The organism is Streptomyces sp. AA4, assembly GCF_000158875.1.
GTDB lineage: Bacteria > Actinomycetota > Actinomycetes > Mycobacteriales > Pseudonocardiaceae > Amycolatopsis.
In genome coordinates this window covers 8151381-8264259 of record NZ_GG657746.1, presented here as the reverse complement: position 1 = coordinate 8264259, position 112879 = coordinate 8151381, and the positions used below count along the sequence as shown (strand labels likewise).

The following is a 112879-nucleotide window of genomic DNA, read 5'->3' as shown; positions in this document are numbered from 1 at the left end:
TCGCACCGCGACGGACACTCACGAGCTTTCTACTGGGAGTGGCATTTGCCGCCAACCGATGCGCCCTCCCGGCCCTGCCTCGTCCCCCTTCCCCGGAGGTAGCGTCGAATATGTGACGCGAAGCAGGGTCGCGATGTTGCTGGCACTGGGGATCGACAACTTCGGTTCCGGACTTTTCCTTCCGCTCGCACTGCTTTACGTGACGCGGGTGATCGGAATCCCGCTCGTCGAAGCGGGCACCGCGGTCACCGTGGGCACCACGGCGGGGCTGTTGATGCCGCCGCTGGCCGGGCGGCTGGTGGATCGCGCTGGGCCGAGAGCCGGAGTTCTCGCGGCGCAACTGTTGCAGGCTGCCGGAATCAGCGCGTATTTGTTCGCGCACGACACCGGCGGAGTGGTGGTCGCCGCCGTCCTTCTTGGTGCCGGGCAACAATTGTTCTACAGCTGCTTGTTCGCGCTCGTCGCCGAAGTCGCCGGAGACGTGCCGAAGGATCGGCCGTTCGCCGAAGTCGGCATGGTGCGCGCGGGCGGATTCGGGCTCGGCGGGCTGATGTCGTCGGCACTGCTCACTTGGTTCGGCGACAGCGGATACAGCGTCGCGCTCGTCGTGGACGTGCTGACTTTCCTCGCGGCGGCGGGCCTCCTCGCGGTATTCATCCCGCCTGGCCGCCGGTTCGCGCCCGCGGCGCGCGTGCGGAGCGGAGTGCTGCGCAACCGCCCGTACCTGACGTTGATCCTGCTGAGCGGGCTCTTCGGGCTGTCGCTCGACTTCTTTCTCATCGGCACCCCGGTGTTCGTGCTCGACCGGCTGCACGCGCCGACCTGGCTGCCCGGCGCGATCCTGTTCCTGCTGACCGTGCTGACCAGCGCGGGCGGCACGATCGCGCTGCGGCTCACCCGGGGCCTCACCCGGATCAGCGCGATGCGGGCCGGGTCCGCGCTGTTCGCCGCGTGGTGCCTGACGAGCGTCGGCGTGCTGCTGGTGCCACGTACCTGGCAGGTGCCGTATCTGCTGGCCGCCACGCTGGTGTTCGCCGCCGGTGACCTGGTGTTCGGTCCACGCTCCGGCGCACTCGCCGAGGCCGCCGCACCCCCCGAAGCGAAGGGCCGTTACCTCGCCGCGTTCCAATACGCGTTCACTGTGGCTCAGGTGCTCGCTCCGGCGATCGTGTCGTTGTTTTCCGTAGCGGCATGGTTACCCTGGGTTCTGGTCGGGGGTTGCGCTTGCCTCGCCGCGCTCGGGCTCGGCAGGCTGGGACCGAGGCTGCCCGCGGCCGCGGTGGCACCAATTCAGAGTTGAGCGGAACAGACTCAACTTTGCTGACGTTATATCTGTGGATGGGCCTTGGTCGGGCCTGTCACCAGGTATTTCCACGAACGCATGAGGTGAGGGATGGACGCTTTCAACCCGACCACGAAGACCCAGCAGGCGATTTCGTCCGCGGCGCAGGCGGCCACGGTGGCCGGCAACCCGCACGTATCGGCCGCCCATGTGCTGGGCGCCCTGCTGGCGCAGGGTGACGGGACCACCGCACCGCTGCTGACCGCGGTCGGGGCGGACCCCGAGACGGTGCACAAGGAGCTCGAGCCGATCATCAACGGGCTGCCGTCGGCGACCGGCGCGACCGTGTCGACTCCGCAGTTCGACGCGCCCGCGGTCAAATCGCTCACGCAGGCGCAGAAGCTCGCCACCGAACTGGGTGACGAGTACGTGTCGACCGAGCACCTGCTCGTCGGCCTCGCCACCGAAGGCGGCCAGGTCGCGGATCTGCTGAAGCGGCACGGCGCCACGCCGGACGCGCTGCGCGAGGCGTTCGCGAAGGTGCGCGGGTCGGCCCGGATCACCAGCGCGGATCCCGAAAGCACGTTCAAGGCGCTCGAGAAGTACGGCGTCGACCTCACCGAGCGGGCCCGTTCGGGCGAACTCGACCCGGTCATCGGCCGCGACACCGAGATCCGCCGCGTCGTGCAGGTGCTTTCCCGGCGCACCAAGAACAACCCGGTGCTGATCGGCGAACCGGGCGTCGGCAAGACGGCGATCGTCGAGGGCCTCGCCCAGCGGATCGTCGCGGGCGACGTGCCGGAATCGTTGCGCGGCAAGCGAGTCGTCGCGCTCGACCTCGGGTCGATGGTCGCCGGCGCGAAGTTCCGCGGCGAGTTCGAAGAGCGGTTGAAGGCGGTCCTGAAGGAGATCACCGACTCCGCGGGCGAGGTCATCACGTTCATCGACGAGCTGCACACGATCGTCGGCGCGGGCGCGACCGGCGAGGGCGCGATGGACGCGGGCAACATGATCAAGCCGATGCTCGCCCGCGGCGAGCTGCGGATGGTCGGCGCGACCACGCTCGACGAGTACCGCCAGCACATCGAGAAGGACCCGGCGCTGGAACGCCGTTTCCAGCAGGTGCTGGTCGGCGAGCCGTCGCCGGAGGACACCATCGCGATCCTGCGCGGGCTGAAGGAGCGCTACGAGGTGCACCACGGGGTCCGGATCACGGACGCCGCGCTGGTCGCCGCCGCGACGCTCTCGGACCGCTACATCACCGCGCGGTTCCTGCCGGACAAGGCGATCGACCTGGTCGACGAGGCCGCGTCGAAGATCCGCATGGAGATCGACTCGCGTCCGGTGGAGATCGACGAGGTCGAGCGTGCGGTGCGGCGCATGGAGATCGAGGAGATGGCGTTGTCCAAAGAGGACGACGCGGCCTCTCTCGAACGCCTGACCGCGCTGCGGGCCGAACTGGCCGAGAAGCGCGAGGAACTCACCGCGCTGACCGCCCGCTGGCAGAACGAGAAGGGCTCGATCGAGACCGTCCGTGAGCTGAAGGAGCAGCTGGAGCAACTGCGCGGCGAATCGGAACGCGCCGAACGCGACGGCGACCTCGGCAAGGCCGCCGAGCTGCGGTACGGCCGGATTCCGGCGCTGGAAAAGGAGTTCGAGGCCGCGATGGCCGCGAACGAGGCCAGCAAGCAGAACGTCATGCTCAAGGAAGAGGTCGGCGCGGACGACGTCGCGGACGTGGTCAGCGCGTGGACCGGCATTCCCGCCGGGCGTCTGCTCGAAGGCGAGACGGGCAAGCTGCTCCGGATGGAGGAGGAGCTGAACCGCCGCGTCATCGGCCAGGACCAGGCGATCCAGGTGGTCGCGGACGCCGTGCGCCGCGCCCGGGCGGGCGTGGCCGACCCGGACCGGCCGACCGGCTCGTTCCTGTTCCTCGGCCCGACCGGTGTCGGCAAGACGGAGCTGGCGAAGGCGCTGGCGGAGTTCCTGTTCGACGACGAGCGCGCGATGCAGCGCATCGACATGAGCGAGTACTCCGAGAAGCATTCGGTGGCCCGCCTGGTCGGTGCTCCCCCGGGCTACGTCGGATACGACCAGGGCGGCCAGCTGACCGAGGCCGTGCGGCGCCGCCCGTACACGGTGGTGCTGCTGGACGAGGTCGAAAAGGCACACCCGGACGTGTTCGACGTGCTCCTGCAGGTCCTCGACGACGGGCGGCTGACCGACGGCCAGGGACGGACGGTGGACTTCCGCAACACCATCCTGATCCTGACGTCGAACCTCGGCTCGCAAGCCATCGCCGACCCGGCGCTGGACGAACGCCAGCGCCGCGACGCGGTGATGGAGGTCGTGCAGCGGCAGTTCAAGCCGGAGTTCCTGAACCGGCTGGACGACATCGTGGTGTTCCACGCGCTCGGCACCGAGCAGCTGACGTCCATTGTGGACATCCAGGTCGCCCGGCTGGCGAAGCGCCTTGCCCAGCGTCGCCTGCACCTCGAGGTCACGGATGGCGCCCGGGAGTGGCTGGCGTTGAACGGCTTCGACCCGATCTACGGCGCCCGCCCGCTGCGCCGGCTGGTGCAGTCGGCGATCGGGGACCAGCTGGCGAAGCAGCTGCTGTCCGGTGAAGTCCGGGACGGGGACACCGTGCGGGTGGACCTGCCGGAGCTGGAGACCGGCGACACGCTGAAGGTGTCGCGGGTCTGACCTGACGCAGGTCGCCGCACAAAAAACCGCCCGGCCGCGGAAACGCGACCGGGCGGTTTTCGTCTTCAGGAGGAGGCGTCCTCAGGGCGATCCGATTCCACCGGCCGAGGCGGCGGAACCTCGCCCCGGCCTGGCGGGGTCCGCGGCGCGGGCGGAGAAGGCTGCCGTTCCGTCATCCGGGTGTCCGCCGGGGACGGGGCCGACGTCTCCACCGCGCGAGTGTCGACCGGCCGGGTCGCCGTGGTGTCCGCCGGGGACGGCGCGGTCGTCGGGACCGGCGGGGCAGGCGGCGCGGCCGGGGTGCCCGCGGAAGGCGTCCACGTCCGGTTCGAGTCGTAGTCCTCGTCGAACGGGTCCACGATGTCCGCGATCTCGCCCAGGTCGCGCAGCAGCCGCTCGAGCCGCGACGGCCCGGCGCCCGGCACGACGCTCGCCAGGACCCACTCGTTCTCCAGCCAGGCCACCCCGACGTCGCCGCCGAGCTGGTCGGCCGCGTCCACCAGGTCCTGGGTGATGACCTGGCGCGCCCCCTCCGAATCGTCCGCGAAGGCGTAGCGCTGGCCGATCGGGCCGAGCATCTCCGGCATGTTCTCGCGCTGGAACGGCACGCTCGACAGCCACATCTCGACCGGCACCCGGTGCGTCTTGTTGCAGCGCACGGCCACGACCACCGCGGGCACCTGGCCCTGGGACTCGATGTCGAAGATGAACACCGGACGGCGGCCGTCGGAGGTGAAGGTGGAGCCCGCGACGACGTTCACCGCCGCGTCGGCTCCGAAGTAGCCGATCGCGCCCCCCGACCACTGCCGGGGCAGTCGTTCGTCCTCCTCCACGAATTGCCAGCCGCGCAACTGGGCCCAGCGCTGCCGCTCACGGTTGCGCGAGCCTTCCTTGGCCCGGTCCGCGAAGAGCAGGCCGAGCCCCGCCACCAGCGCGACGGCGGCGATGACGAACCAGATCCACGCCGAGATACCCACGCCGGTCAGGGTATCGCTGCCGGGCCCTCCTCCCGGGACGGCAACACCGTGTCGGCGCGCCCCGTTTGGCCGGAACCGTCCAGGTCGCGTCGACAAATCGGCTAATCGCCCGGCTCGGGTGTCCATTGCGGACGGGTTCCCGCTGACCGGACGGGCCGTTGCGCCTATCCGGCGATCGCGCCGGACAAGCCGGACAGGAACCTTGCCGGAGCGCTCCGGCAGCGAGTAGAGGTCGTTCGACAGCCTTTCCCGCCGCCGCCGACAGCAGGAAGGACCCCGCATGTCCCTCTCGAGAAGATCGGTGCTGACCGGGACCGCGGCGGCGCTCGGCGCGCTCGCGCTGCCCGGGGCCGCGGCGGCGCGCACCGCGCGCGACTGGTCCCGCGCCGTCATCGACTCCACTATGAAGCGCTACCCGCCGGCGTCTATCGGTGGGTGGAGTTATCCGCTCGGCCTCTACTTCTACGGCCAGTACCTCTTCTACCGGCGTACCAGGGAGCGGCAGTATCTCGACTACGTCATCGCCTGGTACGACCGTTTCATCACCGCCGACGGCATCTCCAACAGCTTCAGCAGCCTCGACTCGATGCGCGCCTGCCAGATGCTTCCGTTGCTGTACAACGAAACCGGCGACGCCAAGTACCGCAAAGCCGCCGATCAGCTGCGCAAACGCTTCGAGACCTACCCGCGCACGAGCGACGGCGGGATGTGGCACGCGGTCAGCCGCCAGCATCAGCTGTGGGGCGACGGGGTTTATATGGCGCAGCCGTTTCTTGCCTTGTACGGCAAGGTTTTCGGCGATCCGGCCTACTGTTACGAGGAATCCGCCAAGAACCTGTCCGTCTACTTCGGACACCTCAAGGAGCCTGCTAAGGGGCTGATTTATCACGCCTATGACGAAAGTGGTTCCCAGCCGTGGGCGACTGGGCCTGGCAAGCACTCCGGCTTTCACTGGGCTCGGGCGGTCGGGTGGTTTGGGATGGCGGCGATTGACGTCCTTGAGGTGTTGCCTGGTGATCATCCGCGGCGGGCGGAGTTGGTCGGGATCGTTCAGTTTCTTGCCGACGGTTACCGCCGGTTCCAGGATCCGCGGACTGGGCGGTGGTATCAGGTGGTTGACCATGGTGCCGACGCCGGGAACTGGTTGGAGACGTCCGCGTCTTCGATGTATGCGTTCACCGTTTCCCGGGGGATCGAGCGCGGTTATTTGCCCGCTTCGTATGCCTCGGTCGCTCAGCGGGGGTATGCGGGGGTGTTGCAGAAGGTGTCTGTCGGGGCGGATGGGGTGACGAATATTGCTGACATTTGCGAGGGGACGAATGTTGGGGATCTCGCGTTTTACTTTGGGCGGAAGAGGGTGACCAATGACTTCCATGGGCTGGGGGCGTTTTTGATTATGAATGAGCAGTTTGCTCGGTATCGCTGCTCGTCGCCTGGGGGCGACATCGCAGCTTCCGGTGGGTGCGTGGGGCACCCCGAAGGTTGATTGTGCTGACGGTTCGGGGGTGCTTGTCAAGGCATCTTTCCCGCCTTGACAAGCACCCCCGAGCCGCAGGGAGGCTTCGTATCGGGGTTGGGGGGAGGGCTGGGTGCCTCGCTGTTTGGGTGGTTTGGCTGCGGGTTTAGTGACGTGAGGGGAACCCTGAGGGACTCTGGGTGGATTCGAGGGGTTGTTGCAACGCGGGTGGTTCAACTGGTTTCGGTGAGGAGTGTAGCGAGGCGTTCGGCTGGGGTGTCCCAGCCGAGTGTTTTGCGTGGGCGGCGGTTGAGTTGTGCGGCGACGGCGGCGAGGTCGTCGGGGGTGTGGTGGGACAGGTCGGTGCTTGTGGGGAAGTACTGGCGCAGCAGGCCGTTGGTGTTTTCGTTGCTGCCGCGTTGCCAGGGGCTGTGGGGGTCGCAGAAGTAGACGGGGATGCCGGTGGCGACGGTGAATTCGTGGTGGCGGCCCATTTCGCTGCCCTGGTCCCAGGTCAGGGATCGTCGCAGGTGCGCGGGCAGGGTCGCGGCGGCGGTGGCGAGGGCGTCGCGGACGGCGTCGGCGCCGCGGCCGTCGGGCAGCGCGACGAGCAGGGTGTAGCGGGTGGAGCGGTCGACGAGGGTGGCGATGGCGGAAGCGTTGTCCTTGCCGATGATCAGGTCGCCTTCCCAGTGGCCGGGGACGGCGCGGTCGGCGGCTTCGGCGGGCCGGTCGCTGATCATGACCATGGGTTCGGCGAAGCGGGGCCGGCGTTGTTCGCCGGTGGCGCGGGGTTTGCGCGTGGTGCGGCCGGTGCGCAGGGCGCGGGCCAGCTCGCGGCGCAGTTCGCCGCGGCCTTGGACGTAGAGGGCTTGGTAGATCGTTTCGTGGGTCACGTGCAGCTCCGGCCGGTCGGGGTGGTCGCGGCGCAGCCGGGCGGCGATCTGCTCCGGGCTGAATTTGTCGTCCAGCATCGCCTGCACCCGGTCCCGCAGTTCGGGGCAGGCCGCGATCTTGCCGGTTTTCGGCCGCGGGCGGCGTGCCCGGGCCAGGTCGTGGGCGGCGTGGGGCCGGTATTCGCCGCAGGGGCGGGCGTTGCGGGCGATCTCCCGGCTGACCGTGGACGGGCTGCGGCCCAGCTCGGCCGCGATCGCGCGCCGGGAGCGGCCCGCGGCCAGCCCGTCCGCGATCGCGATCCGCTCCTCGACCGACAGGAACCGGCCCGGGTCCGGCTCGGGCGGGGCCGGGCACGCGGCCGCGTTCGCGCCCGCGCGGCTCGGCCGCCCGTGCCGCCAATAGTGCCCGGTCCTGCGGTCGACCCCGACCCTGCGGCACGCCTCGACCGTGCCCACGCCCTCTGCCACAAGATCAAAATACCGGCGGCGTTCCGCCGCCAGCCTCACCCGGCCCCGCGGAGCCCGACCACGCCCGACCACGACCACTGCAACCCCTGCACAACTCAGGCGTTGCAACCACCACTAGAACCCAAGCTGAGTCCCTCAGGGTTCCCCTCACGGCATTCGCTGCTTTATGACTCGCCGGTGGGGTTGGCGGGCTTGGCCAGCGGGCCTGGCGACCAGATTCCGGAGTGCGTCACTGACTTCTGGTGCAGTGCGGCCGAGGCCGGAAGGGCGTTCGAGACCTCTGGCTTCACTTCGTACAGCGTTCCCCAGTCTCGGTCGACGTCGCCTTCCAGGTACGTCGGCAGTGCTTCCATCTGGGTGCTCGCGTCCATCCACACGAACGGGCCGCCGCCTGCTGGCGAGGACCAGTAGCGGCCGACTGTGCGCAGGTCGTCTCCCGCGCTGATTCGGTACTTCGGCATTTCGGCGATCCCGTTGTGGATCGACGACGGGCGCAGACACGGGTGTTGTGCGGCGGCGGCCCACTCCAGGAAGACCGGGTCCTGGCCGACCACGTCGGTCATTTTCGCGATCTTCGGGGCCCGCGGCGCGCTGAACGCGAACCAGCCGTCGTTGCCGAGCCCGCGGCCCTTCGCCACGATTCGCACCTGGTCCGCGCCCTCGGGCACGCTGACCCGCGCGTCGCGCCACTCCGTGTTCTTCTTCTTCGCTTCGAGCTGCTCGCGGCCGAGCACCTGGAAACCGGCTGGGGTGTTCTTGCCGAATTCGGCGGTCAGCGAGTTCGGGTCTTCCGCCTTGCCGGTGAGGGAAACGACGATCGGCACCGAGCCGTCGCGGGCTCGTTCCGGGATCGAGTACCACTGGGTGCGCAGGTCGCCCGCGCCGTCGCCGGACTTGTGGTAGCTGCCCCAGATGGGCGCGTCGTCCTTGCCGAAATCGTACGGCGGCTTCCATTTGTCGTCCGACGGCATTCCGCCGTTGGTGACGAAGCCCTTCTGGGTGCTGGCCAGCCAGTCCTTCGGCGTGGTCCCGTGGTCGGCGTCGGACGGCACCTGCCAGCCCGGAGCGGCGTTCTGCGGCTGCTGCGGCGCGGCTTCGAGCAGCCCGGCCTTCGGATCGCGCTCGACCTTGATGTAATCCGACAGCCCGCAGCTCTGCCCGGCCAGCTGGCGGATGTTGTCGGCACCCATGTTGTAGGTGTCCCAGCGCTTCTGGATGCCCTTCGCGATGCTGCCGATCTCGAACAGTACCAGAATCGCGCACACCGTCGACAGCGGTGCGAGCCCGAGACGCAGCGCCCGGCCGCGGTTTTCCAGGTCGGACCGAGGCACCGGCGCGGGCGGCACGAACGGTTCGTGCTCGTTGTGCTTCATGTGCTCGATCGCCGCGACCGCCAGCGCGACCGCCGCCGCCACGAGCGCCATCGTGCTCAGCTTGATCCCGAAGATCTGCGGCGGCAGGTCGAACCACGGCACGCCCCACGCCGAGACGTACCACCAGGCGTTCGGCCCGGTCGAGGCCAGCGCGACGATCACCATCAAGCCGGCGAAGAACGCCGCGCGGTTGCGGCGCGACAGCAGCACCGTCGTGCTCGTCGACAACGCGGTGAGCGCGGCGAGCGGGCCGCCGACCGCGACCAGCATGCCGAAGTGGTGCGTGTGCTTGGTCGGCGCGACCGCCAGGACCACAAAGGACAGTGCGCTGATGCCGAGCAGGCGGCGGCTCGGGCCGAGCGCGGCGCCGCGGATGTTCCCGCGCCGCAGCAGCACGACCGCGCAGGTCGCGAGGCACAGGAAGATCAACAGCACCGGGAACCGGCGCGTCATGGAGCCGTCCGGGCCGTTGCTGAACAGCATCGAGTACCGGTCCAGTTCGTCGTACCAGGACCCGGTCGGCCCGAGCGACGACCGCAGCCGTACCGATTCGAGCGCGCCGCGCAGGGTCTGGTCGCAGAAGATCAGCGCGAGAATCACGAGCCCGGCGGCGGCGATCGGCGCGAGCACCGGGATCCAGCCGAACTGGCGCGCGTGCCGCAGCACGATCTTCGCCAGCGGTTTCAGCCCGACCACGAACGGCAGCACGGCCATCAGCCCGTGCGGGTTGACCGAGACGCACAGCGCCGCGACGGTCAGCCCGATCGCCGCCGGGCCCAGCCGCCGGGTCGCCACCGCGCGTTCGACGGTGCAGATCGAGATCAGCGACAGCAGCGCGACCAGGTTCTCCGGGCGCAGGCCGTTGTCGTAGGGCAGCCAGAAGGCGAGGAAGACCGCGCCCGCCGCCCAGCCGGCCGCGCTGCTGATCCGCACCTGCCTGCCGAGCCGAGGCAGCACGCCCCGGCTGATCAGCATCCAGCAGGCGACGCCCATCAGCAGCGACGGCAGCCGCATCCACGGCGTCAGCGAGCTGACCTTGGTCATCGCCGCGTAGACGTCGACGAACCACGCCATCGGCGCGTCCGGCGCGGCGAACCACCGGTAGTACTCGCCGATGTACCCGGCGTCGCCGCGCACGCGCGCCATGGTCGTGAAGTAGCCGTCGTCGGCGGTCATCGCGCCGATCAGCCACCAGACGACGAGCGTGCCGAGCACGGCTATGTCGAGGAATTTCAGCTTCCACCAGCCGCGCGCGGCCAGCCGGGGCGCGCGCCGGCCGGTAAGCCGGTCCAGGCGGTACAGCGCGAGCACCGCGCCGATGAAGCAGAGCACCGACAGCGCGATGGCGGCGAGCTTGATGCCGGTCGCGGTGCTGGCCCAGCGGTTGTCGACCTGGGCGGAGACCGAGAGGCCGTGCGTGTCGTCCTGGTTCGTGAGGTCGGAGAAGAAGCCGGTGAGCTGCGGCCGGTGGTCGTCGCTGACGTCCGCCAGCCGGGTGCCGCCGACGGACGCGGTCGTGTGCTGCGCGTCGGAGTGCACGGTGATCGTGCAGTCGCCCTCGCCGAGCGGGGCCGCGCCGAGCTGCTGGCCCTGTGAGGAGAGCGTGAGCTGACCGTCGCCGACCTGCAGGGCCATCCCGGTGACGGCGCCGATGCCGGAGCTCGGCGGGTTAGTGCTGAACAGCACGGCGCTGCCGTCGGTACGCGCGTCGAGCGCCCGCGCGGTCGCGCAGGGGACCTTCGCGTCGAGCGAAATCGGCGCCTGGGCGGTCAGCGGGGCGGACACCGCTCTGGTGCCCTGGGCGGTCGGCCAGTCGAGGGTGGTTTGCTCGAGCGTGACGGGCAGGAACGGGACCGCGATCGCGAGAATCGCGCCGGCGATCCCGAAAACCGCGGCGAGCAACCGAGCCCGACGCCCGGCCTGGCTCTTGCCGATAGCTGTCGGCGACGCCTTGTCGGCGGCAACGGATTCGAGGTCGACCACGCCCCGCAGGCTATCCAAGCGGATGTGAGGCTCCCGCTGGGGACTCTCCCGGGGGCGGCCCTACCTGGTCGAGCCGGGCATTCGCCGCCGAATAACCACGGTGGGTAAAGGAACCCGGGGCCCGTTTACGGCGAACGGGTGAAGCGGTGCAGCTCACGACGGCTCGGCTGGGAGGCCGTTTCACGATCCGGGAACGGTCCGGACGCGGTTGCCGAAAGCGGACCCGGCGATTCGATGAACTCAGCCGGGCGAAAACGTGAACGGCGGTCCGGAAACTGTCCATCCGTGGTCGATGACCGGATTTCCCAGCACTTCGGCGCCCACGTGTTGGCTCCGCGTAACCGGAACACCCAGAGTGGAAGCGCTGCTCGCCCGTGCCGCCGCGAGGTCCGCGGCCGACAGTTCGCCGTGGAAGCCCTCCGTGCGTTCGGCGGTCGACTGGCTCGTCGCGGCCAGCGTGTGGACCGGGCCGAGGTCGCCGGACACGCTGTGCCGCTCGGTGGACTCCAGCCGCGCCACGTCGAGCTTGCCGGTGAACTGGCCGAGCACGTTCTCGTCCGAGTTCGCGACCACCGAGCCGGCCGGGCCGAGGTCGACGGCGTCGGCGGAGGTGCGTTCGACGCGGGTGCCGCTCATCAGGTCGCCGGAGAACCGGCCGGCCAGCCCGGTCTCGGCTGCCGTCTTGCTGGCCGACAGCGCGTCAACGCCGTGCGGCAGCTGGACGCCGTGCCGCATCGACTGGTCCAGACCGGCCACGTGCGCCCCGCCGAACGGCTGCGTGTGGTGCGCGCCGAGGTCGTTGCCGGTGACCGCGCGGGCCGTGTCGCCGAGACGCAGGTCGTGGTTCTGGGACTGCCCGGCGGCGTCCGGAGCGAGCGCCTGGTGCAGGTTCGACGCGGCGGACGCGGGCAGCTCGTGCGTCGTGACCGTCTCGTCGCGGGTGAACTGGAGGTCGGAGGAGGAACCGTGCTGGTGCAGGTCGAGCGGCAATCCCCCGCGCGGGGTGTCCGCCAGCGCCGCGGCCGGGCCGGCGAGCAACAGAGCGAGGGGCGCCGCACCGGCGGCCATCCGGGGCAAATATCCGGGCGTCCGCTTGGTGTGCTTGCCCATGCGCCGGACCATACTGCGCCACCAGGGCGAACGCAGCTGAAAAACGGGTAGCTTCACCCACATGACCACCACTTCTTTGATCACCGGCGCCACCGCGGGCATCGGCGCGGAATTCGCGCGAAGGCTCGCCGCTGAAAAGAGCGACCTCGTTCTGGTCGCCCGGGACGAGGAGCGGCTGGCCGCGCTGGCCGAGCAGCTGCGCGCGCGGCACGGCGTCGAGGTGACCGTGCTGTCCGCCGATCTGTCCGAAGTGGACGGCCGCCGCCGGGTCGCCGAGCTGCTCGAAACCCAGCCGATCGACCTGCTGGTCAACAACGCGGGTTTCGGGCTGAGCGGCGAGTTCTGGGAGATCCCGGCCGAGGACCTGCAGCGGCAGCTCGACGTGAACGTCACCGCCGTGCTGCAGCTGACCCGGGCGGCGCTGCCGGGCATGGTCGAACGCGGACGCGGCGACGTCATCAACGTCTCCAGCGTCGCGGGCTTCTTCTCGGGCCGCGGCTCGACCTATACCGCCAGCAAGAACTGGGTGACGTCGTTCACCGAGGGCATCGCGATGTCGCTGCCGAAGGGCGTGCGGATGATGGCGCTGTGCCCCGGCTTCACCTACACCGAGTTCCACGAGCGCGCCGGCCTGCGGCGGGAGGGGCCGAAGGCGCTCTGGCTGGACGTGGCCCAGGTGGTCGACGAAGCCCTCGCCGACCTGCGGCGCGGCAAGGTGCTCTCGGTGCCGAGCCTGCAGTACAAAGCGCTGGTCGGGATCGGCGGGCTGCTGCCGCGGCCGGTGCTGCGCAAGCTCGCCGGCGGGTTCGGCAACCGCCGCCGCACCTGAGGGGTAGGGGCAGCCCTACCCCTCAGGTGCGGGTGCGCCCCAGGGTGTTTTCTCCCGGCAGGCCATAGCGTTTTCCCCATGGCGACTGGGGAAGCGGTGCGGCTTGAATCCGTCCGCAAGGAATACGGCCGGGTGACGGCACTGGACGGGGTGAGCCTCGCGTTCCCGCGCGGCGGGTTCACCGCGGTGATGGGCCCGTCGGGCTCGGGCAAAAGCACGTTCCTGCACTGCGCGGCCGGGCTCGACCGGCCGACCGGCGGTTCGGTCCAGCTCGACGGCCAGGAACTGGGCAAGCTCTCCGAAACGCAGCTCACGAAGCTGCGCCGGGACAAGGTCGGGTTCGTCTTCCAGGCGTTCAACCTGCTGCCCGCGCTGACTGTCGAGCAGAACGTCGTGCTGCCGCTGCGGCTGGCCGGCCGTCGCGCGGACCGGCATCGCGTCGCCGAGATGCTCGGGCACGTCGGGCTGAGCGACCGGCGCAAGCACCTGCCGGGCCAGCTTTCCGGCGGCCAGCAGCAGCGGGTGGCGATCGCCCGCGCGCTGGTCAGCCGTCCGGCGGTGCTCTTCGCTGACGAGCCGACCGGCGCGCTCGACACGCGTACCGCGGCGGAAATCCTTGGCCTGCTGTCGGAATCGGTGCGCGGCGGGCTGACCGTCGTGATGGTGACGCACGACCCGGTCGCCGCCTCCTACGCGGATCGCGTCGTCTTCCTCGCGGACGGCCGCGTCGCCGGAGAACTGCACCGGCCGACCGCGACGGCGGTGGCCGAGCGCATGACGCACCTCGGCGCGTGGGCCGACCGGATGCCGGTGGGCGGGTTCTGATGTTCAGTCTTGCCTTGCGCACCTTGCGTTTCCGCACCGGCGGGTTCATCGCGGCGTTCGTGGCCGCGTTCCTCGGCGCGGTGATCGTGTCCGCCTGCGCCGGTCTGATGGAGACCGGGATCCGGTCCGCCACGCCGCCGCACCGGCTGGCCTGGGCGTCGGCTGTCGTTGCCGGACAACAGGATTTCGAACTTCACAAGCATTCCGACAAGCCCAAGACGCAGTCGGTCGCGCTGGCGGAGCGGGTCCGGTTGGACCGGTCGATGGCGGAGACGATCCGCGCGACACCCGGTGTGTCCACTGTGGTCGGCGAGGTGAATTTCCCGGTCTTGCTGGGCAAGCAGCCTCTCGTCGCGCACGGTTGGGAGTCCGCTCGGCTGCCTGGTCCCGCGCCGCGTGCCGACGAAGTGGTGCTGCCCGCCGCTAGCGGAGTGTCCGCTGGCAGCACGGTTGACCTTGCCGTGCAAGGGAAGATCAACCACTACCGGGTCGCTCGCACGGTGGATAGTACCGACGTGTTCTTCGCCGACGACGTGGCTGATCAGCTCTCCGGCCACCCGGGCAAGGTCGACTACTTCGGTGTCGTCACGGACAATCCAGCCGCTTTGCAGCTCGGATCGGGGGTGTCCGTGCTGACTGGGGATGAGCGCGGTCTCGCCGAATTCCCGGATGCGCAAGCGAGTGGCGGTCGGCTGATCCCGCTGTCCGGTGTCGCGGGCGGACTGTCCATTTCGGTCGCGGTGTTCGTCATTGCCAGCACCTTGATGCTGTCGGTGCGCCAGCGGCAGCGCGAATTGGCTCTGCTGCGCGCGATCGGCACGACGCCGCGGCAGTTGCGGCGCATGGTGCTCGGCGAAGCGCTGGTCATCGGCGTGCTCGCGACCGGAGTGGCGGCCGCGCTGGGCCCGGTGTTCGGCCGGTGGCTGTTCGACCAGTTCACGTCGGGCGGGTTCATTTCGCCCCAGGTGCAGTTTCACCAGGGCTGGATCCCGATGCTCATCGCGGCGGGCGCGACGCTGCTCGCGGTCGGGCTTTCCGCGCTGGTGGCCGGATTCCGCGTCGGCCGCATCCGGCCGACCGAGGCGCTCGCCGAGGCCTCCGTGCCGCGCGGCTGGCTGACTCCGGTGCGGCTGATCGTCGCGTTGCTGTGCTTCGGCGGCGGGACCGCGCTGGGCATCGTCACGCTCGCGGTGATGACGGGACCCATCGCGGCGAGCACGGCGGGTCCGGCGGTGATGCTGTGGGCGATCGGCGTCGCGATGATCAGCCCGGGCGTCACGAAGCTGACGGCGATCCTGCTGTCGGGTCCGATGCGGCTGATCAGCGGTGTCACCGGCTGGCTGGCGATCACCAACACGCGCAACGCCGCCACCCGGGTGGCCGGCGCGGTCACGCCGATCATGCTCGCCGTCGGCATCGCGACCGCCAACATCTACCTGCAGACCACGACCACCGCCGCTTCCGCGCAAGCCTTCGCCGAAGACCTCCGCGCCGACGCGGTCGTCGCGGGCCCAACCGGCGTTTCTCCCGAGACCGTCGACCGAATCCGGCACGCGGACGGCGTCGCGGCCGCCTCGCCGTACGTCACCAGCCGGGCGCACCTCATCGCGCCGTTCGACGAGAACCAGACCAAGAAGGGCTACCCGGCACTCGGCCTGACCGACGCGTCGACCAACGCCGCGACGGTCGTGCGCGGCACTCTCGCCGACCTCACCGGCGACACGATCGCGTTGCCGGACACCGCCGAGGTCTCCCGGTCGGTCGGCGAGTCCGTCACGCTCCGTCTCGGCGACGGGAGCGACCGGACCCTTCGCGTCGTCGCGATCGTGCACCAGCGGCCCGGGGCCGAACAGCTCCTGCTGCCCGCCGACCTGCTCGCCGGACACACCACGTCCGGGCTGGCCCGGCAGGTGCTCGTCCGCGCCGCGCCCGGCGTCGACCAGGCCCGGCTGACCCAGAGCCTGACCGCCGTGACCGCCGGTCTCCCGGTGTCCGTCGGCGACCGGAGCACGCTGGCCGCCGCGAACGCCAAGAGCGACGAGACCGGCGCGTGGGTGAACTACCTGCTGGTCGGCATGATCGTCGGCTACACGATGATCTCCGTGGTGAACACGCTGGTCATGGCGACTTCGCGGCGGCGGAGGGAATTCGGCCTGCAGCGGCTCGGCGGGTTCACCCGGGGCCAGGTGCTGCGGATGGCCGCGGGCGAGGGCGGGCTGATCGCCGCGATCGGGATCCTGCTGGGCACCGTGGTGTCGGCGGGCGCGATCGTGCCGTTCTGTCTCGTCGCGACCGGCCGGGTGCTTCCGGAGGGGCCGGTGTCGGTCTACCTGGTGATCGTCGCGACCGCGCTCGTGCTCGCTCTGACCGCCGCGGTCCTGCCCGCTTGGGTGGCGACGCGGACGCGTCCGGTGACGGCCGTCGCGACCGGGGAGTGACGCGCGGAAGTTGTCGGTGCCGTGTGTAAGACTCTCGGCCGTGGCGTACCCCGGGTTGGATCAAACTGCGAAGCTCGAACTGGCCAGGCTGGTCAGCGAACTGGCCGTCGTGCACGGCAAGGTCACCTTGGCCTCGGGCAAGGAAGCCGACTACTACGTCGACCTCCGGCGCGCGACGCTGCAGCACGCGGCCGCCCCGCTGATCGGCAAGCTGCTGCGGCAGCTCACCGCGGACTGGGACTACGTCGCGGCCGGCGGGCTCACCCTCGGCGCGGACCCGGTGGCGCTGGCGATGCTGCACTCCGCCGCGGCCGAGGGCGTGGTGCTCGACGCGTTCGTCGTCCGCAAGGCGATCAAGGAACACGGGATGCAGCGCCGGATCGAGGGCGTGGAGGTGCGCGGGCAGCGGGTGCTGGCCGTCGAGGACACCTCCACCACCGGCGGCAGCGTGCTCACCGCGGTCGAGGCGCTGCGCGAAGGCGGGGCCACCGTGGTCGGCGTCGCGACGGTCGTCGACCGCGACACCGGTGCGCGGGAAGCCATCGAGAAGGCCGGGCTCGAATACCGGTACCTGCTGAACAAGGACGACCTCGGGCTCAGCTGAGCGCTTGCCCGAGCGAGAGTGAGCACAGTCACCCACAATGCGTGCGTGACGAATGCCCGCCTCCCGGTGTCCCCCTGACGGAAGGGGGTGCCGTGACCACGACAAGTGTCCCGCTCGACGACGCCACCCTCGTCGGCCGTGCGCGAGACGGCGATGTGCACGCGTACGAGCAGCTCGTGCGGCGTTATCAGGGCCCGATGTTCCGGCTCGCCCTGAAGATGCTGCATCACCGCGGCGACGCCGAGGACGTAGTGCAGGAAGCGTTCCTCGGCGCGTGGCGGAAGCTGGGACAGCTGAACGACGACAACGCGTTCGTCGGCTGGCTGTACCGAGGAACGACCAACCGCTGCCTCAACGTGATCCGGGCGCGCCGCCCGCAGGCCGACGTCGACCTCGACCTGGCCGAATCGCCGCGCCGCGACACGCAGCCCGAGCACGCGGCCCAGGTCAGCGGCCAGCTCGCGGCGCTCGACGAGGCGCTTCAGACACTCACCCCGCAGCAACGGGCGTGCTGGCTGTTGCGTGAAGTGCACGGCCGGTCGTACGACGAGATCAGCGAGATCGTCGGCGCGAACCCCACCGCGGTCCGGGGGCGGATTGCCCGGGCCCGTGCGCAGCTGGCGGAGGTGATGAAGCCGTGGAGGTGAACCAGGACTACGAATTGCCGTGCGGCCGGGAACTGGAAACGCTCTGGGAGAACCTGGACGAGGCCGACGAGCACCAGGCGGACTGTGTCCACTGCCGTACCGCGCGGGAAAGCCTGCTGGCGCTGCGCTCGGCGACGCAGGAGCTGATCGACGAGCCCGACCCGACCCCGCCGGACCTGTTCGGCCGGATCATGTCGGCCGTCCGCGCCGAGGTGCGCCGCGGTCAGATGCTGGATCTTCCCGCCGCCGAACCGGGCTCAGTCGAGGTGAGCGAGCAAGCCGTCGGGGTCGTGCTCCGCTATGCGGCCGACTCCGCGGGCAACGTCCGCGCCCGCCGGGTGCGGGTGCGAAAGGTCGGTGTCGATGCCTCTGGCGCGGCTCAGGTGGAGGTCGAACTCACCCTCGCGGCGCGTCTGGGGAACACCAGCGGCGCTGAGACGTTGGCCCGCGTACGAGAACTGGTGACCGCTGCCGCGACCTCGCGGGTGGGTATTTCGCTGGTCAGCCTGGATCTGCTGGTGGAAGACGTGTACGAGGACGGGGAATGACCGCCGAATACGTGATCGCCGCCCCGGTGATCGCGAGCGTCGCCGCCCGCGCGGCCGCTGAAACCGCCGGGGTGGTGCGCCTGGAACCGGGCCTGCGGGGTTTGGCGACCGCTTGGGCTCGCGAAGCCCGGCAGCGCTGGAAGGGCCTGGAACCGGCCCCCGCGGACGGGGTCCGGGTCCGCGCCCACGAAGACCGCCTGACCGTCGAGGTCGACGTGGTCGTCTCGGGTGCGGACCAGGCCGCCGCCGTGGGCCGCGCGGTGCAGCGGGCGGTGTTCCGGGAAGTCCTCGCGAAGACCGGTCGTTCCGTGGACGCCGTCCGGGTGTCCATTTTGGACATCGAAGTGGGGCGGCGGTGACCGATCCGCGTTCGCTGGCCGGAACGATCGCCGACGCCCTGTCCGCCCTCGACGGCCTCCGCCCCGCGACGAGCGTGGCCGCCGAGATCAGCTGGCTCCGGACCGATCCGGCCGGCGGAGCGGTGGATCTGACGTCGGATTCGGTGGAGATCCGGGTGGTGGCGTTGCGGTTGCCGCTGCCGCCGTTGCTGTCGGCCGCCGAGGCCCGGGTGCGTGCGGTGCTTGCGGGAACCGAGTGGGCGGACGCGAGCATCCGCTTGGTGGTGACGGACATCGACGGGGCGGCGTTCGCTGGCTGAACGCTGCCGATGCTGCGGCTCCAGGCGACCATGCTTCGGGTGATCAAGCTCCGGGTGACCAAGGACGAGAAACCTCGGACCTGGAACGTCGAACCCTATGGCGAGGAAGTCGTGCTCGCCGCCGATGACGTGCTCTCGATCGAGTTCGCACGCACCCCGTCGACGTGGCCTTCGAGGTGACCCTCTACCCCGATTCCGAGGCCGTCCGGACGATGGCGGGCGGCAATCCCCCTGCTGCCGGACGACCCCAAGCTGAACGCGGTCTCCCTCTGGCCGGACGTCGGCCGACCGCGTCCGTTGCCCCTTTCCGCGTTTCCGCCCGCTTTCTCCGACGATTCGCGCTCCTCGCGGCGGGTACGGAACGAAATCATTTTTGGCGCGGCGGGTCCCCTCGCGCAGGCGTTCCGGGGTGTCTCCTACCCGGAGTGATCCCTCCGTTACCTGCCGGGTGAACTCGTTGCTCCGGTGGGTCGAACATCACATCAGGTCCCCCTATTTCCCGCTCCGTGGGCGGGTAATCGGAGTAACGTCGCTGGTAGGTGCACTGGGAAGGGGGCGAAGGTGGACACGACAGTGGCGCACGTTCTCGCCGATGTCACCGTGGCCGTGCACATCCTCGCCCTGCTCTTCATCGGCTTCGGCGGCTTCCTCGCGTGGCGCTGGCCGAAGGTCATTTTCGTGCACATTTTCTTCGCGATGTGGGGCGTGCTGGTCAATGTCACGCCGATTCCGTGCCCGCTCACGGCGCTGGAGGATTTCTTCCGGCACCAGCAGGGTCTCGGCGATCTGCCCGGCGGGTTCAACGCGTATTACCTCTACGGCACGGTGATCCCGCGCTCGCTGCTGCCGGTGGTGGTCGTGGTGGCGCTGGCGGTGCTGGTGATCTCGTACCTGGGCGCGTACCTGAGGTGGCGCCACCGCCACGACGAGAGTCCGGCGCACGGCGTCAGCCTCGGCTGAGCGACAATCGTCCTTCGTGACGACGGAACAACCCGAAGCGGGCCCCACCGAGTGGGTGAACCGCGAGGAGGTAGGCGTCGGTCCCTGGCCGGGCACCTGGCCAGACGACCCGCGCTACGACCCCGAACTCCTGGCCAACGGCGACCGCCGCAACGTGGTCGACGCCTACCGCTACTGGCGCCGCGAAGCCATCGTGTCCGATGTGGACACCCGACGGCACCCGTTCCACGTCGCGATCGAAAACTTCCAGCACGACCACAACATCGGCACGGTAGTCCGCACCGCGAACGCCTTCGCGGCCGCAGAAGTCCACATCGTCGGCCGCCGCCGCTGGAACCGCCGAGGCGCGATGGTGACGGACCGCTACCAGCACCTTCGCCACCACGAGGACGTCGCGAGCCTGCTGAATTTCGCCACGGCGGAGGGTCTGACGGTGGTAGCCGTGGACAACACGCCCGGTGCCGAGCCGGTGGAAACCGCCGAGTTGCCCCGGAACTGCCTGCTGCTGTTCGGCCAGGAAGGCCCCGGCCTGTCCGAAGCGGCGCAGACGGACTCCGCGAAAGTGGTGTCCATCGCCCAGTTCGGGACGACAAGGTCGATCAATGCGGGTGTCGCGGCAGGCATTGTGATGCACGCGTGGATCCGCCAACACGCGGATCTGTCCCAAGCCTGGTAACCGCCGCCGGGGGTGCTCGTGAGTGGCTATGCCGGTTAGAACCGGCACAAACACTCACGAGACGCCAGTCCAAACGCCGGCCGCGGCGTTCTCCGGTGACGCTCCCCAGTACAGTCACCCGGACCGCGTCGTGGAGAGGCAGGTTTTCCGCAGCGCAGGCAGAATCGAGCCATGACCGCCGATTCCTCCGACGATCCCGCCGGTCCCGCCCCCGCCCGCCCCGATAAGTCCCACCCGGACCCGGCGCGCGCGGCTGCCCCTGCCGACCGCCCGGCAGCAGATGACACGACGAACGCTGCCGAGGGCATGGCGGACCCGGCCGAGGGCACGGCAGATCCGACCAAGGACGCGGGAAACCCGGCCAAGGGCAGGAAAAACGCGGCCGATCGCACGGAAAAGGCGGCCGATAGCGCGGCAGATCCGGCCGAGCGCGCAGCGGTCGAGCGCTCGGCGAGCGCCGCGGAAGGTTCGGCGAACCCGGCCGAGGGCGCGGCGAACTTATCCGGAAATGCGGCGAATCCGGCCGAGCGCGCGGCGGACCCGGCCGAGGGTGCGGCGGACCCCACTGCACGCCCGACAGCGATCGACGGTGCGCCAGAACCGGCCAAGGATGCAGCCCGTTCAGTCGACCGTGCCGCCGCCGACCGTGCCGCCGCCGACCGTGCCGCAGCGACCGAGCGGGTCGCGCCGCGTGACCGTGCCGAAGCGCCTGAGCGGGCGGCCGCGGCGGACCGTGTCTCTGACCGTGCGGGGCCGGAGCGGGCTGTGGCGGCGGACCGTGCCACGTCCGATCGTGCGGCGGCAGAGCAGGCAGCGGCCGACCGTGCCACGTCCGACCGTGCGGTGGCGGCCGACCGTGCTGCATCCGACCGCGCGGCGGCGGACCGGGCTGCCCAAGGTGAGCATGCCGCCACCGTCGAGCGTGTCGCAGCGGCGGAGCGGGTCGCCGCAGGTGAGCGTGCTGCTGCGGCCGAGACTGAGCGGGTCGAAGCTGCCGGGCGCATCGAAGCGGCTGAGCGAGCCGAAGCAGCCGAGCAAGCCCCTGCGGCTGAGCGAGCCTCTGCTGCCGAGCGAGCCCCTGCTGCCGAGCGAGCCACTGCGGCTGAGCGAGCCGAAGCAGCCGAGCGGGCAGTCTGTGCCAGGCACCTCCGCCGCCTGTGGGCCATCCCTGGCACCGTCCTCGGGCGCAGCGGTTGGCCGCCTACCCTGAGCCAGCGGTTCCACTGGCACTGGAACTACTGGTGGCAAGCACACCTCCTCGACAGCCTCGTCGACGCGCAACTCCGGCACCCCACCGACGAACGCGCACGGCTGATCAACCGCTTCATCGCGACGGTGCACCGCCGCAATTTCGGTTCCTGGGTCAACGACTACTACGACGACATAGCCTGGCTAGGGCTCGCCTTGCACCGAGTACGCCAACTCCAACTATCCACAGTGGACGAACCGATCGAGGCGATCAGCAAACGGCTGCACGAAGGCTGGACAACAGACCTTGGCGGGGGAATATGGTGGCGGCGGGGCGACTCCTTCAAGAATACTCCGGCAAACGGCCCGGCGGCTATCTTTCACGCTCGGACGGGTGATCAGGAACGCGCCGCCGTCATGACGCAATGGCTCACCGACACCTTGGTCGACCCGGAGACCGGCCTCGTCTGGGACGGGATCCGGGCGGATACCGGCGAACTGGTAAAGCATGTTTTCTCGTACTGCCAAGGGGTTTACTTAGGTGCCTGTCTGGAGCAGCACCGCTGGGACGACGCCGCCCGCACCGTCCGTGCGGTGGAGAAAAACCTCGCACCGCAAGGCATTCTCCCCGGTTCGGAAGGCGGCGACGGCGGGCTCTTCTCCGCGATCGCCGCCCGATATCTGGCGCTGGCGGCCAAAAACCTGCCCCGACCCGAAGCGGAAACGGCGAAAAGGCTAGTGCGACAGTCCGCGGAAGCGTGCTGGAACGGTGCGACGCAAGAGGAATCCGGGCCGTTGTTCAGTGCCTACTGGGAGAAGCCGGCAACGAACCCGCCAAACAAGGCGGAGCGGGATTTGTCTGTCCAAATTGGAGGGTGGATGCTCTTGGAAGCCGCCGCCACGCTCTAAAAACTCAGCAACCGCACGAAGCGCGGTGCAGGAAACGCGGTGCGAGACGAACAGACTCCGGCCGACGCTCCGGCTCACGGCAGCGCGCCAGCAGCAACTGCACCGCACGGCGGCCGATTTCCGAGATCGGTTGCGCCATCGTCGTCACGCCGGGCGAAACCGTCCGCGCCCAGTCCATGTCGCCGTATCCGACGACCGCCAGTTCCGATCCGATCCGGATGCCGCGGCGGTGCGCTTCCCACTGCACGCCGATCAGCATCGCCTCGCCCGCGACCACCAGAGCGGTCGGCGAAGGCCAGCCGTCCAGAAGCTTGGCGGCGGCACGAGCGGCACCGCCCGCGGTGGATTGGCCGGACGCCACCAGTTCCGGGTGGTACCGCAGCCCCGCGCGGCCCAGGCCCAGGCGATAGCCCAGGGCGCGTTCTTCGCTCACCGTGGTGCCTTCGGTGCCGGTGATCAACGCGATCCGCCGGTGCCGTCGCGCGGCCAGGTGCTCGACCAGTGCGGACATGGCCTGGAAATTCTCCGACCCGACCTGGTCGACATCGTTGCGGCCAGCGATCCGGTCCACTAGCACCGTGGGCACCCCGGTCCGGACGAGTCCGTTCACGACCTCCTCGTCACCGGGGGCGGGCACCAGAAGGACGCCGTCGACCCGGTCCGCCTGCAGCGCACGCAGCACTTCGGCTTCCCCGCGCGCCGAATCGCCGGTGTCGGCCAGCAGCAGGTCGCAGCCCGCCCGCGCGGCAGCGCCGCGGATCGCGCGCAGCAGCTGGTCGTGGTACGGGCTGGCGTGCCTCCCCAGTGCCACCCCGAACCGATGGGTGACCGGCAGGTCCCAGTGGGAGACCTCCGGCGCCAGAACGGTCATTTTCCCGGCCCTCGTCGTCGGTACCTACCCAACAGTAGCCACTGTCGGGCCGCACCAGAGAGGGTCCGAGACGATCGGGTCCCGAGAATCACTGAGGTGAGTGAACGGCCGCGGGCCTGGTTACCCGGGGCAGTCAAGACCCGCACCCGCACGAAGCCCGGTGCCGCAGGGTCGGCGGCAACCGTACAGTCTCGGCTGGCCGGCCGGGATCCGCCAGCCGGGCCAGCAGCAGTTGTACCGCGCGGCGGCCGATTTCGTCGATCGGCTGGGCCATCGTCGTCAGCGGCGGGTCCACGAGATCGGCCCATTCGACGTCGTCGTACACCACCACGGGCAGGTCCTGGCCGATCCGCAAACCCCGCCGCCGCGCCTCGTGCAGGACGCCGACCATCATGCTGTCGTTGGCCACCACCAGCGCGGTCGGCGGATCCGGCAGCGCCAGCAGCGTGCTCAACGCCAACCCGCCACCGTCGCGGGAGGACTGTCCGCACGCCACCAGATCCGGCGACCAGCTCAACCCCGAGCGGCCGAGGCCGAGCCGGTAGCCCAGCACGCGTTCGTCGCTCGTCGTCAGCCCGGGCGCGCCGGAGATCATCCCGATCCGCCGGTGGCCCAGCGACGCCAGATGCGCGGTCAGCGCCGAGGTCGCCTGGATGTTCTCCGCGCCGACCTGGTCGATGTCGGTCCGGGTGGTGAGCCGGTCCATCAGCACGGTCGGCACGTCCAGCGACACCAGTTCGCCGAGCACCGACCCGTCGCCGGGCGCGGGCGTGATCAGCAGGCCGTCGACCCGGCGCGACCGCAGCGCGCGCACCACGTCCCGTTCGGTGCCCGCGGTGTCGTGCGTGTCCGCGAGCAGCACAGTGTATCCGTTTGCCGACGCCTCCCGTTCGATCGCGTGCATCAGCGCCGCGAAATACGGGTTCGCGACCAGCGAGATCGCCATCCCGATGGACCGCGTGCCCCCGGTGACCAGCGAACGCGCGATCGCGTCGCCGGTGTACCCGGTGGTCTCGATCGCGCGCAGCACCGCGGCTTTCGTCTCCTCGGCCACCGCCCGCGTGCCGTTGACGACGTGGGACACCGTCGTGATCGACACGCCCGCCATTTCGGCGATGTCGCGCTGGGTCGGGCGGGTCGAGCGGGGTCGCGGCATGTCTGTCCTTCACCAAGAGAGCGAAACCAGGAGCGTTGGCAAGCGTTTGCGCAAACGCTTGCGTCAACCCCCGAGTCTGTCTACCTTCCCGTCCATCGGCAAGCTCGCACCTCGATTCGGAGGGCATCTCCATGAGACACCGGAGTCTCACCGCACTCGCTTTGGCGGCCGCTGTCGCGGTCTCCACCGCCGGGTGCACCGTCGAACGCCACTGGGGCGGCAGCTCCAAAACCGGCGGCAGCGGCAAGGCCAAGGTCGGCCTCGTCACGAAGACCGACACCAACCCGTACTTCGTCGAACTGCGCAGCGCCGCGGCCGCCGCGGCCAAGGCCAACGGAGCCGACTTCAGCGCCCTCGCCGGCCAGTTCGACGGCGACAACGACGGTCAGGTGCGCGCCATCGAGAACCTGATGCAGCAGGGCGTCAACACCATCCTGATCACCCCGAGTTCGTCCACCGGCGTGCTCAAGGCGATCAAGGACGCCCGCGACGCCGGCATCCTGGTGATCGCCCTCGACACCGCCACCGAACCGCCGGACGCGGTCGACGCCACCTTCGCCACCGACAACTTCGCGGCGGGCGAGCAGCAGGGCGCGTACGTCAAGGCGGCGCTGAAGGGCGCGGACCCCAAGCTTCTGATGGTCGACGGCACCGCGGGCAGTTCGGTCGACACCCAGCGGCACGGCGGCTTCCTCAAGGGCATCGGGCTCAAGGACGGCGCGCCGGAGATCAAGGGCCACACCAACGCCAACGGCGACCAGAGCCTCGCCCAGCAGGGCATGGAGAACCTCCTGCAGCGCACCACCGATCTCAACGCGGTGTACACGATGAACGAGCCGATGGGCCGCGGCGCGTACGCGGCGCTGAAAGCACGCGGGCTCGACAACCAGCTCATCGTCGGCTCGATCGACGGCGGCTGCGAGGGCGTGCAGAACGTCAAGAACGGCCAGTTCGCCGTCACCGTCATGCAGTTCCCGCGGAAGATGGCCGAACAGGGCGTGCTCGCGGCGGTCGAGTACGCGAAGACCGGGAAGAAGCCGAGCGGGTTCGTCAACACCGGCTCGACCGCGATCACCGACCACCCGATGCCGGGGGTGCCGAGCAAGGACACCGCCTGGGGTCTGCAGAACTGCTGGGGAGGCGGGAAATGACGACCGCTACGGTCAACAACCGCGAGCGCGAAACGCTCGGCGAGTTCTTCCTCCGCGCCCCGGCAGTCGGCCCAGCGCTGGCACTGGTCGTGGCGGTCCTGGTGTTTTCCTTCGCCACGGACACCTTTTTCGACCTGGACAACCTGTCCACAGTAGTCCAGCAATCGCTGGTCGTCGGCACGCTCGCGCTCGGCCAGACGCTGATCATCCTGATCGCGGGCATCGACCTTTCCAACGCGTCGTCGATGGTCGTGGCGACGCTGGTGATGGCGAAACTGGCCGCGGTCACGAACGTTTTCTTCGCACTGCTGGCCGGGGTCGCGCTGACCGTCGTCGTCGGCCTGTTCATCGGCACCCTGGCGACCCGGATCAAGTTGCCCGCCTTCATCATCACGCTCGGCACGTTCACCGGGCTGACCGCGGTGGCGAAGCTGATCGCGGGCGGCCAGGCGGTCCCGGTGTCCGACGGACTGCTCACCTGGCTCGGCACGAAGCGGTACCTCTTCGGCGGCATCCCGATCACCTACGGCATGACGCTCGCGCTGCTCATGTTCCTCGCCGTCTGGTACGCGCTCACGAAAACCGCGTGGGGCAAGCACGTTTACGCCGTCGGCAACGCGCCGGAGTCCGCGCGGTTGTCCGGGATCAAGGTCAACCGCACCGTGCTGTCGGTCTACCTCGTCGCCGGTCTGTGCTTCGGCATCGCCGCGTGGCAGGCGCTCGGCCGCACGCCGAACGCCGACCCGAACCAGTTCCAGCTCGGCAACCTCGACTCGATCACCGCGGTGGTGCTGGGCGGCACGAGCCTGTTCGGCGGACGCGGTTCGGTGCTGGGCACGCTGTTCGGCGCGCTGGTCGTCGCCGTGCTGCGCTCCGGGCTGACGCAGATGGGCGTGGACGGCAACTACCAGGACCTGGCGACCGGCGCGTTGCTGATCGCCGCGGTGGTCGTGGACCGGATCGCACGGAGGCAGCAGCAGTCATGACTTCCTCGAACCAGCAGCAGCCCACCCTTTCCGCGCGCGGCCTGGTGAAACGCTACGGCCGGGTCACCGCCATCGACGGCGCCGATTTCGACCTCTACCCCGGCGAAGTGCTCGCCGTAGTGGGCGACAACGGGGCCGGGAAGTCCAGCCTCATCAAGGCGTTGTCCGGCGCGGTGGTGCCGGACGCCGGCGAGATCAAAGTGGACGGGAAGACGGTCCACTTCAAGTCCCCGTTGGACGCGCGGCACTACGGAATCGAGACGGTGTACCAGGATCTGGCGGTCGCACCGGCGCTGGACATCGCGTCGAACATGTTCCTGGGCCGGGAAAAGCGGCTGAAGGGACCGTTCGGCATCGGGTTGCGCAAGCTCGACAGTGCGGCCATGCGCACCGAGGCGCAGCGGATCCTCGACGATCTCGGCATCAAGGTCAAATCCATTACGCAGCTGGTGGAAACGCTGTCCGGCGGCCAGCGGCAAGGCGTCGCGGTGGCGCGCGCGGCGGCGTTCGGCCGCAAAGCGGTGATCATGGACGAGCCGACGGCCGCGCTGGGTGTCGCGGAATCCGCGAAGGTGCTGGAGCTGATCGGCCGGATCCGCGACCGCGGCCTGCCGGTGGTGCTGATCAGCCACAACATGCCGCACGTCTTCGAAATCGCGGACCGGATCCACGTGCACCGGCTCGGCAAGCGTGTCGCCGTGGTGTCGCCGAAGACGCACAGCATGAACCAGGTCGTCGGCCTGCTCACTGGTGCGTTGAAGCTCGACGAGAACGGCGAAGTCGTCGAGGTCGCTTCAACCACGCACGCCGGGTTGACCTGACGTGCGAGTGCTGCTGGCGGGTTTGTGCACCGTCGACGTCGTACAACGGGTCGCGGAATTTCCGGAGCCGAGCGAGAAGGTGCAGTCGCTGCAGGTGGATGTCGCGGCCGGTGGGCCGGCGACCAACGCCGCGGTGACCGTCGCCGCCCTCGGAGCCGAAGCGACCCTCGTGACGGCTCTCGGTGCACACCCGCTGGCCGCGCTCGCCCGCGCGGACCTCGAAGCCTGCGGCGTCGACCTGGTCGATCTCGCTCCGGAACGCACCCAGGCACCGCCGGTCAGCGCGGTCGTAGTGCGGGACGGCGACGGCGAACGCACCGTCGTCTCCCGCAACGCCGCGTCGGCAGAGCCGCTCGAACTGCCTGCCCTCGCCCCGATTTTCGAGGGCGTGGACGCGGTCCTCGTCGACGGGCACCATCCCGAGCTAGCGCTTGCTGTCGCCCAGGAGGCCCGCACCCGCGAGGTGCCGGTCGTTCTCGACGCGGGCAGCTGGAAACCGGTACTGGACCAGTTGCTGCCACTGGTCCGCGTGGCAGCCTGTTCAGCGCGGTTCCGTGCTCCCGCACCGAGTTTGGCCGAACGCGGAGTGTCAGTGACGATCACGACGGCAGGCCCGGAGCCGGTCGCCTGGAGCACTACGGAAGACTCTGGGCAGGTCCCCGTGCCGCTCGTCGAAGCGCGGGACACCCTGGGGGCCGGAGACGTGTGGCACGGTGCGCTCGCGTATGCGGTCGCGACGCGGGAAGGCGCGGTCGCCGACTGGATCGGCTACGCGAACGCGGTGGCCGCGGAGCGCGTCCGGCACGTGGGTCCGCGTTCGTGGACCGGGCCGGTCGGGGAACTGGCGAAGAGCAGAGAAGAGGGAGTGCGATGACGGCGTTCGAGGATCTGCTGGCGCGGGCCGAGAAGCTGGCCAAACCGCGGGAACGGCACGTGCTCGGCATCATCGGCGCGCCCGCATCCGGCAAGACCACGCTGGCCTGGGCGATCGCCAACGCGCTCGGTTCGCGGGCGGCGGTCGTCGGGATGGACGGTTTCCACCTGGCGCAGGTCGAACTGCAGCGGCTGGGCCGCACCGACCGCAAGGGCGCGCCGGACACCTTCGACGCGGCCGGCTACGTGCACCTGATCCGCCGGCTCGCCGAGGGCCGCGAGACGGTGTACGCGCCGGAGTTCCGCCGCGAGATCGAGGAGCCGATCGCCGGAGCCGTTCCGGTCGCGCCCGAGGTGCAGCTGGTCATCACCGAGGGCAACTACCTGCTGCTTCCGGACGACCCGTGGAGCGGCGTGCGGCAGTACCTCACCGAGGCGTGGTTCCTCGCCCCGGACGAGCCGGAGCGGATCGAACGGCTCGTGTCCCGGCACCGGCGCTACGGCCGTTCGCTGGTCGAGGCCCGGCAGCGCGCGCTCGGCTCCGACCAGCGCAACGCGGACCTGATCGCGAACACCCGCGACCGCGCCGACCTGGTGCTCGAGAACCTGCCGCTGACGAATTTCGCCCTCTGAGCAGGTGCTGTTCTCCGACCCGGCGACGACGGATCCCTTCGCCGGTGCGGTCACCTGGGACCGCGCCGGCGAGGCTCGGATCGCCGTCCTTTACCCGCCGTACGTCCCGCTCGTGCGCACCCACCTGAACGGGCTGCGCGCGCTGGTCGACCGGCGGCTGTCCGACCTCGAGACCCCGTTCGCGGATCCGCGGCTGGCGCTGCTGGTGGAGCGGATGCGCGAGACCGGCAGCGAGCCGCAGCGCGAGCCGGAGGTGCTCGCCGAAGTGCGGACCCGGCTGGACTGGGCGTTGTCGGTGCTGCCGGAGCACGGCGGGGTCCTCGAACTGCACACGCCGATGCACCAGTGGTGGTGGGGACGCGCGCTGCTCGACGTGTGCACGGCGATCACCGCGCTGCTGGGAGCGTGGCTGCGGGGCGAAGCGGTCGACGGGCAGCACTGTCCGGACGACGCGACGTGGTGGATGTGGATGGCGCAGATGCGCTGGCTCGACGCGCAGTTCGTCGAGCCGCTCAAACCTCGTGCGTAAGGAGTGACCTGTGGGGGTTTTGGTCGTCACCGGCGGCAGCCGGGGCATCGGCGCGGCGATCTGCGAACTGGCCGCGACCCGCCGGGACTAGGCAAGCGTGGCGAAGCCACTCCGTTGAGGGCGGTGGTGGGGAAGAAGGTCGGGGGACGTGGTGGTGAACTACTCCGGTGACCCAGCGCCGGCCGAGGAGGTCGCCGAACGGGTGCGCTCGCACGATGCGCAAGCGCTTGCGCATCGGGCCGACGTCGCCGACGAACAGCAGGTCAGCGACCTTTTTCGGCGGCGGCCAAGCTGGGCCCGCTCGCTGGCCTGGTGAACAACGCGGGCATCACCGGCAACACGCCCGGCAGGCTCGACGAGCAGAGCGTCGAGACCGTGCGCCGGGTGCTGGACGTCAACGTGACCGGCGTTTTCCTGTGCTGCCGCGAGGCGGTGCGGCGGCTGTCGACGCGGTACGGCGGGCCAGGCGGAGCGATCGTGAACGTCTCGTCCACGGCGTCGCGGAACGGGTCGTCGGGCGAATGGGTGCACTACGCGGCGTCCAAAGCGGCGGTCAACACGCTCACCCTCGGCCTCGCGCGGGAGGTCGCCGACGAGGGAATCCGGGTCAATGCGGTGTCGCCCGGCCTGGTCGAGACCGGGCTGCACGCCGCCGCGGGGATGCCGGACCGGCTCGACCGGGTCAGCGCGGCCATCCCGCTCGGGCGCGCCGGCCAGCCGGAGGAGATCGCCGCGGCCGTGCTGTGGATGTTGTCCCCGGAGGCGTCGTTCACCGTCGGCGCGGTGCTCGAGGTCGGCGGCGGCCGTTGATCCTTCTCGGAGTGTGAGACGCCCGGAGACGGGCAGATCACGATTGACCCCGGAACTCGGTGAACTCGCCCAAAGCGGTTGTCCCGGTGTGCGAGTCTGGAACGAGGGGTTGAAAGGACGGCCGCGAAAGTCATGCCCAAGCTCACGTCTGTGCACCATCTGGCGCTCACCGTGACCGATGTGGACCGAAGTGTTCCCTGGTACGTCCGGGTGCTCGACCTCGAGGAAAGCCATCGGCGCGAAGACCCGGAAACCGGGGTGCGCAAAGTAGTTCTGCGTTCGGCGGGAGACGGTTTCTCCGTGGTGCTGGTCCAGCATCCGGACACCGAGAGACCCGCGTTCGACGAACGCAGAACTGGTCTGGACCACGTCGCGTTCTCGGTTTCGTCGCGCGCCGAGGTCGCCGAATGGGAGGACCGCCTGCGGGAGTACGGCGTTTCCTACCTGCCCGCGACGGAATCGCAGACCTTCGAGGGTTCCGCGGTGCTCGTGTTCCGCGATCCCGACGGCATCCAGCTGGAAGTCTGGTCCGATCCGTCCTGAAACTCAGGCGTGCGCGTCGTCGGGTTCGTCGACCGGACGCCGCATTTCCTGGCGGTAGCGCAGCACGCCGTACGCGGTGCCGAACACGAAGAACGCGATGCTCAGCCACAGCGCCACGGTCTTGACCCACGGGATGGCGTCGAGCAGGCCCGCGCCGTAGTAGCCGAGCAGCACCAGCGTCGGCACCCACAGCAGCCCGCCGACGGTGGTGGCGAGCAGGAACCGCCGCGAATCCATCCGCGCGGCGCCCGCGATGAGCGGGGCCAGCGTGCGGATCCACGGGATCCACCTCGCCGCGACGATCGCGAAGAATCCCTTGCGGTCCAGGAAGGCTTGCGCGCGTTCGAGGTTGTGCCGGTTGAGCATCCGCCCGCCGCGCCGGGCGATCAGCGTGGTGCCCGCGCCGCGGCCGATGTAGTAGCCGATCTGGTTGCCCACCACGGCGGTGAGCAGCGCGGCCGCGGACAGCAGCCACGCGTTGAGGTCCGAGCCGTGCTGGGCGAGCACCACGCCCGCGCCGAACAGCAGCGAATCGCCCGGCAGGAACAGCCCGATGATGAGCGCGCATTCGACGAGCACGAACGACAGCACGATGACCCAGACGAGCACCGGGCCGGCGGTGTCCAGCCAGCTCAGGCCGATTCCCGCGGCGTGCGCGGGCTGGGCGGCGTCGAGGTTCACGCGAAGAGCCTACGTGGCTGTGCCCGGCTGCAGTACGCAACCATCGAATCCTCCGCATCCGGTGACTTTGGGTATTCCTGGGATAACCAGACTGTTCACCCTTTTCGCCCAGGACAACGAACAGGCCGCCCGGAACAGTTCCCGGACGGCCTGTCGCGGATTTCCCCTAGAACTGCGGCAGGGACTCGCCCTGCACCGCCTCGATGTCCAGCTCCACCTTGACGGTCGTGCCGATCGCGGCCACGCCCGCCCGCACCATCGCGCTGTAGTTGATCGCGAAATCGTTGCGGTGCAATTGCGTTTCGGCGTGGAACGCGGCGCGCACGCCGCCCCACGGGTCCGGACCGTGCCCGGTGTAGCGCAGGTCGAGCGTGACGTCGCGGCGTTCGCCGTGCAGCGTCAGCACTCCGCGCAGCGCCCAGTTGTCCGTGCCGAGCTGGGAAAGCCCGGTGCTTTCGAAGGTGATGAGCGGATACGCGTCGACGTCGAGGAATTCGGCCGAACGCAGGTGGTCGTCCCGCATCTTGATGCCGCTTTCGATGCTGCCCGCCTTGATTTCGGCGCGCACGCTCGACCGCTCGACCGGCCGGGCCACCTCGATCCGCCCGGCCACGTCCGGGAACCGCACCTTGATGCTCGCGATGCCCATGTGCCGCGCGGTGGCGACCACCGACGAGTGCATCGGGTCGATCGTCCACGGCCCCTCCGGCGGCAGCTCGACCGCGCCGGAAACCGGCGCGAGCGCGATGTCGCCGAGCAGCCCGGCCCCGTCGGAGCCGATCTGCACGGTGCGGGCCAGCGGCGTGTACCCCGGCGCGGTGATCACGGCGGTGTAGACGCCCGGGGGCAGCGGGTCGGTGACCACTGCCCCCTTCGCGTCCGTGACCTGCCGCGCGATCTGGCGACCGTTGAGGTCGGTGACCGTGAGCACCGCGTTCTCGACCGGCCATCCGCCGCTCGAGCGCAGCTGTGCGCGCAGGCCCCCGCTCATGACCGGTCGACCAGCTCGTCGAGCGCCTGGTCGTAGCTCAGCCGCACGTCGTGCTGGGCCTCGCCGTCGTTCAGCGTCACCTGGCTGGTGGCGGGCGGGTATCCGCTCGCCACGACCGTGTAGGAGCCGATCGGCAGGTCGCTGACCACGTAGCGGCCCTCGCTGTCGGTGCGGGCCACCGCCGCGACGTTGCCGTTCGCGTCGAGCACGGTGATCCGCGCGTCCGGCACGATCCGGTCGCCCTCGGTGCGCGCGACGCCCTGGAGCAGCACCGCGCCGGCGAGTTCGACGTCGTGGCGCAGCACGCCGCTGTCCGGCACCGTCAGCGTGACCGCGACCGGGCGGTAGTGCGGGCCGCTCGCGACCAGCGTGTACTGCCCGGCGCCGACCCCGCTGAAGGTGTAGACGCCGTCCTCGGCGGTGATGAACGCGCCGTTGACCTCGCCGCGCGAGTCGGTCAGCGTGACCGTCGCGTTGGCCAGCGGGGTCGAGGTGCCGATCGAACGGACCACGCCGGTCAGCTCGCCGGAACCGGTGAGCGTGACGTCCAGCTTCGCCGGGTGGCCCCCGACGATCACGCTGGAGGCCTGCGGCTGGTGGCCGGGAGCGGACACGATCAGCACGTACGTTCCCGGACCCTGGGTCGGGATCGAGTAGCTGCCGTCGCCGTTGCCGGTCGCCCGCGCCACCTGACGGCCCTGCTGGTCGATCAGGGTCAGCGCGGCCGCGCTCACGTGGCTGCCGTCCTGGCGGCGCACGTGGCCGGTGACCGGGACGCCGCCCGAACCGGTGGTCGTGCCGAATTCGGCGTCGGCCACCGAGTTGGTGATCGGCATCGGCCGGGCGTCCGCCACCGCCTGCGCGTCGCCGTGCCCGTTGGTCAGGGCGTGCTTGCCGCCCGCTCCGACCAGCACCGGCTCGCGCGGGGCTTCCTCGAACAGCGAACCCGTCTTCAGCTCCGCGGTGTCGTCCGAGGCCGGAGCCGGCTCGTCCACGTTCTCCAGCAGCGCTTCGCCGCCTTCGACCGCGGCCGCGGCCGGGTTCATGCCCGCCAGCGGGATCTCCTTCATGAACAGCAGGACCAGCGTGGCCAGCAGCGCGACGCCGCCCGCGGTGTAGAACACCGTGGTGATGGACTCGGTGAAGCCGATCAGGATCGGCGTGCGCACCGCCTCCGGCAGCGTCTGGATGACGCTGGTGTTGGCCGACACGTCGCCGATCTTGGCTCCCGCGCCGGGAGGCAGGTGCCCGCCGAACGCCTTGGTGATGTTGTCCGGCAGCACGTTGAACAGAATCGTCAGGAACACCGCGACACCCGCGGTACCGCCGATCTGGCGGAAGAACGTCGCCGACGCGGTCGAGACGCCCATGTCCTTGCGCGGGCCCGCGTTCTGCACCGCGATGATCAGCGTCTGCATGCACTGGCCGAGGCCGAGGCCGATGACCAGCGCGGCGACCAGCGGGTGCCAGATCGGGGTGTCGTACTTGACCTGGGCGAAGAAGAACGCGCCCGCGGCGATCAGCAGGGTGCCGATGACCGGGAAGATCTTGTAGCGCCCGGTCTTCGACGTGATCCGGCCGGAGATGATCGACGCGGACATGATGCCGACCATCAGCGGCAGCATCAGCAGACCCGATTCGGTCGGCGTGTAGCCCTGCACGACCTGCAGGTACTGCGGGATCATGGTGATCGCGCCGAACATCGCCACGCCGACGATCACGCCGCCGATGATGGCCACGCTGAAGGTCGAGTTCTTGAAGAGCCGCAACGGGATCAGCGCGGCGTCCTTCATCAGCTTCTCGACGACGATGAACAGCACGATGCCGACGCCGCCGATGATGTACATCCAGATCGACTTCTGGTCGCCCCAGCCCCACTTCTGGCCCTGTTCGGCGACGATCAGGAACGGCACCACGGCGATGACCATGGTGAGCGCGCCCCACCAGTCGATCTTGTGGTCGTGCCGGTTGTGCGGGACGTTCAGCACCTTCGCGACGACGAACAGCGCGATCACGCCGATCGGCACGTTGATCAGGAACACCCAGCGCCAGCCGTGCAGGCCGCCCAGGGTGTCGAAGCCGGCGAAGAAGCCGCCGAGCACCGGGCCGAGCACGGTCGACGTGCCGAACACGGCGAGGAAGTACCCCTGGTACCGCGCGCGTTCCCGCGGCGGGACGACGTCGCCGATGATCGTCATGGCCAGCGACATCAGACCGCCGGCGCCGAGACCCTGCACCGCGCGGAACGCGGCCAGTTCGTACATCGACGTCGAGAACGACGCGGCCGCCGAACCGACGACGAAGATCGCGATCGCGGCGAGGTAGAACGGCTTGCGGCCGTAGATGTCGGAAAGCTTGCCGTAGATCGGCGTGGCGATCGTCGACGTGATCAGGTACGCCGTGGTCGCCCACGCCTGCAGGTCGAAGCCGTGCAGGTCGTTGGCGATCCGGACGATCGAGGTGCCCACGATCGTCTGGTCGAGCGCGGCGAGGAACATGCCGCACATCAGGCCGCTGATGATCGTGACGATTTGGCGGTGAGTCAGCCGCGGACCGCTCTCGCTGTCTTCAGCGGGCGCTCCCCCTCGCGACTGAGGTTGTTGTTCAACGGTGGACGTCATGCGTTCGAGGCCCCCTTGGCCTGTGCCGTCGCCGCGATGTCGGACAGCGACGGATTGTTCTTTTCGATACCTGTGTTGAGCCGCGCGAGAAGTTTCTTGAGCGTCTCGCGCTCCTCCTGGCTCCAGTCGCCGAGTACTTCGGCCAGCCACCGGGCGCGGTGCTTGCGGTTTTCGTCGAAGACGCGAAGGCCTTCGGCGGTCGGGGCGAGCAAGCAGGCGCGGCCGTCCTCGGGGTCGGCCTGCCGTTCGACGAGTCCGTGCTGCACGAGCGAACTGGACTGCCTGCTGATCGTGGAGATCTCCGAATGCAGGAACTCGGCCAGCTTGCTGGTGCGTTGCGGGCCTTCGTGGACGAGGCAGAAGAGGATCGCGTACGCGGCCCTCTCGATCCCGTCCGGCCCGTGTTTGGCCACCTGTGACTTCGCCTTGGTGATCAAGCGCATGAACCGGACCAGCTCGTGGCCGAGCTGGTCGGCAAGGTCGAGGTCGGCCTCGGGCCTGACGGCGGAGTTCTGAGGTGCCATGTGGGTCTTCCTTGGGGTGGAGCAAACCATTGGTTGGCGACTGCAACTAGTTGCCTTAAGCAAGAGTGTGCCCGTACGGCGTATTTCGCAAGCGGCCGACCCATGGTTGTGTCACATGACACTTTAGTTGCCGCATGCAAGCAGATGTTAACCGGAGGGGTGTCGTCCGGTTTCTCCCGATATGGGGACGGCGCTGGTCATCGCGGGTTTGGGCGGGAACAGATCGCGTTGGGCGGGCCTTCATAGGGGTATGACTGACGACACAGCGCTCTACGACCTCATCGCGGCGGGCAAGCAGGGCGTGCTCGCGACCCTGAAACGAGACGGCCGCCCGCAGCTGTCGACGGTGACCCATTACTTCGACCGCGAGGCGCGCCAGATCCAGGTGTCGATCACGGACACGCGCGCGAAGACGAAGAACATGCGCCGGGATCCGCGGGTGAGCTACCACGTGGCGTCCTCGAATGGGTGGTCCTACGCGGTGGCGGAGGGACGGGCGGTGCTGTCGCCGGTCGCCGCGGCCCCGGACGACGAGGCGGTGGAGGCGTTGATCGCGCTGTACCGCAAGGTGGCGGGCGAGCATCCGGATTGGGACGAGTACCGGGCGGCGATGGTGGCGGATCGGCGGCTGGTGTTGACCGTGGAGATCGAGCGGGTGTACGGGTTGGTTCGGTGAGTTTTGGCTGGGCTTCGCCTGGCTTTCGCGGGGGTGCGTGAGGTCGGATAGCTGCCCGGTGTCGTTCTGGGCTGGTCCGGACGCTGGGTTTCGCCGTGCGTGGCGGCGCGGTTTGGTTCGCTGGATGGGTTTCGCCCGAGGGCACGGGATCGGGCGTGGCTTGGCTGTTCGGCGTGGCGGATTCGGATGTGCTGACTTCCGCCGTGCGTGAGCGCCAGCTGGTGCCCACGATGAGGATCGGGCGCGTGCGCGGGCTCGCTCGGTTTCGCCTAGGAGGTGGCTTGGCGGCCCGGCACGGGAGCGCCTCGGAGCTGGCCCCAACGCGCTGACCTCTCACCCCGCGCAGCGATCCCCGCGCCTCAGTCCTCCCGCTGTCCGGCCGCCACAGTCGCCTTGGCCGGTGCCCCCGCCACGATCCGGTCCGCGATTTCGTCGACCTGGGCCAGCAGGCTGTCCGTCGCCTCCTCGCCCAGCGCCGCGCGCATGTAGAGGCCCTCGCCGACCAGCATCACCAGTTCCGCGGTCAGCGGGTCCTCGATGTGCTCCAGCATCAGCGCGCGGGTGCGCTCGGTGCAGCGGCGCGACACCTCCGCCGCGATCGGGTCGTTGAGCACCAGGCGGAGCGCGGCCATCGTCGTGCGGTGCAGCGCCAGGTCGCTCGTGACGTCGGTGATCGCCGAGCGCAGGTAGTACCGCACCACGCCCTCCGGTGCGGTGCGTGCGCGTTCGAGGTCGTCGTCGGTCAGCCGCTCCAGGCGTTCGAGCAGGCCGTCGCGCAGGGCGTCCTTCGAACCGAAGTGGTAGAGCAGGCCGCCCTTGGACACGCCGGCGTGCGCCGCGACCGCGTCGAGCGTGATCTCGGCCGGGCCGCGGTCGGCGAGGATGACCTCGTACGAACCGAGGATGCGTTCACGTGCTGAAGGTTTAGCCATCACCTTGACTATACCGTCCAGACGGTTTACCTTCTACCTCAGGACCAAAACTGTACCGTCTGGACGGTACAAGGAAGGAAGAGTGCGCCATGGTGCGGCGCGGAGGCCAGTGGTGGGCTTTGGCAGTGCTGGTGCTGCCAGTGCTCCTGATCAGCGTGGACACGACAGTCCTGGGGTTCGCCCTGCCCTATCTCAGCGAGGACCTCGCGCCCACGGGCGCGGAACAGCTGTGGATCGTCGACGTCTACTCGTTCGTCCTGGCCGGATTGCTGGTCTTCATGGGCACGCTGGGCGACCGGATCGGCAGGCGGCGGCTGCTGCTCATCGGCGGTGCCGCGTTCGGCGCGGCGTCGGTGCTGGCGGCGTTCGCGACGTCGCCGCTGATGCTGATCGTCGCGCGGGCGCTGCTGGGCGTCGGCGGTGCGACGCTGATGCCGTCCACGCTGTCGCTGATCCGCAGCATCTTCACCGAGGACCGCACGCGGCGCACCGCGGTCGCGATCTGGAGCGCGGCGTTCTCCGGCGGGATGGCGGTCGGCCCGGTCGTCGGCGGCTGGCTGCTCGAGCACTTCTGGTGGGGTTCGGTCTTCCTGATCAACGTGCCGGTGATGGTCCTGCTGCTCGTCGCGGGTCCGTTGCTGCTGCCGGAGTTCCGCGACCCGAACCCGGGCCGCTTCGACCCGTGGTCGGCGCTGCTGTCGCTCGGCACGATGCTGCCGGTCGTCTACGGCGTGAAGATCGCCGCGACGGAGGGGATGTCCTGGTCGGCCGGCGCCGCGATGGTGCTCGGGCTCGTGCTGGGCGTGGTGTTCGTGCGCCGGCAGCGGCGGCTTGCGCAGCCGATGCTCGACCTCGGGCTGTTCGCCAACCGCAAGTTCGCCGGATCGGTGATCACCAACCTGCTGGGCGTGTTCGCGCTGGTCGGGTTGCTGTTCCTGCTGCCGCAGTACCTGCAGCTGGTGCTCCGCCTGAAGCCGCTGGTCGCGGCGTTGTGGATGCTGCCCGCGACGGTCGCCGGAGTCGTCGGCGCCCTGGCCGCCGCGTGGCTCGCCCGCCGAGTGCGGGTGCCGGTCCTGATCAGCCTCGGCCTGCTGCTCGGCGCGGCCGGCTTCCTGGTGCTGACCACCATCGGCGCCGACGCCGGGCTGGCCGCGGTGGTAGTGGCGTTCGTCCTGGTCGGCGGCGGCGTGGCGCTGTCGGAAACCCTGACGAACGACCTCGTGATCTCCGCCGCCCCGGTCAACCGCGCCGGTGCCGCGTCGGCGATCTCGGAAACGGGCTACGAACTCGGCGGCGCCCTGGGCACCGCCCTGCTGGGCAGCCTCGCCACGGCGGTCTACCAGTCCGGCCTGCCCGCCACCGCGCCCGCCGCAGCCCACGACACCCTGGGCGGCGCAGTAGCCACCGCGCACGGCCTGCCCGCCGCCGAGGGAGCGGAGCTGCTGAACACCGCCCGTGAGTCCTTCGTGACCGCGCTGCACACGAGCGCGTGGGTGGGTGCCGCGATCCTCGTGTACACGGCACTGCAGGCGTACTTCCTGCTGGGCCGTAAGCGAAATCGCCCGCAGGCGCCTCGGCGAGAGGAGTCCGCGATGTCCGCGTGACCCGGCCCTGTCAGGCAGGCGAACGAAAGCCGCCTGCCTGACGGGCGACCCGGTTTCGGTTGCTGGGCCAGGGAAACGCTGCGGAGGCAAGCGGCTCCTGCGCGCGACACCCTGGGCGCGTTGCCGCCGCGCCGCCCAGTCCATCGCCGAGGATGCGGAGCTGCCGAGCACCGCCTGGCAGTCCTCCGTGACGGCGCTGCGGTTGGACCGCAAGCGAAACCGACCTCAGGTGGCTTGGCGGGAGCCGCAGTTTCCGTTGCTGTGCAAGGGAAATAGTCCGGCTGGGCGGTCGACGCTTGCCCGGAGCAGATGTCGGAAACGGCCCCCCGGGGTGATTCCTCGGGCTCAGCTCGGATTCTCCTTGGTCAGCCCGGTGAAGCGCTTGTCGCTGCTCCGTCAGCGGCCATCCGAGGCTGCGGCGGAACAACGTCGCCCTCCGGGATCAGCCCAACGAAGCGCTTGCCGCCCGAAGCTCCTCCAGTGCGGCCACCAGATACGCCGCCGGAGTCGGGTCGGCCTCGGTCGAGTGGGCGCTCTCCGACCACTCCGCATACCCCCGCTTAAACGCCAACACCCCCAACTCGCTGGCCAGCGCCGCAGTAGCTTCGGGCAGGCCTCGGGCGGTCAGGGCGGCGGTCATCGCGGCAGCGAGACCCACGCTCTTCAACGCGTCCCGCTCCTGGAGCTCCGTGCTCGCCGCGACGGCGGTCTTCAAACGAGGAGCGAGTTCCCGGTTCATCGGGCCCATCGCGGTCGCCGCGCGGCGTAGGCCCTCGGCGACCGCGTCCAGGGGGCTGGCGTCGGCGGGCGCGTCGGAGATTCCCTCCGCCAGCAGCTTGCTCAGCGTTTCCTGCCCGGCCACCAGCAGCTCCCGCTTGTCCGGGAAGTGCCGGAAGAACGTGCTCTTGGTGACGCCCGCGCGCTCGGCGATCTGCGCGACCGTCGTGGCGTCGTAGCCCTGTTCGGCGAATAGGTCGACGGCCGCGACGACCAGGCGTTCGCGTGCTCCGGGTTCCCATCGGGCCATGCGTCCCATCCTATGTGATGAGACCTTTGTCCCGTCGCTCTGGTAGCGTCTGACGGGACAAGAGTCCCATCGCCTCCCCAGGAGAGATTCATGCGCGTGTTCGTCACCGGAGGGACCGGGTTGGTCGGCTCCGCGGTCGTCGCTGAACTCGTCAACAACGGCCATGCCGTACTCGTGCTCGCTCGGTCGCAAGCCTCCGCCGAGGCGGTCGAGAAGGCAGGCGCTGAGCCGGTGCGGGGGTCGCTGGCTGACCTCGACGTCATCCGCGAGTCCGCGGCCAAGGCTGGCGGGGTGATCCACCTCGCCTTCGCCAATGCGTTCAGCAGCGACGAAGCCTTGGCGAACGCCGTCGCCGAGGAGACCGCGGCGCTCAAGGTGCAGGCGGAGGCGCTCGTCGGAAGCGATCGGCCGTTGGTCACGGTTTCGGGGACTCCGTACACGCCAGGACGCGCGTCGACCGAGGCTGATCCCGTTGCGACGGACGGGCCGGTCGGCGGGCGAGGGCGCACGGTCGCCGAGGTGCTGGGGTTCGCGGATCGAGGGGTTCGGACGTCCGCGGTACGCCTGCCACGCACGGTGCACAACAACGGCGAGGGCGGGTTTGCCGGCCTGCTGACCAACATCGCCCGGCAGACGGGAGTCTCCGGGTATCCCGGCGACGGCACGCAGCGCTGGCCGGCGGTGCACGCGCTCGACGCGGCGGTTCTCTTCCGGCTCGCTCTGGAGAAGGCAGAAGCCGGCACGTCGTGGCATGCGGTGTCCGAGGAAGGCGTTCCGGTCCGGGGCACCGCCGAGGTGATCGGACGGCGGTTGGGGCTGCCGGTCGAATCGGTGCCGGAGGAGACGTACGGTCCGCTCGGTCCGATCTTCGCGACCGATCAGCCCGCGTCCAGCGCGCACACCCAGCAAGCACTCGGCTGGGAGCCGAAACACCCGGACCTGCTGGCCGACCTGGAGAACCTCCGGAACTGATTTTGCGGTTCCGGCAAAGAACCTTGTCGTCCGGCGCGGTCAGCGGAATCGTGAACGGCGGAGGTGGCAGCGAAAATGGCTCCGTCGGGGAAAGACGCGCAGTACTGGGAAGATCTCTACCGCAGCCGCGGGCAAGTGTTCAGCGGCGAGCCCAACGGGGTGCTCGTCACCGAAATCGAGGGGCTGGCACCGGGGCAGGCGTTGGACGTCGGGTGCGGCGAAGGGGCTGACGCGCGCTGGCTGGCCGCGCGCGGATGGCAGGTGACCGCTCTCGACATCTCGCGCACCGCGCTGGAGCGGGCGGCCGCCGCCAAGGCCGGGATCGCCTGGGTGTGTTCGGACCTGGCCGCGAGTCCGCTTCCGGCGAGGGCGTTCGACCTGGTCAGCGTCCAGTATTTCCCGCTCCGCAAGGACGGCCGGCTGGTGCGGAAACTGCTCGACGCCGTCGCGCCCGGCGGGACTTTCCTCTTCGCCAGTCACGATCCGCGGGATCTGTCGCCGGAACACGCCGAATACTGCCAGCCGGACGACATCGTGCGGGCGCTCGGCGACGAGTGGACCGTGCTCGTCAACGAAAGCCGACCGCGGGTGGCACCGGCCCCGCCGGGCACGGCGCACACGCGCGACACCGTGCTGCGCACCCAGCGGACCAGCTAATATCGGAATTAATATTCCGCACTGCGGAGATCCCGGTTTACCATGCGGAGATGAGCAACGACGCCCTCCTCCAGCGGCTTCGGGACGACCTCGGCCCGGCCGCGGTGCTCACCGACGCTGACGTCACCGACGCCTACGCGCGCGACATGATGCCGCTCGCTCCCTCGGGAAAACCGTTGGCGGTAGTGCTTCCGGCGGATACCGCGGGAGTCCAGGCGACGGTCCGGGCCTGTGCCGAAGCGAGAGTCCCCATCGTGCCGCGCGGGGCGGGCAGCGGGCTTTCCGGCGCGGCCAACGCGATCGACGGCTGTGTCGTGCTCTCGGTGACGAAGCTGAACGAGATTCTCGAGGTCGACGCGGGCAACCGGCTCGCCGTCGTGCAGCCGGGCGTCGTCAACCTCGACTTCCGGTCCGCGGTCGAGAAGCACGGCCTGTTCTATCCGCCCGACCCCTCCAGCTACGACTGGTGCACCATCGGCGGCAACCTTTCCACCAACGCGGGCGGCCTCTGCTGCGTGAAATACGGCGTGACCACCGATTCGGTGCTCGGTCTCGAGGTCGTGCTCGCCGACGGATCGCTGCTGAAAACCGGCCGCCGCACGGTGAAAGGCGTCGCGGGCTACGACCTCACGAAGCTGTTCATCGGCAGCGAGGGCACGCTCGGCGTGATCACCCAGGCGACCGTCTCGCTGCGGCCGCTCCCCCAGGCCCCGGCCACTTTCGTCGCCGGCTTCAACACCACCGAGGCGGCCGGCGAGGCGGTCGCGCGCGCGGTGCGCGAGGGACTGGTGCCGTCGCTGCTGGAGATCATGGACGCGGCGTCGATCAAGGCGTCCGAGACCTACCTGAACACCGACCTCGGCGCGGGCTCGGACTGTCAGGCGCTGCTGCTCGGCCAGTCCGACGCCGGCGGCGAGGCGGCGCGGCGCGAACTGGCGCTGCTCGAGCAGATCTGCACCGACTGCGGCGCCGACCTCGTCTACGCCACGGACGACCTCGAAGAGGGCAAGATGCTGCTGCAGGCCCGCCGCGTCGTGCTGACCGCGCTGGAGACCTACGGCGTCTGGCTCACCGACGACGTCAGCGTGCCCCGCACCCGGATCTCCGAGCTGATCCGCGGCTGCGAACGGATCAGCGAAAAAGTCGGCCTCAAGATCGCCGTCGTCGGCCACGCCGGGGACGGGAACATGCACCCGACCATCGTGTACGCGCCCGATTCCGAGGACGAGTTCGCGCGCGCCCAGCAGGCGTTCGACGAGATCCTCGAGGTCGGCCTGTCGCTCGGCGGCACGGTGACCGGCGAACACGGCGTCGGCAAGATCAAGCGCGAATGGCTCGCCCGCGAGATCGGCCCGGTCGGGATCCGCGTGCACCGGCAGATCAAACAGGCCCTCGACCCGGAAAACCTCTTCAACCCGGGCTCGATGTTCTCCATGGCCGACTGAACCGCGAGGCCCGGATACGAACGAAGCGGCGTCCGGAAACCCCGGACGCCGCTTCGGCCGAACGCGGAAAGTCAGTCGCGCACGCGCGGGATCTGCTGCGTGACGTCGGCGGAATTGTCGGCCGCCCGGGCCTTCTTCTCGCGGCGGTTGCGCAGGTACTCGATCAGGATCGGCACCACCGAGACCAGCACGATGAGGATGAAGATCGAGTCGACGTTGTTGCGGATGAAGCCGATGTTGCCCAGCAGCGACCCCAGCACGGTGATGCCCGCGGCCCACAGGATGCCGCCGATGACCGTGTACGTGAAGTAGCGCTTCGGGTCCATCCGGCCGATGCCGGCGATCCAGGTGATGAACGTCCGCACGAGCGGCACAAAGCGGGCCAGCACGACGGCCTTCGGGCCGTGCCTCTCCAGGAATTCGTGCGTCTTGTCGACGTGCTCCTGCTTGAAGAACCTCGAATCCGGCCTGCTGAACAGCTTCGGCCCGACGAAGTAGCCGAGGTAGTAGCCGACGACGTTGCCCAGCAGCGCGGCGACCGTGACCAGCACGCACACCAGCCAGAGCGGGGCCTTCAGCGTGCCGTTCGCGATGAACAGGCCCGCGGTGAAGAGCAGCGAGTCGCCGGGCAGGATCGGGAAGACGCTGCTCTCGATGAAGATGATCAAGCACAGCACGGCGATCACGGGGACCGTCAACCCGTTCAGCAGATGCTGCGGGTCCAGCCACGACGGCAGCAGGGACATGGTGGTCACTGTGTTCTGGGCGAGAATCACACCGAAAACGGTACAGGGTGACTCAGTGCGACCTCATCGGGCAAGGAATCGCAGGTCATCGGTGTGGGATCGAGGTGAAGAACTCGGCCCGGGAGTGCCCGCCGGGATGGCCGTCCGGGCAAGCCGGGGCGGGCGGGGGCTCAGATCAGCGTCAGCAGGCCGATGACGGACCCGGCGGCGAGGCCGAGCAGCACCGCCAGCAGCAGGACCCAGTGCGCGGGCAGCGGGCCGTTCTGGGGCGCCTGGGCGGGGCGGCGGACGGTCGCGTCGGCGGACCCGGCCGGCGGGATCGAACCGGTGGCGCCGGGCGAAGTGTGGTCGGCCGCGTCGAGGGCGGCGCGTTCGCGGGCGAGCGAGTCCGCGCCCGCCCCGGACAGCAGGCCGTAGTTGGGCGGCAGTTCGGTGGTGGGGCCGGTCTGGGACGGCGCCCCGGTCGCGGCCGAGGCCCCGAACGAACCGGTTCCGGCGGCGCCGGGGCCGGAGATGCCGGGACCGCCCGCCGCGCTGAACGAGCCGGTGCCGGAAGCGCCGGGCTGGACCGCGGAGCCGCTCCCGGAAGCGTCGGAAGCGGCCTGCTCGTCGACCGGGTTCGCCGCGACGTGCGGAGCGAAGACGGCTTGTGCGCGCAGCGCGTCGGCCAGTAACCGTTCCGGGTCTTTCGGCTCGCTCATCCGCTCCGTCCGCCTGTCGAAGTGCTAGGCCGTCACGTACTCAAGGTAGCCCGGCCCGCCTCGGCCACCCATTCGCCCCGGTGCAGGACCCGGGCCGGGCGCAGGTCGTCGTCCAGGATCACGGCGTCCGCGGCAAGGCCGGGACGCAGCGCGCCGGTGCGGTCGGCGATGCCGAGCAGTTCGGCGGGTCGCGCCGACGTCGCCCGGACGGCGTCCAGCACGTCGAGTTTGGCGCCCTTCACCAGGTTCCGGAAGGCGTTGTCCATGGTCAACGTGCTGCCGGCCAGCGAACCGTTGTCCAGGGTGGCGACGCCGTCGTGGACGTCGACCTCCAGCCGGCCCAGCGTGTAGCGGCCGTCTGCGGCGTCGGTGGCCGACATGGCGTCGGTGATCAGCACGGTCCGGCCGCGGCCCGCGTGCTGCGCGGCCAGCCGCACGACCGTCGGGTGCAGGTGCACCAGGTCGCAGATCAGCTCGACGGTCACGCGCTCGTCGTCCAGCAGCACGCCGACCGGACCCGGTTCGCGGTGGTGCAGCGGGCGCATGCCGTTGAACAGGTGGGTGGCGACCGTCGCGCCGGCGTCGATGGCCGGGACCAGCTGGTCGGCGACGCCGTCGGTGTGGCCGATCGCGGCGAGCACCCCCGATTCGGCGAGCTGCCGGACGGCCTTGACGCCGCCGTTCAGCTCCGGCGCGAGCGTGACCATCCGGATGGTGCCGTGCCCGGCGCGCAGCAGCTTCTCGACGGTGCCGGTGTCCGGTTCACGCAGAGTGTCCGGATCGTGGGCCCCGCAGCGGGCGCGCGAGATGAACGGGCCCTCCAGGTGGATGCCCGCGAGGTCGCCCTCCTGCACGAGTTCGCGCAGCGCGGCGATCTGCTCGGTGAGCAGGTCGATCGGGTCGGAGACCAGGCTCGCGAGCATGGTCGTGGTGCCGTGCCTGCGGTGCGCGCGGACCGCGGTGCGGATCTCGTCCGGGTCGAGCGTCGAGAAGGACGCTCCGCCGCCGCCGTGGCAATGCGTGTCGATGAAACCGGGCACGACCAGCGCCCCGGCGACGTCGACCGTCGCGGTGTCCGGGCTGCTCGGGGGCGTTCCGGTGCCTACCGCGGCGATCTGTCCGCCGGACACGGCGAGCCAGCCGTCGTCGAGTACGCGGTCCGGGGCCACGACGCGGCCGCCCGTGATGACGAAGTCTCCGGGGTGCTTCACGCGACCCAGCATATATTGGTCTGGACCAAGGAGGGCCGACCAGCGCGAGATTGGTCCGCCCAGGTCACTGCGGCGGCTGCATTGCCTTCTGCAACGCCTCCAGCGCCCGGCTGGCGGTTGACTTCACGGTGCCCTTCGAAATGCCCGCGGCTTCCGAAATCTCCGCTTCGCTCAGGCCGCCGTAGTAGCGCAGCACGAGCACCTCGCGCTGGCGCGGCGGAAGCTTCGACAGGGCGCTGACCACGGCCTGGTGCTCGCTGGAGAGCATCGCGAGGCTTTCCGCGGACCGGGCGTTCACCGCGTGCGGGGGCACGTACTCGCGGGCGGTCTTGCGCCGGCGCAGCACGCTGCGCGATCCGTTGACCACCGCGGTGCGCAGGTAGCCGACCGCCGCGGCGGCGTCGCGCAGCCTGCCCCAGTTGCGGTGCAGGCCGGTGAAGGCCTCCTGCACGACGTCCTCGGCCGTGGCCGGTTCGTCGACCAGCAGGATGGCCAGCCGCACGAGCCGCATCCGGTGCTGCCGGTAGAGGTCTTCCAGGGTCAGCGGGGCGGCCGGCGGCTGCGCCGGGACCGGCCCGTCCATGGTCCGCAGGTGGCCGAGGGTCGCCTCGACGCTGCGTTCCGCGTTCCCCTCCAGCATGTATCCCCGCCTGTCCTCGACATGTCCGCTCAGCAGGCCCATTGGCGCGCGATAGGCACAGCGTGCGCACAGGTTCCGCCCGCGCCTAGCCTATCGGGTTGGCCTCCCGCTGCCACCGCTCGCATGGTGCGTCCGCCCGGCGGTCACCGGTAGCGTCTGCGGGGTCACTGTCGTGCTCACCCCGGGAGTAAGCGCATGGCCTGGTACCTCGTCGAAATCCGCTACGTCCAGGAGAAGCTGGCCGACGTCCGGCCGCGGCACCGGGAGTACCTGAAAGAGCACGTCGCCGCGGGCCGGGTCGCGGTCGCCGGGCCGCTCGCCGACAACTCCGGCGGGCTGGTGCTCTGGCAGGCCGAGGACGAGGCGGCGCTGACCGAGCTGATCGACAACGACCCGTACGCGCTCGAGGGCGTCGTGGCCGAGCGCACGGTTCGCGAGTTCAAGCCGGTGCTCGGCGACTGGGTCCCCGCGCAGAACTAGAGCTCCAGGACGGCGGGCCCGCGGTCGACGCAGATCCGCACGCGCCCGCCGTCCTCGGCCGCCACCTCGCAGGTGCCGCAGAAGCCCTGGCGGCACGAGTACGGCACGTCCGGCAGCACCTCGCGCACCAGGTCGAGCGTGGAGCGGTCGGCGGGCACGTCGAGCGTGAGCCCGCTGCGGCGCAGGACCACGCGGAAGGGCTCGCCGTCCACGATGGGCGGCGGCGAGAACCGTTCGAAGTAGACCGCCGCGGCGTCCGTGCGGGCCAGATCGACGCGGACACTGGTGATCATCGGCATCGGGCCGCAGCAGTACACCGAGGCGCCGGCGGGCATTTCCTCCAGCAGTTCCGCGCCGGACGCCGGGATGCCGAACTCCGTGTCCGGCCGGATCCGCACCCGCTCGGCCGGGAGTTCGTCGAGAAACGGCATCGACTCCCGGGAACGGCCGGTGTAGACCAGCCGCCACTCCGCGCCGCTCTCCTCCGCGCGCCGCACCATCGGCAGGATCGGCGTGATCCCGATTCCGCCCGCCACGAAGTGGTACGCGGGCGCGCTGACGAACGGGAAAGCGTTGCGCGGCCCGCGTACTGTCACGCGAGTTCCGGCCGTGAGCGCGTGCACCTCAGCGGACGCGGAACCGATGCGCCGCACGGCAATCCGGTAATGCGACAGGTCGGAAGGCGAGCCGCACAGCGAGTATTGGCGCACCGTTCCGGAAGGCAGCAGCAGGTCGAGATGCGCGCCGGGACGCCAAGCGGGGAGCGGGTTTCCGTCCGGCCGCACGAGCCGGAGACTCACCACGTCGTCGGCTTCGGTGCGCACGGCGTCGACGACCAACGGCAGACGGCGGTCGACCTCCCGCACGGGCGGACGCCGTCGGTCGGAAACCTCGGCCAGCTTGCGATAAGCCGCTCCGACCGCGACCAAAGTGGACATCAGCCGGTCGCGCCTGCCGCTGCCGTCGAGCCGGGGCGGGAACTGCGGTGCGGTCATCGCGGAGCGTCGGCGGCCTGGGCCGCGGGCGAACTCGCCAGGTACGCCACCGCCTGGTCGGTGTTGCCGGTTTCGGTGGGGTGATAGGACTTCCGGAAATACGGCCGGATTTCGCGCAGCAGTTCGCGCGGTCCGGGCAGCAGGCCCTGGCGGGCGGCGCGCCGGTAGGCCCGCCAGCTGGTGCGGCCAGGACGCGTCGGGTCGTTCTTCATCAGGAAACGGGTGCCGCGCAGGAAAATCCACGCCAGCACCGGTGTCACCACGAGCATCGACCGCACCCGCCGACCGTAACGGCCGTCGAGGTGGCAGAACAGGTCGTACGCCACCGACCGGTGCTCGACCTCCTCCGCGCCGTGCCAGCGAAGAAGATCCAGCATCGTCTCGTCGGCCCCGGCGGCGTCGAGTTCCTTCGCGTCGAGGATCCACTGGCCGAGAAACGCCGTGTAGTGCTCGATCGCGGCGATCAGCGCCAGCCGTTCGATCAGCCATTCCCGGCTCGCTCCGGGCCGGTCGCCGAGCAGCCGCCGGAACATCCACTCCATCTGCGCGATGTACGGCCGCACGGAAACCCCGGCGGACTCCAGGTGTTCCGCCGCGCCGTCGTGCGCCACGGCGTGCATCGCCTCCTGGCCGATGAACCCGAGCACGTCCTCCTTGAGCCGCTCGTCGCGGATCAGCGGAACGGCCTGCTTGAACACCTCGACGAACCAGCGTTCGCCCTCGGGCAGCGCCAGGTGCAGCACGTTGATGCTGTGCGTGGCCTGCGGGTGCCCGGGAATCCAGTGCATCGGCAGTTTCGACCAGTCGAACGCCACGTCCCTGGCGTGCAGGACGATCTGCTCGTGGTCGGCACTCATGACCGGCCGCTCAGCTCGTAGTCGCTCGGCTCGACGCGCCGCGTCTCCAGCCAGTACCGCCACGTGAAGCCCGGCCAGATCGTCCGGTTGACGCCCTTCGCGTCGAGGTACCAGCTCTTGCAGCCGCCCTGGGTCCACACGCCCTTGACGAGTTTTTCCTGGATCTGCTGCTGGAATTCGTCCTGGACCGACGGCCGCACGTCCAGTGCCGCCGCGCCGCGGGAATCGGCCAGCCGGATCGCGTCGACCACGTAACGGGACTGCGATTCGATCATGAACACCACGGAGTTGTGGCCGAGCGCGGTGTTCGGGCCGAGCAGGAAGAACAGGTTGGGGAACCCGGACACGGTGATCCCCTTGTGCGTCTGGATCCCTTCGGTGGCCCAGGTTTTCGCGAGATCGCGGCCGCCGACGCCGGTGATGTCGAGGTACTCCAGCGCGTCGGTCACCTTGAAACCGGTGCCGTAGATGATCGCGTCGACCTCGTGCTCGACCCCGGCGGTGTCGACGATGCTGTGCGCGCGGACCTCGGCCACACCGTCGGTGACGACGTCGACGTTCGGCCGGTCCAGCGCGGGGAAGTAGTCATTCGACAGCAGGACGCGTTTGCAGCCCATCGTGTAGTCGGGCGTGACTTTCCGGCGCAGTACGGGGTCTTTGATGCCCTTCGCGATGTGCCGGCGCGCGAGGATTTCCGCGGCCTGCATGAGCTTCGGATGCCCGTTGAAGCCGATCGCGCGGGATTCGAGCATCCAGTACAACGCGTTGCGGTACAGCCGCTGGGTTCCCGGCACGCGCTTGAACAACTGCCTCGCCCAGCCCGGCATCGCGTGGTCCGGCTTCGGCATGATCCACGGCGGCGTGCGCTGGAACAGCGTCAGTTCGCCGACCTCGGGCGCGATCTTGGGCACGAACTGCACCGCACTCGCGCCGGTGCCGATCACCGCGACCCGCTTGCCCGCCAAGTCGAACTCGTGGTTCCACTGCGCCGAATGCCAGGTCTGGCCCTTGAACTTGGAGATCCCGGGCAGTTTCGGGATCTGCGGAATGTGCAGTCCGCCGACGCCGGCGACGAGGAACTGCGCGGAGAACTCGGTGCCGCCCTTGGTTTCCACCGTCCAGCGGCGTTCGCCCTCGTCCCAGTGCGCGCCGGTGATCTCGGTGCCGAACCGGATCTTCTCGCGCAGCCGGTACTTGTCGGCGACGCCCTTGAGGTAGTCGAAGATCTCCGGCTGCGGCGAGAACGACCGGCTCCAGTCCGGGTTCTGCGCGTAGGAGAACGAGTACATGTGCGACTGCACGTCGCACGCGCAGCCCGGGTACGAGTTGTCCCGCCAGGTGCCGCCGACCTCGTCGGCCTTTTCCAGGATCACGTAGTCCCGGATGCCCGCTTTTTCGAGCTGGATCGCCTGGCCGAGCCCGGAAAACCCGGTGCCCACGATCACGACCTTGAACCGCTCGGTCATCTTGTCGGCCTCCGCTGCGCTGGGGGTCTGGCAGCGTTGATGTTACCTCAGGTAACAGTTACTCGAAAGTACTTCCTACTCGTCAGTACCGCTCGGCAGGCGATAGACGACGAGTGTCTGCTCCGGGCGCTCGGCCACGTGGAACGCGGCGTGCGTCGCCGTCACCGCGCCAAGCCTTGGATGCCGAAAGCGCTTCTGACCTGCGTGGCTGAACTGGATTTCGTACTGCGGCCACCACTGTCGGACCTCGGGGCTCGCCTCGGTCAGCTCGGCCACCAGCCGGGTCACGCGAGGGTGGCCGGGATGCCGTCCGGCGATCGCGCGCAGCCGGGCCAGGATGTTGCGCGCCTCCTGCTCCCAGTCGAGGAGGATCTCGCGGGCGGCGGGCTCGGTGAACATCCAGCGGACGACGTTCGCGCCCGGTTCGATGTGCTGGAACAGCTCCGCGGCGGCGTCGTTGCAGGCGAGCAGGTCGTAGCAGATGCCGGTGACGTACGCGGGGTGGTCGCCCAGCATCGCCGGGACGCCCGCGACCTCGGGCGCGGCTTCCTCGGGTGCGTCCTCGGGGGTCGCGCCGCCGTCGGCGAGGCGGCGCAGGTGTTCCTGCTCGGTGCTGGTCAGCCGCAGGGCCCGGGCCAAGGCGTCGAGCACCTGGTCGGACGGGCGGACGTCGCGGCCCTGTTCGAGGTAGGTGAGCCAGGTGGCGCTGATTCCGGCCAGCAGGGCCAGCTCCTCGCGGCGCAACCCGGGCGTGCGACGGCGTCCGGTGACCGGCAGGCCCGCGTCGGCCGGGGAGATTCGCTCGCGGCGGCTGCGGAGGAAGGTGCCCAGTTCGACGCTCACCCTAGAACCTCCAGTACCAGAATAACGCGATTCTGGATACCAGCTTAACGGCGCGCGAGGCTGGGTCCTATGCGAGCTTGGAACGTTGACGCACAAGGCCTGCGTCTCTCTGAAGTGCCGGAACCCGCGCTGCAAGGCGGTGGCGTAGTCGTGGAGGTGCTCGCCGCGCATCTCCCGGCCTACACGAACGCGGTGGTGACCGGCGGTCGCGGCGGACTGCCGGTCCCATTGATCCTCGGCCCGTCGTGCATTGGCCGCGTGACCGCCGTCGCGCCGGACGTCTTCCATGTCGCGCCGGGCGACATCGTGCTGGACACCGCGCTGCTCAACGCGGGCGACGGCGACGAAATCCTGGTCGGCTGGGTCGGCCTCGGCGCCTCCGGCAGCAACGAGCGCACGGACCGCATGCGCGAGGTGTGGCGCGACGGTGCCTTCGCGGAGAAAGCGTTGTGCGCCAAGGAAACGATGGTCATACTGCCTGGAGCGGAGAATTACCCCGACCCGGCGCGGCTGGCGTTCCTGCCATGGCTTTGCGTTGCCGCGGCTGGCCTGCACACCGCGGGTTCGCTGGCTGGCCGCGACGTCGCGGTCATCGGTGCGACCGGTCAGATGGGCGGGGCCGCGGTGCTGCTGGCGCTGGCGGAAGGCGCGGCGACGGTGACGGCGGTGGGGCGCAACAAAGCGGCGCTCGACCGCCTGGCCGAACTTGGCCCGCGCGTGCGTACCCACCAGCTGACCGGCGATCGCGCCACGGATGCGGCGGCGATCGGTCCGGTCGACGTCGCCCTCGACGCGCTCGGTGCCACCCCGACGGCGGACGCGACGATGGCCGCCTACGACAGCCTCCGGGTGGGCGGGACCCTCGTGCTCGTCGGCGGCGTACGCCAGGACTTGACCATCCCGTACGGCGAATTCATGCACCGCCGACTCACCCTGCGCGGCTCGTGGATGAGCGACGACGAGACGGTGCGGACGGTGTGGCACCTCGTCCGCTCGGGGGCGCTGGACCTCTCCGCCGTGGAGCTGCTGAAGGTAGGCCTGGACGATCCGGAATCCGCTCTCGACCTGGCGGAACGCACATCCGGGCTGAGCTTCGTCGCCCTGCTCCCCTAGTAACCGCCGCCGAGTTTCGAGTGGTCCCAGCTCGCGATCTTCGTCGGACGCAGGACGAGCCCGACCCGCTTCGGGGCCTGCCGTTCGATGAAGGTCCGCAGCTCGTCCGGAACCGGCGCACCCGGTTCGGCCCCGGAGTAGCGCATCATCAGCGCGATCCCCATGGCCGTGACCTGCTCGGTGTCCTCGACGAACTCGACGTCCGCCTCGAAGGAGAGCCCGCGCAGCTGGTCGTACGATTCGCCGCTTTCGATCAGCACGGTGGCCTCGGGCAGCCGGCGCAGGTTCTTCGCTTTCTGCGAGGTGCCATACGTCCACGTCGCGACCCCGCCCTCGTGCGGGTAGTACCAGAGGGCGGTGAGGTGCGGCCTGCCGTTCGGGCCGATCGAGGCCACGTTGATGACCTTCTGCTCGGCCAGGTAGGCCTGCACCTCCTCCGGCGTCATCCGGATCTGGTCGCGACGGGACATGGCGCTCCTCAGCTGCGCTTGGTGGCCGCGCGCCCGCCGTGGCCGTTGACCGACGACTCGAACGCGCCGCGTTCCTCGACGTCCTTCAGCGCGGCCCGGTCCGCCGCCGGCACCCGAGTCCGCGCGCCGAGTTCGACGATCGGCGGCAGGAACGAGCGCAGCAGCTTCAGGCCGCCGACCCAGCGTGGCACGTGGATCGTGCGGGCGCGGCGCAGAATCCCGGCCTCGAGGTCGTCGAGCGCGACGTCCAGCGGGTAGGTCTTGCCGAGCAGGCCCGGCATCCCGGCGCGCAGCTTGCCGAACACCGGGTGCGCGTCGGCGCTTTCGACCAGGTCGGTGCGGATCCAGGTGGGGTGCGCGACGCCGACCTTCACGCCGAGGTGCGCGACCTCTGCGCGGAGGCTGTTGCAGAACGCCTCGACGCCCGCCTTCGCGGCTGCGTAGTTCGCCATGCCGGGCGCGTGCGTGATCGCGGCGAGCGAGGAGATGCCGAGCAGGTAACCGCGGCGTTCGATGACGTGCGGCATCGTCACGCGGAACGTGCGCCACACGCCGAGCAGGTCGACCTCGATCACCCGCTCGAACGCGGCGCGGTCCACCGAGCGCACGAACCCGGCGGTCGCGATGCCCGCGTTGGCGATGACGATGTCTATGCCGCCGAATTGCTCGACCACGCCCGCGGTGACGCGCTCGAGGTCGTCCCAGCTGGTCACGTCGGCTTCCCAGGACTTCGCGCTGGGCCCGATCCGCTTGGCGACCGCTTCCTGTTCGTCGGCCTCGAGCCCGACGAGAGCGACCTTGGCGCCGCGCGCGGCGAGCCGCTCGGCCAGGCCGGCTCCGATCCCGCGAGCGGCTCCGGTGATGAGCACGACCTTGCCGTCGACCTGCTTCTGAGCCACGGTGCCCTCCTGAGCCGGTTTTCGCCTGTCCGGAGGGCACCGTACAACAACCTACCCGCAGTAAGCTACTCCTCGGTAAGTATCAGTTCGACGCTTCGCCCAAAGCGGTGAGTTCGGCGTCGGTCAGGTTCAGCTCGACCGAGGCGAGCAGGTCGACCAGCTGTTCCGGGTTGCGCGCGCTGGCGATCGGCGCGGCGACGGTCGGCTGCTGCCGGAGCCACGCGAGCGCCACAGTGGCGACCGAGGCCTGGTGCGCGGCGGCCACCTCGTCCAGCGCGGCGAGCACGCGTTCGCCCCGTGCGTCGAGGTATTCCAGCGCCCGCGGAGCACGCGGCGAGTCGCCCGGCTCGTCCTTCGAACGGTACTTGCCGGTGAGGAATCCCTTGGCCAGTCCGAAATACGGCAACGTCACCAGGTTCTCCCGGGCGACGAGCGGGGCCAGCTCGCGCTCGTAATCCCGTTCGACCAGGTTGTAATGCGGTTGCAGGGCAACGTATCGGGCGAGGCCGTTCTGGTCCGAAATGGACAGTGCGGAGGCGAGCCGGTCCGGTTCGTAGTTGGAGGCCGCGATGTAGCGGACCTTGCCGTCGCGGACGAGCTGGTCGAACGCGCCGAGGGTCTCTTCGAGCGGAGTGTCGAGATCGTCCTTGTGTGCGTAGTACAGGTCGATGTGGTCGGTCTGCAGACGGCGCAACGATTCTTCGACCGCGGCGGCGATGTTCTTCGCGGAGAGGCCGGGCCGCTGGTCCCCCATGCCGACCTTGGTGGCGAGGACGATGTCGTCGCGGCGGCCGCGCTTGGCGAACCAGTTGCCGATGATCGTTTCGGAACCGCCCCCGCCGCCGTAGGTGTTGGCGGTGTCGAGGAAGTTGCCGCCGGCCGCGGTGTACGCGTCGAGAACAGCGAATGACGTGGGTTCGTCCGCAGTGTGGCCGAAGACGTTGCAGCCGAGGTTGAGGCCGTGGATATCCAGTTCCGTGGTGCCGAGCTTCGTCATGCTTTCGAACCTAATCCGGCCGGAGCGGGAGGAAAACCGGGTTCTCGCGCGTTGGGCGGGACATGGCTATCGAACTGGGCAAGCTAGGCGTGTGGCGGATGTCGGCCGCGGTGGACAGCGCGTTCGCCGCCGAGGTGGAGAAACTGGGCTACGGCACCATCTGGCTCGGCGGTTCTCCCGGCGGCGACCTGGCGATCGTCGACGAACTGCTGGCCGCGACCGAGCGGATCAAGATCGCGACCGGGATCGTGAACATCTGGGCCGACGCGCCCGAGAGCATCGCGCGGGCCTTCCACCGGATCGAGCGAAAGCACCCGGGCCGGTTCCTGCTCGGCGTCGGCGCGGGCCACCGCGAGCACACGCAGGAGTACAAGAAGCCGTACGCGGCGCTGGTCGACTACCTGGACGCGCTCGACGCGGCCGGCGTGCCCACGCAGTCGCGCGCGCTGGCCGCGCTCGGCCCGAAGGTGCTCGAACTCGCCCGCGACCGCACCGCGGCCGCCCACCCGTACCTGACCACCCCGGACCACACCCGGGCCGCGCGCGAGATCATCGGCTCCGGTGCGTTGCTCGCGCCCGAGCAGAAGGTCGTCTTCGACACCGATCCGGAGCGGGCGCGCGAGACCGGCCGCAAAACGGTGCAGTTCTATCTCGGCCTGTCCAACTACACCGCGAACCTGCGCAAATACGGCTTCTCCGAGGAGGACATCGCCGGGAAGGGCAGCGACCGGCTGGTCGACGCGCTGGCCGTCCACGGCGACGGAAAAGCGCTGGCCAAGGGCCTGCAGGCGCACCTCGACGCGGGCGCGGACCACGTCAGCGTGCAGTCGCTGGACGAGGATCCGTTCCCTGCCTACCGGGCAATCGCGGCCGAGCTGCTCTGAATCGCTCCAGTCGGTTTCGTCTCGTGTGAGGTAGGGCCGGTCGCCCCGGCCGGTCCACCTCGTACGATGCCGCTGTAGAAGCCAGTCGTCTCGAGGAGGAACCGATGCCCATCGCCACCCCCGAGGTGTACGCGGAGATGCTCGACCGGGCGAAGAAGGACGAATTCGCCTACCCGGCCATCAACGTGACCTCGTCGGAAACCGTGAACGCCGCGATCCGCGGGTTCGCCGAGGCGGAGAGCGACGGGATCATCCAGTTCTCCACCGGCGGCGCGGAGTTCGCGTCCGGGCAGAAGGTGAAGGACATGGTCACCGGCGCGACCGCGCTGGCCGAGTTCGCTCAGGTGGTGGCGGCGAAGTACGACGTCAACGTCGCGCTGCACACCGACCACTGCCCGAAGGACAAGCTGGACGGCTTCGTCCGCCCGCTGATCGAGATCTCCGCCGAACGCGTACGGGGCGGCGGCCTGCCGCTGTTCCAGTCCCACATGTGGGACGGTTCGGCGATCGACCTGGACGAGAACCTGAAGATCGCGCAGGAGCTGCTCGCCAAGGCGGCGGCGGCCAAGATCATCCTCGAGGTCGAGATCGGCGTCGTCGGCGGCGAGGAAGACGGCGTCGCGCACGACATCAACGAGAAGCTGTACACCGCCGAGGGCGACTTCGTGAAGACGGTCGACGCGCTCGGCGCCGGCGAGAAGGGCCGCTACCTGCTGGCCGCGACGTTCGGCAACGTGCACGGCGTGTACAAGCCGGGCAACGTGAAGCTGCGTCCGGACGTGCTCAAGCGCGGCCAGGAAGTGGTGTCGGAGAAGCTCGGCCTGGCAGCCGGCTCGAAGCCCTTCGAACTGGTCTTCCACGGCGGTTCGGGCTCGCTCCCGGAGGAAATCCGCGAGGCGGTGTCGTACGGCGTGGTGAAGATGAACGTGGACACCGACACGCAGTACGCGTTCACCCGTCCGATCGCGGACCACTTCTTCAAGAACTACGACGGCGTGCTGAAGATCGACGGCGAGGTCGGCAACAAGAAGGTCTACGACCCGCGCAGCTACCTCAAGGCCGCGGAGGCCGGCATGGCGGCCCGCGTGGTCGAGGCTACGCAGGCGCTGGGCTCGGCGGGCAAGAAGCTGGGCTGACGGGTTTTCTGGCGGGAGGCCGTCTCGACCTGCTGTCGGGGCGGCCTTTCTGCTTGGTTCTGGAGTCGTAACGAGGGAGGAGCTCCATTGACCTACACCGGAGTGGTGACGACCGGCGGTCCCGCTGACGTGCGGGAGACCAGCGGCCTGACCATCTCGAAAGTCTCCGTCGGCACGATCGACAACAACGCGTACCTGCTGCGCTGCCGTGCCACCGGCGAACAACTGCTGATCGACGCGGCGGCTGATCCGCAGACCCTGCTAGCCCTGATCGGCGACGGTGGTCTCGCTTCGATCGTGACGACGCACCAGCACTGGGACCACTGGATCGCGCTGGAGGAGGTCGTCGAGGCAACCGGCGCCCGTACTTATGCTGGCCGCGACGACATCGCCGGGATCAAGGCCCGCATCGACGTGCCGGTGGACGACGGCGACATCATCCGCGTCGGCGAGGTCGAGTTGACGGCTCGGCATCTGGTCGGTCATTCGCCGGGCAGCATCGCGCTCGTTTATCGCGACCCGGAAGGCATTCCGCACGTCTTCACCGGGGATTCGCTTTTCCCGGGCGGAATCGGGAACACGGAGAAGGACCCGGCTCGCTTCGCGTCGTTGCTGAGGGACGTGGAGGAGAAGATCTTCGGCGAATTGCCCGACGAGACTTGGGTTTACCCCGGCCACGGCAAGGACACGACACTGGGCGCGGAGCGGCCGAGCTTGCCGGAGTGGCGCGAACGCGGCTGGTGACCGGCATCTTCTGTCCAATTAGGACCGAACAGTAGCCCACCAGAGGAAGTCGCGGGCGCGGGTCGCGGCGACAAGCCGTTGCCGGTTCCGCAGCTCGCGTTTTTCTTGTTCGGTCGCAGGGTCTTCCGGCTCCGAGGGCAGGAAGTCCACCACCAGCACCGCGCGGAAATCCAGTCCTTTCGCCTTGTGCACGGTCCCCGCGTACAGCCGGTCGCCGGTTTCGCCGGTGTGTTGTTCGATCGGCTGAGTGGCGACACCGGCCGAGTCCAATAGTTTCCGGCACTTGAAGGCATCCTTGTTGCTGAAGGCGATCAGCGCGCTCTCGCCGTGCGGGACGTCGAGGTCTCGCACCGCGGCGGTCAATGCTTCCGGCAGTTCGGATTCGGTGCCCTCCCAGGACTTCGCGATCCCGCCGTCGTTGACCGCCGCCGCGTCGCGCAGGGCGACTCCGGCCGCTCCGTCGAGGTCGTCTACCTCGTTGAGGGCCGCGATCCGCCGGGCGAAGTCCAGGATTCCGGTGCGGTTGCGGTAGTTGACCTTGAGCACCTCGCCCCGGCCCTGAACGGGGATGCCGGCGTCGGAAAGCCGCCAGCCGCCCGGGTAGACCTGCTGCTGGCCGTCGCCGACGAGCAGCAGCTGGTTCGGTCCGTCTCCGGCCATCCGGAGAAGCAGCCGCAGGCCGGTCAGCGTCATGTCCTGCACCTCGTCGACGACCACGGCGGCGTACGGCTCTTCAAGCGGCCGCTGCTCAAGCTCCTCCAGCGCGCGAGTCAGCAGATCGTCGAAATCGTGCGCGTTCCGCTCCGCGAGATTCTTCTGGTAATCCTGATAAACCTGCCAGACCGTCGCGCGCTGGCGATGGTCGAGGCGTCGCCGCCGCCCGCGCCGGATTACCCGCTGATACTCGTCGAGGGTCTTGATGCCTCGGCCCTTGATCACCCGGTGCACCTCGTCCGCCCAGTAGTTCGGCACGTCGTCCGGCAGCGCGCCGCGGTGCGCTCCCCAGGCGAGATTGAACGAGGTCTCGAAGGAAATGTTCAGGTGGATGTCCCGGCTGGCGAGGAAAGAACTCGCCCACGAGTGCAGGCTGACGAACTGCGCCCGGTCCGCCATCTCCGGGGCCAGCCGGCGAAACGCGGTCTCGCTCACCGGCGGCAGATTCCGCACGAACGTCGTGAACAGCAACGGACCGGTGCTGCGCCGCCCCGCGTGCCGGAGTCGGTGCAGCGCCACCACGGTCTTGCCCGTGCCCGCCGGTCCGCTGATCCGGGCCGGACCGCCGTAATTCCGCGTCGCCAGCGCCGCCTGGTCCGGGTGCAGGAACGTCATCCAGGTGTCGAACGGCCGCTCCACCGCCGCAGCCAGCTCGTTCTCGGCGACGCTTTCCGCGGAGAGCAGCTCGAACGGCTCCGCTTCCGCGGCCGGCACCTCGATTTTCGGCCAGTCGTACCCGTCCAGCACCGGGCGCAGCGCACCGGCGATCCGCGCGGCTTGTTTCGTGGTCAGATGCACGGCGTCGCGCCGGAAAAGCTGATCGAGCCGGGAGGCGGGAAGCGACCAGAACGGCCCGGCATTGCGCGGTCCGGCCGGGGAATTCGGAGCGCCGATCACGACCGGGGTGACCGCGCTCGCGGCGACGCGCCGTTCCCCGGGAAGCGACAACGCGGCGAACCGCTCGTCGACCTGGCGCAGCACCGCCTGCATCGTCCTGGCATCCGGCGCTGGATCAGCGACAACAATCGCGAACACTCCGACCCGGCCGATCAGGTAGGCGTCCGCCGCCGGGGCCGCGCCAGTGTGCACCGCGAGCTGCCAGCCCTCCGCGGTTCGGGCGACCAGTTCGGTGAACACGTTGCGCTGCAAGGAAGTCAGCTGGGGATACCGCTCCGACACCAGGTCTGCGGCAAGCTGCCGCTTTCGGGCGTGCGAACTGAGCGCCACGAAACCCCCTCCCCGAGGTTACTGCTGGTATCCGCAGTATTCCGAAAAGCAATCAGCTCGGGGCGCTCATGATCGCAAATCACTCGAATGGCAGCGCCGCGTCAAGCCGCGACCGCACGCCGAGAAGCCCACTGCTCAGCCCCAGCCCACAATGCGAACACCGCCACCACGGCGACCAAAGCCGTCCAATACGCGACCGGCGGCGCCGATTCCGTCTGCTGTTCCCCGAGCAGCCAAGGCCGCAACTGCGACTGCACCCAGAACGCGCCGTACCCGAGCCCAGTCACCAAAACCGCTCCGGCCAGCGCAGGACGCGGCAGGAGGAAAGCCAGATCCACCGCGATCCCGACGGCCAGCAGATAGAACGGCACCGTCGACACCGGGAAGCCCAGCGCCAGCAGCAGCGGCCACATCACGCAGCGGTACGCGACATACGCGCCGGCCACGGTCAGCGCGGCCCAGCGGCGTCCGACGGTTTTCCGCGCCAGCACGAGGATCAGCGCCGAAACCCCGATGCCCCACAGCGGGTACACCCACTCCGGGATCGGCATCGTGAAGTGCACGACCGCGGCCCGGTCGACCGGGTGGCCGATCTGGTTGGCGGCGAAGGAAAGCAGCGACGGCTCGGCCTCGGGCGTGCCGCGTTCCCAGGCGCGCAGGCCGAGGATCCCGTACTCCTGCTGGCCGTTCGGGAAGAAGGTGTTCTCCAGGAAGAATGCCCACAGCGCGAGCAGCACCCCGGTGCGGAAGCGTCCCGGCGGGGACAGCCGCAGCCAGCCGAGCAGGACGCCCGCCTGCATGATCCCGGTGCCGAGGTACAGCATCATGTGCGACGGGCTCCACGCGGTCAGGTCGAGGCCGTTCACGCGGTGGTTGATGACGTCGAGCGGCGCGGCGACCAGGAACACGATCAGCCCGGCCTGCATGAGCCGCAGCGAGCGCCGGTCGCAGCCGAGGCCGGTGTAGCTGTGGATCGCCACCAGCACGACGATGATCACCGTGCCGACGGTGTTGATCAGGTGCGGCGGGGCGAGGTCGTCGCGCAGCCACTTGAAGTGCCACGACATGTCCCACGACGACCCGAGGAGCTTGAACGCGAACGCGGTCAGCCACATGCCGTAACAGAACCGCAGCACCCACGCCGGAGTCGGCTGCCCCGGTGCGCCGCGGTGCCAGTGCGTCGCGAAGAAAAGCCTGGTCTTGCCCACGGGTCCGCGCGGGACCGCGGGGCCGGCGACGCCTTCAACCGCCTTCGTCATAGGCGCCATCATTCCCTGCCGCAAGAGGACGCGGCGGGAGAAGGGGCAAAAACCGGGGTTCACCCCTACGGGTGGCGGACTTGCCCTGGCACCATCCGGCACGGCAGGGTGTCGGCCCATGATGCCGAAACGAGCTGTCGCCGCCGTGCTGATCGCAGCACTCGTTCTGGCCGGCGGAGGCGTGCTGACCAGCCTGTTCCTCTGACCCGCGAGCATCGTGGGCACAATGGCGGCATGACGCACAACCTGCTGGGCCCCGAGCCCACGCTGCTGCCCGAGCACACCGAAGCGCAGGCCGCGCTCGACTCCGGGACGGACCCGACCTCCGTGGCCGCCGAACACCCCGACTACAGCGAGGCCTGGGCCGCGCTCGCCGAACGCGCGCTCGCCGACGGCGAGACCGTCGCCGCCTACGCCTACGCCCGCACCGGCTACCACCGCGGACTCGACCAGCTCCGCCGCGCCGGCTGGAAGGGCTTCGGCCCGGTGCCGTGGGCGCACCGGCCGAACCAGGGTTTCCTGCGCGCGCTCGCCGCGCTCGGCACCGCCGCGGGCCGCATCGGCGAGTCCGAGGAGTACGAGCGCTGCAAGACGTTCCTCGCCGATTCCGACCCGGCCGCGGCCGAGGCGACCGGTCTGAAGTGACGCGGGCGGCCGGTCGCGCCCTGGCGAAAACCGGGGCGCGACCGGCCGTTTGCCCACCTTCGGGTGACAGCTAGAGGTGTTCGCATTTGGTGACACCTACAAAGGCGGCCATGCGAGGCACGGCCATGCTCACCCCCCGGATCCGCACCCTCGGCACCGCGCTGCGCGAGGCCCGGATCGACGCCCGTTTCGGACTGCGCGAACTCGCCCGCCGAGTCGGCACCAACCCCGCGCTGCTGTCGAACTGGGAGCTGGGACAACGAGTTCCCGCGCTGGAGGACGTCGCGGGCATCCTCGGCGCGCTCGGCGTCGTGGGTGCGGAGAAACAACGGATCCTGCAACTGGCGCGCGGCACCGCCGAACCGGGCTGGGTCGCCCGAGGCAAACAGTCCGACCCGGACCATCTCGGCGGGCTGCTCGCCTGCGAACGCGCCGCGACGTCAGTCGTCGAATGGCAGCCGCTTCTCGTGCCGGGACTGCTGCAGATCCCGGATTACGCGCGGGCGCTGTTCCTCGCCGACGGACTGCCGCTGAAGGACGCGGAACGCCAGGCGGAGATCCGGATGATGCGCAGGCCGCTCGTGGTCGGCCCCGGCGCGATTCCGTGTGAGGTGCTGCTGGGCGAGGCAGCGTTGCGCAATCCGGTCGGCGGGCCCGAGACGATGGCCCGGCAGCTGCGGTTCCTCGCCGATCTCATGGCGACCTCCGCGAAGCTGTCGGTCCGCGTCGTGCCCGCCGGCCACGGCGGCCATCCGGGACTCGCCGGTCGGTTTTGCGTGTACCACGTGGAGGTCGGCGACCCGATCGTCTACTTCGAGCACCAGTACTCGGGCGCCTTCCTCCTCGACGAGGGGACCGACACGTACTGCGAGGTCGCGGACCGGATCCGCGACATCTCCCTGGACTCCCGCGCCTCGGCGGCGTTCGTGCAGCGCGTCGCGCGGGAGTTCCGGGAGATCGCGCAGGGGAAACGGCGGGAGGGGCCTAGGAATATGTTCGGTTAGCCGGTACGTCGACCGCGATCCGCAGTTCGCTCTGCAGCAGGTTCTTCGACACCGAGAACCCGTGCCGCAGATAAGCCGGGATCGCGCGATCCGAGGAATGCACGGTCACCCGCTCCAGCCCGAGTTCCGCGGCCAGCCGCAGCGTCGCCTCGATCAACAGCCCGCCGACGCCGCTGTCGCGTGCTTCCGGCACGACGTACACGCATTGCACGTCGCCGCAGATCCGCGAAAAGTCGTGCGGCGTCGGCACTCTGGGGGTCAGCGCGAGGAACGCCATCCCGAGCACGCGCTCGTCTCGCACCGCCACCAGACAGCGATGCGTTTCGGCGTGTGCGCGGGCCCAGTCGGCGAACTCGCGTACGAACTCGTCCCGATTACGGTGCGGCAGCCCGTCTTTCTCCGCGACCCACCGCCAGCGCAACGCGGCGACAACGGCGAGTTCGTCGTCGCGGGCGGGGCGGATCCCGATGAGCGGTACAGCAGTCATGTCGAATTCCCGGCGGTCGCGAAGGATGGACCCGGCCGGCCGGGGGAGGGTGCCGGCCGGGTCCGAGGCCGTCAGGCGACCGCCGCGAGTTCCCGGGCCGGGTTGACCGAGCCGACGACCCGGTTGCGGCCGCTGTTCTTCGCCGCATACACCGCGGCGTCGGCCGCGGCCATCACTTCCTCGATGCTCGTCCCGTCCAGCGGGAACGCGGCCACGCCGATCGACGCGGTCCGATTCTCGATCGAGACCGCCTCGCCCTCGTTCGTCTGGGTCGGGATCACCAGCTCGCTGATCCGCTGCCGGATCCGTTCGGCGGTCACGATCGCGTCTTCCTTCGACGTCGACGGCAGCAGCGCCACGAACTCCTCGCCGCCGAACCGGCCGACGAGGTCGTGTGCCCGCGTCTCCTGCTTCACCACCGCGGCGACGGCTTTGAGCACGTCGTCGCCGGCGAGGTGGCCGAACGTGTCGTTGATCCGCTTGAAGTGGTCGAGGTCGATCATCAGGGCGCCGAAGCTGCCGTTCTCGCGCTCGGCGCGGGAAATCTCGCGCTGCGCGCCGTCCTGCCAGGTGGTGGCGTTGAGCAGCTGCGTCTTCTGGTCCGTGGTCGCGAGTTCCTCGAGCCGCTTGATCAGCATCGATCGCTGCAGCACGTACAGCGGCAGGATCACCAGCACCGACAGCAGCGGTTCGTGGCTCAGCACCATCACGAGCAGCCCGCCGACGCACAGGGTCGCCAGTTCCAGCAGGTTGTCGTCCATCGTGCCCAGGCATGATTCGGCCGTCGCCTTCGCCGGGTCGGTCAGGTACAGGCCGAGGCCGGTCAGCGCGGTGTTGACCAGGAAATACCCGAGCGCACCGGCCACGACGGTGGTGACGCTGTGGCCGTCCGTGAGGTGTCCGGCCAGCGCCGCGCCGAAACCGGACAGGATCATCGTGGTCGCGTTGGCCGCGACGCGGTGCGCCTCGCCGGGGCGCGTGCCGTTCCAGCTGCGGAACGCCAGGTAGACGTAAATGATCACGCCCAGCGCGGCGACCAGCTGCGGCGGCACCAGCAGCGCGGCCGGAAGCAGCCACACCGACGTGACGGTGATGTGCGGGCCCTGGCTCAGCATCCGGCGCTGCCGCTCGATCTGCCGCGTGACCTCGGTCTGCGCGATCGCCAGGCCGGCGAGCATGCCGAGGATGCCGAGCTGGTGGAGGCTGACCGGGAACACCAGCGTGCTGACCACGGTGAGCACCACCGTGACGGCCATGCTCGTCAGCGTGACCGCGACCCACTGCCGCGGCCTCGACCAGAGCGACCACCGGGAAACCGCGTCGCGCAGCCCCAGACCAGAAAATTCCCCCGATGTGACCATTCTTCCCCCCGGGTCTTGCGCGGATCGACAGTGACACTCGCCTTACGCACAGTTTCAGACCGTTTGCCGCCTGTCCACAAGGGCCTTAGGTGTGTACATTTTTCCCGAACACGCCGGATGAAGGGTGACCAGCGATGCGCAGCAAGGAACAGTGACCGCGTAGCAGCACCGCAAGGTCGCGCAGGTCAGGGCCTCACGCGCGGGGCATGTCGGGGTATTCAGGCAGGCTCGGCGCGTGTGGCTTCCTTCGCTGACCCCTCTTCGGCCTGCCCGGAGACACTCCGCTGCCACGCGATCGCGAGCGGAATCGTGATGAGCAACCCGGCCAGCCCGAAAATCCCGACGGTCGTCTGAGCGCTCACGTGGTCGGCGATGACCCCGCCGATCAGCGGAGTGACGCCCATCGTCGTGGTCAATCCGGTGTTCGACAGCCCCATCGTCTGCGCCCGGCTCTCGTCCGGGACCGCGACAGTCAGCGACGCCGTCGCCTGCAGCAGCGCGATCGTGCCGAAGCCGCCGGAGATCACGAACAGGAGCACCGAGACGATCGGACCCGGCTGCAGGAAGCAGAGCAGCAGCGGGATCGCGGCGAGCGCGGTCATCGGGCCGATCAGCTTCGGCCGGATCCCGGCGGGCACCCAGCGCGTGTAGACGAAGGTGAAGATCACGCTGCCCACCGGGTCGGCGGCGAGCAGCAAGCCGATCATGGTGGATCCGCCGCCCGAGGAAGCGACGTACGGCGCGGCGATGCCTTCGTATACCGGCATCAGCCCGGCGAGCCACGTGAAGACCATGAGGGACCGCAACGCGCTGGTCGCGAAGGCGACCCGGCCGCCCGCGCTGAGCGAGGAGAAGAACGGCTTGCGCTTTTCCCCGCTGGCGGCCGCGGGGCGGGCCTTCAGTCCGAAGCGGAGGAAGAGCGCGGAGAGGACGAACGTGCCCGCGTCGAGCACCAGGGCGAGGCGGGCGTCCATCGCGAGCAGCAGCGCGCCGCCGCCGGCGAAACCGAGCAGCTGCGCGGATTGGACCGTCATGCTCCGGATGCCCATGCCGACCACGAACCGGTCACCTTCGAGCACCTGCGGGAGCAATGCCAGTTGAGACGCCTTGAACGGCGGATTCAGCAGCGAAACGCAGCCGACGAGCACGCATAGTGCCCAGAACGGCAGTCCCGGAATGGCAACGCACAGAATCAAGGCCGCGCGCGTGAGGTCCACGGTGACCATGACGGCCCGGCGTGGGAAGCGGTCGGCGAGTCCGGTGAGGAAGATGCCGCCCAGCAGCGACGGGAAGAACGTGAGCGCGTAGGTGAGGCCGGTCAGCGTCGCGGAACCGGTGTTGGCGTAGACGAGGACGGACAACGCGACCCGGGCGAGCTGGTCGCCGGCGATCGACAGCAGTTCGCCGAACCACATCGCGCGGAACTCGGCGACTCCGAACACCTCGCGGAACGTGACCCGGTGTGGTGCTGTCGTCATGCGTGTACTCCCCGCTGCTGTGTGCGGACTGTGCCGCACTAGTGACCAACGGGTGACCTTAGATCCTCCTGGTCACGGGCCGGTCACACGAAGTGAGTTGTCAAGCTCAGTGTCTCGTGACTGTTGGTGATTCTCTAGGTTCTTTAGCCGGTATCCGACAGGTCACGATCAGTTCGCCACGTGTCCAGACGATAGCGCTCCGCACTGTCGGCCGGGGTGGGTTCGATCTTTGTGGTTTGTGCCACATCCGTTCGGGTGCGTCGTCCGCACTGTGGAACGGCCGCCGCGCGGGCGCCCAGCCGCGTAGCTTCGCCCGGGTGACCGCTCTCCCGACGTTCACGCTCGCCATCGTGGGCGCCGGACCTCGCGGGGTCGGCGTCCTCGAACGGCTGTCCGCGAACGCCGCCGGCCTGCTCGGCGACCGGCGGATCGAAGTCCATCTCATCGACCCGTTCCCGCCCGGCCCCGGCCGCGTGTGGCGGTACGAGCAGTCGCCGCTGCTGCGGATGAACTCGATGCCCGAGGACGTCACCGTGTTCACGGACGACACTGTCCGGATCGACGGTCCGGTGCGGCCGGGTCCGTCGCTGATCGAATGGGTGCGGCAGGTGCGCGCGGGCACGCTGTCCTATCCGGTGCCGGACGACGTCCGTGCGGAGTTCGAATCGCTCACTTCCACGGACTTCCCGACCCGGCGGCTGCAAAGCCGGTACCTGGAGTGGTTCTACCGCAAGGTGGTGGCCGAACTGCCGCCCGGCATCTCGGTGGTCGAGCACCTCGCCGCCGCCGAGAGCGTCGACGAAGACGAGACCGTGCGGCTTTCCGACGGCACCACAGTGTCCGCCGATGCCGTGGTGCTGACTGTCGGCCACCTCGACGCGGTCCCCGACTCTCGGGAACGCGAACTGGAGGCGTTCGCCGAGCAGCACCAGCTGTCTTACTACCCCGCTGGCTACACCGCGGACGTCGACTATTCCGCGGTGCCCGCCGGAGAACCGGTGCTAGTCCGGGGTTTCGGGCTCGCGTTCGTGGATCTGATGCTGCTGCTGACGGAGGGTCGCGGCGGCCGGTTCGAGGAACTGCCGTGCGGCGGGCTGCGCTATCACCTCAGCGGTGCCGAGCCGATCCTGCACGTCGGTTCCCGGCGCGGGGTGCCATACCACGCGAAGACCGGTTACCGGTTGCGCGGGAAACCGTTGCAGCTGCCCAAATTCTTCGACCAGCGCGCCATCGAGGGGCTGACCGGTCCGCTCGGCTTCCGTGCGGACGTGTGGCCGCTCATCGCGAAAGAACTCGCCTGGGCGTACTACACCGAGTTGTTCACCGGACATCCAGAACGCGTGCGCACGGATTACGCGGTCTTCGCGGACAAATTCGCCGACCTGCCGTGGTTCTCGGCCGAAATGGACGCGCTCATCGCCGCTGCGGTGCCGGCCCGGGAAGACCGGCTCGATCTGGAGCGATTGGATCGCCCGTTCGCGGGCCGCCGCTTCGATTCCGGCGAGGAATTCGGGAAAGCGGTGCGGAAATACATCGAATCCGACCTCGCGCGGCGCGCGGATGTGCACCACAGTGCGGATCTCGGCGCGTTCATGGCTCTGCTGTCGGTGATCGGTCAGCTGCCCGCGCTGCTGGCGACCGGACAGCTGACCGCCGCGTCCCAAGTGGCCGAGATGGACGGTTGGTTCCACGGCTTTTTCTCTTACTACGCAAGCGGTCCGCCACCGCGACGGCTCGACGAACTGCTCGCTCTCGAGGATGCTGGCGTCGTGTCGTTCCTCGGGGCGAACCTCTCGATCGCCGCCGACGAGGCGACGGGTGCGTTCGTCGCGTCGAGCACCAGCCATCCCGACACGGTCACCGCGCGGACGTTGATCGAGGCACGACTGCCGGACGCGAGCGTCCCGCGCGTGTCCGACCCGCTGTTGCGGAATCTGCGAGACAGCGGCGCATTGGCTGAGGAAACCGTGCCGGATGTCGACGGCGCGACACTGCCGTCCGGGCGGATCGCCACGATGCTCAACGACTTCCGCCTGGTCACCGCGGACGGATCCCCGCATCCACGACGGTTCGCGGTAGGCCCGCACACGAGCGTCCGCTCGGCAGGGGCCTTCACGCGACCGCGCACGAACGCGATCTCGTTCCGGCAGAACGACGCGCTGGCAAGGGAAATCCTGCGGCTGGCTAACCCTTGACCGCCGGTGCGATCTGCTGCGCCCATTCCCATGGCGCGGCAGTGTCGCCGGGCAGCGAGTTGAAGTACTCCCAACCGTCGATCACCCGGTTTAGCGCGTCGTTCGACAACCCGGGACTGCTCCGCAGAGCACCAGGAACACCGCCAGCACCGCCGCCGTGACCTTTCGCATGGTTCGGACCATAGGACGGCGACGGCGCCCGCGGCAGGGCCGAACGACTCAGCAGCGGCCCAGCATGTCCGTCAGTGCGGACTTCTCCGCCGAATTCACGGTGAGCTTGAACTTGTACTTGACCGTGACCCACATCTTGGCGTACGTGCACCAGTATCCGGTGGACGGCGGCTTCCACTGGTCCGGCGACTTGTCGCCCTTTTCCTGGTTCACGTTGTCGGTCACCGCGATCAGCTGCGGGTCGGACAGGTCGTTGGCGAAGGCCTGGCGCTGCGCCTGGGTCCAGGACGAGGCCCCGGTGCGCCACGCGTCGGCGAGCGGCACGACGTGGTCGATGTCCACATCGGACGGTGAGCTCCAGGTCGCGCCGTCGTACGGCGAGGTCCATTTGCCGGACGTCGGATAGCAGTCGGAGCCGACCTGGACGTTCGTGCCGTCGCGCTTGAGCACCATCTCGCGCGTGTTGCAGCTGTTGCCCTGGTCGATCCAGTGCGGGAACTTGTCGCGGCTGTAGCCGGTCTGCGAGCCGTCCGGTTTCACGGTGAGACCGGAGAGCTGGCTCTTCGCGGTGTCCGCCGACGGGATGCCCGGCGGCGTGGCGTCGGCGACGCCGACCGTGACCGAGCCGAGCAGCGCGACGCCGGCCAGGACGGTCAAGGAGTTGCGAACTGTGCGAGTGGTCGGCATATTGCTGCCTTCCTGGTCAGATGCGGGACTGATTCACCTTTGACCACGAAAGTGGCGTGCGCAACACCGTCAGGTGACAGCAAACCGACCTTCTGTAAACGGAAAGTCACCGAGAGTCCAAGTTCGCTTGAACCTCGTCCGGCGCGGGAGGGTCAGCCGCGGACCGCGCGGAGGTCGGCGGTGTGCCGGTACCAGGTCCGCCGGGTGATCTCGCGCTCCTGCGGGACACCGTCGATGACCAGCGAAGACGTCGGCACGCAGCCGAGCTGGAAGGCGCGGCCGCGGAACGTCGCGGACCGTTTGAGGAGCTTGCCGCGGGTGATTCGGGCGGTCACTCCGGAGTCGTCCGGTGCGACCTCGATGCCGGAAACCGTGCCGTCGAAAGCCACCTGTTCGTCGCAATACGCCTGGCCCTTGACATCCCGCAGGGTCGCGTGCCCGAGGAGCACGCCGCCGGTGTCGTCGCGGACGAGGGAGATCTCGGCGTCCTCGCCCTTCCAGGCGAGCGCGAACGCCTCGTCCGGGTCCGCGGGCAGCCGCCAGTGCGCGGCGACGCGGGAGCCGGACTCCGTGGCGACGAAACCGACGGACACGCCCGGGAGGAGTTCGCGGCGCATGAGACGCACCACCACGGCGGCGAGGTCGGCGTCGGCGCCCAGGACGACGAGCCGGTCGTGTTCCCCCAGCAAGGGGTCGATTTCCGCCTTGCCGGGCCGCGGCCCGGCGTGCACGAGCGGGACGTCGCCGAGCCGCGCGGGCAGATCCGCCGCGGCACCGCAGGCCACCACTATTCCGCGCACTCCGGTGTCCTCCGTTAAAGTCATGCACCGGCATTTACCAGCGCCACCCGTGCCCCCGTCCGGGGTCACTATTCCTATTGCCGAACACCTGGAGTGTCACATGCCGGCCATCGTGCTGATCGGTGCCCAGTGGGGGGACGAGGGCAAGGGCAAGGCCACCGACCTGCTCGGCGACCGCGTCCAGTGGGTCGTCCGCTACCAGGGCGGCAACAACGCGGGCCACACGGTCGTGCTGCCGAACGGCGAGAACTTCGCGCTGCACCTCATCCCGTCCGGGATCCTGACGCCGGGCGTGACGAACGTCATCGGCAACGGCGTGGTCATCGACCCGGGCGTGCTGCTGGACGAGCTGGCCGGTCTCGAGGAGCGCGACGTCGACACCAGCAAGCTGCTGATCTCGGCCGACGCGCACTTGATCATGCCGTACCACGTGGCGATCGACAAAGTCACCGAGCGCTACCTGGGCAGCCGCAAGATCGGCACCACCGGCCGCGGCATCGGGCCGTGCTACCAGGACAAGATCGCCCGCGTCGGCGTCCGCGTGCAGGACCTGCTCGACGAGAAGATCTTCCGGCAGAAGGTCGAGGCGGCGCTGGAGTTCAAGAACCAGGTGCTGGTCAAGGTCTACAACCGCAAGGCGCTCGACGCGGACCAGGTCGCCGACGAGGTGCTCGCGGCGGGCGAGAAGTTCGCGCACCGCATCGCCGACACCCGGCTGCAGCTGAACCAGGCGCTGGAGCGCGGCGAGACGGTCCTGCTGGAGGGCTCGCAGGGCACGCTGCTCGACGTGGACCACGGCACGTACCCGTTCGTCACGTCGTCGAACCCGACGTCCGGCGGCGCGAGCGCGGGGTCGGGCATCGGCCCGGGCCGCATCACGACCGTGCTGGGCATCCTGAAGGCCTACACGACCCGCGTCGGCTCCGGCCCGTTCCCGACCGAACTGGACGACGAGTCCGGCGAGTACCTGCGCAAGCAGGGCGGCGAGTTCGGCGTCACCACCGGCCGCTCGCGGCGCACCGGCTGGTTCGACGCGGTGATCGCCCGCTACGCGGTGCGGGTCAACGGGATCACCGACTACTTCCTGACCAAGCTGGACGTGCTGTCCGGACTGGAGAAGGTCCCGGTGTGCGTCGGCTACGAGGTGGACGGCTTCCGCACCTCGGACATGCCGATGACCCAGACCGACGTGCACCACGCGGTTCCGATCTACGAAGAGCTGCCGGGCTGGTTCGAGGACATCTCGCACTGCCGCACGTACGACGAACTGCCCGCCAACGCGCGCGCTTACGTCGAGCGGATCGAAGAGCTGTCCGGCGCCCGGGTGTCGGCGATCGGCGTCGGTCCGGGCCGGGAGCAGACGATCGTGCGGCACGAGTTCGCCTGAGTCTGTTGCATCGGCCGGCCCGCTGGTCGACTACAGCGGCATGACAGATGACGCGGCCGGTCGTCCCGCTCGGACGCAGAAGCTGCCGGAGCTGCGGTGGTGGTGGGTAGCCGCTGCCGCCGCGGCGACCGCGGTCCTGATCGCGGCGGCGACCTGGCTGCTGGTCAGCCAGGTCGCGACGGCCCCGACGTCGGACACGGCCCGGGCTGAACTGGACGCCATCCGCACGGCGCTGAGCCTCGCGGTCGGCACGGGCGGCGCGTTCGCGCTGTGGCTGGCGGCGCGACGGCAGCGGTCGACGGAAATCCAGATCAGGGAAACGATCGCCGCCACCGCCGAGGACCAGCGGCACCGGGAGCGGGTCCAGCTCGCGACCGAGTTCGACCTGACCGAGCGGCGGATCACCGAGCTGTACGCCAAAGCTGTCGAGCAGATCGGTTCGGACAAGGCCCCGGTGCGGCTCGGCGGGCTGTATGCGCTGGAACGGCTGGCCAATGCCAATCCGACGCTCCGGCAGGCGATCGTCAACGTTGTTTGCGCGTATTTGCGGATGCCGTTTCCGGAGCCTTCGTGGGATTACGAAAGCTCGCGAGCGGCCGAGCTGGAAAGCGGCATGTCGGATGTTGAGCGGCAGGAACGCGAGGAGCTTCAGGTACGGCTCGCTGCGCAGCAGATGCTGGCGGATCACCTCCGAGAGGCGGACGGCTCGCCGGAGAAGTGGGGCGCTTGCGATATAGACCTAAGCCGTGCGGTCTTGATCGACTTCAGGCTTCAGCGGTGCTCCGTCGGCAACGCCCAGTTCCATGGAACCCAGTTCCTAGTGGTGGCCAGGTTCGACAAAACTGTCTTTCACGGAGAGGTCTGGTTCTATCATTCCGACTTCGACCGGATGGCGAGCTTCTCCGGGGCGAAGTTTCTCGACCGAGCCGTCTTCACGGCGACGCGGTTCGGCTGGCACCTCTTGTCGCCCGGCGTGCGATTCCTTGGCGGAGCCGGGTTTCATCGCGTGGAGTTTTGCGGAAGGTGCGATTTCCGCGACGGGGAGTTCGCGCAATTCATCGAGTTCGATCAGCCGCCGAAGCTGAGCGAGCCGAGTGACGAGTATGTCGGCGATACGATGTCGTGGAACGAATTTCCCGGTACCCGCTTCAACTTCCAAGGCGCCCGGGCCGGGCAGTTGGCCGAAGAGCCGACACTGCCCGACCGGTGGAGCGTTTCCGCCGACGGGACTTTCGCCTATCGCGGCGAACTGGATCCGTCGTGATGCGAGCGCTCAGAGAACCGTTGTGCTGACTGGGGTCGGGTTGCGGAACAGGTCGAGCACCGGGCAGTGTTCGTCCACCGCGCGGCGGAGCTGTTCGTAGGCCTCGGGCGCGGCCGGGCCGTCGAGTTCCACCGAGACTCGCACGTCGCTGAAACCGGGCCGGGTCGATTCGTCGAAGCCGAAGAAGCCGTGCAGGTCCAGGTCGCCGTCGACCTTCACGCGCACCGAGTCGAGCGGAATGCCGAGCCGGGCCGCCCAGAACTGGTACGTGATCACCTGGCAGGACCCGAGCGCGGCGAGCGCGTACTCGACCGGGTTCGCCGCCTTGTCGGTGCCGCCGAGGACGGGCGGCTCGTCCACGGTGAACGCGTGGTCGCGGACCCGGACGTCCACCACCGTCGCGGTGTTCGCGGCCAGCGCGTGGTCGACGCTGAACGACACCGCCGCGTTGCGCCGGTCGGTCTGCACGGCTTGCCGGGTGCCGTCGATGACGTCGGTCAGTGACATCGGTCCTCCTGGGGTCGTCGGGCGTCCAGGGTGCGGTTTGGGTGCCTGATCGGCAGGGGCTCTCGTCGGCTGAGAACGCGGCTGGCACAAAGCCGGATGCTTGTTTCGGCTGCTGAGAAACCGGTGCCGCGCCTGAATAATTTGAAGGTATGAGCGTCGGACTGACCTTGCCCGCCCTGCCGCGGGACCCCATCACGGTGACCGAAGTGCTGAACCAAGCACGCGAGGCTGAGGAGGCGGGCGCGGCGTCGATCTGGTTCGCCCAGTTGCCCAGCGGCCACGACGCGCTGGCAGTGGCCGCGCTGGCCGGGCAGGTGACTTCCCGGGTCGAGATCGGCACCTCCGTCGTGCCGATTTACCCGCGACACCCGCTGGTTCTGGCCGCCGCCGCGCGCACGGCGAGTGAGGTGACCGACGGGCGGTTCACCCTCGGCATCGGTCTCGGTGCGAAGAACTTCCTCGAACCCGTCTATGGCACGCCGTATCCGCCCCCGGTGCGGCACCTGCGCGAGTACCTGACCGTTTTGCGCGCGCTGTTCGCCGGGGAACAAGTCGACTTCACCGGTTCGACGGTGGAGGTGCATCTGTCGGAGCCCGCGCCGGCCACGCCGATTTCGGTGCTCGTCGCCGCGATGGGCCCGCAAGCGTTGCGGGTTACTGGCGAACTGGCCGACGGCACGCTGCCCTATCTGGCCAGCCCGCGCGCTCTCTCGAACCTGATCGTGCCCGGGATCGGCCCCGGCAAGCGAGTGATCGCCGCGGTTCCGGCCGTGGTGACGAGCGACGTCGAGGCGGTGCGCGAACGTGCGGCCCAGGAACTCGGCTTCTACGGTTCGATCCCGTCGTATCAGCGCGTGCTGAAAGAGGGCGGCGTCGAAAACGCGGCGGAATTGGTGCTGATCGGCGACGAGGAGACGGTCGCCGCCGGAGTGCAGCGCTACTTCGACGCGGGCGCAACCGACGTGTTGCTCACCCAGACCGCCCTGCACACCGACGAGGACCGCCGCCGCACCTGGCGGCTGACGGGCGAGCTCAACTCATCCGGTTCGTAAGGGTTGTCGTTACGGACATTTCCTCCAGATCGAGTTCCCGCAGGACCTTCTGCAGGACGTCGTCGTCCAAGCGGCCGGCGCGGTTCTCCTCGATCATCGCCGCCCGCTGGGTGATGAGGAGTTCCCGCCGCGCCTTGGCGAATTGCGCCTGCGGACTGTCGCGCCGTTCCTCGCCGGACAGCGTGATCGCGGCCTGCGCGAACCGGTAACGGGTGTCCACCACGCGTTCCAGCCGTTGTTCGAGCCGCTTCATCTTCTCCGGCTCGATGTCCAAAGTGGACAGTTGGTCGCGGGCAAGCTCGCGCAGCCGCTCGTGCGCGGCTTTCTGCGCGACCTTGCGCGCGGCCAGTTCTTCCGCCTGGTCACGAGCGTCCTCGTCGGGGTCCTGGACCTTGAGCAGCCGAATCAACGGCGGCAGCGTGAGCCCCTGGATCAACACGGTCCCGACCGCGACGGCGAACGCGAACAGCTGAATCTCCGCCCGCCCAGGCGTACCCGCCGGCACCCCGGACGCGGCGGCGATGGTCACGACGCCGCGCATGCCGGTCCAAGAGATCACCGCCAACGAACGCCAGGCCGGCGGATCGTGCTTGGTGCGTCGGAGCAGTTGCAGTGACCGAGGCAGGTAACTGGACAGGAAGACGGCCGGAATCCGCACGAACATCGTCGCGAGCAACACGACGACCGCGGACAACGCGAGCGTCCCGTTGTCCCGCGCGGCATGCGACGCCCCGTCGAGCACGAACGGCAGTTGCAGCGCCATCAACGCGAACACCAGCGCCTCGAGCATGACGTCGATCGACGCCCAGACAGACCGGTCCTGCACCCTCGTCGCCGGCGACGCCCGCAACGACCGGTGGCCGAGGAACAGCCCCGCCGTGACGACCGCCAGCACGCCCGACCCGCTGAACTCCGCGCCGAACGGATGCAGGTGCTCCGCGGTGACGTACGCCGCGAACGGCACCACGATCCCGAACGCCGATTCGAGCAACGGATCGTCCAGCCGCGTGCGGATCAGCTCGACGACCCCGCCCGCGACCAGCCCGACCAGAATGCCGACCACCGTCGCGACGGCGAAGACCGCGAACCCGTGCCCGAGCGACCCGGCCGTCCCGGCCACCGCCGCGAGCGCGACCTTGTACAGCGTGAGCGCGGCCGCGTCGTTGACCAGACTTTCGCCGGTGAGCACCGTCATCACGCCCCGAGGCAGCCCAAGCCGCCGCCCGATCGCGACAGCCGTCACCGCGTCCGGCGGAGACACGACCGCCCCGAGCACCAGTGCCGAAGCCCACGGCAAATCGGGCAGCAGCAGATGCACGACGAACGCGATCACGAACGCGGTGGCCACCACGAGCAGCACGCCGAGCGTGATGATCGGCCGCAAGTTCGCACGAAAGTGGGAGATCGAACTCTCCAGCGACGTCGAGTACAGCAACGGCGGCAACACGACGGTCAGGATCAGCTCAGGCTCCAGCTCGACCCGCGGAACACCCGGGATCAGCGCGATCCCCAGCCCGACCACCACGATGAGCAGCGGCGCGGACAGGTTGAACCGCCGGGCGACCGCAGTCAGCCCCAGCGACCCGGCGAGCACGCCGACCAGCGTCAAGGTCTCCATGCTTCGCATCTTGACTCATGGTCCGGACGAGACGCGGATGGTGTGGGTTCGTGTCGGACCTCCCTTCGGGGTGGGGTGGACGGGCCGTGTCGCGGGCGGCTCGAGGTGTGGCCGGTCCGGTTCGCGGGCGGCTCAGGGTGAGGTGGGCGGGCGGGGTTGTGGGTGCGTCGGGGTGTGGTGGACGGTCCGGCTCGCCGGTGCGTCGAGGTGAGGTGGGCGGGCCGGGTTGTGGGTGCCGTCGAGGTGTGGTGGGCGGACCGGATCGCGGGTGCATCGAGGTGAAGGGGCCGGATCACGGGTGCATCGAGGTGTGGTGGACGGTCCGCCCGCGGGTGCCTCAAGGTGAGGTGGGCGGCCCGGGTTGCTGGCGGCTCGGGGTGTGATGGCCAGTCCGGGTCGCTGGTGCCTCGGGGGCGAGCTGCGCGGGCCAGGTAGCGGCGGCGGACGGCTTGCCGGTGGGCTTCGTGGTGCGGTCATGGGCCTTTCCCAGCGGGCGGAGTCGGCTCGGCGGCGGTTGGCTGGTGGCGTTGGCGAGCGCTGGGAGGATCCTCCTTTCGGGACAGCGCCTGCGAGAGTTAGTCGGCAGGCGGAAGGCGGCCCGGTGTTGCAGCGGTAGTGGACGGTGGACGTGGTGCCCTGGGCAGAGTCGTGGACGAAGGGAATCGCCAACCGGCATTGGCGCGACGGCGAGTTGCCGGGGGCGGGGGTCGGTAGGCATTGAGTCGGCTTGGTGGGCAGCGGCGGGCAACGTCGCCCGGTGGTGCGGCATAGGGCCGCACCGAGGCATGCAGGGCAGACGCGTTGCGGCGCTGCGGCGGCGGGGTCGACCGGAGTTGTGGGCGGCGCCCGGCTGAACAGACTCCCCTTCGGAGGCTTCGCTCAGGTACTCGCAGCGGAGCAACGCCGGAGCACCCGGCAACGCTGGACCGCGCAATTCCGGGCCGTGCAATTCCGGGCCGTGCAATTCCGGACCGTGCAATGCCGGACCGCGAAATGCCAGACCACGCGGTCGGATTGAGCGATGGCGGGCGGAGAACGGTCCGCGGTCTCGGGTGTCCTCCGGATCAGCCGAGTTCCTTCAGTTCCCTTTCCACCGCGGCCAATTCCTCCGCCGAGCCTTGCACCTTCGGGCCGGTGAACCACTTCCGCGCCGACAGGACCCACCACAGGGCCGCTCCGCCCAGGACTACCAGGAAGGCGATCGGCGTGTAGTTGAACGTGTCGACCGTGATGGGGCTTGCTTGGGGCAGCATGAAGAGCACGAAGATCACCACGACCCACGCCGTCGCGACGATGCCGATGGGTTTGCCCCAGCGGCCCAGGTTCCACGGGCCCTTCTCGAAGCTGTCGCCGCGGCGGACGCGGAGGAAGACCGGGATCACGTACGCGACGTACAGGCCCACTGTCGCGATCGAGGTGACTGCGGCGTACGCAGTCGCGCTCCACAGGTACGGCAGCGCCAGCACCAGTGCCCCGCCCGCCGCTAGCCAGACTGCGTTGGTCGGGGTTTGGGTTCGTTTGTTGATGTTGTGCCAGATCTTCGAACCCGGGATCGCGCCGTCGCGGGCGAAGGCGTAGATCATGCGGGAGTTCGCGGTCACCGAGGCCATGCCGCAGAACAGTTGTGCGCCGATGCAGATCAGGAGCAGGAATTTGCCGGTCACCGCGCCGGTCGCGTCGATGAAGATCTGGGCGGGCGGGACGCCGGTGGCAGAGTTGACGGCTCCGTCGTAGTCCTGGATCGCGAACGTCAGGCCGATCAACAGGATCCAGCCCGCGACCAATGACACGAGGATCGAGTTGATGATCCCGCGCGGGCCCGCTTTCGCGGCGTTCTTGGTTTCCTCCGTCATGTGCGCCGAGGCGTCGTAGCCAGTGAGGGTGTACTGCGCCAGCAGCAAACCGAGCAAGAACACGTAGGGCGCGGAACCCCAGCCGGTCTGGTTCACGAAGCTGCCGAACACGAACGACGCTTGCTGATGCTTCGCCGGCACGAACACGAGCACGCCGACGATCACCAGCACGCCCAGCAGATGCCACCACACGCTGACGCTGTTCAGCACTGCCACCACTCGCACGCCGAAGGTGTTCAGCACCCCGTGCACGACGAGAATGATGGCCAGCAACAAGATCGTGTGCCCCGGCGTCGCGCTGAAGCCCCACTGCAGGTCGAGGAACGCGTTGAGGAAGAGCGCGGCGCCGAAGTCGATGCCCGCGGTGACCGCGATCTGTCCGATCAGGTTGAACCAGCCGGTGAACCACGACCACGCCGGACCGTTGCGGGTCGCCAGTTTCGCGGCCCAGTAATAGAGTCCGCCCGCGGTCGGGTAGCTCGAGCACACTTCCGCCATGCCCAGCCCGACCAGCACCACGAACAGCCCGACCAGCGGCCAGCCCCAGATCATCGCCGCCGGGCCGCCGGTCTTCATGCCGAAGCCGTACAGCGTGAGGCAGCCGGACAGGATCGAGATGATCGTGAACGACACGGCGAAGTTCGAGAACGCCGACATCGTGCGTTTGAGTTCCTGCGCGTAGCCGAGCGCGTGCAGGCGAGCGCTGTCTTCGTCGGGTTGTCCGGTCTGCTGGTCGGAGACATCCATCGGGCACCCACCTGAAAGGTATGCGGACAGACCATTGAGAGTGCGCAGAAGTTAGCCCTCTCCGTTCGCGGGTGTCAAGGTTTCGCTGGTCGCTGGACGGAAGCTCCTCCGAACGGCGCAGGGCGGCTCGGGTTTGGGTGATCAACATGAGACGAGTATCTCGAACAATTGTTCGAGTGCGCATCACTCGAACAGGTCGTCTCTGGGGTGACTGAGTGCGCAGGCGATGATCAGCGAGTGAACGCCGAAGAGCTGGTCGCGATCGAACTGGCCGACGAAGAGCGCAAAGTGCTGCGTTGCGGACTGGATGAGTGGGGTGGGCCGGCGCGTTGCACTGAGGCGCTCGCAGTGGCGATGGGCTTCCAGAGCGTGGCTGATTTGCACGAGGACGGGAGCCGGCTGCGGGCAGCACTCATCGCTGGCGATCCGCTCAGCGCTGGGGACTGGCGGCGGATAGTGGTGGCTACCGAAATCGTCTTCGCCAGCGACGTGTTCGGCTCCGGCATTGACTGGTCGACAACCACCGGCTTCTCGGACGAGGAGACGATCGTGATCCTGCGGCGATTGCAGCGAACCATCGCTCGCGAGCTTCGCGGCGCGCTCCATCGGCGCAACGATTGAACAGCCGCGAAAAAGCCCGCCGGTGACCCGAAGGTCACCGGCGGGCCAGGAGAAACCAGAGAAAACTCAGCGACCGACGAAGTCCCGCACCGATTCCAGCGCGGTGTCCGGCTGGTCGGCGAAGAATCCGTCGACCCCGGCCTTCAAGAACGCCGCCTCCTCCGCGAACACGTTGCCGTACGCGCTCGGGCTGGCCGAGGAGCGCAGGTTCGCCGGGAGGAACGGGTTTTCGTTGCGGAAGGTGTAGGGCTGCACCTCGAGACCGGCGCGGTGCGCGTCGGCGATCAGCGTGGTCGGCTTGCCGAGGTTGTCCTGCGCGTCGCGCGGGATGATCTGGCCCTTCTCCGGGCCGAGGTACTTCGCGTACTTCGCGATTTCGCGCAGACCGGCGGGCGTCACCAGGTCCGCGTACGTGCGCTTGTCGCCCTTCGCGACGAAGTCCGCCGGAGCGCCCTTCGCCTCGGTCAGCTGCAGCAGCGGCACTCGCACCTGCTTGCTCAGCGCCTGCAGGTTCGACACCTCGAACGACTGGATGATCACCGGCGCGTTCGGGCGGTTCAGGCCGTTGCGGTTGAGGATCGACACGAGCTTCGGCTCCGTCGGGTTCCCGATCGAGCTGAAGTACGTCGAGTGCTTGACCTCGGGGTAGGTGCCCAGGGTCCGGTGCAGTTCGTGGCCGAGCCGCCGGGTCAGGTCGAGCACCTCCTGGTACGTCGCGATCCGGTAGCGGCCGTCGTAGAGCTGGTTGTTCGGCCGGTTCTGCGGGATCCGCTCCTTCGCGTAGAGCGTCTTCAGTTCGGCGAGAGTGAAGTCCTCGGTGAACCAGCCGGTCATCTTGGTTCCGTCGATCACCTTCGTCGTCTTGCGCGAGGCGAACTCGGGATGGGCCGCGACGTCGGTGGTGCCGCTGATCTCCGGCTCGTGCCGGGCGACGAGCTGGCCGTCCTTGGTCGGCACCAGGTCGACGTCGACGTAGTCCACGCCCATCCGCCAGGCGAGTTCGTACGACGCGAGCGTGTGCTCCGGGCGGTAGCCGGGCGCTCCCCGGTGTCCGACGATCACCGGGCCATCGTGCCGGGGACCGTGGGCGGCCGCACCCGCGGCCGTCTCCTCGCTCGCGGAGGCCGGGCCGATCGCGAGACCCGCGACGCCGAGCAGGGCCAGACCGGACAGGGCGAGCACGCCGAGGCGTTTGCGCTTCATGGGGGACCTTTCTCTACCGGGCGATCCGCAGCTCGCCACGACTACCGCGTCACCCTCACCGCCGCAAGCGTCGGGCGCGCGGCACCAGCCGGACGAGCGGTTGACAACCGGGTAAACGGTGGATGGCGGCCTAATCCGGACACTGCGCGACCGGCACCGGACCAGTCGCGCACCTGGTCCGGGCCGGGGTCGCGGACGGCGCGCTGCCGCGGCGCGACACGCACCGTTACGCTGTCCCGCGTGCGCGTACTGGTAATCGGCTCCGGCGCCCGGGAGCATGCACTCGTCCTCGCGGTGGCAGGCGACCCCGCGGTCACGGCGCTCGCTTGCGCCCCCGGCAACGCCGGCACGACTGCGGTCGCGGAGCAGCTCGGGGTCGAGCTCGCCGAGCCGGAAGCTGTCGCGGCCCTGGCCAAGGAGTGGAAGGCCGACCTCGTCGTGATCGGGCCGGAGGTGCCGCTCGTCGCGGGCGTCGCCGACGCGGTGCGCGAAGCCGGCATCGCCTGCTTCGGGCCGTCTGCCGCGGCCGCGCGCATCGAGGGGTCGAAGGCGTTCGCGAAGGACGTCATGGCGGCCGCGAAGGTCCCGACGGCTCGCAGTGAGGTCGTCGACACTCCCGCGCGTCTCGACGCCGCGCTTCAGCGCTTCGGGCCTACCTGGGTCGTGAAGGATGACGGTCTCGCCGCCGGCAAGGGCGTGGTCGTGACGCAGGACGTCGAGGTCGCGCGCAAGCACGCGCTGATGCTGCTCGACGGCGGCCACCCGGTTCTGCTGGAGTCCTTTTTGGACGGTCCGGAGGCCTCGCTGTTCTGCTTCGTCGACGGCCGCACCGTGGTGCCGATGCTGCCCGCGCAGGACTTCAAGCGCGTCGGCGACGGCGACACCGGCCCGAACACCGGCGGCATGGGCGCGTACGCACCGTTGCCGTGGGCGCCCGAGGGCCTGGTGGACGACGTCGTCGCGCGGATCGTGCAGCCGGTGGTGGACGAACTCGCCGACCGGGGCAGCCCGTTCTCCGGCCTTCTTTACGCCGGGCTCGCGCTCACCTCGGAAGGCCCGCAGGTGATCGAGTTCAACTGCCGCTTCGGCGACCCCGAGACGCAGGTTGTGCTCGCGCTGCTGCGTACGTCGCTGGTGACTGTGCTGAACGCGACCGCCACCGGGAAGCTGGCCGAGCTGCCGCCGCTGGAGTGGTCGAACGGGGCCGCGGTCACCGTCGTGATCGCTGCGGACGGGTACCCGGGCAAGCCGCGCACTGGCGACGTCATCACCGGCGGAGAGATCGAAGGCGTCCTTCACGCGGGTACGCGGCGTCGCGACGACGGTGCGGTGATCTCGGCTGGCGGCCGCGTGCTGTCGGTCGTTGGCACCGGTAAGTCGCTTAAGGCGGCGCGTAAGCACGCGTACGAGACTGTCGAGCGCGTACACCTCGCTGGCTCGCACCATCGCACCGATATCGCACTGCGCGCGGCCAACGGGGAAATAAGCACTCCCGCCTGAACAGGTTCTCCACGAAGTTCGCCTCGGGTTCACGCGCCGGTTGGTAGCCTCGAAACGGGTCCGTACGGTCACCGTCCGTATCACGGGAGGGGTTAGCGCATGCCGGAAAGCACACCGCTCACCGACCTGGCTTCGTCGGTTCCGGCAGCGCCGGGCGTGGCGGACATCGTGGTCGAGCCGGCGAAGCTGCTCGAGGTCGCGCGGGTGGTCGACGAGCAGGTCAGCGCGCTCGAAGACAAGTTGCTCACGCGGCTGGGCGAGCTGCGCGTCGACACTCCTTCGTCGGACACGGTGAGCGTGAACGCGATGGCTGCGTGGAACACGGTTGTCGCGGAAGGCGATCAGTCGTACGCCGCGCAGGTGCGTGCGTACGTCGCCAATCTGCACAAGCTTGTCGGACAGTTGCGCGAAGCAGCGAAGACGTATGAGGCCAGCGACGCGGACAAGGCCGCGGCTTTCGGGGACCGCGGTGCGCACGGCATCCACTAAGCCGATCCTCGCCGTTGTCGCGGTACTCGGGGTCGCAGGCTGCTCGTCAGGCGAGCAAGGCACCGCGTACCCCGTACAGCCCGCGATGAGTTCCCTGGCGCAGCAGACGAAAGCGGCCGCTTTGCCGCAGCGGCCGTCGGATTTGCCGATCGCCGGGACCGATCCGTGCGACTTGCTGGGTCAGGCGCAGCTCGACCTGCTGAAGGTGACGAGCGTGCCGCGCAAGGCCGCCGAGCCGAAGGACGGTCCGACCTGCGTGTTCGATTCGGACAAGACCGAACCGTTCCACGCGTTGCACCTGCGGATCGTCAACGCGGACGTGCAGGAATGGCTCACCGGATCGCGGCGCAAGAACAGCATGACCACCGCGGCCACCAGCGTCGAGGGCTATCCGGCGATCACGAACTACCGCGCGGCGGGCACGCCGGCCGACTGCGAAGTGCTCGTCGGCGTCGCCGCGGGACAGACCATGGCGGCACAGGAGTTCGCGGTCACCGCGGGCGCGTTCAGCCAGCCGCAGTTGTGCGACATCGCCACCCAGGCCGCCGGCCTGGCCGTGCAGGGCCTGAAGAACCGGACCTAGGGAGGGCGCGTGGAGATCTCCGAACTCGCGGGCAGGATCCGCGACCACCGTTTCGACGGGTGGACCGACACCGCCATCGCCGACGAGATCGAGAAATTCGGCACCGGCGACGGCATCGCCAGCATCGCCACCGCGGTTGAGGCGCTGCGCGAAATCGCGACCGCGCTCGCGGGCACCGACCACACCCTGCGCGAGCAGCTGGCGAAGCTCGGCGTCGAATGGCAGAGCCAGGCGGGCGGACAGGCCGGGCAGGTACTGTCGGACCAGGCGGGCTTCTCGCAGGACGCGATGCAGAAGGTCGCGCACACGGCGGAAATGCTTTTCGCGCAAGGAGAAGCGTTCAATCGCACCAAGTACAAGCTGCCCGACCCGGCCGCGGTGCGCAAAGGCGCGGAGAGCCTCACGCTCCTCGATTCGGTGGCGAGCTTCCTCGGTTTCGAGACCGACCACGCGGCTCAGGTGCAGGCCGCGGACAACGCGCGCGGCCAAGCGGTCGAGGCGTTGAACGCTTACGCCCAGCAGAGCGGCGAAAACCTGCTGTCCACCGAACCGCTGGGGCAGCCGCAGTCGCTCACGATGGTCCAGCCCGGCAGCGGGCCGAGCCCGGTCGACCGCGCGGCCGCGGCGGTCGAGGTGACGCCGGACGGCCAGGTGCGGCCCGCCGCGGCGTCGGTGAAGTCGCAGTACGTTCCCCCGCCGCCGCCCCCGGCTCCTCCGGCCGCTCCGGTGGGGGATCCGCCGACGCCCGGGTACGGCACGGCTTCGCCGGCACCGGCGCCTCGGCCAGCCGCGCCGGTGGTCGCGGCCAGTTACGTGCCGCCGTCTTCGCCTCCGCCCGCGGGCTGGGAGCAGGGACCCCGTGGTAACCCGCCGCGGTCAGTTCCGACCGGCGGACCGGGAATCCCCAGCGCGCCAACCACTTCGGGCGGGCCAGGCCCCTCCGGCGGGACGCGGAGTCCGGGCGGAATGCGGCCCGGCGAGTCCGGCACATTCCTGCCGACCGGTCCTCGTGGGACTGGCAGCGGGCAGGAAAGCGCGCCGGTCAACCGAGGAACTGTGGGCAGCGCCGAAAGTCTTGGCGGCGCAAGCGGATCCGGTCGTGCCGCGGTCGGCGGCTCGGGCGGGGGCAGCTACTCCGGCAGCGGGCACGAAAACCAAGCACTGCAACGAGGTCGGCTGGTCGGCAGTGCCCCGCAGGCACCGGCAGCCCCCGTCGCGGAAACCCCCGGCACCGCCCCCACCCCGCGCGGAGGCGGCGCGTCACCCGGAGAAATCGGGGCGGGCGCGGCGGCTTTGGGCGCGGGAGTAGCCGGTGGTGCGCTATCCGGAGACCGCGAAAGGCAAGGCCGCGCACAGGAAAGCCAGCCGAAGGGGTTGGTCCGGCCGTTGCCGGTGGACGAGCTTCCCGAGGAAGAAGCCGTCGCGTTGCGGAAAGCCGAGCAAATCGCGCCGAAATCGGGTGGCGGGGACGCCAAATACCTTTCCGAAGCCGCTCCGCAGGAAAGCGACGAGGAGCACGTGCGCCGTTTCGGCGTCGACGACAAGGACCTGTTCGCCGACGGCCGGATGGTGACGCGCGACGTCCTCGGCGACGGCACGGGAGACGTGCGCCGGCCGTGAACCTGGTACTGACCGCCCTCGAATTCGATGTGCTGTGGGAATCGCTGGAGCTGGGCGGACGCCCGGCCGCGCTCGCGGTTCCGTCGCCGGGCCGCACGCACACCGAACGGGCCGAGCTGATCGAGTCCGTCTGGGATTCCCTCGCGCAGCGACGGCTGGCGCGCGGCCGCCGTCCCTCTGGGACGGTGCTTGACCAGCTGCATTTGCTGGCGCGTCCGCGGGAAGCGGTGGACGTCTGGGTGTGGGCGGACCGCGAGATCCACGGCCGCGCGGTGAGCCGGGGCAGCCAGGCCGTGCTCGCGGTGGTCGACCGGGACGAGGTGTGGCTGATCCCCGCGGACGCGAGTGCGCTCGCCGACGCCGTGGTGTCGGTGGCCGGATCGCTCGACCCGGGCGTCGGCCAGTCGGTCTCGGTGCCGCACAGCACGCTGGTCGCGGCCGACGCGGCTGCCGCCGGGGAGCCGAAAGCGCTGGTCACGGCGTTGGAAGACCGGGGCGTGGCGTTGTGGGAAGCGCAGGAACTGGCGGGCATGCTGATGGGACAGGCCGCCCGCGGCCAGTTCTGCGCGGAACGGGTCCTGCGGGACGGGACGGTGCGCCGGTCACCGCATGTGGCGGCGTTTTACGACACCGATTCCGGGCGGTATCTGTTCCAGTTGACCGACGATTCGGACGGCCATACGTGGGCGACGGTGAGCCCGGCGGACAACGCGGTGCTGGCGGAGCGGGTGCGGGAGTTGCAGGCCGCGATTTGATGCCTTGGGCGGACCGTTTTCTCCCGTTTCGCCCCGGCTCTAACCCGGTCCGGGGGTTCGCGGCCGCGAGTCGGACAGAACTGCACACGGCACGCGTCCGAAGTCTTAGAGTAAGCACGGGAACCGAACCGGTCAGGGGAACGTCTGAACTGGTCGGGAAGCGAGTGTCGCGAAGGGGATGACGAACGGTGCCTGTCTACGACCCGGATTCCATGGCCATTGCCGCCAGGAACGTGGAGAAGCTGAAGGACGAGTTCGAAAAGTCCAAGAAGCACCTCACCGGCGTTGACGAGGAGCACGAGAGCCCGTTCGGCACGATGGGCGGCTCCAAGGACGTGCACGGCGCGGTCGGCACGTTCAAGCAGGGCGTGCACAGCGAGTTCGACGCGGCCGGGAAGCTGATGGAGGCGACCAGCTTCATTCTCAAGAAGGCGGCCGGGCTGATCCAGGAAACCGATCAGGTCCACAAGACCGACCTGACCGTCCACGAAGACCGCTGAGCAGGCACGAGGGGGCTGGAGCATGGCGCTGATCGACTACCCGCCGAACTGGAACGGCATCGTCGAAAAGGCCCAGAAGGTCGACAAGATCAACCCGGACGCGATCAGCAAGGCCGGGCAGCAGTTCAGCAACGCCGCGAAGCAGGCGGGCGACCACAGCGCCGCGCTGAACAATTCCGCCAAGTCGTTGGCGGGCGGCGTGTGGGAGGGTCCGGCAGCGGACGCCTTCGTCGAGTACGTCACTCAGATCACCAAAGCGGGCGACAAGGTGCAGGGGCATCTTGACGACGTCGGCAAGGACCTGACCCAGCTGTCGAGCGACCTCGGGGGGATCAAGAGCAAGGTCACCGAGGCCTTCAACACCGCCAAGTCGGCGATCGACAAGCGCATCAAGGAAGAGTCGGAGAAAGCGCAGAAGGCGCAGGCGGCCGAGGCGGAGTACGCCAAGTCGGACAAGAAGGGCCCGGCGCCCAGTCCGACGTCGCAGTCCATCATCGACGAGGCGAACAAGGCCAACCAAACGAACGCCACGACTGCCGAACAGACCATCGATCCGCTGCTTAACCAGGCCGACGACATGGTCAAGAAGTCGCAGCAGTTGATGCAGACCCAGATCACCGGCGGCTACTCGCAGGTCCCGCTCCCGAACTCCGACGGCACCATCCCGCAGAGCACCGGCGGCCTGCACACCGGACACGGCGGCGGTGGCGGTGGCGGCGGAGGCGGTCACCACGGCGGCGGTGGCGGGGGCGCCAGCGGAGGCGGCGGCGGTCTCGGCCCCAGCGGCGGTCCGCCTTCCTCTCCGCCTCCCGGCAACGTCCAGCAGTGGATCCAGGAAGCGATCAAGGAATTGCAGGCCGCGGGCGTGAACGTGACCGACGCGGACATCAAGAACATCTGGGCGATCATCCAGCACGAGTCCGGCGGCAACCCGAACGCGATCAACAACTGGGATTCCAACGCCGCGGCCGGGCATCCGTCCAAGGGCCTGATGCAGTGCATCGACTCGACGTTCAACGCGCACAAGCTGCCCGGGCACGACAACATCTACAACCCGGTCGACAACATCATCGCCGGCGTGCGGTACTCGATCGACCGGTACGGCTCGATCGGCAACGTGCCGGGCATCCAGGCGATGGCGCACGGCGGCGCGTACCGCGGTTACTGACGGGCGCACCCCGCACGCGGTCCCGCCGGTTAGCCTGGCCGCATGGTCGACATCGGTGCTTTCGGCGGGCCCGCGTTGCGGGCAGGCGTGCCTCCTTTTCACGTGATGGACGTGCTGTCCGCGGCGCAGGCCCGGCAGCGCAGCCACGGCGACCTGATTTCGCTGGCCGCCGGGCAGCCGTCCGTGCCCGCTCCGACAGCGGTCCTCGCAGCCGCCCAGGAAGCGCTCAAGGCGCACACTCTCGGCTACACCGAACAGCTCGGCATTCCTGAGCTGCGCGAAGCCGTCGCCGGGCACTACCGGCGCACCTACGACCTCGACGTGACCGCGTCCGACGTCGTCATGACCACCGGCTCGTCCGGCGGGTTCCTGCTGTCGTTCCTCAGCGCGTTCGACCCCGGCGCGCGGGTCGCGATGGCCCGCCCGGGCTATCCGGCGTACCGGAATCTGCTGAACGTCCTCGGCTGCGAGGTCGTGGAGTTCGCGACCACCGCCGAGACGAATTTCCAGCCGACCGTCGAGCTTCTCGACCGGCTCGGGCCGATCGACGGGCTCATCGTCGCGAGTCCCAGCAACCCCACCGGGACCGTGCTGCCGCCCGGCGAGCTGGCCGCGATCTCCGGCTGGTGCGCCTCGCACGGCGTGCAGCTGATCAGCGACGAGATCTACCACGGCATCTCGTACGGCAAGGAGCTCGATTGCGCCTGGCAGTACGGCCGGGAAGCGTTGGTGCTCGGGTCGTTCTCGAAGTACTTCGCGATGACCGGCTGGCGGCTCGGCTGGATGCTGGTGCCGCAGCGGCTGCACCGCGCGGTCGACGTCCTGACCGGCAACTTCACCATCTGCCCACCCGCGGTTTCGCAGTACGCGGCGGTCGCGGCGTTCACGCCGGAGTCGTACGCCGAGGCGGACGCGCACGTCGAGCACTACCGGCGCAACCGCGACCTGCTCTTCGCCGGACTGCGCGAGATCGGTCTCGACAAGCTCGCCCCGGCCGACGGCGCGTTCTACGCCTACGCCGACGTCTCCGACCACACCACCGACAGCCTGAGCTGGTGCCAGCGATTGCTCGCCGACACCGGCCTTGCGATCACCCCGGGCATCGACTTCGACCCGGTCGACGGAGGCCGCTACGTGCGGTTTTCCTTCGCGGGCGCGACCGAGGACGTGACCGAGGGGCTGCGCCGGCTGGGTGCCTGGCTGGGGTGAAACCGGTCAGGGGGAACCCCGAGCTTTCCCTGAACGTTGGCCAGATGGAGAGAGTTTCCGTCGCACGGATGGCACGCTGGAGGGCACCGGGCCGACGTGGCGCGGAAACGGCATCGGAGGAGCCATGTTCTGGAAGATCGTCGGAGCGCTCGTCGTGGCCTGGATCGCCTTCATGGTGCTCGGGTCAGTGATCGGCTTCGTGTTCAAGGCCGTGCTGTGGATCGGCATCATCGGCGGGGTGCTGTTCCTGGGCACCGCGGCCTACGGGGCGATCACCGGGAAGAAGCAGTCGAAGCGGATCACCCGCTGACCGGCGCCGAACCATACTGAGCAGACGAGACGGCTCCCGCACCGGAAAGGCGCGGGAGCCGTTCGCGATTCAGCCCAGTGCCGCGCGGGCGGCCTCGGCACCGTCCCACAGGTGTGCGCGGATTCCGACCGCGCGGGCGCCGTCGATGTTGACCTGGCGGTCGTCGAAGAACAGGCACTCGTCCGGCTTAGCACCCAGTTTGTCCAGGAGCAGCTGGAAAATCTCGGCGTCCGGCTTCGCGACCTTCACGTCGCCGGAGAACAGCGTGTGCTTGAACAGCTTCGACCATTCCTGCTCGCGCACCCAGACGCCGAACGCCGACGGCGCGTTCGACAGCAACGCGAGCGAGGCTCCGGCGTCGGACAGCGACTGCAGCAGGTCCAGCGATCCCGGCGCGAGCTGTCCCCAGCCCGCGACGTCGAGCGCGGTCAGTTCGGCCGACAGCGCGTCGTCCACCTTCACGCCCACCTGGTCGCCGATCGACGTCCAGTACTCCAGATCGGTGCAGCCGCGGTCGTACGGGTCGCGCACGCTCCAGTACACCGGCTCGAACGTCTCGGGCGCGACGCCCATGGCGGCCGCCAGCTTCGGCACCGCGCCGGTGCGGACGCTGAGCACCTCGCCGTAGTCGAACACGATCCAGTTGGTCACCCGAGTCCCCCAGGGTTCAGGCACCGGCTTTGATCCGGTGCAGTGCTTCGGCGATGTCGGCGGACGACAGGTCGCGGTGGGTCACGAACCGCACCTTGCCCGCCATGGGCAGAGCCTGGATGCCGAGCGAGCCGAGCCAGTTCAGCGCGGTCGGCACGTCCGGCACCCCGGCCAGAACGATATTGGTGTCCGGTGCTCGCACGTCCCATCCGTGCTCGGAGAGGCCGTCGGCCAGCCGTTTCGCGAACTCGTGCGTCTCCGCCAGCTCGTCCACGCGGTCCAAGGCGACCAGGCACGCCGCGGCGAGAATTCCGCCCTGCCGCACGCCGCCGCCGAGCATTTGCCGCATCCGGCGGGCCTTTTCGACAAACTCGACGCTGCCCGCGAGGACCGACCCGACCGGCGCGCCGAGGCCCTTGCTGAAGCACGCCGACACGGAATCGACGCCGACCGTCAGCGCCGCGGGCGGCACCTGCAGCGCGACCGCCGCGTGCCAGATCCGCGCGCCGTCGAGGTGCACGGTGAGCCCGGCCTGCTTCGCGACGGACAGCAGCTGCGCGTGCTCGTCGGGCGGAGTGACCGCGCCGCCGGCCGCGTTGTGCGTGTTCTCCAGGCACAGCAGCGTGGTGCGAAGCGTGAAGTACGGGCCGGGGTTGCCGATCGCGGCTTCGAGCGTTTCCGGCAGGCACCGGCCGGGGCCCGCGTCGTGTTCGAGGATGTCCGGCATGCCGCCGGCCAGCCAGGCAGCTGAGCCGAGTTCGTTGACGAGCACGTGCGCGCCGCGGGTCGCGAGGAAGCGGTCGCCGCGCTGGAGGTGGACGCTCAGCGCGATCAGGTTCGCCATCGTCCCGCTCGGCGTCCACAGCGCCGCGGGCATCCCGAGCGTCTGCGCGGCCCGGCGCTCCAGCTCGGCGATGGTCGGGTCGGTGCCGATGACGTTGTCGTCGACCTCGGCCTCGGCCATGGCCGCGCGCATGATCGCGTCCGGGCGGGTGACGGTGTCGGAACGGAAGTCGATCAGCTGCCCAGTCATGGTCACAGTCCGATCACATCACACCGGCGGGCGCGGCATCAATGCGGCGGGGGGTGGAACGTTTCCGGCCGGACGTGCAACCGTGGACGCCCCCGGATCCGTCCCTTCACCGGACATGGCCAGAGCGGAGCGGCAAAGCGCGTGGACCAGCGCGACGAACAGGAGTTCGCGGAGTACTTCGCCGCGAAGAGGGACGCTGTGCGCCGGACCGCCTATCTGCTGTGCGGGGATTGGCACAAGGCCGACGACCTCGCGCAGACGGCGTTCGTCGCGTTGCACCGGAGGTGGAAGAAGATCAGAGACCGCGCGGCGACCGACGCGTACGTGCGCAAGACGCTGGTGCGCGCGGTCATCGACGAATCCCGCCGTCCGTGGCGGCGGGAGCGGCAGACCGAGGTGCTGCCCGAGCCCGTTGACGACAGTCCCGGGCTCGCCGAACGCGTCGCGACCCGTGAGGACCTGCTCGCGGCGCTCAAGGAAGTACCGCCCAAGCAGCGGGCGGTGCTGGTGCTGCGGTTCTTCGACGGACTGGACGTCGGGGCCGCGGCGACGGCGCTGGGCTGCAGCGAGGGCAATGTGAAGAGCCAGACGGCGCGCGGGTTGGCGAATCTGCGCCAGGTGCTGGAACGGGAGGTGGAGACCAATGGATGAGCGGGAAGCCGAGACGTTGTTCTCCGCCGTTCCCGGCGAGGTGCCGCCGCCGACCTTCTCGGTCGAGGACGTGGTGCGCCGTTCGAAGCGCGAGACGGTGCGCCGGCGCAACCGGATCACCGCCGGCGCGGCCGCCGTGCTCGTGGCCGCGGGGTTCGGCACCTGGGGAATTGTGGGCATTTCGAGCGAGAAGTCCGATTCGGGCGCGAATTCCGTAGCCGCACCGGTGCAACCCGGCGGGCCGGCGGCGCGTCCTTTCAGCACTGGGGATGACTTCCCGGGGCAGCCGTCTCGGCAGGGAGCCGGCGAAACCGGGAGGACCGGCCCTCGGGTCGAAGGCACCTCCGGGTGCGGACGGGTGGACTGGGAGCTCGCCACTGCCCTCGCTGGCGAGCTCCCAGGCCACTTGAACGCCGCGCAGGCTTCCCCAGGCAGCGTTTGTACGACGTCGTCGCGCGGCGCGGGGTTCCCGCTTCCGGACGGGATGATCGGCGCGGCGGTGTTCGCGCGCGGAGCCGCGGTGAACGTGCCCACGCAACCGGCCGGAGCCGTCACCGTGCGTCAGCGAACCGGCAGTGGCGGAACTCTCGTGCTGGTCAGCGTGCCGGGGACTGCCGGCCGTCCAGCACCGTACGCAACCGACCTGGCGCGGTTCGCCGCGTCGCTCGCCCCCCGGTTCTGATCGGCGGCTCACCGCCCGGCTGGCAGAATATCCGGGCATGACGGCAGCAGCCACGACTCCGAAGGGCGAGCGACGACGGGCCGCGCTCGTCGAAGCCGCCGCTGAGCTGCTGGCCGAGGGCGGTTTCGACGCGGTCCGGCACCGTGCGGTCGCCGAGCGGGCGGGCCTGCCGCTGGCGTCCACGACGTACTACTTCGACTCGCTGGAAGAACTCGTCACCGCCGCGGTGGAGCACCACGGGCAGACCGAACTGGCCAACGGGCGACGGCAGCTGGAAGACCTGACGACCCGGAACCGGGGCGTGCAGGCGACCGTGGAACTCGTCCTGGACATGCTGCTCGGCCCGCAGAGCGGCGACCCGGAAGCCGACGCCGAGGCGGTCCTGCTGCGCTACGAACGCCTGGTCGCGACCGGACGGCGGCCGTACCTGCGCCCGTTGATGCGGACGCTGTCCCAGCAGCTCAACGAACTGCTGACGGAGATCTTCGCGCGTTCCGGGACGCCGGTGGCCAAGGACGAGCTGGACCGGCTGGTCGCGCTGGTCGACGGGGCCGTGGTGAACGCGCTGATCGCGGTCGACCCGGCTCCGCGCGCCGCCGCCGGGCGGATGCTGCGGACCGCGCTCGCCGAGACCGTCCACTGAGGACAGTCACTCTCGATACGCCGCGGTGGCGCGGATTTCGATCAACAGCCCCGGGCTGGCGAGCCCGCTGACGCCGATCATCGACCACGCCGGGTACGGCTCGGCGGTGACCAGGCGCTTCTTGGCTTCCAGGAAACCGGGCAGATGCTGGCGGATGTCGACGTGGTAGCTCGTAACGTCGACCAGCGCGGACAGATCGAGGCCTTCCAGGCGGAGGATTTCCTCGATCCGGCGGAGCGCGATCTCGGTCTGTTCCTCGATGGTTTCCGCGATCTCCCCGTCCGGGCGGCGGCCGATCGTCCCCGCGATGAAGAGGAGGTTGCCCGCGCGGACGGCGGCCGAGTAGCCGAAGCGGGAGAAGGCGGAGGCCCCGGACGGTCCGAACACCTCGGAGTCCTCGGGGATGGTGACGGCGTGCATGCGGCTTCCTTTCTCAGACGCCCCAGCGGGACGAGTGGCTGGCGCGTTCCAGCCGGGTTTCGCCGTCCGCCGCGCGTTCCCGCAGGAAATCGGCGGGGACGGACGGAATCGGTGCGTTCCGCGGGTTTTTCGCGGCCTGCGCGACGATCGCGTCGGTGAGCGAGCGGACCATCTCCAGCCGGGGATAGGCGGCGTGGATCGCCTCGCCCTGCTCGTCGGTGACGGCGTCGAGGTACTGGGTGCCGATCGGACCGCCGAAGTCGACGGCGACCCCGGCGCGGACGAGTACGCACAGCGGACCGCGGTGTTCCGCGATGCCCGCGGTGGTGTGCAAGGCGATGGCCTGCCAGACCTGGTCGGCGTCCGCGGTGGAGATTCCTTGCCGGACAAGGAATTCGGCCGCCCGTTCGGCACCTTCGACCTCGAAGCGTTCCACGTGCGGACCGTCCGGCGCCACGCCGAGGTCGTGCATCACGCACGCGGCGAACAGCAGGTCGTCGTCGAAGCCGGGCCCGGCCAGCCGGTCGGCGACCAGCCGCGCGAACAGGTAGGTACGGACGCTGTGGTTGAACACTGACTGCGATTCCACCGGGCGGACGACCTCGAGGACGGCGTCCGCCAGCGGAGTCGCGGGCAGCGCGACCACCGGGTCCGGAAGGAGTTCGGTCATGGTTTCAGCGTGGCCCGCACCCCGCTGACCTGGTGAGTGGCAAGTTTGCCGTACTTCGATAGAATCTTGCCATGACGGTGCATCGGGTCGCGGTGCTGGCGCTCGACGGGGTCCTTCCGCTGGACCTCGCGATCCCGGCGCAGGTGTTTCACTCCCGCCCGCAAACGCACTACGAGATGACGCTGTGCGCGCTCGGCCCGACGGTCTCCACCAGCGCTGGGTTCGCGCTGGCCGCCGAGGGCGGAATCGAGGAGCTGCGCGCGGCGGACACGGTGATCGTGCCGGGGTACGACCCCATCCCCGAGACGCCGGAAGCAGCGGTCGAGTTGCTGGCCGAGGCGCGCGACCGGGGACGGCGGGTGGTGTCCATCTGCACGGGTGCGTTCGCGCTGGCCGCGGCGGGAGTGCTGGACGGCTTGCACGCCACGACGCATTGGGAGTATCTCGACGAATTCGAGCGGGAATACCCGTCGGTCCAGGTCGATCGGGATGTGCTTTACGTCGATGAGGGCGACGTGCTCACGTCGGCTGGCGTGTGCTGCGGCATCGACCTGTGCCTGCACATCGTGCGCCGCGACCTGGGTGCCGCGGTCGCGAATCGGATCGCGCGCGGTCTGGTGGCCGCTCCGCATCGGGAAGGCGGCCAAGCCCAGTACGTGCCCGCTCCGCTCGCGGACGCTGGCGACGCGTCGTTGTCGGCGACGCGGGAATGGGCGTTGCAGCGACTGGACGAATCGCTCAGCATCCGGCTGCTCGCGCGGCACGCGGAGATGTCGCAGCGCACTTTCCTGCGCCGGTTCGCCGAGGAAACCGGGACGACGCCGTTGCAGTGGCTGCTCAACGCCCGGCTCGGCAAGGCGCGGGAACTGCTCGAAACCACGGACCATTCGGTGGACCGGGTCGCGCGGGAGTGCGGCCTGGGCACCCCGGCCAACCTGCGGCTGCACTTCCGGCGGACGCTCGGGACCACGCCGACGGCTTACCGGCGCGCGTTCACTTCCTGACCCGCTCGTTGTGCGTCGGCGGCGGAGGTGGCCAGCAGATCCAGCATCGCGGTTTCCGCGCCGACCGGGTCGTGCGCGGCGATCGCGTCGAGCACCCGGCGGTGGCTCGGGACCGGATCGTCGGTGGGACCGGCGCTGTGGACGAGTTTGTCCCGCTCCGCCAGGCCGATCGCGATGACGCGTTCGATCTGGAGCAGGAAGTTGTTGTGTGCGGCGGTCAGCAGGCTGCGGTGAAACGCCAAATCCGCCTCGACGCTCGCCTCCAGATCCGGCGCGGCCACCATCGCCTCGAGCGCGGATTCAAGCGCGGCAAGGTCTTCGGCGGTCGCGCGCTCGGCGGCCATCCGCGCGGCAGCGGGCTCGACCACGGCGCGGACCTCGGCCAATTCGTCCAGCAGACCGGCGTTTCCGCGCGCGGTGGTTTGCCAGCGCATGACGTCGGCGTCGAGCAGTTGCCAGTTCTCGCGCGACTGCACGAACGTGCCGTGCTTCTGTCGGGCGCCGATCATTCCCTTCGCTGCCAGCACTTTCAACGCTTCCCGCAGCGCGGTGAGGCTGATGTCCAGCTCCTCGCGCAACGCGGGAAGGTCCAGCACCATGCCCTCGCGCCAGTCGCCGGACAGAATGCGCGCGGCGAGCGTTTCCACGGTCTGTCCGTGCAGGCCGCGAGGGCGATGGTCGGTCACCGGAGCGGGAGCACGCACGTCGGGGAGCCGGTCGGGTACTTGCGGACCTCCGCGTTTCCGAGTTCCTTCAAGGGAAAAACGGAAACGACGTCGTCCTTGAACGCGGCGGTGTAGCACAATCCGTCCGCGACGGCGAAGTTCCACGGGTACGAGCCGCACGGCTGATCGGCCGTCGCGCGCAGCGGATTCCCGGCGAACGACGTGATGCATTCCGGGCCGCGGTTCGACAGGTAGATCCCCGAATCGAGCACTTCCAGGTGCGCCACCAGGGATTCGCCGCCCGCCGCGGTAGCCGGGGTCGCTTCGACGAACGCGAACTCTCCCGGCGAAGTCTCCCGCATCGTAATCAGCTCGCCCGACAATTCTCCGGCCACGTAAGCGATTCCGTCCGCGCCGCGCACGAGCTGTCGCGGTCCCGTGCCCGGAGGCAGCGACGAAACCGCCAGCGGAGTCAGTTTTCCTTCGGGAGACAGCGTGTAGCTGCGGATTTCGTCGGTGCCCAGATCGACGGCGCTCACCACCGAACTGTCCGCCGACGACACCGCCATGTGGACGTGCGGGCCCTCCTGCCGGTCCGCGCGCGGCCCGCTTCCGGTGTGCTGCACCAGATCCGTGCGTCCGTCGATCCGGCCGTCCTCGCGCAGGGCGAACACGGCGAGGCTGCCGCCGCCGTAGTTGGCGCACAACAGAAACCGGCCGTCCGGCGTCACCGCGAGATGGCACGGGCTGGCCCCGCCGGACTCGACGACGTCGAGCGCGACCAGGCCGTCCTCGACCGAAACGGAGGTGATCTCGCCGTAGCTCGTCTCGTTGACCGCGTACACCATCGGCAGCGCGGGATGCTGGGTCAGCCAGGTCGGCGACACCATCGGCACCGTCGAATCCGCGATCAACTCGCCGCCGGAGCGCCGGAAAACCGCGATTCCCGTACCGTTTCCGCCGGTTTCGGCGGTACGGCAGCCGACGAGTACGACGTCGCTCACGAGCTCTCCCTCACCAGTGCGGCCACTCGGGCCCGGATGTCCTCAGCGGAGCCACGGGTCAGCGCCGACCCGATCCCGCAGGCGACGGCGCCCGCGTCGAGCCAGCGTGGCACGTCCTCGGGAGCGATTCCACCCGTCGGCACGAGCGGGGCTTGCGGAAGCGCGGCGCGCACGTCCTTGACCCACTGCGGACCGAGAGCGGAAGCGGGGAAAACCTTTACGGCGTCGGCACCTTCCTCCATCGCGCGCACGATTTCGGTGACCGAACCGGTGCCCGGCAACGCCGCGACGCCGTACCGATGAGCGGTACGCAACACCTCGGTGTGCAGTGACGGAGACACGAGAAACCGGGCCCCCGCACGGATCGCGGCCGTCGCGGACGATTCGTCGAGCACCGTGCCGGCCCCGATCGTGGCGTCCGGATACGCGGCGCTCAGCTCCTCGATCGCGACGAGCGCACCGGCGTTGGTGAGCGGGATCTCGACCGACTTCAACCCAGCGTCGAGCACAGCCCGCGCGGCGGTCACGGCGGAGGCGGCGTCCGCCGTCCGCACGATCCCGACGACGCCCTGCCGCACCGCTTCCCGCGTGATCTCCCACCGGTATCCCATGCCGGCCAGCCTAGCAGGCAAATTATAAATTACTAATTATTCTTGCCGACCGTGGAGCAGTGCGGCATGCTTGCGAACCATGCGCACTGCCGTGGTGACCGGTGCGGCGTCCGGGATCGGAGCCGCGACCGCCCTCCAGCTCGAAGCCGACGGCTACCGGGTAATCGGCGTCGACCTCGCCCCGGTGCCCGGCGGCGTACAGGGCGACGTGGCCGAAGACGAGACGTGGCAACGGGTTCTTGAACTAGCGGGCGAAGTCGATGCTGTGGTCAGCAACGCGTGCGTGCCGACTTTGGGGCCATTGCACGAAACCGACCGCGCGCAATGGCAACGACAGCTCGACGTGAACCTCACCGCGGCGTACCTCGCCGTGCGGTCCTTCCTGCCTTCGCTGCGCGCCCGGCGCGGCTCGGTGGTGCTGGTTTCCTCGGTACACGCGCATTTCGGGCTTCCTGGACACCCGGCATACGCGGCCAGCAAGGGCGCGTTGGTGTCTCTGGCCCGGCAATTGGCCGTGGAGTACGCGCCGGAGGTCCGGGTGAATTCGGTGCTCCCGGGGCCGGTGCAGACCGAAGCGTGGAGCCGGATCAGCGAGGAAGACCGCGAACGCAGCGCCCGCGCGACCCCCGCCGGTCGGCTTGGCGACCCCGCCGAAGTCGCCGCGGTGATCGCTTTCCTGCTCTCGTCCTCGGCGTCGTTCGTCACGGGCGCCGAGTTGACCGTCGACGGCGGCTGGTCGGCCGCGAAAGATTCCGCTTAGGAGACAAGGTGCAGATCACCGGGATCGAGACATTCCTCGTCGCGCCGCGCTGGTTGTTCCTCAAGATCAGCACCGACGAGGGCATCGCCGGCTGGGGCGAACCGGTCGTGGAAGGACGCGCCGGGACCGTCCGCGCGGCCGTGCACGAGCTGGCCGAGCTGCTCATCGGGAAGGATCCGCTGCGCGTCGAGGACCACTGGCAGGTCCTGCGGCGCGGCGGTTTCTACCGCGGCGGTCCGGTGCTTTCCAGCGCGCTCGCCGGGTTCGACCAGGCGTTGTGGGACATCGCGGGCAAGGCCCGGAACGCTCCGGTGCACGAGCTGCTCGGCGGTCCGGTGCGCGATCGCGTGCGGGTGTATTCGTGGGTCGGCGGCGATCGTCCGTCGGGGATCTTCGACGCGGTGTCCGCGCAGGTCGAGCGGGGGTTCACCGCGGTGAAGATGAACGTCGCGGGTCCCCTCGGGCCGATCGCCGCCCCGGCCGAAGCTGCTGCCGCACTGGCCCGCGCGCGAGAGGCCCGGGAAGCGCTCGGACCCGACCGGGACCTGGCGATCGACTTCCACGGCCGCGTCTCGCCCGCGATGGCACGGCGGCTGGTGAAGATGCTCGAAGAAGTACAGCCGATGTTCGTCGAGGAGCCGGTGCTGCCGGAACTGCCCGCCGACGTCGTCAAATCGGTGGTCGAGGCCTCGACGGTGCCGATCGCGCTCGGGGAACGGCTGTTCTCGCGCTGGGAGTTCAAACCGGTGCTGGACGCGGGCGTCGCCGTGGTGCAGCCGGATCCGTCGCACGCGGGCGGCATCTCGGAGCTGCGCCGGATCGCCGCGCTGGCCGAGGTGTACGGCGCGAACCTCGCCCCGCACTGCCCGCTCGGCCCGATCTCGCTGGCCGCCGCGCTGCAGGTGGCGTTCGCGACGCCGAACTTCCTGATCCAGGAGCAAAGCCTCGGCATGCACTACCACGACGGCCGCGAGCCGGTCGCCTATCTCGCCGACGACGCGTTGTTCCAGTTCATCGACGGTTACGCCGCGCGTCCGACCGCGCCCGGCCTCGGCATCGAGGTGGACGAGGAGGCTGTCCGCCGCGCCGACGAGGCCGGACACGCCTGGCGGTCGCCCGTGTGGCGGCTGCCCGACGGCAGCTTCACGGAGTGGTGACCGCCCCGCTGACCTGCGCAGGTATCGTGGCCGCGTGACGGACAAGCCCCGCATTCCGAACGTGCTCGCCGCCCGCTACGCCTCACCTGAGCTGGTGGCGCTCTGGTCGCCCGAACGCAAGGTCGTGCTCGAGCGGCGGCTGTGGCTCGCCGTGCTGCGGGCTCAGGCCGAGCTGGGCGTCGAGGTGCCCGACGGCGTCCTCGACGACTACGAGCGCGTGGTCGAGCAGGTCGACCTCGACTCGATCGCCGCCCGCGAACGCGTCACCCGGCACGACGTGAAGGCCCGGATCGAGGAGTTCAACGCCCTCGCCGGGCACGAGCACGTGCACAAGGGCATGACCTCGCGCGACCTCACCGAGAACGTCGAGCAGCTGCAGCAGCTGCGGTCGCTGGAACTGGTCCGCGCGCGCGTCGCCGCGGTGCTGTCCCGGCTGGCCGCGCTCGCCGTCGAGCACTCCGACCTGGTGATGGCCGGCCGCTCGCACAACGTCGCCGCGCAGGCGACCACGCTCGGCAAGCGCTTCGCGACCGCCGCCGACGAGCTGCTCGTCGCGTTCTCCCGGCTGGACAACCTGATCGAGCGCTACCCGCTGCGCGGCATCAAGGGCCCGGTCGGCACCGCGCAGGACATGCTCGACCTGCTCGGCGACGAGTCCACTTTGGACCAGCTGGAGACGAAGATCGCCGAGCACCTCGGCTTCGGCAACCGGTTCGTCAGCGTCGGGCAGGTGTACCCGCGCTCGCTCGACTTCGACGTACTGTCCACTGTGGTCCAGCTCGCCGCCGCGCCGTCCAGCCTCGCCAAGACGATCCGGCTGATGGCCGGGCACGAGCTGGTCACCGAGGGCTTCAAACCGGGCCAGGTCGGGTCGTCGGCCATGCCGCACAAGATGAACACCCGGTCCTGCGAGCGCGTCAACGGCCTCGCCGTGGTGCTGCGCGGGTACCTGTCGATGATCGGCGAACTGGCCGGCGACCAGTGGAACGAGGGCGACGTCTCGGATTCCGTGGTGCGCCGCGTCGCGCTGCCGGACGCGTTCTTCGCGCTCGACGGCCTGCTCGAGACCTTCCTCACTGTGCTCGGCGAATTCGGCGCGTTCCCGGCCGTGGTCGAGCGTGAGCTTGATCGCTATCTCCCGTTCCTGGCGACCACGAAGGTGCTCATGGCGTCGGTGCGCCGGGGCGTCGGGCGTGAGGCGGCTCACGAGGCGATCAAGGAGAACGCCGTCGGGGTCGCCCTCGCGATGCGCGAACGCGGTGTCGAGAACGACCTGCTCGACCGGTTCGCGGCCGACGACCGGATCCCGCTCGACCGCGCTGAGCTGGACGAACTCCTCGCCGACCGGATCTCGTTCACCGGCGTGGCCCCTCGCCAGGTCGAAGAAGTCGCGGCGCGCGTCGAGGACGTGCTCAAGCGATTCCCGGACGCCGCGGCGTACGCGCCGCAGCCGATTCTGTGAGTGCGCGCACGTCGTCCACGTGCTGAGACGGCATTACTCGATCGGGCGAAGCTTTTAGTCTTCGTGCCGAACCCGGAAGCGCCAGGCCGCCGACCCGCGGCCTGGCGCTTCTTGTCTGCGCACCCCGGATATTCAGGAAGAAGTCATGAGAAAGATCCTCAGCACGCTCGCCGTCGTCGTCGCCGCTACCGCGGGCCTCACGGCGTGCGGATCCTCGGACGCTTCTGGGCAGACCCTGCGCGTCGGCACGCTCACCGACGCCCCGCCCAGCATCTACCTCGAAAACGGTCAGTTCACCGGGTACGACAACGAACTGCTGCGGGACATCGCCAAGCGCGAGGGCTTCCAGGTCGAGTTCGTCGGCACCGAGTTCTCCGGCCTGCTCGCCAAGGTCGCCGGCGGCCAGTTCGACATCGGCAGCTCGACGATCTCCGCGACCGCCGCGCGCAAGAAGACCGTGGCGTTCAGCAACGGCTACGACACCAGCTACACCACCGTCGTCAGCAAGAAGGGCGCCGCGCTGCCCGCCGCGAACTCGTTCGCGGGCAAGCGGGTCGGCGTCGTGCAGGGTTCGGTCCAGGACGAGTTCGCCGGAAAGCTCGCCGGTGCGCAGGTCGTCCGGTTCCCGGACTACAACGCCGGTTTCGCGCAGCTGAAGACCGGCGGTCTCGACGGCTGGGTCGTGCCGAAGGACATCGGCCAGAAGTACATTGATCAGAACCCGGCCGTTCCGCTCGAATTCGGCTACACCGTCGCGGACAAGGACACCCCGTCGGCCTTCGCGGTCGCCAAGTCCAACACCGAACTGCTGAAGAAGATCAACGACGGTCTGGCCAAGGCGATCGCCGACGGCACCGCGGCCCGGCTGCACGCGCAGTTCTTCAAGCAGGCGCCGGTCGCGAAGGAGCTGGAGAAGGGCGGACCGGGCCTCCCGGTGGCGAACTCCTGATGCGCGGGCACACTGGTGGCATGAAAAAACTGATCGTCACCGCCCTCGCGGCGGCACTGGTCGCCGGTCTCACCGCGTGCGGTGGCGACGCGGGCGAGACCCTGCGGGTCGGCACGCTGAGCGATTCCCGGCCGAACGCGTACCAGGAGAACGGCCAATTCACCGGCTTCGACAATGAGCTGCTGAAGGATATCGCCGCGAAGGAAGGCCTGAAGCTGGAATTCGTGTCGACGGACTTCTCCGCGCTGCTCGGCAGCGTCGCGAACGGCCGGTTCGACATCGGCAGTTCGGCGATCGCGCAGACCGAAGCGCGCAAGAAGACGGTGGCGTTCAGCGACCCGTACAACTACCAGTCGCTCGGCATCGAGGCGAAGGCTACCGCGGGCATTTCGGACGAGAACTCGTTGGCGGGCAAGCGGATCGGCGTGGTGCAGGGCACGGTGTCGGACACCTGGCTCGCCGCGAACGCGCCGAAGGCACAGGCGGTCCGCTTCCCGAACGACGCGGCGGCGCTGAGCGCGCTGAAGTCCTCGGCGATCGACGGCGCGGTGTTCGACCAGGTGTCCGCGGAGGACTACGCGAGCAAGAACCCCGAGCTGAAGGTGACGAAGGCGATCACGACCAGCATCCCGCACGGGTACGCGGTGCGGAAGGGCAATACGGAGCTGCTGGGCAAGCTGAACGACGGCATCAAGAAGGCCGTCGCGGACGGCACCTGGGCGAAGGTGCACCAGCAGTTCGAGCCGAACATTCCGGTTCCGGCGGATTTCAAGACGAAGTAGCCTGATGGATCAGTTTTTCAACACCTTCCTCAACTGGCAGTACATCTGGGAAGTTTTCCCGGACCTGCTCAAGACCGGCCTGCTGAACACCCTGATCCTGTCGGTGGCGGCGGCTATTATCGGGACCCTGCTCGGCATGGTGCTCGCGGTGATGGGCCTGTCCACCAAACGCTGGCTTCGCTGGCCCGCGCGGGTGTACACGGACATTTTCCGCGGCCTGCCCGCGATCCTGACGATCCTCGTGATCGGCCAGGGCGTCGGCCTGCTCGCTCGCGGTTTGGTGGGCAACAACCCGTACCCGCTGGGCATCGCCGCGCTGAGCCTGATCGCCGCCGCGTACATCGGCGAGATTTTCCGGGCGGGCATCCAGAGTGTCGACAAAGGACAGCTGGAGGCGAGCCGCGCGCTCGGCATGAGCTACACCAAGGCGATGCTGCTGGTGGTGATCCCGCAGGGCGTGCGGCGGGTGCTGCCCGCGCTGGTGAACCAGTTCATCGCGCTGGTGAAGGACTCGACCCTGGTGTACTTCCTCGGTTTCCTTACCTCGCAACGGGAACTGTTCCGGATCGGCCAGGACCTCGCGGCCAACACGGGCAACCTGTCGCCGCTGGTCGCCGCCGGGGTCGTGTACCTGGTGATCACGGTCCCGCTGACGCACCTGGTGAACTACATCGACAAACGGTTGCAAACCGGTCGAAAGGTGCCCACGGAGACCAAGGAAATGATCGCGAGCGGGACGGTATGAGTACAGCGATTCGTTCGTCTTCGGTGGAATTGCGCGACATCCACGTCCGCTTCGGGACGCTGGAGGTGCTGCGCGGGGTGAACCTGAAGGTGCCGAGCGGGAGCACCACGTGCGTGATCGGCCCGTCCGGTTCCGGCAAATCGACCTTGCTGCGGTGCGTGAATCGCCTGCAGGAACCGGACAGCGGCGACCTGCTGCTGGACGGCGAAAGCGTCATCGCCTCGGATCCGGACGCCTTGCGCCAGCGGGTCGGGATGGTGTTCCAGCACTTCAACCTGTTCGGGCACCGGTCTGTTTTGGACAACATCGTCCTGCCGCTGCGCAGCGTGCGCCGTCTGTCCAAAGAGGACGCGACCGAGGTCGCCCGGGCGCGGCTGGCCGAGGTCGGCCTTGCGGACAAGGCCCCGTACCGCCCGGCCGCACTGTCCGGCGGCCAGCAGCAGCGGGTGGCGATCGCCCGTGCGCTGGCGATGGAACCGGAAGTGATGCTCTTCGACGAGGCCACGAGCGCGCTGGACCCGGAGCTGGTGAAGGGCGTCCTTGACCTGATGGCCGGGCTGGCTTCGCGTGGTCTCACTCTGATCGTGGTGACCCACGAGATGGGCTTCGCCCGAAGCGTGGCGGACGAGGTCGCGTTCATGGACGCGGGGCGGATCGTGGAGCAGGGGACGCCGGAGCAGATGTTCGAGGCGCCGGCTAGTCCTCGGTTGCAGCAGTTCCTGTCGCAGGTGCTGTGAGGGGACGGCCGTCCTCGCAGAGGAGGCAACTGTCGCCGGTCCCGGCGGCTTCCCAGGCCACCTGGAGCCGCCGGGCCAGCGGCGGGGCTACTCGCTGAGCTGCCTCGTCGATCGGCAGCAGGTGCACGGCGAGGATTTCCGGGTCAGTGAGGGTGAGACGGGCGGTTTCCGCCGCGGAAATTCGCCCGCCGTCGAAGATGAACGCGAGCCCTTCTGGCATCCGGCCGTCGTCCGGTGCGTAGTCGATGACCAGCAGTGGACCGAGCGGGCGGTCGATCCCGATTTCCTCGGCTTGTTCCCGGCGCGCCGTGCGCCACGGCGGTTCGCCCGCGTCGCACACTCCGCCGGGTATGTCCCAGCTGTCCTTATAGGACGGCTCGACGAGCAGGACGCGTCCGGTTTCGTCGCGGAGCAAGATGCCTGCCGACATCCGCTTCCGCGGCAGCGAGCGCACATACTCGTCGAACGGCAGCAGCTCCACGAGTTCGCAGGGTACCGGCGCGCCGGTGGTCCACGACGGGATCGTGCGCCCCAGTTCCCTCCGGACCGACAGGTACCGTGAACCCCATGGGGACGATCTCGCGGCTCACGTACTACCCGGTCAAAGGCTGCGCCGGGACGACAGTCCAGTCCGCCGACGTGACCCCGGCCGGTCTCGCGCACGACCGGGAGTTCATCGTCGCCGCGGCCGACGGCGACTTTCGCAGCCAGCGCCGCTTCCCCGGCATGGCCGCCATCCGGCCCCGCGTCCTCGACGGCGGCACCCGGCTCGCCCTGTCCGCGCCCGGGGTCGAGGACCTGACCATCGAGGTCCAGAAGGACGGCCGGCGGCACCCCGCGTCCACCTTCAACTGGACCGGCGAGGGCGTCCACCAGGGCCCCGACGCCGCTGAGTGGTTCTCCACCGTGCTGGGTCAGCCGTCCGTGCTGCTCGGCGTCACCCCGGAGCATGACCGCGTCACGAGCGGGGAGACCCGCGGGACCGCGAGGTTCGCCGACGGCCACGCGATCCTCGTCATCTCCGAGTCCTCTTTGGACCACCTGAACGAGCGGATCGCGCAGCGCGGAGCCGAGCCGGTGCCGATGGACCGATTCCGGCCCAACCTCGTGATCCGCGGCTGGGCGGAACCGCATGCCGAGGACGCGGTGCGCCGGATGGAAGCCGGCGGCGTCGAATTCGCCTACGCGCAGCTGTGCGTCCGGTGCGCGGTGCCGATGGTCGATCAGGAAACCGGCAAGCGCTCCGGCCCGGAGCCGATTCGCTCCCTCGCCGCGTACCACCGGGACCCGTCCGGCGGCGTCCTCTTCGGCATGAAGGCGGCGGTCACCCGGCCGGGTCAGCTGGCGGTCGGCGACGCAGTGATCGTGCATTCCTCGGCCGGTCCGATCCGCAGCACCGAAGCCGCCGAACCGCCGTTGACCGCGACGGCCAGCTTCCCCGCCGAATCGGGATAGACGAGGTTCGCGCCCCGCGGGACGTCGGCGAAGGTCCGGCCGATCGTGGCGGACACCGCGACGTGCTCGCTGTGCACCGTCACCTCACCGGTCAACCCGGTTAGGTCGAGGTCGGCGGGCGTAGCGGCGAGCTGGACGTTGCCGAAGTGGTCGACGGTCAGCACGTCCGACACGAGCTTGCCGGGGAACGCCGCGACCAGCGGTTCTGGCAGGCGCACCAGGTCGCGGATGGCGGGTCCGAAGGAGCCGGGGTGCGCGCCGAGCGCGAGCTTCGCGGCGACGGGAGCGAAGATGTCGCGGCCGTGAAAGGTCGCGGACACCGGCGTGCGCACGTCGATCACGTACGCCGCGTACACGCCGCCTAGCGCTTCTGCGGCCGGTAAGAGCAGACCGTTGTCCGGGCCGACCAGGATGCCGTGCGCAGCGTCCACCACGATGCCACGGCGCTCCGTACCGACGCCTGGGTCGACAACAGCCAGGTGTACGGCCTTAGGCAGCGACGGCACGGTCTGCGCGAGCACTGCCGCGCCTGAGCGCACCTGCTGCGGCGGGACGAGGTGGGTTACGTCGAGAACGCGTACGTCGGGCGCGATGCCAGCGATGACCCCGTGGCAGGCGGCCACGAAGCCGTCGTGCAGCCCGTAGTCGGAGGTGAACGAAATCCAGCGGTAGGCCATGACCTGCATCATCCTCGCGGTAGCGGTGCTCGGGTTAGGGTGCAGCAGTGACGACGCTCGCCGATTACCCGAAGATCGCCGCCGGAAAAGTCCGGGACCTGTACGCGGTCGGGGACGACCACCTGCTGCTGGTCACCTCGGACCGCATCTCCGCCTACGACTTCATCCTGGACACGCCCATCCCCGACAAGGGCCGCGTGCTCACGGCGATGAGCGTGTTCTGGTTCGAGCAGCTGTCGGACCTGATCCCGAACCACCTCGTCGCGTACGACGACCCGCGCATCCCCGCCGAGGTACGCGGGCGCGCGCTGCTCGTACGCCGTCTCGACATGCTTCCGGTGGAAGCTGTCGCGCGCGGATACCTCACGGGGTCCGGGTACTCGGACTATCAGCGTACGGGCGCAGTGTGCGGAGTAGAGCTGCCTGAAGGTCTCGTAGAGGCCTCGAAGCTGCCTTCGCCGATCTTCACGCCGGCAACGAAGGCGGCGTTCGGCGAGCACGACGAGAACGTTTCGTTCGACGCAGTGGTCGCGACTATCGGTGCGAAGCGGGCGGAGGAGCTTCGCGAGGCGACGCTCGCGGTGTACCGCCGTGGAGCGGAAGTGGCGGCGAAGCGCGGAATCCTGCTGGCGGACACGAAGTTCGAGTTCGGCGTGGACGAGACGGGCGCGCTGGTGCTGGCGGACGAAGTGCTGACGCCGGATTCGTCGAGGTACTGGCCGGCGGAGGGGTACGAGCCGGGAAGGGTGCAGCCGTCGTTCGACAAGCAGTACGTGCGAAATTGGCTGACGGGGCCGGAGTCGGGCTGGGACAGGGCGTCGAATGTGCAGCCGCCGCCGTTGCCGAGTGAAGTGGTGGAGGCGACGAGGGGAAGGTACGTGGAGGCGTACGAGAGGATGACGGGGTTGTCGTTGGAGGACTGGCTGTAGGACGGGGGCAGGCCGAGGAAGCAGCCGAGGAGCCCAGGGAGAGAACCCCGAAAACTGTCGGCACCCCCTGACACACTGCAACCATGACCACACCGTACGCAACACCGCGCGCGAGGGCATTGGGCCTGGAGTTACGCGCGGCGCGGGAGAGAAGAAGACTGGGTGTAAGAGAGTTGGCCCGGTTGCTGGGGATGACGCCTGGTTTCGTGACGAACTGGGAAAGAGGACTGCGGCTGCCGAAGCCGGAGGACATCGGAGCGGTACTGGCGCACTGCAGGGTGGTCGGGCCGGACCGCAGGCGAATAGTGGAGATGGCGCGAGGAGCGCGAGAGCAGGACTGGATAGACAGCGGCGGAGAAGAGCCGTACCTGGAGTGGGAACGCACGGCGGAGGCAGTGTTCTGCTGGGAGCCGGAAGCGGTGCCGCAGTTGCTGCAGACGAGCGGGTACGCGCGAGCGTTGCTGTCGAGTGCGGCGGGCGCTGTCGAGGACGAAGTGGAAGCGCGGGTAGCCGAGAGGCTGTCGCGGCGAGCGGTGCTCGATTCGGGTACGCGGTGTGTGCTGGTGCTGGGGGAAGCGGCGCTGCACAAGAGGATCGGCGGCGCGGAAGCGATGGCGGAACAGCTGTGGCACCTGCGCGAGAGGTGGGCGGAAGGCAAGGCCGACGTGCGGGTGATCCCGGCGGACCGCCGACCCGATCTGGGCAGGGCGTTCACGATTTTCGATTTCGCGGACCTGCCCTCGATCGTCCACGAGCGGTTGCTGCGCGAAAGCGCGAGCAGTTCGAGTCCCGCGCGCGTGGCGAAATACCGCGAGGTGGCGGAAACGTTGCTGGAACTGGCCTTGCCGAAGCCCGAGACGGACGCCCTGCTGGAGTCGGCGCTGCGGAAATTGTCGGTGCCGTAGGGCAGAGTGGGGGCTGGGGAAAGGAGCGGCATGAGCCGAGCTTTGGTGTTGGGCGGTGGTGGCGTCGCCGGGATCGCGTGGGCGACCGGTTTGCTGACCGGGCTTGCGGAAGCGGGCCAGGACGTGACCGGTGCCGACGTGCTGATCGGCACGTCCGCGGGCGCGACGGTGGCGGCGCAGCTGGGCAGCGGTTTGCCGCTGCCGCAGCTGTACGCACGGCAAACCGACCCGGCCCGGCAAGCGGCGGAGATCGCGGCCGAGTTCGACCCGGAAAAGTTCGGCGAGGAATTCGCCGCGGTGCTCGCCGACGGCGGCACCGCGGCGGAAACCCGCCGCGCGATGGGAAAATACGCCCTGGCCGCGGAAACCGTGCCGGAACCGCGCCGCCGCGCGGTGATCGAATCCCGTCTGCCGTCCCACGATTGGCCCGAGCGTGCGGTGAAAATCGTTGCGGTGGAAGCGGAAACCGGTGAACCGGCAGTGTTCGACCGCGCGTCCGGCGTCCCGCTGGTCGTCGCGGTGGAAGCAAGCTGCGCCGTGCCCGGCGTCTGGCCAGCGGTGCCGATCAACGGAAAGCGGTATGTGGACGGCGGCGTCCGTTCCTCCGCGAATGCTGACTACGCAACAGGTTTCGCCCAGGTGACAGTGGTCGTCCCGATGGGCGCGACGGAGGCATTCCCGACGGAGCAGCCGTTCGACCAGGTACTGGCAGAGCTGCGCGCGGCAGGCGCGAAGGTAGCGGTTCTGGAACCGGACGAGGCCTCGGTCGCGGCGATCGGACCGAACCCGCTGGACCCAGAAACCCGCGCACCAGCCGCGGCGGCAGGATTGGCACAGGGCCAACGGGGAGGGGTGGTGTGGAAGTGAGGCCGGCGCGCGGCTTGGCGGCTTGGGGTTGATCTCGGTGGTCCATGCGCCGGTTTCGACGCAGACTGACCGCTGTCGGCTTCGGGTTGGCGCACTGTCTGGCGGCTTGGCCTGATCTCGGTGGGCTGCTGCCTGTTCCGGTGGAGACGGATTGCTGCGGGTTTGAGGTTGGTGCGCCGTCTAGTGGTTTGGCCGGTCTTAGCGGGCGACGCCCAGTTTCGGCAGAGGCTGGTCGTCGTCGGTTGCCGTGGGCGCGGCATCCGGCGGCTTGCGGCTGATCTTGGTGGGTCCCGCCTGTTTCGGTGGAGGCTGATTGCTGCGGTTTTCCGTTTGGCGCGCCGCCTGGTGGCGTGTGGCTGATCTTGGCGTGCCCCGAGCGCCCTGTTTCGGTGTGGGCTGGCCGCAGTCAGTTTCCCGTTGGTGCGGAAGCGGCATTCGGCCGACGCTCGGCAGCGTTGCTTCGGAGCGGTCCCATCGGGACCAGGCCTGCTCCGGAGTTAGCACTCCGCTGAAGTCGCTCGATTCGCCGCCAAACGTTCACCGTCAAGTTCGGCTCGGTACACCCCTGAAGCAGGTTCGGGTTGGTGCTTGCGCGGAATACCGTGCGGAAATCGCGTTCGCGCGGTAGCGGTGGGTGAAAACCGGGAATCCCCCGAGAAGCACGACCCCGTTCCGCCCTTCGCGCTGGCACACTGGGCTCCGTGCTTTTGCTCATCAGCGGCAGCCTGCGGGCCGGTTCGGTCAACGCGGCTGTCATCGCGACCGCGGCTGGCTTCACCGCGTCCACTGTGTACGGTGGGCTCGCCGAGTTGCCGCACTTCAATCCGGATCATGATCGGGAGCCGTTGCCGGGCGAGGTCGTGGCGTTGCGGGAGGCGATCGGCGCGGCGGACGGCGTCCTGTTCTGCACCCCGGAGTACGCCGGCGGCTTGCCGGGTTCCTTCAAGAACCTGCTCGACTGGACTATCGGCGGCGGCGAGATGTACGGCAAACCCGTGGCGTGGATCAACGCGTCTTCGGTCGCCGCGCCGACCGGGGGTGCGGACGCGCACGAGTCCCTCCGCAAGACGCTCACCTACGCGGGCACCCGCATCGTCGACGACGCTTGTGCGCGGATTCCCATTCCTCGCCAGGCCGTCGAGAACGGGGCCCTCATCGACCCCGACCTGCGCGGGCGGATCGCGGTCGCGGTGCGGCGGCTCGTCGATGCGGCTAAACCGTGAGTTGCTGAGTCCATTCGAAAAAGCTGTCGGAGCGACGGCGGGCGAGATGTTCGGAAGCGGAACGAAGCTCGGCCGGGACGAACCCGGCGCGGCACGTAATCGGCCGCCCTCCCGGGGAGGCTCGGAATGGCAGATTCCCGTCACCACCACGGACGCGGGACAGGCAGCCGAAAATCGGTGGACTCGCGGCATTTGCCCGGTTAGCCTCCGCAAGAGTGAGTTACGAGCATCCTCTCGCCTACCTCATCGGCATCGAAGGAGCGGCACTCCTCCGCGCGTTTACCGGCGAGCACGATCGCGAGTTTGTCGAAGCACGTCTTGGCGAGATCCGCGCACTGCTGGCTGACCAGGACCTCGCCGAGGGCGTCGAGGTAACCCAGCTCGAACCGCGCGACGGGTATGCCCTCTGGGCCGCCGCGTACGACTCTGGCGAGAACGCGGCCTTCGCCGACGAGCCCTACCTCGCGGCGATCCTCGACGGAATCCCGCCCGGCCGGGCGCTCGACGCTGCCTGCGGGACTGGACGGCTCACCCGTCTCCTGGTCGAACGCGGTCATCAGGTCGTTGCGGTCGACGGGTCGCCGGAGATGCTCAGTCATGCCAAGGCTGACTCGACTTTGGTCGCTGACCTGCAGGAACTTCCCGTCGAGGACGGTTCGCAGGACGTCGTGCTCTGCGGACTCGCGCTGTCGCACGTGCCGGATCTGGAGCCCGTGATCGCGGAGTTCGCGCGCGTCCTCGCCCCGGGTGGGCATCTCGTGCTTTCCGACGTCCACCCCGAGCAGGTCCAGCGCGGATCGATCCCCTCCGTGCGCACCGCCGACGGGGTCCCGGCTCGGGTGCGGACCAAGCACCATCGGGTCGGTGACTACTTGCGTGCGTTCCTCGCGGCCGGCATCACCCCGGTGAGCTGTGCGGAGCCGACGCCGACGGCGACCAAACCGCAGCATGTTCCGGGCGGTGGGCCGTGGGATCTCTGGCCGTGGTCGCTCAACGGGCTGATCCCGGACGCGCTGGCCGCGGCGGCGAACGGCGTGCCGTCGATGCTCATTTGGCATTGCCGCAAAGCCGAATGAGAACGCGTGAAGCCGACGGTGACTGTCCGCCGTGTAAGTCTCACTCGTAGTTCACGGAGCGGTCAGGCGGTCGCCACACGGCTGCGGCGCAATGGTGGCGTGGATGCTCGCCTGCTGGTCTCGCTGTCCGGGGTCACCACGCGCACGCTGCACCGTTGTGCGCATCTGGCGGCCGAACTCGAACGTCGGCACGTCCCGCTGTCGATTCTGCATGTCGCGCGCACCGAGGACGGGCCGGTCACGGCCTGGGTCCGTACGCGGGCCGCTGCGGGCGACTCGGTGTTGCTCAACGGCTATGACCACCGCATCCCGCCGACGCATCGTGCCGTGCATCTGGGGCGCAAGGCGGAGTTCGCGGCGCTCCCCGCGCACGAAGCGCGGCTCCGGCTGATCGCGGCGAAGGCTGCCCTCGACGCGACTGGCGTGACTGTCGACGGCTTCGCGCCGCCGCGTTGGCTCGCGTCGCCGGGCACTGTGCAGGCGTTGCGGGAGCACGGCTTCACGCTGTGCGCCGATCAGAACGCTGTCCGGGACCTGGTGACCGGCGAGATCCGGCGCGCGCGGGTGCAGGACTTCGCGAGTCAGTCGCATCGGACGGAGACGGTCCGGTGCTTCGCGCTCGTGCTGGCCTCCGCCCGGGCCGCGCGCCGAGGCGGGCTGGTGCGGCTTGGCATCGACGCCGCTGACCTCAGCCGCCCCGGCTTGCGGCAGGCGTTGCTGGACGCGGTGGACGTCGCCCTCGAAAACCGGGCTTTCGGGAGCACCTACGGCTCCCTCCGCCACACCGCTCCCGCCTAGATCTCCGTCGCGACGCCTCGATCGAGCACCTTCACCTCGGTGCCCTCCGGAGCCAGGTTCTGGAACAGCCCGTAGTGCATCGCAGGGTTGGCCAGCACCGCCTCGTGGATCGGCACCGAACGGCGCGGCGCGACCGCGCGCAGGAAGTCCACCGCTTCGCCCGCCTTCAGCCACGGGGCCCCGGTCGGCAGGCCGAGCACGTCGACCTTCTGCTCGGGCACGAAGAACGAGTCGCCCGGGTGGTAGAACGCGCCGTGGTCGACGAGGTAGCCGATGTTCGGGATCACCGGGATGTCGGCGTGGATCACCGCGTGCTCGCCGCCGACCACCGACACCGAGGTACCGCCGAACTCGAACGCGTCGCCGGGCCGCGCGACCTCGAACTCCAGGTGCAGCTTCTCGATCGCCTCGGCCGAGCCCGGGTCGACGACCAGTTTCGCGTCCGGGTTCGCCTTGAGCAGACCGGGCAGCCGTTCGACGTCGAGGTGGTCGAAGTGCTGGTGGGTGATCAGCACCGCGGACAGTTCGCGCTCGGCCTCGAAGCCGGTGGAGAACGTGCCCGGGTCGAGCAGAATCCGCTCCGCGGTGGTCTCGAGCAGTACGCAGGAATGTCCGAAATGGACGATCCGCATCAGGTTTTCTCCTTACCAGATTGGTCGGCTCAACCCTACGCTTCGGCCCGCCCCGGGATCGGCATCTGGCGAGGACTCCACGTCGGAGGACTTTCCGCGCCCGCTCCCCGGATGCCATGCTGACGGGAAGCCCGGGCAGCTGTTGGCAGAGTGTCAGCAACCTCGTAGCCTGGGGGTTCACCGAGACGGGGAGACGCCGATGACCGCGGTCCAGCCGAAGCCGACGCCCGTCGGCGAGACGTTCGATTCGCTCAGCCCGGCCACCGACGAGGTCGTCGGGACCTACCCGGTGCACACGGCCGAGCAGGTCGGGGCTGCTGTGGAGCGGGCGAGGGCGGCCGCGGGCTGGTGGGACGGCCTGGGCTTCGCCGGGCGCGCCGAGCGGCTGCAGCGCTGGAAGGGCGTGCTGACCCGGCGGCTGCCGCAGCTGTGCCAGGTGGTGCGCGACGAGACCGGCAAGCCGATCGCGGACGCGCAGCTGGAGAGCGTTTTGGCGATCGAGCACATCGCGTGGGCGGCGAAGAACGCCCGCGAGGTGCTGGGCAAGCACCGCCGCTCGTCCGGGCTGCTGATGGCCAACCAGGCCGCGACCGTCGAGTACCTCCCGCTCGGCGTGGTCGGCGTGATCGGGCCGTGGAACTACCCGGTGTTCACTCCGCTGGGTTCGATCGCGTACGCGCTGGCGGCGGGCAACGCGGTGGTGTTCAAGCCGAGCGAGTACACGCCGGGTGTCGGGAAGTGGCTGGTGGACGCGTTCGCCGAGATCGTGCCTGAGCAGCCGGTGCTGCAGCTGGTGACCGGGTTCGGCGAGACCGGGGCGGCGTTGGTGGGTTCCGGGGTGGACAAGATCGCGTTCACCGGTTCGACCGGGACGGGCAAGAAGATCATGGCGGCTGCCGCGGACACGCTGACGCCGGTGGTGATCGAGGCGGGCGGCAAGGACGCGCTGCTGGTCGACGCGGACGCGGACCTGGAAGCGGCGGCGGACGCGACTGTGTGGGGCGCGTTCTCGAACTCGGGGCAGACCTGCATCGGCGTGGAGCGGGTGTACGTGCACGAGCGGGTGGCCGAGGAGTTCGTGGCGAAGGTGGTGGGGAAGGCGAAGCACGTGCGCGCGGGTTCGGACGAGGACGCGCAGTACGGGCCGATCACCATGCCCTCGCAGCTGTCGGTGATCCGCCGGCACATCGCCGACGCGCTCGCGCGCGGCGGGAAGGCGCTGGTCGGCGGGGTGGACAGCGTCGGCGACCGGTATGTGCAGCCGACGGTGCTGGTCGACGTGCCGGAGGACTCCGAGGCGGTGCGGGAGGAGACGTTCGGCCCGACGGTGACGATCGCGCGGGTGCGGGACATGGACGAGGCGGTGGAGAAGGCCAACGCGACCAAGTACGGCCTGGGTTCCACGGTGTTCTCGCGGGCGCGCGGGGCGGAGCTGGCGTCGCGGTTGCGGGCGGGCATGACCGCGGTGAACGCGCCGTTGTCGTTCGCGGGCATCGCGTCGCTGCCTTTCGGCGGGGTCGGCGATTCCGGGTTCGGCCGGATCCACGGCCCGGAGGGGCTGCGCGAGTTCGCCCGTCCGAAGGCGGTGGCCCGGCAGCGGTTCACCGCGCCGCTCACGCTCACCTCCTTCTCCCGCAAGGAATCCACGGACGCGCTGGTCGCCAAGCTGGTCACCGTCCTGCACGGCAAGCGCTGAGGAGAACTGTTGCCCGGCTTCGGCGATTTCCAGCACGAGATCTACTTCGCCGGATTGTCCGGCCGCGTCCCGGATCTGCCGATGTCGTACGCGGAACTGGAAGCGCGTGCGGCACAGGCGCTTCCGCCGTCCGTACTGTCCTATGTGGCCGGTGGCGCGGGCGACGAACGGACCCAGCGGGGCAACGTCGAGGCGTTCGAACGCTGGGGCCTGGTCCCGCGGATGTTCGTCGGCGCGAAGGAACGCGACCTGTCGGTGGACCTGTTCGGGATGAAGCTGCCGGCGCCGCTGTTCCTCGCGCCGGTCGGGGTGATCGGCCTGTGCGCGCAGGACGGCCACGGCGACCTCGCGACCGCACGGGCC

Annotated in this window: 114 protein-coding genes (1 of these 114 running past the window's edge); 70 read left to right on the top strand and 44 right to left on the bottom strand. The window is 69.4% G+C overall.

Features of this window, described 5'->3' with window-relative positions; genetic code table 11:
- Window positions 1-112 precede the first annotated feature (112 nt).
- Together SSMG_RS37820 and clpB are read left to right on the top strand one after the other, a co-directional pair.
- On the top strand, window positions 113-1300 hold the full coding sequence (locus SSMG_RS37820; RefSeq protein ID WP_037716222.1) for an MFS transporter: 1188 nt from the start codon (window positions 113-115) through the stop codon (window positions 1298-1300).
- Between the two features lie 93 nt (window positions 1301-1393).
- Window positions 1394-3988 carry an ATP-dependent chaperone ClpB gene (gene clpB, locus SSMG_RS37815; protein WP_009084996.1) on the top strand — a complete coding sequence of 865 codons (2595 nt, stop codon included), beginning with the start codon at window positions 1394-1396 and terminating at the stop codon, window positions 3986-3988.
- A gap of 65 nt (window positions 3989-4053) precedes the next feature.
- Here clpB and SSMG_RS37810 read toward each other — a convergent pair whose 3' ends face one another.
- Window positions 4054-4965 carry a hypothetical protein gene (locus SSMG_RS37810; RefSeq protein ID WP_009084994.1) on the bottom strand — a complete coding sequence of 304 codons (912 nt, stop codon included), beginning with the start codon at window positions 4963-4965 and terminating at the stop codon, window positions 4054-4056.
- 280 nt (window positions 4966-5245) lie between these two features.
- Between SSMG_RS37810 and SSMG_RS37805 the strand changes: the two genes are divergently transcribed.
- The gene (locus SSMG_RS37805; protein WP_037716220.1) at window positions 5246-6451 is read left to right on the top strand and encodes a glycoside hydrolase family 105 protein; all 1206 of its coding nucleotides are present in this window, start codon (window positions 5246-5248) and stop codon (window positions 6449-6451) included.
- 203 nt (window positions 6452-6654) lie between these two features.
- Here SSMG_RS37805 and SSMG_RS37800 read toward each other — a convergent pair whose 3' ends face one another.
- The 3 genes from SSMG_RS37800 to SSMG_RS37790 form a co-directional block, all read right to left on the bottom strand.
- Window positions 6655-7818, bottom strand: a complete 1164-nt coding sequence (locus tag SSMG_RS37800; RefSeq protein ID WP_286157093.1) for an IS30 family transposase — start codon at window positions 7816-7818, stop codon at window positions 6655-6657.
- 131 nt (window positions 7819-7949) lie between these two features.
- Window positions 7950-11141, bottom strand: coding sequence for an arabinosyltransferase domain-containing protein (locus tag SSMG_RS37795; RefSeq protein WP_100266987.1), 3192 nt, complete (start codon window positions 11139-11141; stop codon window positions 7950-7952).
- Window positions 11142-11381: 240 nt separating this feature from the next.
- Window positions 11382-12251, bottom strand: coding sequence for a hypothetical protein (locus SSMG_RS37790; RefSeq protein ID WP_086025029.1), 870 nt, complete (start codon window positions 12249-12251; stop codon window positions 11382-11384).
- A gap of 61 nt (window positions 12252-12312) precedes the next feature.
- Between SSMG_RS37790 and SSMG_RS37785 the strand changes: the two genes are divergently transcribed.
- The 12 genes from SSMG_RS37785 to SSMG_RS46520 all read left to right on the top strand — a co-directional run bounded on the left by SSMG_RS37785 (window position 12313) and on the right by SSMG_RS46520 (window position 22533).
- Window positions 12313-13080 carry an SDR family oxidoreductase gene (locus SSMG_RS37785; protein ID WP_009084986.1) on the top strand — a complete coding sequence of 256 codons (768 nt, stop codon included), beginning with the start codon at window positions 12313-12315 and terminating at the stop codon, window positions 13078-13080.
- Window positions 13081-13158: 78 nt separating this feature from the next.
- Entirely contained in the window at window positions 13159-13905 is a 747-nt protein-coding gene (locus SSMG_RS37780; protein ID WP_009084983.1) for an ABC transporter ATP-binding protein, read from the top strand.
- A gap of 14 nt (window positions 13906-13919) precedes the next feature.
- Window positions 13920-16343, top strand: coding sequence for an ABC transporter permease (locus SSMG_RS37775; RefSeq protein WP_199786100.1), 2424 nt, complete (start codon window positions 13920-13922; stop codon window positions 16341-16343).
- Window positions 16344-16398: 55 nt separating this feature from the next.
- Entirely contained in the window at window positions 16399-16947 is a 549-nt protein-coding gene (gene pyrE / locus SSMG_RS37770) for an orotate phosphoribosyltransferase (protein ID WP_009084979.1), read from the top strand.
- Window positions 16948-17039: 92 nt separating this feature from the next.
- On the top strand, window positions 17040-17594 hold the full coding sequence (locus tag SSMG_RS37765; protein WP_037716209.1) for an RNA polymerase sigma factor: 555 nt from the start codon (window positions 17040-17042) through the stop codon (window positions 17592-17594).
- Window positions 17585-18142: a hypothetical protein gene (locus SSMG_RS37760; RefSeq protein ID WP_009084976.1), complete on the top strand. Its 558-nt coding sequence runs from the start codon at window positions 17585-17587 to the stop codon at window positions 18140-18142. Before SSMG_RS37765 ends, SSMG_RS37760 begins: the two co-directional genes overlap by 10 nt.
- Window positions 18139-18501: an Asp23/Gls24 family envelope stress response protein gene (locus SSMG_RS37755; protein WP_009084975.1), complete on the top strand. Its 363-nt coding sequence runs from the start codon at window positions 18139-18141 to the stop codon at window positions 18499-18501. Before SSMG_RS37760 ends, SSMG_RS37755 begins: the two co-directional genes overlap by 4 nt.
- On the top strand, window positions 18498-18800 hold the full coding sequence (locus tag SSMG_RS37750) for a hypothetical protein (RefSeq protein ID WP_009084973.1): 303 nt from the start codon (window positions 18498-18500) through the stop codon (window positions 18798-18800). The genes SSMG_RS37755 and SSMG_RS37750 overlap by 4 nt, the downstream gene beginning before the upstream one ends.
- A 39-nt stretch (window positions 18801-18839) precedes the next feature.
- Window positions 18840-18980 (top strand): hypothetical protein, encoded by a 141-nt coding sequence (locus SSMG_RS45750; RefSeq protein ID WP_158688129.1) that lies wholly within the window; start codon window positions 18840-18842, stop codon window positions 18978-18980.
- Between the two features lie 381 nt (window positions 18981-19361).
- A complete protein-coding gene (locus SSMG_RS37745) occupies window positions 19362-19760 on the top strand; it encodes a DUF2784 domain-containing protein (RefSeq protein ID WP_286157006.1) in 399 nt (132 codons plus the stop codon).
- A 16-nt stretch (window positions 19761-19776) separates the two neighbouring features.
- On the top strand, window positions 19777-20436 hold the full coding sequence (locus SSMG_RS37740) for an RNA methyltransferase (RefSeq protein WP_009084968.1): 660 nt from the start codon (window positions 19777-19779) through the stop codon (window positions 20434-20436).
- Between the two features lie 171 nt (window positions 20437-20607).
- Complete coding sequence (locus SSMG_RS46520) at window positions 20608-22533, top strand: glycoside hydrolase family 76 protein (protein ID WP_286157005.1); 1926 nt, start codon at window positions 20608-20610, stop codon at window positions 22531-22533.
- Window positions 22534-22537: 4 nt separating this feature from the next.
- Here the strand turns inward: SSMG_RS46520 and SSMG_RS37730 are convergent, their stop codons facing one another.
- Window positions 22538-23404 carry a LacI family DNA-binding transcriptional regulator gene (locus SSMG_RS37730; RefSeq protein WP_009084964.1) on the bottom strand — a complete coding sequence of 289 codons (867 nt, stop codon included), beginning with the start codon at window positions 23402-23404 and terminating at the stop codon, window positions 22538-22540.
- A 133-nt stretch (window positions 23405-23537) separates the two neighbouring features.
- The gene (locus SSMG_RS37725) at window positions 23538-24560 is read right to left on the bottom strand and encodes a LacI family DNA-binding transcriptional regulator (RefSeq protein WP_009084961.1); all 1023 of its coding nucleotides are present in this window, start codon (window positions 24558-24560) and stop codon (window positions 23538-23540) included.
- Window positions 24561-24691: 131 nt separating this feature from the next.
- Between SSMG_RS37725 and SSMG_RS37720 the strand changes: the two genes are divergently transcribed.
- The 9 genes from SSMG_RS37720 (at window position 24692) to SSMG_RS37685 (ending at window position 30906) form a co-directional block, all read left to right on the top strand.
- Complete coding sequence (locus SSMG_RS37720; protein WP_037716205.1) at window positions 24692-25711, top strand: substrate-binding domain-containing protein; 1020 nt, start codon at window positions 24692-24694, stop codon at window positions 25709-25711.
- On the top strand, window positions 25708-26697 hold the full coding sequence (locus SSMG_RS37715; protein WP_009084957.1) for an ABC transporter permease: 990 nt from the start codon (window positions 25708-25710) through the stop codon (window positions 26695-26697). Before SSMG_RS37720 ends, SSMG_RS37715 begins: the two co-directional genes overlap by 4 nt.
- A complete protein-coding gene (locus tag SSMG_RS37710; RefSeq protein ID WP_009084955.1) occupies window positions 26694-27518 on the top strand; it encodes an ATP-binding cassette domain-containing protein in 825 nt (274 codons plus the stop codon). Before SSMG_RS37715 ends, SSMG_RS37710 begins: the two co-directional genes overlap by 4 nt.
- A 1-nt stretch (window position 27519) precedes the next feature.
- Complete coding sequence (locus tag SSMG_RS37705; RefSeq protein WP_009084952.1) at window positions 27520-28392, top strand: PfkB family carbohydrate kinase; 873 nt, start codon at window positions 27520-27522, stop codon at window positions 28390-28392.
- On the top strand, window positions 28389-29024 hold the full coding sequence (locus SSMG_RS37700; protein ID WP_009084950.1) for a nucleoside/nucleotide kinase family protein: 636 nt from the start codon (window positions 28389-28391) through the stop codon (window positions 29022-29024). Before SSMG_RS37705 ends, SSMG_RS37700 begins: the two co-directional genes overlap by 4 nt.
- Window positions 29025-29028: 4 nt before the next feature.
- Window positions 29029-29553, top strand: coding sequence for a hypothetical protein (locus SSMG_RS37695; protein ID WP_009084948.1), 525 nt, complete (start codon window positions 29029-29031; stop codon window positions 29551-29553).
- Window positions 29554-29701: 148 nt separating this feature from the next.
- Window positions 29702-29869, top strand: a complete 168-nt coding sequence (locus SSMG_RS47430; RefSeq protein ID WP_286157004.1) for a hypothetical protein — start codon at window positions 29702-29704, stop codon at window positions 29867-29869.
- Complete coding sequence (locus tag SSMG_RS37690) at window positions 29866-30363, top strand: SDR family oxidoreductase (protein WP_286157003.1); 498 nt, start codon at window positions 29866-29868, stop codon at window positions 30361-30363. Before SSMG_RS47430 ends, SSMG_RS37690 begins: the two co-directional genes overlap by 4 nt.
- Window positions 30364-30495: 132 nt before the next feature.
- Window positions 30496-30906: a VOC family protein gene (locus tag SSMG_RS37685; protein ID WP_009084944.1), complete on the top strand. Its 411-nt coding sequence runs from the start codon at window positions 30496-30498 to the stop codon at window positions 30904-30906.
- A gap of 3 nt (window positions 30907-30909) precedes the next feature.
- Here the strand turns inward: SSMG_RS37685 and SSMG_RS37680 are convergent, their stop codons facing one another.
- The 4 genes from SSMG_RS37680 to SSMG_RS37665 form a co-directional block, all read right to left on the bottom strand.
- Complete coding sequence (locus tag SSMG_RS37680) at window positions 30910-31587, bottom strand: DedA family protein (RefSeq protein WP_009084941.1); 678 nt, start codon at window positions 31585-31587, stop codon at window positions 30910-30912.
- A gap of 166 nt (window positions 31588-31753) precedes the next feature.
- Complete coding sequence (locus SSMG_RS37675) at window positions 31754-32578, bottom strand: YceI family protein (RefSeq protein WP_009084940.1); 825 nt, start codon at window positions 32576-32578, stop codon at window positions 31754-31756.
- The gene (locus SSMG_RS37670; RefSeq protein WP_009084938.1) at window positions 32575-35199 is read right to left on the bottom strand and encodes an MFS transporter; all 2625 of its coding nucleotides are present in this window, start codon (window positions 35197-35199) and stop codon (window positions 32575-32577) included. The genes SSMG_RS37675 and SSMG_RS37670 overlap by 4 nt, the downstream gene beginning before the upstream one ends.
- Complete coding sequence (locus SSMG_RS37665; RefSeq protein ID WP_037716203.1) at window positions 35196-35723, bottom strand: MarR family winged helix-turn-helix transcriptional regulator; 528 nt, start codon at window positions 35721-35723, stop codon at window positions 35196-35198. The genes SSMG_RS37670 and SSMG_RS37665 overlap by 4 nt, the downstream gene beginning before the upstream one ends.
- Before the next feature lie 250 nt (window positions 35724-35973).
- Between SSMG_RS37665 and SSMG_RS37660 the strand changes: the two genes are divergently transcribed.
- Window positions 35974-36399, top strand: coding sequence for a PPOX class F420-dependent oxidoreductase (locus SSMG_RS37660; RefSeq protein WP_009084935.1), 426 nt, complete (start codon window positions 35974-35976; stop codon window positions 36397-36399).
- A gap of 359 nt (window positions 36400-36758) precedes the next feature.
- Here the strand turns inward: SSMG_RS37660 and SSMG_RS37655 are convergent, their stop codons facing one another.
- Window positions 36759-37331 carry a TetR/AcrR family transcriptional regulator gene (locus tag SSMG_RS37655; RefSeq protein ID WP_009084933.1) on the bottom strand — a complete coding sequence of 191 codons (573 nt, stop codon included), beginning with the start codon at window positions 37329-37331 and terminating at the stop codon, window positions 36759-36761.
- Between the two features lie 89 nt (window positions 37332-37420).
- On the opposite strand from SSMG_RS37655, the gene SSMG_RS37650 reads away from it, so the two are divergent.
- A complete protein-coding gene (locus SSMG_RS37650; protein ID WP_009084930.1) occupies window positions 37421-38935 on the top strand; it encodes an MFS transporter in 1515 nt (504 codons plus the stop codon).
- A 442-nt stretch (window positions 38936-39377) separates the two neighbouring features.
- Here the strand turns inward: SSMG_RS37650 and SSMG_RS37645 are convergent, their stop codons facing one another.
- Entirely contained in the window at window positions 39378-39962 is a 585-nt protein-coding gene (locus SSMG_RS37645; RefSeq protein ID WP_009084928.1) for a TetR/AcrR family transcriptional regulator, read from the bottom strand.
- A gap of 90 nt (window positions 39963-40052) precedes the next feature.
- On the opposite strand from SSMG_RS37645, the gene SSMG_RS37640 reads away from it, so the two are divergent.
- From SSMG_RS37640 to SSMG_RS37630, 3 genes are all read left to right on the top strand, one after another.
- A complete protein-coding gene (locus tag SSMG_RS37640; protein WP_009084925.1) occupies window positions 40053-40934 on the top strand; it encodes an SDR family oxidoreductase in 882 nt (293 codons plus the stop codon).
- A 75-nt stretch (window positions 40935-41009) separates the two neighbouring features.
- A complete protein-coding gene (locus SSMG_RS37635) occupies window positions 41010-41591 on the top strand; it encodes a bifunctional 2-polyprenyl-6-hydroxyphenol methylase/3-demethylubiquinol 3-O-methyltransferase UbiG (protein WP_037716200.1) in 582 nt (193 codons plus the stop codon).
- Window positions 41592-41641: 50 nt separating this feature from the next.
- Window positions 41642-43036: an FAD-binding oxidoreductase gene (locus tag SSMG_RS37630; RefSeq protein ID WP_009084921.1), complete on the top strand. Its 1395-nt coding sequence runs from the start codon at window positions 41642-41644 to the stop codon at window positions 43034-43036.
- 71 nt (window positions 43037-43107) lie between these two features.
- On the opposite strand, the gene SSMG_RS37625 is transcribed toward SSMG_RS37630, so the two are convergent.
- The 4 genes from SSMG_RS37625 to SSMG_RS37610 all read right to left on the bottom strand — a co-directional run bounded on the left by SSMG_RS37625 (window position 43108) and on the right by SSMG_RS37610 (window position 46334).
- The gene (locus tag SSMG_RS37625) at window positions 43108-43812 is read right to left on the bottom strand and encodes a DedA family protein (RefSeq protein ID WP_009084919.1); all 705 of its coding nucleotides are present in this window, start codon (window positions 43810-43812) and stop codon (window positions 43108-43110) included.
- Window positions 43813-43952: 140 nt separating this feature from the next.
- On the bottom strand, window positions 43953-44483 hold the full coding sequence (locus SSMG_RS37620; RefSeq protein ID WP_009084918.1) for a hypothetical protein: 531 nt from the start codon (window positions 44481-44483) through the stop codon (window positions 43953-43955).
- A 32-nt stretch (window positions 44484-44515) separates the two neighbouring features.
- Window positions 44516-45694 (bottom strand): N-acetylglucosamine-6-phosphate deacetylase, encoded by a 1179-nt coding sequence (gene nagA / locus SSMG_RS37615; protein WP_009084916.1) that lies wholly within the window; start codon window positions 45692-45694, stop codon window positions 44516-44518.
- Between the two features lie 64 nt (window positions 45695-45758).
- On the bottom strand, window positions 45759-46334 hold the full coding sequence (locus tag SSMG_RS37610) for a SigE family RNA polymerase sigma factor (RefSeq protein WP_050788522.1): 576 nt from the start codon (window positions 46332-46334) through the stop codon (window positions 45759-45761).
- Window positions 46335-46529: 195 nt separating this feature from the next.
- Here SSMG_RS37610 and SSMG_RS37605 point away from each other — a divergent pair, with 195 nt between their 5' ends.
- On the top strand, window positions 46530-46814 hold the full coding sequence (locus SSMG_RS37605; protein WP_009084912.1) for a YciI family protein: 285 nt from the start codon (window positions 46530-46532) through the stop codon (window positions 46812-46814).
- Here the strand turns inward: SSMG_RS37605 and SSMG_RS37600 are convergent.
- The 4 genes from SSMG_RS37600 to SSMG_RS37585 form a co-directional block, all read right to left on the bottom strand.
- The gene (locus tag SSMG_RS37600; protein WP_009084910.1) at window positions 46811-47809 is read right to left on the bottom strand and encodes a PDR/VanB family oxidoreductase; all 999 of its coding nucleotides are present in this window, start codon (window positions 47807-47809) and stop codon (window positions 46811-46813) included. The two genes, SSMG_RS37605 and SSMG_RS37600, sit on opposite strands and share 4 nt — an antisense overlap.
- Window positions 47806-48666 (bottom strand): metal-dependent hydrolase, encoded by an 861-nt coding sequence (locus SSMG_RS37595; protein WP_009084909.1) that lies wholly within the window; start codon window positions 48664-48666, stop codon window positions 47806-47808. The genes SSMG_RS37600 and SSMG_RS37595 overlap by 4 nt, the downstream gene beginning before the upstream one ends.
- Window positions 48663-50132: an NAD(P)/FAD-dependent oxidoreductase gene (locus SSMG_RS37590; protein WP_009084907.1), complete on the bottom strand. Its 1470-nt coding sequence runs from the start codon at window positions 50130-50132 to the stop codon at window positions 48663-48665. Before SSMG_RS37590 ends, SSMG_RS37595 begins: the two co-directional genes overlap by 4 nt.
- A gap of 75 nt (window positions 50133-50207) precedes the next feature.
- The gene (locus tag SSMG_RS37585; protein WP_037716192.1) at window positions 50208-50975 is read right to left on the bottom strand and encodes a helix-turn-helix transcriptional regulator; all 768 of its coding nucleotides are present in this window, start codon (window positions 50973-50975) and stop codon (window positions 50208-50210) included.
- Window positions 50976-51089: 114 nt separating this feature from the next.
- Here SSMG_RS37585 and SSMG_RS37580 point away from each other — a divergent pair, with 114 nt between their 5' ends.
- Window positions 51090-52088, top strand: coding sequence for a zinc-binding dehydrogenase (locus SSMG_RS37580; RefSeq protein WP_234392785.1), 999 nt, complete (start codon window positions 51090-51092; stop codon window positions 52086-52088).
- Here SSMG_RS37580 and SSMG_RS37575 read toward each other — a convergent pair.
- From SSMG_RS37575 to SSMG_RS37565, 3 genes are all read right to left on the bottom strand, one after another.
- Window positions 52085-52558, bottom strand: a complete 474-nt coding sequence (locus SSMG_RS37575) for a pyridoxamine 5'-phosphate oxidase family protein (RefSeq protein WP_037716190.1) — start codon at window positions 52556-52558, stop codon at window positions 52085-52087. The two genes, SSMG_RS37580 and SSMG_RS37575, sit on opposite strands and share 4 nt — an antisense overlap.
- An 8-nt stretch (window positions 52559-52566) precedes the next feature.
- Window positions 52567-53457, bottom strand: coding sequence for an SDR family oxidoreductase (locus SSMG_RS37570; RefSeq protein WP_009084899.1), 891 nt, complete (start codon window positions 53455-53457; stop codon window positions 52567-52569).
- Window positions 53458-53539: 82 nt separating this feature from the next.
- The gene (locus SSMG_RS37565) at window positions 53540-54454 is read right to left on the bottom strand and encodes an aldo/keto reductase (RefSeq protein ID WP_009084897.1); all 915 of its coding nucleotides are present in this window, start codon (window positions 54452-54454) and stop codon (window positions 53540-53542) included.
- Between the two features lie 62 nt (window positions 54455-54516).
- Here SSMG_RS37565 and SSMG_RS37560 point away from each other — a divergent pair, with 62 nt between their 5' ends.
- The 3 genes from SSMG_RS37560 (at window position 54517) to SSMG_RS37550 (ending at window position 57218) form a co-directional block, all read left to right on the top strand.
- The gene (locus SSMG_RS37560) at window positions 54517-55338 is read left to right on the top strand and encodes an LLM class F420-dependent oxidoreductase (protein ID WP_009084895.1); all 822 of its coding nucleotides are present in this window, start codon (window positions 54517-54519) and stop codon (window positions 55336-55338) included.
- Between the two features lie 104 nt (window positions 55339-55442).
- Window positions 55443-56474 carry a class II fructose-bisphosphate aldolase gene (gene fbaA / locus SSMG_RS37555; protein WP_009084893.1) on the top strand — a complete coding sequence of 344 codons (1032 nt, stop codon included), beginning with the start codon at window positions 55443-55445 and terminating at the stop codon, window positions 56472-56474.
- Between the two features lie 87 nt (window positions 56475-56561).
- Window positions 56562-57218: an MBL fold metallo-hydrolase gene (locus SSMG_RS37550; protein WP_009084891.1), complete on the top strand. Its 657-nt coding sequence runs from the start codon at window positions 56562-56564 to the stop codon at window positions 57216-57218.
- A gap of 18 nt (window positions 57219-57236) precedes the next feature.
- Here SSMG_RS37550 and SSMG_RS37545 read toward each other — a convergent pair whose 3' ends face one another.
- Complete coding sequence (locus SSMG_RS37545) at window positions 57237-59159, bottom strand: UvrD-helicase domain-containing protein (RefSeq protein ID WP_009084889.1); 1923 nt, start codon at window positions 59157-59159, stop codon at window positions 57237-57239.
- A gap of 101 nt (window positions 59160-59260) precedes the next feature.
- Window positions 59261-60418 (bottom strand): hypothetical protein, encoded by a 1158-nt coding sequence (locus tag SSMG_RS37540; protein WP_009084888.1) that lies wholly within the window; start codon window positions 60416-60418, stop codon window positions 59261-59263.
- Between the two features lie 234 nt (window positions 60419-60652).
- Between SSMG_RS37540 and SSMG_RS37535 the strand changes: the two genes are divergently transcribed.
- The gene (locus tag SSMG_RS37535; RefSeq protein WP_009084886.1) at window positions 60653-61063 is read left to right on the top strand and encodes a DUF3151 domain-containing protein; all 411 of its coding nucleotides are present in this window, start codon (window positions 60653-60655) and stop codon (window positions 61061-61063) included.
- A 110-nt stretch (window positions 61064-61173) separates the two neighbouring features.
- On the top strand, window positions 61174-62067 hold the full coding sequence (locus SSMG_RS37530; protein WP_037716186.1) for a Scr1 family TA system antitoxin-like transcriptional regulator: 894 nt from the start codon (window positions 61174-61176) through the stop codon (window positions 62065-62067).
- On the opposite strand, the gene SSMG_RS37525 is transcribed toward SSMG_RS37530, so the two are convergent.
- From SSMG_RS37525 to SSMG_RS37515, 3 genes are all read right to left on the bottom strand, one after another.
- The gene (locus SSMG_RS37525; protein ID WP_009084883.1) at window positions 62048-62554 is read right to left on the bottom strand and encodes a GNAT family N-acetyltransferase; all 507 of its coding nucleotides are present in this window, start codon (window positions 62552-62554) and stop codon (window positions 62048-62050) included. The genes SSMG_RS37530 and SSMG_RS37525 overlap by 20 nt on opposite strands.
- 71 nt (window positions 62555-62625) lie before the next feature.
- Window positions 62626-63810: a GGDEF domain-containing protein gene (locus SSMG_RS37520; RefSeq protein WP_037718634.1), complete on the bottom strand. Its 1185-nt coding sequence runs from the start codon at window positions 63808-63810 to the stop codon at window positions 62626-62628.
- Window positions 63811-64133: 323 nt separating this feature from the next.
- The gene (locus SSMG_RS37515; RefSeq protein ID WP_037716184.1) at window positions 64134-65393 is read right to left on the bottom strand and encodes an MFS transporter; all 1260 of its coding nucleotides are present in this window, start codon (window positions 65391-65393) and stop codon (window positions 64134-64136) included.
- A 317-nt stretch (window positions 65394-65710) separates the two neighbouring features.
- On the opposite strand from SSMG_RS37515, the gene SSMG_RS37510 reads away from it, so the two are divergent.
- Window positions 65711-67588, top strand: coding sequence for an FAD/NAD(P)-binding domain-containing protein (locus SSMG_RS37510; RefSeq protein WP_037716182.1), 1878 nt, complete (start codon window positions 65711-65713; stop codon window positions 67586-67588).
- A gap of 219 nt (window positions 67589-67807) precedes the next feature.
- On the opposite strand, the gene SSMG_RS37505 is transcribed toward SSMG_RS37510, so the two are convergent.
- Window positions 67808-68446 carry an HNH endonuclease family protein gene (locus tag SSMG_RS37505; protein ID WP_037716180.1) on the bottom strand — a complete coding sequence of 213 codons (639 nt, stop codon included), beginning with the start codon at window positions 68444-68446 and terminating at the stop codon, window positions 67808-67810.
- 152 nt (window positions 68447-68598) lie between these two features.
- On the bottom strand, window positions 68599-69270 hold the full coding sequence (locus tag SSMG_RS37500; protein ID WP_199786097.1) for a hypothetical protein: 672 nt from the start codon (window positions 69268-69270) through the stop codon (window positions 68599-68601).
- A 76-nt stretch (window positions 69271-69346) separates the two neighbouring features.
- Between SSMG_RS37500 and SSMG_RS37495 the strand changes: the two genes are divergently transcribed.
- Together SSMG_RS37495 and SSMG_RS37490 are read left to right on the top strand one after the other, a co-directional pair.
- Complete coding sequence (locus SSMG_RS37495; RefSeq protein WP_009084870.1) at window positions 69347-70633, top strand: adenylosuccinate synthase; 1287 nt, start codon at window positions 69347-69349, stop codon at window positions 70631-70633.
- A gap of 40 nt (window positions 70634-70673) precedes the next feature.
- Window positions 70674-71897, top strand: a complete 1224-nt coding sequence (locus SSMG_RS37490; RefSeq protein WP_009084868.1) for a pentapeptide repeat-containing protein — start codon at window positions 70674-70676, stop codon at window positions 71895-71897.
- A gap of 9 nt (window positions 71898-71906) precedes the next feature.
- Here SSMG_RS37490 and SSMG_RS37485 read toward each other — a convergent pair whose 3' ends face one another.
- Complete coding sequence (locus tag SSMG_RS37485; RefSeq protein ID WP_009084866.1) at window positions 71907-72404, bottom strand: OsmC family protein; 498 nt, start codon at window positions 72402-72404, stop codon at window positions 71907-71909.
- Window positions 72405-72553: 149 nt separating this feature from the next.
- On the opposite strand from SSMG_RS37485, the gene SSMG_RS37480 reads away from it, so the two are divergent.
- Window positions 72554-73456, top strand: coding sequence for a TIGR03564 family F420-dependent LLM class oxidoreductase (locus SSMG_RS37480; RefSeq protein WP_009084864.1), 903 nt, complete (start codon window positions 72554-72556; stop codon window positions 73454-73456).
- Here SSMG_RS37480 and SSMG_RS37475 read toward each other — a convergent pair.
- On the bottom strand, window positions 73437-75074 hold the full coding sequence (locus SSMG_RS37475; protein WP_037716175.1) for a Na+/H+ antiporter: 1638 nt from the start codon (window positions 75072-75074) through the stop codon (window positions 73437-73439). The two genes, SSMG_RS37480 and SSMG_RS37475, sit on opposite strands and share 20 nt — an antisense overlap.
- A gap of 1064 nt (window positions 75075-76138) precedes the next feature.
- Complete coding sequence (locus tag SSMG_RS37470) at window positions 76139-77674, bottom strand: amino acid permease (protein ID WP_009084860.1); 1536 nt, start codon at window positions 77672-77674, stop codon at window positions 76139-76141.
- Window positions 77675-77911: 237 nt separating this feature from the next.
- On the opposite strand from SSMG_RS37470, the gene SSMG_RS37465 reads away from it, so the two are divergent.
- Entirely contained in the window at window positions 77912-78295 is a 384-nt protein-coding gene (locus tag SSMG_RS37465) for a hypothetical protein (protein ID WP_199786096.1), read from the top strand.
- Window positions 78296-78361: 66 nt separating this feature from the next.
- Here the strand turns inward: SSMG_RS37465 and SSMG_RS37460 are convergent, their stop codons facing one another.
- Entirely contained in the window at window positions 78362-79498 is a 1137-nt protein-coding gene (locus tag SSMG_RS37460) for a glycerophosphodiester phosphodiesterase (RefSeq protein ID WP_009084856.1), read from the bottom strand.
- A 240-nt stretch (window positions 79499-79738) separates the two neighbouring features.
- Between SSMG_RS37460 and purD the strand changes: the two genes are divergently transcribed.
- The 9 genes from purD to SSMG_RS37415 all read left to right on the top strand — a co-directional run bounded on the left by purD (window position 79739) and on the right by SSMG_RS37415 (window position 87632).
- Window positions 79739-80998: a phosphoribosylamine--glycine ligase gene (purD, locus tag SSMG_RS37455; protein WP_009084854.1), complete on the top strand. Its 1260-nt coding sequence runs from the start codon at window positions 79739-79741 to the stop codon at window positions 80996-80998.
- Between the two features lie 99 nt (window positions 80999-81097).
- Window positions 81098-81487, top strand: a complete 390-nt coding sequence (locus SSMG_RS37450; protein WP_009084852.1) for a PE domain-containing protein — start codon at window positions 81098-81100, stop codon at window positions 81485-81487.
- A complete protein-coding gene (locus tag SSMG_RS37445) occupies window positions 81423-82070 on the top strand; it encodes a DUF3558 domain-containing protein (protein WP_009084851.1) in 648 nt (215 codons plus the stop codon). Before SSMG_RS37450 ends, SSMG_RS37445 begins: the two co-directional genes overlap by 65 nt.
- 9 nt (window positions 82071-82079) lie before the next feature.
- Window positions 82080-83690, top strand: coding sequence for a PPE domain-containing protein (locus SSMG_RS37440; RefSeq protein WP_009084849.1), 1611 nt, complete (start codon window positions 82080-82082; stop codon window positions 83688-83690).
- Window positions 83687-84445 carry an ESX secretion-associated protein EspG gene (locus SSMG_RS37435; RefSeq protein WP_009084847.1) on the top strand — a complete coding sequence of 253 codons (759 nt, stop codon included), beginning with the start codon at window positions 83687-83689 and terminating at the stop codon, window positions 84443-84445. Before SSMG_RS37440 ends, SSMG_RS37435 begins: the two co-directional genes overlap by 4 nt.
- 188 nt (window positions 84446-84633) lie before the next feature.
- Window positions 84634-84945, top strand: a complete 312-nt coding sequence (locus tag SSMG_RS37430; RefSeq protein ID WP_009084845.1) for a hypothetical protein — start codon at window positions 84634-84636, stop codon at window positions 84943-84945.
- Between the two features lie 22 nt (window positions 84946-84967).
- Window positions 84968-86113, top strand: a complete 1146-nt coding sequence (locus tag SSMG_RS37425; protein WP_009084843.1) for a transglycosylase SLT domain-containing protein — start codon at window positions 84968-84970, stop codon at window positions 86111-86113.
- 42 nt (window positions 86114-86155) lie between these two features.
- Window positions 86156-87322 (top strand): pyridoxal phosphate-dependent aminotransferase, encoded by a 1167-nt coding sequence (locus SSMG_RS37420; protein WP_009084841.1) that lies wholly within the window; start codon window positions 86156-86158, stop codon window positions 87320-87322.
- A gap of 124 nt (window positions 87323-87446) precedes the next feature.
- Window positions 87447-87632 carry a hypothetical protein gene (locus SSMG_RS37415; RefSeq protein ID WP_037354113.1) on the top strand — a complete coding sequence of 62 codons (186 nt, stop codon included), beginning with the start codon at window positions 87447-87449 and terminating at the stop codon, window positions 87630-87632.
- Window positions 87633-87701: 69 nt separating this feature from the next.
- On the opposite strand, the gene SSMG_RS37410 is transcribed toward SSMG_RS37415, so the two are convergent.
- Together SSMG_RS37410 and SSMG_RS37405 are read right to left on the bottom strand one after the other, a co-directional pair.
- Window positions 87702-88283, bottom strand: a complete 582-nt coding sequence (locus tag SSMG_RS37410; RefSeq protein ID WP_037716172.1) for an HAD family phosphatase — start codon at window positions 88281-88283, stop codon at window positions 87702-87704.
- Between the two features lie 16 nt (window positions 88284-88299).
- Window positions 88300-89316, bottom strand: a complete 1017-nt coding sequence (locus SSMG_RS37405; protein WP_009084837.1) for a low specificity L-threonine aldolase — start codon at window positions 89314-89316, stop codon at window positions 88300-88302.
- Window positions 89317-89457: 141 nt separating this feature from the next.
- Here SSMG_RS37405 and SSMG_RS37400 point away from each other — a divergent pair, with 141 nt between their 5' ends.
- The 3 genes from SSMG_RS37400 to SSMG_RS37390 are packed head-to-tail and all read left to right on the top strand — an operon-like array spanning window position 89458 to window position 91292.
- Entirely contained in the window at window positions 89458-89967 is a 510-nt protein-coding gene (locus SSMG_RS37400; RefSeq protein WP_009084836.1) for a SigE family RNA polymerase sigma factor, read from the top strand.
- Window positions 89960-90649 carry a hypothetical protein gene (locus SSMG_RS37395; RefSeq protein WP_037716170.1) on the top strand — a complete coding sequence of 230 codons (690 nt, stop codon included), beginning with the start codon at window positions 89960-89962 and terminating at the stop codon, window positions 90647-90649. Before SSMG_RS37400 ends, SSMG_RS37395 begins: the two co-directional genes overlap by 8 nt.
- Window positions 90650-90686: 37 nt before the next feature.
- Entirely contained in the window at window positions 90687-91292 is a 606-nt protein-coding gene (locus SSMG_RS37390; protein ID WP_037716169.1) for a TetR/AcrR family transcriptional regulator, read from the top strand.
- A 6-nt stretch (window positions 91293-91298) separates the two neighbouring features.
- On the opposite strand, the gene SSMG_RS37385 is transcribed toward SSMG_RS37390, so the two are convergent.
- Both SSMG_RS37385 and SSMG_RS37380 read right to left on the bottom strand, forming a co-directional pair.
- Window positions 91299-91712 (bottom strand): RidA family protein, encoded by a 414-nt coding sequence (locus tag SSMG_RS37385; RefSeq protein WP_009084834.1) that lies wholly within the window; start codon window positions 91710-91712, stop codon window positions 91299-91301.
- 13 nt (window positions 91713-91725) lie between these two features.
- Window positions 91726-92382, bottom strand: a complete 657-nt coding sequence (locus SSMG_RS37380) for an HD domain-containing protein (protein ID WP_037716167.1) — start codon at window positions 92380-92382, stop codon at window positions 91726-91728.
- 71 nt (window positions 92383-92453) lie between these two features.
- Between SSMG_RS37380 and SSMG_RS37375 the strand changes: the two genes are divergently transcribed.
- Complete coding sequence (locus tag SSMG_RS37375) at window positions 92454-93386, top strand: GlxA family transcriptional regulator (RefSeq protein ID WP_009084832.1); 933 nt, start codon at window positions 92454-92456, stop codon at window positions 93384-93386.
- On the opposite strand, the gene SSMG_RS37370 is transcribed toward SSMG_RS37375, so the two are convergent.
- The 3 genes from SSMG_RS37370 to SSMG_RS37360 are packed head-to-tail and all read right to left on the bottom strand — an operon-like array spanning window position 93362 to window position 95666.
- Complete coding sequence (locus tag SSMG_RS37370; RefSeq protein WP_009084831.1) at window positions 93362-94072, bottom strand: FadR/GntR family transcriptional regulator; 711 nt, start codon at window positions 94070-94072, stop codon at window positions 93362-93364. The two genes, SSMG_RS37375 and SSMG_RS37370, sit on opposite strands and share 25 nt — an antisense overlap.
- Window positions 94069-95055 (bottom strand): beta-propeller fold lactonase family protein, encoded by a 987-nt coding sequence (locus SSMG_RS37365; protein ID WP_009084830.1) that lies wholly within the window; start codon window positions 95053-95055, stop codon window positions 94069-94071. Before SSMG_RS37365 ends, SSMG_RS37370 begins: the two co-directional genes overlap by 4 nt.
- Window positions 95052-95666, bottom strand: a complete 615-nt coding sequence (locus tag SSMG_RS37360; RefSeq protein ID WP_009084829.1) for a bifunctional 4-hydroxy-2-oxoglutarate aldolase/2-dehydro-3-deoxy-phosphogluconate aldolase — start codon at window positions 95664-95666, stop codon at window positions 95052-95054. The genes SSMG_RS37365 and SSMG_RS37360 overlap by 4 nt, the downstream gene beginning before the upstream one ends.
- A gap of 79 nt (window positions 95667-95745) precedes the next feature.
- Between SSMG_RS37360 and SSMG_RS37355 the strand changes: the two genes are divergently transcribed.
- The 7 genes from SSMG_RS37355 (at window position 95746) to SSMG_RS37325 (ending at window position 102258) form a co-directional block, all read left to right on the top strand.
- Window positions 95746-96426 carry an SDR family NAD(P)-dependent oxidoreductase gene (locus tag SSMG_RS37355; protein ID WP_009084828.1) on the top strand — a complete coding sequence of 227 codons (681 nt, stop codon included), beginning with the start codon at window positions 95746-95748 and terminating at the stop codon, window positions 96424-96426.
- An 8-nt stretch (window positions 96427-96434) separates the two neighbouring features.
- Entirely contained in the window at window positions 96435-97583 is a 1149-nt protein-coding gene (gene dgoD, locus SSMG_RS37350) for a galactonate dehydratase (protein WP_009084827.1), read from the top strand.
- Window positions 97584-97617: 34 nt separating this feature from the next.
- Window positions 97618-99045, top strand: a complete 1428-nt coding sequence (gene purB, locus SSMG_RS37345) for an adenylosuccinate lyase (protein ID WP_009084826.1) — start codon at window positions 97618-97620, stop codon at window positions 99043-99045.
- A gap of 145 nt (window positions 99046-99190) precedes the next feature.
- A complete protein-coding gene (locus tag SSMG_RS37340) occupies window positions 99191-99994 on the top strand; it encodes an ABC transporter substrate-binding protein (protein WP_009084825.1) in 804 nt (267 codons plus the stop codon).
- 20 nt (window positions 99995-100014) lie between these two features.
- Window positions 100015-100776: an ABC transporter substrate-binding protein gene (locus SSMG_RS37335; protein WP_037716164.1), complete on the top strand. Its 762-nt coding sequence runs from the start codon at window positions 100015-100017 to the stop codon at window positions 100774-100776.
- A 4-nt stretch (window positions 100777-100780) separates the two neighbouring features.
- Window positions 100781-101521 carry an amino acid ABC transporter permease gene (locus SSMG_RS37330; protein WP_009084823.1) on the top strand — a complete coding sequence of 247 codons (741 nt, stop codon included), beginning with the start codon at window positions 100781-100783 and terminating at the stop codon, window positions 101519-101521.
- Window positions 101518-102258: an amino acid ABC transporter ATP-binding protein gene (locus tag SSMG_RS37325; protein ID WP_009084822.1), complete on the top strand. Its 741-nt coding sequence runs from the start codon at window positions 101518-101520 to the stop codon at window positions 102256-102258. Before SSMG_RS37330 ends, SSMG_RS37325 begins: the two co-directional genes overlap by 4 nt.
- Here SSMG_RS37325 and SSMG_RS37320 read toward each other — a convergent pair.
- Entirely contained in the window at window positions 102218-102739 is a 522-nt protein-coding gene (locus tag SSMG_RS37320; protein WP_009084821.1) for an NUDIX hydrolase, read from the bottom strand. The genes SSMG_RS37325 and SSMG_RS37320 overlap by 41 nt on opposite strands.
- A gap of 86 nt (window positions 102740-102825) precedes the next feature.
- On the opposite strand from SSMG_RS37320, the gene SSMG_RS37315 reads away from it, so the two are divergent.
- Window positions 102826-103713 carry an MOSC domain-containing protein gene (locus tag SSMG_RS37315; protein ID WP_009084820.1) on the top strand — a complete coding sequence of 296 codons (888 nt, stop codon included), beginning with the start codon at window positions 102826-102828 and terminating at the stop codon, window positions 103711-103713.
- Here the strand turns inward: SSMG_RS37315 and SSMG_RS44070 are convergent.
- The gene (locus SSMG_RS44070) at window positions 103596-104390 is read right to left on the bottom strand and encodes an S-adenosyl-l-methionine hydroxide adenosyltransferase family protein (RefSeq protein ID WP_078561034.1); all 795 of its coding nucleotides are present in this window, start codon (window positions 104388-104390) and stop codon (window positions 103596-103598) included. The genes SSMG_RS37315 and SSMG_RS44070 overlap by 118 nt on opposite strands.
- Before the next feature lie 47 nt (window positions 104391-104437).
- On the opposite strand from SSMG_RS44070, the gene SSMG_RS37305 reads away from it, so the two are divergent.
- The 6 genes from SSMG_RS37305 (at window position 104438) to SSMG_RS37280 (ending at window position 110188) form a co-directional block, all read left to right on the top strand.
- Window positions 104438-105319 (top strand): phosphoribosylaminoimidazolesuccinocarboxamide synthase, encoded by an 882-nt coding sequence (locus SSMG_RS37305; RefSeq protein WP_009084818.1) that lies wholly within the window; start codon window positions 104438-104440, stop codon window positions 105317-105319.
- Between the two features lie 83 nt (window positions 105320-105402).
- Window positions 105403-106224 carry a helix-turn-helix transcriptional regulator gene (locus tag SSMG_RS37300; RefSeq protein WP_009084817.1) on the top strand — a complete coding sequence of 274 codons (822 nt, stop codon included), beginning with the start codon at window positions 105403-105405 and terminating at the stop codon, window positions 106222-106224.
- Window positions 106225-106254: 30 nt separating this feature from the next.
- Window positions 106255-107091 (top strand): patatin-like phospholipase family protein, encoded by an 837-nt coding sequence (locus SSMG_RS37295; protein WP_037716162.1) that lies wholly within the window; start codon window positions 106255-106257, stop codon window positions 107089-107091.
- Window positions 107092-107792: 701 nt separating this feature from the next.
- A complete protein-coding gene (locus SSMG_RS37290) occupies window positions 107793-108314 on the top strand; it encodes an NADPH-dependent FMN reductase (protein WP_009084815.1) in 522 nt (173 codons plus the stop codon).
- A gap of 215 nt (window positions 108315-108529) precedes the next feature.
- Window positions 108530-109390 (top strand): class I SAM-dependent methyltransferase, encoded by an 861-nt coding sequence (locus SSMG_RS37285; protein ID WP_037716160.1) that lies wholly within the window; start codon window positions 108530-108532, stop codon window positions 109388-109390.
- A gap of 99 nt (window positions 109391-109489) precedes the next feature.
- Window positions 109490-110188, top strand: a complete 699-nt coding sequence (locus SSMG_RS37280; RefSeq protein WP_199786094.1) for a DUF2334 domain-containing protein — start codon at window positions 109490-109492, stop codon at window positions 110186-110188.
- On the opposite strand, the gene SSMG_RS37275 is transcribed toward SSMG_RS37280, so the two are convergent.
- Complete coding sequence (locus SSMG_RS37275) at window positions 110185-110820, bottom strand: MBL fold metallo-hydrolase (protein WP_009084812.1); 636 nt, start codon at window positions 110818-110820, stop codon at window positions 110185-110187. The two genes, SSMG_RS37280 and SSMG_RS37275, sit on opposite strands and share 4 nt — an antisense overlap.
- Before the next feature lie 199 nt (window positions 110821-111019).
- Between SSMG_RS37275 and SSMG_RS37270 the strand changes: the two genes are divergently transcribed.
- Window positions 111020-112516 carry an aldehyde dehydrogenase family protein gene (locus SSMG_RS37270; RefSeq protein WP_037716158.1) on the top strand — a complete coding sequence of 499 codons (1497 nt, stop codon included), beginning with the start codon at window positions 111020-111022 and terminating at the stop codon, window positions 112514-112516.
- A gap of 6 nt (window positions 112517-112522) precedes the next feature.
- On the top strand, window positions 112523-112879 hold the beginning of the coding sequence (locus SSMG_RS37265) for a lactate 2-monooxygenase (RefSeq protein ID WP_199786421.1). 810 nt of this gene lie beyond the right edge of the window; 357 of the gene's 1167 nt are visible here — the first part of the coding sequence; it begins with the start codon at window positions 112523-112525; the stop codon falls past the right edge of the window.

Coding starts and splice junctions, on each gene's coding strand:
- clpB (WP_009084996.1), top strand. CDS start 1,394: ATGGACGCTTTCAACCCGACCACGAAGACCCAGCAGGCGATTTCGTCC.
- SSMG_RS37805 (WP_037716220.1), top strand. CDS start 5,246: ATGTCCCTCTCGAGAAGATCGGTGCTGACCGGGACCGCGGCGGCGCTC.
- SSMG_RS37790 (WP_086025029.1), bottom strand. CDS start 12,251: ATGGGCAAGCACACCAAGCGGACGCCCGGATATTTGCCCCGGATGGCC.
- SSMG_RS37785 (WP_009084986.1), top strand. CDS start 12,313: ATGACCACCACTTCTTTGATCACCGGCGCCACCGCGGGCATCGGCGCG.
- SSMG_RS37780 (WP_009084983.1), top strand. CDS start 13,159: ATGGCGACTGGGGAAGCGGTGCGGCTTGAATCCGTCCGCAAGGAATAC.
- SSMG_RS37755 (WP_009084975.1), top strand. CDS start 18,139: ATGACCGCCGAATACGTGATCGCCGCCCCGGTGATCGCGAGCGTCGCC.
- SSMG_RS46520 (WP_286157005.1), top strand. CDS start 20,608: ATGACCGCCGATTCCTCCGACGATCCCGCCGGTCCCGCCCCCGCCCGC.
- SSMG_RS37730 (WP_009084964.1), bottom strand. CDS start 23,404: ATGACCGTTCTGGCGCCGGAGGTCTCCCACTGGGACCTGCCGGTCACC.
- SSMG_RS37725 (WP_009084961.1), bottom strand. CDS start 24,560: ATGCCGCGACCCCGCTCGACCCGCCCGACCCAGCGCGACATCGCCGAA.
- SSMG_RS37720 (WP_037716205.1), top strand. CDS start 24,692: ATGAGACACCGGAGTCTCACCGCACTCGCTTTGGCGGCCGCTGTCGCG.
- SSMG_RS37715 (WP_009084957.1), top strand. CDS start 25,708: ATGACGACCGCTACGGTCAACAACCGCGAGCGCGAAACGCTCGGCGAG.
- SSMG_RS37710 (WP_009084955.1), top strand. CDS start 26,694: ATGACTTCCTCGAACCAGCAGCAGCCCACCCTTTCCGCGCGCGGCCTG.
- SSMG_RS37700 (WP_009084950.1), top strand. CDS start 28,389: ATGACGGCGTTCGAGGATCTGCTGGCGCGGGCCGAGAAGCTGGCCAAA.
- SSMG_RS37685 (WP_009084944.1), top strand. CDS start 30,496: ATGCCCAAGCTCACGTCTGTGCACCATCTGGCGCTCACCGTGACCGAT.
- SSMG_RS37675 (WP_009084940.1), bottom strand. CDS start 32,578: ATGAGCGGGGGCCTGCGCGCACAGCTGCGCTCGAGCGGCGGATGGCCG.
- SSMG_RS37670 (WP_009084938.1), bottom strand. CDS start 35,199: ATGACGTCCACCGTTGAACAACAACCTCAGTCGCGAGGGGGAGCGCCC.
- SSMG_RS37665 (WP_037716203.1), bottom strand. CDS start 35,723: ATGGCACCTCAGAACTCCGCCGTCAGGCCCGAGGCCGACCTCGACCTT.
- SSMG_RS37660 (WP_009084935.1), top strand. CDS start 35,974: ATGACTGACGACACAGCGCTCTACGACCTCATCGCGGCGGGCAAGCAG.
- SSMG_RS37655 (WP_009084933.1), bottom strand. CDS start 37,331: ATGGCTAAACCTTCAGCACGTGAACGCATCCTCGGTTCGTACGAGGTC.
- SSMG_RS37650 (WP_009084930.1), top strand. CDS start 37,421: ATGGTGCGGCGCGGAGGCCAGTGGTGGGCTTTGGCAGTGCTGGTGCTG.
- SSMG_RS37645 (WP_009084928.1), bottom strand. CDS start 39,962: ATGGCCCGATGGGAACCCGGAGCACGCGAACGCCTGGTCGTCGCGGCC.
- SSMG_RS37640 (WP_009084925.1), top strand. CDS start 40,053: ATGCGCGTGTTCGTCACCGGAGGGACCGGGTTGGTCGGCTCCGCGGTC.
- SSMG_RS37635 (WP_037716200.1), top strand. CDS start 41,010: ATGGCTCCGTCGGGGAAAGACGCGCAGTACTGGGAAGATCTCTACCGC.
- SSMG_RS37630 (WP_009084921.1), top strand. CDS start 41,642: ATGAGCAACGACGCCCTCCTCCAGCGGCTTCGGGACGACCTCGGCCCG.
- SSMG_RS37620 (WP_009084918.1), bottom strand. CDS start 44,483: ATGAGCGAGCCGAAAGACCCGGAACGGTTACTGGCCGACGCGCTGCGC.
- SSMG_RS37610 (WP_050788522.1), bottom strand. CDS start 46,334: ATGCTGGAGGGGAACGCGGAACGCAGCGTCGAGGCGACCCTCGGCCAC.
- SSMG_RS37605 (WP_009084912.1), top strand. CDS start 46,530: ATGGCCTGGTACCTCGTCGAAATCCGCTACGTCCAGGAGAAGCTGGCC.
- SSMG_RS37600 (WP_009084910.1), bottom strand. CDS start 47,809: ATGACCGCACCGCAGTTCCCGCCCCGGCTCGACGGCAGCGGCAGGCGC.
- SSMG_RS37595 (WP_009084909.1), bottom strand. CDS start 48,666: ATGAGTGCCGACCACGAGCAGATCGTCCTGCACGCCAGGGACGTGGCG.
- SSMG_RS37590 (WP_009084907.1), bottom strand. CDS start 50,132: ATGACCGAGCGGTTCAAGGTCGTGATCGTGGGCACCGGGTTTTCCGGG.
- SSMG_RS37575 (WP_037716190.1), bottom strand. CDS start 52,558: ATGTCCCGTCGCGACCAGATCCGGATGACGCCGGAGGAGGTGCAGGCC.
- SSMG_RS37565 (WP_009084897.1), bottom strand. CDS start 54,454: ATGACGAAGCTCGGCACCACGGAACTGGATATCCACGGCCTCAACCTC.
- SSMG_RS37560 (WP_009084895.1), top strand. CDS start 54,517: ATGGCTATCGAACTGGGCAAGCTAGGCGTGTGGCGGATGTCGGCCGCG.
- fbaA (WP_009084893.1), top strand. CDS start 55,443: ATGCCCATCGCCACCCCCGAGGTGTACGCGGAGATGCTCGACCGGGCG.
- SSMG_RS37540 (WP_009084888.1), bottom strand. CDS start 60,418: ATGACGAAGGCGGTTGAAGGCGTCGCCGGCCCCGCGGTCCCGCGCGGA.
- SSMG_RS37535 (WP_009084886.1), top strand. CDS start 60,653: ATGACGCACAACCTGCTGGGCCCCGAGCCCACGCTGCTGCCCGAGCAC.
- SSMG_RS37530 (WP_037716186.1), top strand. CDS start 61,174: ATGCGAGGCACGGCCATGCTCACCCCCCGGATCCGCACCCTCGGCACC.
- SSMG_RS37525 (WP_009084883.1), bottom strand. CDS start 62,554: ATGACTGCTGTACCGCTCATCGGGATCCGCCCCGCCCGCGACGACGAA.
- SSMG_RS37520 (WP_037718634.1), bottom strand. CDS start 63,810: ATGGCCGTCACGGTGGTGCTCACCGTGGTCAGCACGCTGGTGTTCCCG.
- SSMG_RS37515 (WP_037716184.1), bottom strand. CDS start 65,393: ATGACGACAGCACCACACCGGGTCACGTTCCGCGAGGTGTTCGGAGTC.
- SSMG_RS37505 (WP_037716180.1), bottom strand. CDS start 68,446: ATGCCGACCACTCGCACAGTTCGCAACTCCTTGACCGTCCTGGCCGGC.
- SSMG_RS37500 (WP_199786097.1), bottom strand. CDS start 69,270: ATGACTTTAACGGAGGACACCGGAGTGCGCGGAATAGTGGTGGCCTGC.
- SSMG_RS37495 (WP_009084870.1), top strand. CDS start 69,347: ATGCCGGCCATCGTGCTGATCGGTGCCCAGTGGGGGGACGAGGGCAAG.
- SSMG_RS37490 (WP_009084868.1), top strand. CDS start 70,674: ATGACAGATGACGCGGCCGGTCGTCCCGCTCGGACGCAGAAGCTGCCG.
- SSMG_RS37485 (WP_009084866.1), bottom strand. CDS start 72,404: ATGTCACTGACCGACGTCATCGACGGCACCCGGCAAGCCGTGCAGACC.
- SSMG_RS37480 (WP_009084864.1), top strand. CDS start 72,554: ATGAGCGTCGGACTGACCTTGCCCGCCCTGCCGCGGGACCCCATCACG.
- SSMG_RS37475 (WP_037716175.1), bottom strand. CDS start 75,074: ATGGAGACCTTGACGCTGGTCGGCGTGCTCGCCGGGTCGCTGGGGCTG.
- SSMG_RS37470 (WP_009084860.1), bottom strand. CDS start 77,674: ATGGATGTCTCCGACCAGCAGACCGGACAACCCGACGAAGACAGCGCT.
- SSMG_RS37460 (WP_009084856.1), bottom strand. CDS start 79,498: ATGAAGCGCAAACGCCTCGGCGTGCTCGCCCTGTCCGGTCTGGCCCTG.
- SSMG_RS37450 (WP_009084852.1), top strand. CDS start 81,098: ATGCCGGAAAGCACACCGCTCACCGACCTGGCTTCGTCGGTTCCGGCA.
- SSMG_RS37445 (WP_009084851.1), top strand. CDS start 81,423: ATGAGGCCAGCGACGCGGACAAGGCCGCGGCTTTCGGGGACCGCGGTG.
- SSMG_RS37425 (WP_009084843.1), top strand. CDS start 84,968: ATGGCGCTGATCGACTACCCGCCGAACTGGAACGGCATCGTCGAAAAG.
- SSMG_RS37420 (WP_009084841.1), top strand. CDS start 86,156: ATGGTCGACATCGGTGCTTTCGGCGGGCCCGCGTTGCGGGCAGGCGTG.
- SSMG_RS37415 (WP_037354113.1), top strand. CDS start 87,447: ATGTTCTGGAAGATCGTCGGAGCGCTCGTCGTGGCCTGGATCGCCTTC.
- SSMG_RS37405 (WP_009084837.1), bottom strand. CDS start 89,316: ATGACTGGGCAGCTGATCGACTTCCGTTCCGACACCGTCACCCGCCCG.
- SSMG_RS37395 (WP_037716170.1), top strand. CDS start 89,960: ATGGATGAGCGGGAAGCCGAGACGTTGTTCTCCGCCGTTCCCGGCGAG.
- SSMG_RS37390 (WP_037716169.1), top strand. CDS start 90,687: ATGACGGCAGCAGCCACGACTCCGAAGGGCGAGCGACGACGGGCCGCG.
- SSMG_RS37385 (WP_009084834.1), bottom strand. CDS start 91,712: ATGCACGCCGTCACCATCCCCGAGGACTCCGAGGTGTTCGGACCGTCC.
- SSMG_RS37380 (WP_037716167.1), bottom strand. CDS start 92,382: ATGACCGAACTCCTTCCGGACCCGGTGGTCGCGCTGCCCGCGACTCCG.
- SSMG_RS37375 (WP_009084832.1), top strand. CDS start 92,454: ATGACGGTGCATCGGGTCGCGGTGCTGGCGCTCGACGGGGTCCTTCCG.
- SSMG_RS37360 (WP_009084829.1), bottom strand. CDS start 95,666: ATGGGATACCGGTGGGAGATCACGCGGGAAGCGGTGCGGCAGGGCGTC.
- SSMG_RS37355 (WP_009084828.1), top strand. CDS start 95,746: ATGCGCACTGCCGTGGTGACCGGTGCGGCGTCCGGGATCGGAGCCGCG.
- SSMG_RS37340 (WP_009084825.1), top strand. CDS start 99,191: ATGAGAAAGATCCTCAGCACGCTCGCCGTCGTCGTCGCCGCTACCGCG.
- SSMG_RS37335 (WP_037716164.1), top strand. CDS start 100,015: ATGAAAAAACTGATCGTCACCGCCCTCGCGGCGGCACTGGTCGCCGGT.
- SSMG_RS37330 (WP_009084823.1), top strand. CDS start 100,781: ATGGATCAGTTTTTCAACACCTTCCTCAACTGGCAGTACATCTGGGAA.
- SSMG_RS37325 (WP_009084822.1), top strand. CDS start 101,518: ATGAGTACAGCGATTCGTTCGTCTTCGGTGGAATTGCGCGACATCCAC.
- SSMG_RS37315 (WP_009084820.1), top strand. CDS start 102,826: ATGGGGACGATCTCGCGGCTCACGTACTACCCGGTCAAAGGCTGCGCC.
- SSMG_RS44070 (WP_078561034.1), bottom strand. CDS start 104,390: ATGGCCTACCGCTGGATTTCGTTCACCTCCGACTACGGGCTGCACGAC.
- SSMG_RS37300 (WP_009084817.1), top strand. CDS start 105,403: ATGACCACACCGTACGCAACACCGCGCGCGAGGGCATTGGGCCTGGAG.
- SSMG_RS37295 (WP_037716162.1), top strand. CDS start 106,255: ATGAGCCGAGCTTTGGTGTTGGGCGGTGGTGGCGTCGCCGGGATCGCG.
- SSMG_RS37275 (WP_009084812.1), bottom strand. CDS start 110,820: ATGCGGATCGTCCATTTCGGACATTCCTGCGTACTGCTCGAGACCACC.
- SSMG_RS37270 (WP_037716158.1), top strand. CDS start 111,020: ATGACCGCGGTCCAGCCGAAGCCGACGCCCGTCGGCGAGACGTTCGAT.